This is a genomic window from Streptomyces sp. OZ13, from assembly GCF_052068155.1.
Taxonomy (GTDB): Bacteria; Actinomycetota; Actinomycetes; order Streptomycetales; family Streptomycetaceae; genus Streptomyces.
The window spans coordinates 1-112,234 of the sequence record NZ_JBQHCZ010000009.1; the positions used below are offsets into that span (position 1 = coordinate 1).

General features: G+C 70.8%; 100 protein-coding genes, 3 tRNA genes and 1 pseudogene. 43 read left to right on the plus strand and 61 right to left on the minus strand.

All coding sequences use genetic code 11. The features are described 5' to 3' along the window. Nucleotides 1-51: 51 nt before the first annotated feature. The 3 genes and pseudogenes from ACTMTU_RS20520 to ACTMTU_RS20530 form a co-directional block, all read right to left on the minus strand. Nucleotides 52-237 (minus strand): annotated as a pseudogene (locus ACTMTU_RS20520) (THUMP-like domain-containing protein); the annotation flags it as partial. Between the two features lie 69 nt (nt 238-306). Beyond that, a complete protein-coding gene (locus tag ACTMTU_RS20525) occupies nt 307-3,069 on the minus strand; it encodes an SUKH-4 family immunity protein (RefSeq protein ID WP_441264956.1) in 2,763 nt (920 codons plus the stop codon). Nucleotides 3,070-3,076: 7 nt separating this feature from the next. Next, the gene (locus ACTMTU_RS20530) at nt 3,077-4,090 is read right to left on the minus strand and encodes an SMI1/KNR4 family protein (protein ID WP_441264957.1); all 1,014 of its coding nucleotides are present in this window, start codon (nt 4,088-4,090) and stop codon (nt 3,077-3,079) included. Between the two features lie 231 nt (nt 4,091-4,321). On the opposite strand from ACTMTU_RS20530, the gene ACTMTU_RS20535 reads away from it, so the two are divergent. Both ACTMTU_RS20535 and ACTMTU_RS20540 read left to right on the plus strand, forming a co-directional pair. Continuing rightward, nucleotides 4,322-4,828 carry a YwqJ-related putative deaminase gene (locus ACTMTU_RS20535; protein WP_037774454.1) on the plus strand — a complete coding sequence of 169 codons (507 nt, stop codon included), beginning with the start codon at nt 4,322-4,324 and terminating at the stop codon, nt 4,826-4,828. Between the two features lie 10 nt (nt 4,829-4,838). Then, nucleotides 4,839-5,330: an SUKH-3 domain-containing protein gene (locus ACTMTU_RS20540; RefSeq protein WP_441264958.1), complete on the plus strand. Its 492-nt coding sequence runs from the start codon at nt 4,839-4,841 to the stop codon at nt 5,328-5,330. Between the two features lie 136 nt (nt 5,331-5,466). Here the strand turns inward: ACTMTU_RS20540 and ACTMTU_RS20545 are convergent, their stop codons facing one another. After that, nucleotides 5,467-6,789, minus strand: a complete 1,323-nt coding sequence (locus ACTMTU_RS20545) for a sensor histidine kinase (RefSeq protein ID WP_441264959.1) — start codon at nt 6,787-6,789, stop codon at nt 5,467-5,469. A 291-nt stretch (nt 6,790-7,080) separates the two neighbouring features. Between ACTMTU_RS20545 and ACTMTU_RS20550 the strand changes: the two genes are divergently transcribed. From ACTMTU_RS20550 to ACTMTU_RS20585, 8 genes are all read left to right on the plus strand, one after another. Then, nucleotides 7,081-7,152, plus strand: a tRNA-Gln gene (locus ACTMTU_RS20550). Nucleotides 7,153-7,262: 110 nt separating this feature from the next. Further along, entirely contained in the window at nt 7,263-8,711 is a 1,449-nt protein-coding gene (glmU, locus tag ACTMTU_RS20555) for a bifunctional UDP-N-acetylglucosamine diphosphorylase/glucosamine-1-phosphate N-acetyltransferase GlmU (protein ID WP_441264960.1), read from the plus strand. A 124-nt stretch (nt 8,712-8,835) separates the two neighbouring features. After that, nucleotides 8,836-9,813: a ribose-phosphate diphosphokinase gene (locus ACTMTU_RS20560; protein WP_441264961.1), complete on the plus strand. Its 978-nt coding sequence runs from the start codon at nt 8,836-8,838 to the stop codon at nt 9,811-9,813. A gap of 258 nt (nt 9,814-10,071) precedes the next feature. Then, a complete protein-coding gene (locus ACTMTU_RS20565; RefSeq protein WP_441264962.1) occupies nt 10,072-10,668 on the plus strand; it encodes a 50S ribosomal protein L25/general stress protein Ctc in 597 nt (198 codons plus the stop codon). A gap of 106 nt (nt 10,669-10,774) precedes the next feature. Further along, on the plus strand, nt 10,775-11,368 hold the full coding sequence (pth, locus tag ACTMTU_RS20570; RefSeq protein ID WP_441264963.1) for an aminoacyl-tRNA hydrolase: 594 nt from the start codon (nt 10,775-10,777) through the stop codon (nt 11,366-11,368). 308 nt (nt 11,369-11,676) lie between these two features. Beyond that, the gene (locus ACTMTU_RS20575) at nt 11,677-11,904 is read left to right on the plus strand and encodes a hypothetical protein (RefSeq protein WP_441264964.1); all 228 of its coding nucleotides are present in this window, start codon (nt 11,677-11,679) and stop codon (nt 11,902-11,904) included. Nucleotides 11,905-12,083: 179 nt separating this feature from the next. Beyond that, nucleotides 12,084-12,554, plus strand: coding sequence for a hypothetical protein (locus tag ACTMTU_RS20580; protein ID WP_441264965.1), 471 nt, complete (start codon nt 12,084-12,086; stop codon nt 12,552-12,554). 220 nt (nt 12,555-12,774) lie between these two features. Next, complete coding sequence (locus ACTMTU_RS20585; protein ID WP_441264966.1) at nt 12,775-13,521, plus strand: LPXTG cell wall anchor domain-containing protein; 747 nt, start codon at nt 12,775-12,777, stop codon at nt 13,519-13,521. 110 nt (nt 13,522-13,631) lie between these two features. On the opposite strand, the gene ppc is transcribed toward ACTMTU_RS20585, so the two are convergent. After that, nucleotides 13,632-16,361 (minus strand): phosphoenolpyruvate carboxylase, encoded by a 2,730-nt coding sequence (gene ppc / locus ACTMTU_RS20590; RefSeq protein WP_441264967.1) that lies wholly within the window; start codon nt 16,359-16,361, stop codon nt 13,632-13,634. Nucleotides 16,362-16,577: 216 nt separating this feature from the next. Between ppc and ACTMTU_RS20595 the strand changes: the two genes are divergently transcribed. The 3 genes from ACTMTU_RS20595 (at nt 16,578) to ACTMTU_RS20605 (ending at nt 20,108) form a co-directional block, all read left to right on the plus strand. Then, a complete protein-coding gene (locus ACTMTU_RS20595) occupies nt 16,578-17,582 on the plus strand; it encodes an acyl-CoA desaturase (protein WP_441264968.1) in 1,005 nt (334 codons plus the stop codon). Continuing rightward, the gene (locus ACTMTU_RS20600; protein ID WP_441264969.1) at nt 17,579-18,268 is read left to right on the plus strand and encodes a TetR family transcriptional regulator; all 690 of its coding nucleotides are present in this window, start codon (nt 17,579-17,581) and stop codon (nt 18,266-18,268) included. Before ACTMTU_RS20595 ends, ACTMTU_RS20600 begins: the two co-directional genes overlap by 4 nt. A 106-nt stretch (nt 18,269-18,374) precedes the next feature. Further along, entirely contained in the window at nt 18,375-20,108 is a 1,734-nt protein-coding gene (locus ACTMTU_RS20605; RefSeq protein WP_441265202.1) for an FG-GAP repeat domain-containing protein, read from the plus strand. A gap of 80 nt (nt 20,109-20,188) precedes the next feature. On the opposite strand, the gene ACTMTU_RS20610 is transcribed toward ACTMTU_RS20605, so the two are convergent. Further along, a complete protein-coding gene (locus tag ACTMTU_RS20610) occupies nt 20,189-21,010 on the minus strand; it encodes a trans-aconitate 2-methyltransferase (protein WP_441264970.1) in 822 nt (273 codons plus the stop codon). 132 nt (nt 21,011-21,142) lie between these two features. Between ACTMTU_RS20610 and ACTMTU_RS20615 the strand changes: the two genes are divergently transcribed. Further along, nucleotides 21,143-21,640: a MarR family winged helix-turn-helix transcriptional regulator gene (locus ACTMTU_RS20615; protein WP_360036542.1), complete on the plus strand. Its 498-nt coding sequence runs from the start codon at nt 21,143-21,145 to the stop codon at nt 21,638-21,640. On the opposite strand, the gene ACTMTU_RS20620 is transcribed toward ACTMTU_RS20615, so the two are convergent. The 15 genes from ACTMTU_RS20620 to rsmI form a co-directional block, all read right to left on the minus strand. Further along, the gene (locus ACTMTU_RS20620) at nt 21,599-22,399 is read right to left on the minus strand and encodes a LuxR C-terminal-related transcriptional regulator (RefSeq protein WP_441264971.1); all 801 of its coding nucleotides are present in this window, start codon (nt 22,397-22,399) and stop codon (nt 21,599-21,601) included. The genes ACTMTU_RS20615 and ACTMTU_RS20620 overlap by 42 nt on opposite strands. Nucleotides 22,400-22,791: 392 nt before the next feature. Continuing rightward, entirely contained in the window at nt 22,792-23,859 is a 1,068-nt protein-coding gene (locus tag ACTMTU_RS20625) for a galactokinase (RefSeq protein WP_441264972.1), read from the minus strand. Beyond that, complete coding sequence (gene galE, locus ACTMTU_RS20630) at nt 23,856-24,824, minus strand: UDP-glucose 4-epimerase GalE (protein ID WP_441264973.1); 969 nt, start codon at nt 24,822-24,824, stop codon at nt 23,856-23,858. Before galE ends, ACTMTU_RS20625 begins: the two co-directional genes overlap by 4 nt. Beyond that, nucleotides 24,821-25,864, minus strand: a complete 1,044-nt coding sequence (galT, locus tag ACTMTU_RS20635) for a galactose-1-phosphate uridylyltransferase (RefSeq protein ID WP_441264974.1) — start codon at nt 25,862-25,864, stop codon at nt 24,821-24,823. Before galT ends, galE begins: the two co-directional genes overlap by 4 nt. Nucleotides 25,865-26,051: 187 nt before the next feature. Then, entirely contained in the window at nt 26,052-26,747 is a 696-nt protein-coding gene (locus ACTMTU_RS20640) for a helix-turn-helix transcriptional regulator (protein ID WP_441264975.1), read from the minus strand. Between the two features lie 250 nt (nt 26,748-26,997). After that, nucleotides 26,998-28,842: an outer membrane protein assembly factor BamB family protein gene (locus tag ACTMTU_RS20645; RefSeq protein ID WP_441264976.1), complete on the minus strand. Its 1,845-nt coding sequence runs from the start codon at nt 28,840-28,842 to the stop codon at nt 26,998-27,000. Nucleotides 28,843-28,894: 52 nt separating this feature from the next. After that, entirely contained in the window at nt 28,895-30,691 is a 1,797-nt protein-coding gene (locus tag ACTMTU_RS20650; protein WP_441264977.1) for an outer membrane protein assembly factor BamB family protein, read from the minus strand. Nucleotides 30,692-31,258: 567 nt separating this feature from the next. Continuing rightward, the gene (locus ACTMTU_RS20655; protein ID WP_441264978.1) at nt 31,259-33,064 is read right to left on the minus strand and encodes an ABC-F family ATP-binding cassette domain-containing protein; all 1,806 of its coding nucleotides are present in this window, start codon (nt 33,062-33,064) and stop codon (nt 31,259-31,261) included. Between the two features lie 43 nt (nt 33,065-33,107). Continuing rightward, complete coding sequence (locus ACTMTU_RS20660) at nt 33,108-34,421, minus strand: acyltransferase family protein (RefSeq protein ID WP_441264979.1); 1,314 nt, start codon at nt 34,419-34,421, stop codon at nt 33,108-33,110. Between the two features lie 812 nt (nt 34,422-35,233). Further along, on the minus strand, nt 35,234-36,139 hold the full coding sequence (locus ACTMTU_RS20665; protein WP_441264980.1) for a 4-(cytidine 5'-diphospho)-2-C-methyl-D-erythritol kinase: 906 nt from the start codon (nt 36,137-36,139) through the stop codon (nt 35,234-35,236). Then, nucleotides 36,136-36,996 carry a 16S rRNA (adenine(1518)-N(6)/adenine(1519)-N(6))-dimethyltransferase RsmA gene (gene rsmA, locus ACTMTU_RS20670; RefSeq protein ID WP_441264981.1) on the minus strand — a complete coding sequence of 287 codons (861 nt, stop codon included), beginning with the start codon at nt 36,994-36,996 and terminating at the stop codon, nt 36,136-36,138. The genes ACTMTU_RS20665 and rsmA overlap by 4 nt, the downstream gene beginning before the upstream one ends. Continuing rightward, on the minus strand, nt 36,993-38,474 hold the full coding sequence (locus tag ACTMTU_RS20675; protein ID WP_441264982.1) for a ubiquitin-like domain-containing protein: 1,482 nt from the start codon (nt 38,472-38,474) through the stop codon (nt 36,993-36,995). The genes rsmA and ACTMTU_RS20675 overlap by 4 nt, the downstream gene beginning before the upstream one ends. A gap of 121 nt (nt 38,475-38,595) precedes the next feature. Further along, nucleotides 38,596-39,465 (minus strand): TatD family hydrolase, encoded by an 870-nt coding sequence (locus tag ACTMTU_RS20680; RefSeq protein WP_441264983.1) that lies wholly within the window; start codon nt 39,463-39,465, stop codon nt 38,596-38,598. 33 nt (nt 39,466-39,498) lie between these two features. After that, complete coding sequence (locus ACTMTU_RS20685) at nt 39,499-40,005, minus strand: hypothetical protein (RefSeq protein ID WP_441264984.1); 507 nt, start codon at nt 40,003-40,005, stop codon at nt 39,499-39,501. 156 nt (nt 40,006-40,161) lie between these two features. Continuing rightward, complete coding sequence (gene rsmI / locus ACTMTU_RS20690; protein ID WP_441264985.1) at nt 40,162-41,016, minus strand: 16S rRNA (cytidine(1402)-2'-O)-methyltransferase; 855 nt, start codon at nt 41,014-41,016, stop codon at nt 40,162-40,164. 63 nt (nt 41,017-41,079) lie between these two features. Between rsmI and ACTMTU_RS20695 the strand changes: the two genes are divergently transcribed. After that, nucleotides 41,080-42,810 carry a dolichyl-phosphate-mannose--protein mannosyltransferase gene (locus ACTMTU_RS20695; protein WP_441264986.1) on the plus strand — a complete coding sequence of 577 codons (1,731 nt, stop codon included), beginning with the start codon at nt 41,080-41,082 and terminating at the stop codon, nt 42,808-42,810. Between the two features lie 94 nt (nt 42,811-42,904). On the opposite strand, the gene ACTMTU_RS20700 is transcribed toward ACTMTU_RS20695, so the two are convergent. Then, complete coding sequence (locus tag ACTMTU_RS20700) at nt 42,905-43,414, minus strand: allene oxide cyclase barrel-like domain-containing protein (protein WP_441264987.1); 510 nt, start codon at nt 43,412-43,414, stop codon at nt 42,905-42,907. A gap of 276 nt (nt 43,415-43,690) precedes the next feature. Between ACTMTU_RS20700 and ACTMTU_RS20705 the strand changes: the two genes are divergently transcribed. From ACTMTU_RS20705 to ACTMTU_RS20715, 3 genes are read left to right on the plus strand one after another with little or no spacing between them, the layout of a single operon-like run. After that, nucleotides 43,691-45,334: a penicillin-binding transpeptidase domain-containing protein gene (locus ACTMTU_RS20705; RefSeq protein WP_441264988.1), complete on the plus strand. Its 1,644-nt coding sequence runs from the start codon at nt 43,691-43,693 to the stop codon at nt 45,332-45,334. A gap of 55 nt (nt 45,335-45,389) precedes the next feature. Next, nucleotides 45,390-45,884: a YbaK/EbsC family protein gene (locus tag ACTMTU_RS20710; protein ID WP_441264989.1), complete on the plus strand. Its 495-nt coding sequence runs from the start codon at nt 45,390-45,392 to the stop codon at nt 45,882-45,884. Continuing rightward, a complete protein-coding gene (locus ACTMTU_RS20715; protein ID WP_441264990.1) occupies nt 45,881-46,750 on the plus strand; it encodes an EamA family transporter in 870 nt (289 codons plus the stop codon). The genes ACTMTU_RS20710 and ACTMTU_RS20715 overlap by 4 nt, the downstream gene beginning before the upstream one ends. 70 nt (nt 46,751-46,820) lie before the next feature. Here the strand turns inward: ACTMTU_RS20715 and ACTMTU_RS20720 are convergent, their stop codons facing one another. The 7 genes from ACTMTU_RS20720 to ACTMTU_RS20750 all read right to left on the minus strand — a co-directional run bounded on the left by ACTMTU_RS20720 (nt 46,821) and on the right by ACTMTU_RS20750 (nt 52,449). Beyond that, nucleotides 46,821-47,603: an SDR family NAD(P)-dependent oxidoreductase gene (locus ACTMTU_RS20720; RefSeq protein ID WP_441264991.1), complete on the minus strand. Its 783-nt coding sequence runs from the start codon at nt 47,601-47,603 to the stop codon at nt 46,821-46,823. Next, nucleotides 47,600-48,790 (minus strand): serine hydrolase domain-containing protein, encoded by a 1,191-nt coding sequence (locus ACTMTU_RS20725; protein WP_441264992.1) that lies wholly within the window; start codon nt 48,788-48,790, stop codon nt 47,600-47,602. Before ACTMTU_RS20725 ends, ACTMTU_RS20720 begins: the two co-directional genes overlap by 4 nt. A gap of 69 nt (nt 48,791-48,859) precedes the next feature. Next, complete coding sequence (locus ACTMTU_RS20730) at nt 48,860-49,309, minus strand: organic hydroperoxide resistance protein (RefSeq protein ID WP_441264993.1); 450 nt, start codon at nt 49,307-49,309, stop codon at nt 48,860-48,862. Between the two features lie 69 nt (nt 49,310-49,378). Beyond that, complete coding sequence (locus ACTMTU_RS20735) at nt 49,379-49,846, minus strand: MarR family winged helix-turn-helix transcriptional regulator (RefSeq protein WP_441265203.1); 468 nt, start codon at nt 49,844-49,846, stop codon at nt 49,379-49,381. 2 nt (nt 49,847-49,848) lie between these two features. Continuing rightward, nucleotides 49,849-50,610, minus strand: a complete 762-nt coding sequence (locus ACTMTU_RS20740) for an energy-coupling factor ABC transporter ATP-binding protein (protein WP_441264994.1) — start codon at nt 50,608-50,610, stop codon at nt 49,849-49,851. Next, the gene (gene cbiQ / locus ACTMTU_RS20745) at nt 50,607-51,368 is read right to left on the minus strand and encodes a cobalt ECF transporter T component CbiQ (RefSeq protein WP_441264995.1); all 762 of its coding nucleotides are present in this window, start codon (nt 51,366-51,368) and stop codon (nt 50,607-50,609) included. The genes ACTMTU_RS20740 and cbiQ overlap by 4 nt, the downstream gene beginning before the upstream one ends. Before the next feature lies 1 nt (nt 51,369). After that, complete coding sequence (locus ACTMTU_RS20750; protein ID WP_441264996.1) at nt 51,370-52,449, minus strand: energy-coupling factor ABC transporter permease; 1,080 nt, start codon at nt 52,447-52,449, stop codon at nt 51,370-51,372. A gap of 175 nt (nt 52,450-52,624) precedes the next feature. Between ACTMTU_RS20750 and ACTMTU_RS20755 the strand changes: the two genes are divergently transcribed. Further along, nucleotides 52,625-52,966 (plus strand): SsgA family sporulation/cell division regulator, encoded by a 342-nt coding sequence (locus tag ACTMTU_RS20755; RefSeq protein WP_441264997.1) that lies wholly within the window; start codon nt 52,625-52,627, stop codon nt 52,964-52,966. 194 nt (nt 52,967-53,160) lie between these two features. On the opposite strand, the gene ACTMTU_RS20760 is transcribed toward ACTMTU_RS20755, so the two are convergent. Beyond that, the gene (locus tag ACTMTU_RS20760) at nt 53,161-55,326 is read right to left on the minus strand and encodes an MMPL family transporter (protein ID WP_441264998.1); all 2,166 of its coding nucleotides are present in this window, start codon (nt 55,324-55,326) and stop codon (nt 53,161-53,163) included. 121 nt (nt 55,327-55,447) lie between these two features. After that, nucleotides 55,448-56,020, minus strand: coding sequence for a TetR/AcrR family transcriptional regulator (locus ACTMTU_RS20765; protein ID WP_441264999.1), 573 nt, complete (start codon nt 56,018-56,020; stop codon nt 55,448-55,450). A gap of 263 nt (nt 56,021-56,283) precedes the next feature. Between ACTMTU_RS20765 and ACTMTU_RS20770 the strand changes: the two genes are divergently transcribed. Further along, nucleotides 56,284-59,598 (plus strand): S41 family peptidase, encoded by a 3,315-nt coding sequence (locus ACTMTU_RS20770; RefSeq protein ID WP_441265000.1) that lies wholly within the window; start codon nt 56,284-56,286, stop codon nt 59,596-59,598. Between the two features lie 91 nt (nt 59,599-59,689). Here the strand turns inward: ACTMTU_RS20770 and ACTMTU_RS20775 are convergent, their stop codons facing one another. Further along, nucleotides 59,690-60,316 (minus strand): MerR family transcriptional regulator, encoded by a 627-nt coding sequence (locus tag ACTMTU_RS20775; RefSeq protein WP_441265204.1) that lies wholly within the window; start codon nt 60,314-60,316, stop codon nt 59,690-59,692. 172 nt (nt 60,317-60,488) lie between these two features. On the opposite strand from ACTMTU_RS20775, the gene ACTMTU_RS20780 reads away from it, so the two are divergent. From ACTMTU_RS20780 to ACTMTU_RS20795, 4 genes are all read left to right on the plus strand, one after another. Further along, a complete protein-coding gene (locus ACTMTU_RS20780) occupies nt 60,489-62,039 on the plus strand; it encodes a flavin-containing monooxygenase (RefSeq protein ID WP_441265001.1) in 1,551 nt (516 codons plus the stop codon). Continuing rightward, on the plus strand, nt 62,036-62,944 hold the full coding sequence (locus ACTMTU_RS20785; protein ID WP_441265002.1) for an alpha/beta fold hydrolase: 909 nt from the start codon (nt 62,036-62,038) through the stop codon (nt 62,942-62,944). The genes ACTMTU_RS20780 and ACTMTU_RS20785 overlap by 4 nt, the downstream gene beginning before the upstream one ends. Continuing rightward, complete coding sequence (locus ACTMTU_RS20790) at nt 62,941-63,822, plus strand: SDR family oxidoreductase (RefSeq protein ID WP_356618495.1); 882 nt, start codon at nt 62,941-62,943, stop codon at nt 63,820-63,822. The genes ACTMTU_RS20785 and ACTMTU_RS20790 overlap by 4 nt, the downstream gene beginning before the upstream one ends. A gap of 107 nt (nt 63,823-63,929) precedes the next feature. Next, nucleotides 63,930-64,163, plus strand: a complete 234-nt coding sequence (locus ACTMTU_RS20795) for a hypothetical protein (RefSeq protein ID WP_005316466.1) — start codon at nt 63,930-63,932, stop codon at nt 64,161-64,163. Nucleotides 64,164-64,357: 194 nt separating this feature from the next. On the opposite strand, the gene ACTMTU_RS20800 is transcribed toward ACTMTU_RS20795, so the two are convergent. Next, nucleotides 64,358-65,053, minus strand: a complete 696-nt coding sequence (locus ACTMTU_RS20800) for a hypothetical protein (RefSeq protein WP_441265003.1) — start codon at nt 65,051-65,053, stop codon at nt 64,358-64,360. A 164-nt stretch (nt 65,054-65,217) separates the two neighbouring features. On the opposite strand from ACTMTU_RS20800, the gene ACTMTU_RS20805 reads away from it, so the two are divergent. Then, entirely contained in the window at nt 65,218-66,282 is a 1,065-nt protein-coding gene (locus ACTMTU_RS20805) for a winged helix-turn-helix domain-containing protein (RefSeq protein WP_441265004.1), read from the plus strand. A gap of 52 nt (nt 66,283-66,334) precedes the next feature. On the opposite strand, the gene ACTMTU_RS20810 is transcribed toward ACTMTU_RS20805, so the two are convergent. Continuing rightward, entirely contained in the window at nt 66,335-67,132 is a 798-nt protein-coding gene (locus tag ACTMTU_RS20810) for an exodeoxyribonuclease III (RefSeq protein ID WP_441265005.1), read from the minus strand. Between the two features lie 50 nt (nt 67,133-67,182). On the opposite strand from ACTMTU_RS20810, the gene ACTMTU_RS20815 reads away from it, so the two are divergent. Next, entirely contained in the window at nt 67,183-67,671 is a 489-nt protein-coding gene (locus tag ACTMTU_RS20815; RefSeq protein WP_005316460.1) for a GNAT family N-acetyltransferase, read from the plus strand. Between the two features lie 110 nt (nt 67,672-67,781). Beyond that, the gene (locus tag ACTMTU_RS20820) at nt 67,782-68,726 is read left to right on the plus strand and encodes a trypsin-like serine peptidase (RefSeq protein ID WP_441265006.1); all 945 of its coding nucleotides are present in this window, start codon (nt 67,782-67,784) and stop codon (nt 68,724-68,726) included. Between the two features lie 237 nt (nt 68,727-68,963). On the opposite strand, the gene ACTMTU_RS20825 is transcribed toward ACTMTU_RS20820, so the two are convergent. From ACTMTU_RS20825 to galU, 7 genes are all read right to left on the minus strand, one after another. Next, nucleotides 68,964-69,037 (minus strand) — tRNA-Ala (locus ACTMTU_RS20825). Nucleotides 69,038-69,194: 157 nt separating this feature from the next. Beyond that, nucleotides 69,195-70,310, minus strand: a complete 1,116-nt coding sequence (gene sepX / locus ACTMTU_RS20830) for a divisome protein SepX/GlpR (protein WP_441265007.1) — start codon at nt 70,308-70,310, stop codon at nt 69,195-69,197. Nucleotides 70,311-70,447: 137 nt separating this feature from the next. Further along, a complete protein-coding gene (locus tag ACTMTU_RS20835; RefSeq protein WP_356618506.1) occupies nt 70,448-71,077 on the minus strand; it encodes a GNAT family N-acetyltransferase in 630 nt (209 codons plus the stop codon). Next, complete coding sequence (locus ACTMTU_RS20840; RefSeq protein ID WP_441265008.1) at nt 71,074-71,580, minus strand: MogA/MoaB family molybdenum cofactor biosynthesis protein; 507 nt, start codon at nt 71,578-71,580, stop codon at nt 71,074-71,076. Before ACTMTU_RS20840 ends, ACTMTU_RS20835 begins: the two co-directional genes overlap by 4 nt. Next, nucleotides 71,577-72,086, minus strand: coding sequence for a cyclic pyranopterin monophosphate synthase MoaC (gene moaC, locus ACTMTU_RS20845; RefSeq protein ID WP_441265009.1), 510 nt, complete (start codon nt 72,084-72,086; stop codon nt 71,577-71,579). The genes ACTMTU_RS20840 and moaC overlap by 4 nt, the downstream gene beginning before the upstream one ends. 72 nt (nt 72,087-72,158) lie before the next feature. Further along, complete coding sequence (gene glp, locus ACTMTU_RS20850; RefSeq protein ID WP_441265010.1) at nt 72,159-73,460, minus strand: molybdotransferase-like divisome protein Glp; 1,302 nt, start codon at nt 73,458-73,460, stop codon at nt 72,159-72,161. 4 nt (nt 73,461-73,464) lie between these two features. Further along, entirely contained in the window at nt 73,465-74,391 is a 927-nt protein-coding gene (gene galU, locus ACTMTU_RS20855; protein ID WP_441265011.1) for a UTP--glucose-1-phosphate uridylyltransferase GalU, read from the minus strand. Nucleotides 74,392-74,485: 94 nt separating this feature from the next. On the opposite strand from galU, the gene ACTMTU_RS20860 reads away from it, so the two are divergent. After that, nucleotides 74,486-75,103 (plus strand): 5-formyltetrahydrofolate cyclo-ligase, encoded by a 618-nt coding sequence (locus ACTMTU_RS20860; RefSeq protein WP_441265012.1) that lies wholly within the window; start codon nt 74,486-74,488, stop codon nt 75,101-75,103. On the opposite strand, the gene ACTMTU_RS20865 is transcribed toward ACTMTU_RS20860, so the two are convergent. Then, on the minus strand, nt 75,069-77,867 hold the full coding sequence (locus ACTMTU_RS20865; protein WP_441265013.1) for a penicillin acylase family protein: 2,799 nt from the start codon (nt 77,865-77,867) through the stop codon (nt 75,069-75,071). The genes ACTMTU_RS20860 and ACTMTU_RS20865 overlap by 35 nt on opposite strands. Nucleotides 77,868-78,083: 216 nt before the next feature. On the opposite strand from ACTMTU_RS20865, the gene ACTMTU_RS20870 reads away from it, so the two are divergent. The 6 genes from ACTMTU_RS20870 (at nt 78,084) to ACTMTU_RS20895 (ending at nt 84,118) form a co-directional block, all read left to right on the plus strand. Continuing rightward, nucleotides 78,084-79,595, plus strand: coding sequence for a potassium/proton antiporter (locus ACTMTU_RS20870; RefSeq protein WP_441265205.1), 1,512 nt, complete (start codon nt 78,084-78,086; stop codon nt 79,593-79,595). A gap of 285 nt (nt 79,596-79,880) precedes the next feature. Continuing rightward, a complete protein-coding gene (locus ACTMTU_RS20875) occupies nt 79,881-81,152 on the plus strand; it encodes an MFS transporter (RefSeq protein ID WP_441265014.1) in 1,272 nt (423 codons plus the stop codon). 68 nt (nt 81,153-81,220) lie between these two features. Beyond that, the gene (locus ACTMTU_RS20880) at nt 81,221-81,547 is read left to right on the plus strand and encodes an FmdB family zinc ribbon protein (RefSeq protein ID WP_441265015.1); all 327 of its coding nucleotides are present in this window, start codon (nt 81,221-81,223) and stop codon (nt 81,545-81,547) included. An 81-nt stretch (nt 81,548-81,628) separates the two neighbouring features. Further along, nucleotides 81,629-82,492, plus strand: a complete 864-nt coding sequence (locus ACTMTU_RS20885) for an S-methyl-5'-thioadenosine phosphorylase (protein WP_441265016.1) — start codon at nt 81,629-81,631, stop codon at nt 82,490-82,492. A gap of 411 nt (nt 82,493-82,903) precedes the next feature. Continuing rightward, the gene (locus ACTMTU_RS20890; RefSeq protein WP_441265017.1) at nt 82,904-83,479 is read left to right on the plus strand and encodes a hypothetical protein; all 576 of its coding nucleotides are present in this window, start codon (nt 82,904-82,906) and stop codon (nt 83,477-83,479) included. A 123-nt stretch (nt 83,480-83,602) separates the two neighbouring features. Next, nucleotides 83,603-84,118: a large conductance mechanosensitive channel protein MscL gene (locus ACTMTU_RS20895; RefSeq protein WP_441265206.1), complete on the plus strand. Its 516-nt coding sequence runs from the start codon at nt 83,603-83,605 to the stop codon at nt 84,116-84,118. A 38-nt stretch (nt 84,119-84,156) separates the two neighbouring features. On the opposite strand, the gene ACTMTU_RS20900 is transcribed toward ACTMTU_RS20895, so the two are convergent. Next, a complete protein-coding gene (locus tag ACTMTU_RS20900; protein WP_441265018.1) occupies nt 84,157-84,363 on the minus strand; it encodes a hypothetical protein in 207 nt (68 codons plus the stop codon). 399 nt (nt 84,364-84,762) lie between these two features. Here ACTMTU_RS20900 and ACTMTU_RS20905 point away from each other — a divergent pair, with 399 nt between their 5' ends. Together ACTMTU_RS20905 and ACTMTU_RS20910 are read left to right on the plus strand one after the other, a co-directional pair. Continuing rightward, the gene (locus tag ACTMTU_RS20905; RefSeq protein ID WP_441265207.1) at nt 84,763-85,815 is read left to right on the plus strand and encodes a P1 family peptidase; all 1,053 of its coding nucleotides are present in this window, start codon (nt 84,763-84,765) and stop codon (nt 85,813-85,815) included. A 144-nt stretch (nt 85,816-85,959) separates the two neighbouring features. After that, nucleotides 85,960-86,730, plus strand: a complete 771-nt coding sequence (locus tag ACTMTU_RS20910; RefSeq protein WP_441265019.1) for a DUF6227 family protein — start codon at nt 85,960-85,962, stop codon at nt 86,728-86,730. A 113-nt stretch (nt 86,731-86,843) separates the two neighbouring features. Here ACTMTU_RS20910 and ACTMTU_RS20915 read toward each other — a convergent pair whose 3' ends face one another. Further along, a complete protein-coding gene (locus ACTMTU_RS20915; RefSeq protein WP_441265020.1) occupies nt 86,844-88,469 on the minus strand; it encodes an MFS transporter in 1,626 nt (541 codons plus the stop codon). Nucleotides 88,470-88,532: 63 nt separating this feature from the next. On the opposite strand from ACTMTU_RS20915, the gene ACTMTU_RS20920 reads away from it, so the two are divergent. After that, complete coding sequence (locus ACTMTU_RS20920) at nt 88,533-89,492, plus strand: helix-turn-helix transcriptional regulator (protein WP_441265021.1); 960 nt, start codon at nt 88,533-88,535, stop codon at nt 89,490-89,492. A gap of 93 nt (nt 89,493-89,585) precedes the next feature. Here ACTMTU_RS20920 and ACTMTU_RS20925 read toward each other — a convergent pair whose 3' ends face one another. Beyond that, nucleotides 89,586-90,587 (minus strand): sigma-70 family RNA polymerase sigma factor, encoded by a 1,002-nt coding sequence (locus ACTMTU_RS20925; protein ID WP_441265022.1) that lies wholly within the window; start codon nt 90,585-90,587, stop codon nt 89,586-89,588. Between the two features lie 148 nt (nt 90,588-90,735). On the opposite strand from ACTMTU_RS20925, the gene ACTMTU_RS20930 reads away from it, so the two are divergent. Then, the gene (locus ACTMTU_RS20930) at nt 90,736-91,341 is read left to right on the plus strand and encodes an N-acetyltransferase family protein (RefSeq protein ID WP_441265023.1); all 606 of its coding nucleotides are present in this window, start codon (nt 90,736-90,738) and stop codon (nt 91,339-91,341) included. A gap of 76 nt (nt 91,342-91,417) precedes the next feature. Here ACTMTU_RS20930 and ACTMTU_RS20935 read toward each other — a convergent pair whose 3' ends face one another. Next, entirely contained in the window at nt 91,418-92,215 is a 798-nt protein-coding gene (locus tag ACTMTU_RS20935; protein ID WP_441265024.1) for a dioxygenase family protein, read from the minus strand. Between the two features lie 128 nt (nt 92,216-92,343). On the opposite strand from ACTMTU_RS20935, the gene ACTMTU_RS20940 reads away from it, so the two are divergent. Next, nucleotides 92,344-92,859, plus strand: a complete 516-nt coding sequence (locus tag ACTMTU_RS20940) for a MarR family winged helix-turn-helix transcriptional regulator (protein WP_441265025.1) — start codon at nt 92,344-92,346, stop codon at nt 92,857-92,859. A 200-nt stretch (nt 92,860-93,059) separates the two neighbouring features. Here ACTMTU_RS20940 and ACTMTU_RS20945 read toward each other — a convergent pair whose 3' ends face one another. Beyond that, nucleotides 93,060-94,613, minus strand: coding sequence for an MFS transporter (locus ACTMTU_RS20945; protein ID WP_441265026.1), 1,554 nt, complete (start codon nt 94,611-94,613; stop codon nt 93,060-93,062). Nucleotides 94,614-94,725: 112 nt separating this feature from the next. Further along, on the minus strand, nt 94,726-95,367 hold the full coding sequence (locus ACTMTU_RS20950; RefSeq protein ID WP_441265027.1) for a TetR/AcrR family transcriptional regulator: 642 nt from the start codon (nt 95,365-95,367) through the stop codon (nt 94,726-94,728). Nucleotides 95,368-95,735: 368 nt separating this feature from the next. Between ACTMTU_RS20950 and ACTMTU_RS20955 the strand changes: the two genes are divergently transcribed. After that, nucleotides 95,736-97,025 (plus strand): M6 family metalloprotease domain-containing protein, encoded by a 1,290-nt coding sequence (locus ACTMTU_RS20955; RefSeq protein ID WP_441265028.1) that lies wholly within the window; start codon nt 95,736-95,738, stop codon nt 97,023-97,025. On the opposite strand, the gene ACTMTU_RS20960 is transcribed toward ACTMTU_RS20955, so the two are convergent. Continuing rightward, the gene (locus ACTMTU_RS20960; protein WP_441265029.1) at nt 97,000-98,736 is read right to left on the minus strand and encodes a class I adenylate-forming enzyme family protein; all 1,737 of its coding nucleotides are present in this window, start codon (nt 98,734-98,736) and stop codon (nt 97,000-97,002) included. The genes ACTMTU_RS20955 and ACTMTU_RS20960 overlap by 26 nt on opposite strands. Nucleotides 98,737-98,983: 247 nt before the next feature. Here ACTMTU_RS20960 and ACTMTU_RS20965 point away from each other — a divergent pair, with 247 nt between their 5' ends. Together ACTMTU_RS20965 and ACTMTU_RS20970 are read left to right on the plus strand one after the other, a co-directional pair. After that, the gene (locus tag ACTMTU_RS20965) at nt 98,984-100,816 is read left to right on the plus strand and encodes an AMP-dependent synthetase/ligase (RefSeq protein WP_441265030.1); all 1,833 of its coding nucleotides are present in this window, start codon (nt 98,984-98,986) and stop codon (nt 100,814-100,816) included. Nucleotides 100,817-100,997: 181 nt separating this feature from the next. Then, nucleotides 100,998-101,070, plus strand: a tRNA-Arg gene (locus ACTMTU_RS20970). A gap of 71 nt (nt 101,071-101,141) precedes the next feature. Here ACTMTU_RS20970 and ACTMTU_RS20975 read toward each other — a convergent pair. The 11 genes from ACTMTU_RS20975 to ACTMTU_RS21025 all read right to left on the minus strand — a co-directional run bounded on the left by ACTMTU_RS20975 (nt 101,142) and on the right by ACTMTU_RS21025 (nt 108,258). Next, nucleotides 101,142-102,293, minus strand: a complete 1,152-nt coding sequence (locus ACTMTU_RS20975; RefSeq protein ID WP_441265031.1) for a tyrosine-type recombinase/integrase — start codon at nt 102,291-102,293, stop codon at nt 101,142-101,144. After that, nucleotides 102,293-102,481 (minus strand): helix-turn-helix domain-containing protein, encoded by a 189-nt coding sequence (locus ACTMTU_RS20980; RefSeq protein WP_386648526.1) that lies wholly within the window; start codon nt 102,479-102,481, stop codon nt 102,293-102,295. Before ACTMTU_RS20980 ends, ACTMTU_RS20975 begins: the two co-directional genes overlap by 1 nt. Further along, a complete protein-coding gene (gene repSA / locus ACTMTU_RS20985; RefSeq protein WP_441265032.1) occupies nt 102,478-103,860 on the minus strand; it encodes a replication initiator protein RepSA in 1,383 nt (460 codons plus the stop codon). Before repSA ends, ACTMTU_RS20980 begins: the two co-directional genes overlap by 4 nt. A gap of 92 nt (nt 103,861-103,952) precedes the next feature. Then, entirely contained in the window at nt 103,953-104,264 is a 312-nt protein-coding gene (locus tag ACTMTU_RS20990) for a SpdD-like protein (RefSeq protein ID WP_441265033.1), read from the minus strand. Between the two features lie 17 nt (nt 104,265-104,281). After that, complete coding sequence (locus ACTMTU_RS20995; protein ID WP_166025940.1) at nt 104,282-104,440, minus strand: DUF4175 domain-containing protein; 159 nt, start codon at nt 104,438-104,440, stop codon at nt 104,282-104,284. 13 nt (nt 104,441-104,453) lie between these two features. Further along, the gene (locus tag ACTMTU_RS21000; RefSeq protein WP_386648535.1) at nt 104,454-104,648 is read right to left on the minus strand and encodes a mobile element transfer protein; all 195 of its coding nucleotides are present in this window, start codon (nt 104,646-104,648) and stop codon (nt 104,454-104,456) included. 1 nt (nt 104,649) lies between these two features. Next, nucleotides 104,650-104,844 (minus strand): hypothetical protein, encoded by a 195-nt coding sequence (locus tag ACTMTU_RS21005; RefSeq protein WP_441265034.1) that lies wholly within the window; start codon nt 104,842-104,844, stop codon nt 104,650-104,652. A gap of 16 nt (nt 104,845-104,860) precedes the next feature. Continuing rightward, nucleotides 104,861-105,532, minus strand: coding sequence for a DUF2637 domain-containing protein (locus ACTMTU_RS21010; protein ID WP_441265035.1), 672 nt, complete (start codon nt 105,530-105,532; stop codon nt 104,861-104,863). A gap of 81 nt (nt 105,533-105,613) precedes the next feature. Next, a complete protein-coding gene (locus ACTMTU_RS21015; RefSeq protein ID WP_441265036.1) occupies nt 105,614-106,981 on the minus strand; it encodes an FtsK/SpoIIIE domain-containing protein in 1,368 nt (455 codons plus the stop codon). A 2-nt stretch (nt 106,982-106,983) separates the two neighbouring features. Further along, on the minus strand, nt 106,984-107,340 hold the full coding sequence (locus ACTMTU_RS21020; protein WP_441265037.1) for an SCO3933 family regulatory protein: 357 nt from the start codon (nt 107,338-107,340) through the stop codon (nt 106,984-106,986). A gap of 138 nt (nt 107,341-107,478) precedes the next feature. After that, nucleotides 107,479-108,258, minus strand: a complete 780-nt coding sequence (locus tag ACTMTU_RS21025; protein ID WP_441265038.1) for a GntR family transcriptional regulator — start codon at nt 108,256-108,258, stop codon at nt 107,479-107,481. An 18-nt stretch (nt 108,259-108,276) separates the two neighbouring features. Between ACTMTU_RS21025 and ACTMTU_RS21030 the strand changes: the two genes are divergently transcribed. Then, the gene (locus ACTMTU_RS21030; RefSeq protein ID WP_441265039.1) at nt 108,277-108,744 is read left to right on the plus strand and encodes an NUDIX hydrolase; all 468 of its coding nucleotides are present in this window, start codon (nt 108,277-108,279) and stop codon (nt 108,742-108,744) included. 355 nt (nt 108,745-109,099) lie between these two features. On the opposite strand, the gene ACTMTU_RS21035 is transcribed toward ACTMTU_RS21030, so the two are convergent. Next, nucleotides 109,100-112,180, minus strand: a complete 3,081-nt coding sequence (locus tag ACTMTU_RS21035) for an HD domain-containing protein (protein WP_441265040.1) — start codon at nt 112,178-112,180, stop codon at nt 109,100-109,102. Nucleotides 112,181-112,234: the final 54 nt, after the last annotated feature.

Consider the following 112,234-nt stretch of genomic DNA (forward strand, 5'->3'; position numbering starts at 1 on the left):
CGCCCGCTGACAGCAAGGACTTTGCAAAGGCAGAGGCGAATGTGATGTCCGCTACACCGGCCGGCCGATCAGCATCGCCGGCGCCCCCGCCACCCGCGTCAGGAAGACCGTCGCCGCGTTCGGCCCCTGCGGCTTCACCTTACGGCGGGCTTCCTCGGTTTCCACTGCGCTGTGGGGCTACTTCACCACCAGCGCTTTGACTTCACGTTCGCACAGTAGAGCCTTCAACTTCGATAGCCCCAAGGAAGGTTCGTCGAGGGGTGGTGTGTCCGGCCCGTACCGGCCGGACATCACCGGAAAACCGGCCTACAGCAGGCCGTCCCACATCTGCTCGAGGAGGACCGACCACCAGCTCTCCGGCGACGACAGCGCCGCCGGGTCCAGGGCCGCCAGTTGGGCCTGGAAGTCGACCGTCCAGCGGCCCGCCTGCTCCGGGGTGAGGCCGAAGCGCAGCCGCCACATACGGCCGAGCAGCGCCAGGCAGCGCACGAATTCGGGCAGGCCCGTGTTCACGAACTGCGGGGCCACGGGCTGGCCGCCCGGGCCGGACTCCACCGGCACCGCCACGATGTGGGCCGTGCCGTACTGGACGCAGATCGCCCGGCCGAAGTCGCTGCCGATCACCAGGTACGAACCGGCGTCGGACGCCGGCTGCACCTGGCGCTGCGCGGCGAGCTCCGCCAGCGTCGGCACCACCGGCTGGGCCGGCTGCGCCCAGAAGAACGGGTTGAAGTCGCCCGGCAGGCCCGCCCACACCAGGGTCGCCGCCACGATCTCCGGCACTCCCTGACGCGACACGGCCCGCTGGTCGAACCGGCACAGCCCTTGCGGCCCGAACGCACCCGCCAGCTCCTGCGCCACACCCTCCGGCGGGATCGGCGGCGCCGGCGGCACCTGCGGCAGTGGGGCGCGCACCGGCGCGGGACGGGCGGGACCGTCCGCGACCTGGTGCAACTCACCCTGGTGGACGAGCAGTTGCCGCATCCCCTGCTGACGCGAGGCGTGGTCCCTGCCGTACGGGGCGATCGACGTGATCCGCGCCTGCGGCCATGTCTCCCGGATCATCCGCGCGCAGTACGCACCCGGCAGCTCGCACGACTCCAGCTCCGTGTGCAGTTCCAGCACCTGCTGCGGCGGCACGTTCATCGCGCGCAGCTCGTGCAGGATCTGCCACTCCGGGTGCGGGGTGCCCGGCGCGGAGCGGCGGATCAGCTGGGCTTCCGACCCGTCGGGGGCGCGGTAGCGCAGGACGGCCTGGTAGCCGGGGCCGACCGTCGGCACGCCGGTGGGCTGCTGGGGGTAGCCGTACGGCGGACGACCGCCGCCCATCGGAGGCTGCGGCGCGTTCGGCACCGGGCCGGGGGCGCCGGGAGGACCGGGCGGACCCGGAGGCTGCGCAGCCCCCGGACCCATCTGCGCGGGACCGGCCAGCATCGTCGCGGCCTGATGCACCCCACCGCCGGGCGGCGGCGTAGAACCAGGAGGCGGCGTAGAACCGGGAGGCGGCGGCGAGCCGGGCGGGCCGGGCGGCTGCGGAGCCCCCGGACCCATCTGACTCGGATCGGCCAGCATCGTCGCCGCGTGATGCACCCCACCACCGGGCGGCGGCGTCGAACCGGGAGGCGCGGGCGGACCGGGAGGCGGCGGCGTGGAGCCCGGCGGCCTCGGCGCACCGGGCGGACCCGGAGGCTGAGGAGCCCCCGGACCCATCTGCGCGGGACCGGCCAGCATCGTCGCGGCCTGATGCACCCCGCCGGCGGGCGGCGGCGTCGAACCAGGAGGCGCAGGCGGACCGGGAGGACCGGGAGGCTGCGGACCCTCGGGGCCGAGCTGCGAGACGAGTTGGGTCGGCAGGTAGCCGCCCGCCGGGGCGCCGGGCGCGCCCGGACCCGACGGCGGCGGCGTCGCGCCGGCGGCCGGCCGTGCGCCGGGCGTGCCGGGAGCACCGGGCGGCGGCGGGGTCGTCGAGCCCGTACCACCACGCGCACCGCGCGGCGGCAGGACGGCCTTGCTCGTCGCCGCGTCCGCGATGTCGGCGGCACCGGCTCCCGGAGCGGGCGGCGGCGTCTGGTGCGACGGCTGCGGCGGCTCCGACTGCGGCTGCGCGCCCAGTCCCGGCACGATCGCGGTCCTCGGCAGCTGACTCCCGCCCGACATCAGCGCCGTGGGCGCGTCGGCCGCGACAGGCGGCGGTGTGCTGCTGTCGTCCAGCGACACCGGCGGCGCGAACACGGTGGCCGGCAACGGCACCGACGCGTCGTCAGGACCCGCGGAACTGGTGTCCGTCCAGCCGGTGCCGCCGGACGGCGTGGCAGGCACCCCGTCGGACGCCGTCGGCTCGTAGTCGGCCGCCCCGGCACTCGGCCACGCGGATCCGCCCCGCGAGACGTCCGCGCCCGGCGACGAACCGGCCTCCGGCCAGCCGGACCCCGCCGAGGACGACGCGGAAGCAGCGGAGGAAGAAGAGGACGAGGAGGCGGACGAGGGCGTCGAAGACAGCGACGAGGCAGCCGAACTGCCCGTCGCCTGCGACGCGTTGCCGCCGATCGAACCCCGGCCGTCGGACGTCCCGGCAGCGGGGGCCGACGACGCGTCCACACCGGAGGCGGGAGCAGCGGCGGCAGCAGCGGACGCCGCCGGAGGCGCGGGCTCGGCCGGAGCCGAGGAGTCCGACGACGAACGCCGGTCGGGGACACCCATCCTGTCCGCCGCGTCCTGGAGCCACTCTGGCGGGCTCAACAGGAACGACGTCTGGTTCAGATCTATCCGCTGCGGCGCTTCCGGCGCCGGAGCCTGCGAGGCGTCCTGGGCGCCTCCGTACTCCTCCTCGTACCGGCGGATCACCTCACCGACCGGCAGCCCCGGCCACAGCGTCGCCTCACCGCTGTCCCTGGCGATCACCAGCCGCTGGCGGCCGCCGTCGGAACGGGCCCCCTGCTCGCGGTCCTCCGCCCACACGACGAATCCGAGGTCGAACTCGCGGACCCGCACCTCACGGTGCTGGTACGCGGGCACGTCGCCGTTGACCCACTCCTCGGCGCGCTCCTGCGCCTGCGCGAAAGTCACCACCGGTCGATCACCCCTCGCCCGAAACGGGAACGGCACGCGCGAAGCCGCCGTCCACCATCAGATTCGCCACGGTCTCCAGCTCCGGCGGATTGCCCGCGAGCCGCTGCAGGAACGCGTCGAAGTCCTCGCCGCAGGGCAGCAGCAGCCTCTCCACGCGCTCCTGCACGTTCCACCCGTCCTGGTCGCGTGCGTCGTCGTACGCGCAGAACCACACCGAACCGATGTCCGTGCCCCGCACCTTCAGCGCGAGGATCCCGCCCTGGACGAACGCGACGCCCAGATAGTCCTTGGTCAGATGGTCCCGCAGGCACTTGTTGACGTACACCAGGTCGTTGACCGCGGCCTCTTCGCGCACCGTGAAGAACGGCTGGTCCACCAGCAGACCCAGCTCCGCGTCGAGCGCCGCGCCGACCGGCGCGGAACCGCCCGCCGCCTTGAGGAAGGAGCGGTACGCGCCGGGCAGGCGGTAACCGAGATCCTCCTCGACGTGCCGCAACTGCTGCTCGCTCACCGACACGGCGCCCTTCGGCAGGCCGAAGTGGGCGGGCCGCGTCTCCTGGAGCGGGCGCGTGCCCCGCTTGGAGTGGTCCACGGCCGCCGTCGTCAGACCGCCGTGATGCCGCAGCAGGGCCTTCACCTCGACGGGCACGAGCTCCAGCCGCCGCGAGTTCGGTACGTGGTGCCACGTCCAGCCGTGGGGCGTCGCGACCGCCGGGACGGTGTCCCACAGGGGGTGCCCGTGCGCGGCCAGAGCGGCGTTCGCGGAGACGAAGTCCGTGAGGCGCAACTCGTCCACGCCGAAACCCTCAGGAGGCTCGGCGATCTCCGCGGCCGCGCGGGCGTACGGCGAGAAGTCCGGATATCCCCCGTCGTCGACCCGCACCCCTCTGGGGTGACGGGAGGCACGGACCGGGTCCGGGAAGTGCACGACCTGCCCGGCGTAGGCCGCATTCGGTGGCGCGGTACCCGCACCGGCCCCGGGGCCCGTAGCTGCCCCCAGGCCTTGCCGACCTGTCGTCATGGCGTTCTGCCCCCTGCTGGCTTCTGGCTGGTTCAGCACAGCCTAAGCGGTGCGGCAATAGTGGCTGCCGGGCCTCCGGTTCCGTAACGAAGAGTCACTTTCGAGTGACCCAAAGACCATGCGACGACACCACGGCGACACGTTTCAGCTACCCAGCTTCCTTACCAGCCACCCCATTTGGCAGGCTGTCTACCGCACCACGGGGGAGTGCACGGGAGGGACGGCAGCACCATGCACACAGCGCAACCAAGCACATCAGGTGATCCACGCCTCAGTTGGAGCGCCGACGGGTCCGGGCGAGCGCCCGGACTGCGGCACCGCCGTGACGGAATCCTGCCCGCCGTGGCGGCCGCACTCTCCGTACGCGGCGAGACCCTCACCTGCACGGCCGGGAAGGGCGACCAGCCGCCGGTCCTCCACCCACTCGTACAGGATTTCCTCGACACCCTCACGAGCGGCCAGCGCGAACGCTTCACCGGACGCTGCCCGGAGGCGATCCTGCTGTCTCGCCATCTGACCGCCGCGGAGACCCAGCGCTCCAAGCGCGCCCAGCGCAAGCCCCTCACCCATGGCGAGGCCCGGCGCGCGCTCAAGCACGCCAAGCTCACCGCACGTCGCATCCGCGAGGACGGCGACCCCCTGCACGGCAGCTACGCCCCGCCCTGCCGGTCGTGCACCGCGATGCTCGACCACTTCGGCGTACGCCCCGTCGCCCCGACCGCACCCGAGAACGGCTGAACCGCGACTGATGCCCGACCACCTCAGCACCACCCGCTTCCCCGTCGCCGTCGACGCCGCGCTGCGCGATGCGGGCTGGCAGCCAGGCCGCTGGGACATCAAGCAGGCCGAGCACTGGGCGGACACCCTGCGCGCACACGTCTCGCCGGCCGGCCATCAGCACACGGTCTTCCCTGCCGCCGTGGAGGCATGGGCGGAGTTCGGCGGGCTCACCGTCGTCGCGCCCGGGCCGGGACGGCAGCACGCGCCCGCGCCGCTGCGTTTCGACCCGCTCGAAGGCCTCCACCTGGCACGCACCCTGGCCGACCTCGGCCGGGCCCTCGACACCGAGATCTCGCCGCTCGGCATGGAGGGCGACCAGCAGGCGGTGCTCGCCATGGACATGGAAGGCCGGGTCTACAGCATCGACCACACCGGCGACTGGTATCTCGGCGCCGACATCGACCAGGCACTGACCACCCTCGTCACCGGCGTCCAGCCGACCCGGCTCACCCCGGGCTGAGCCGCGACCCGGAATCCACCGGTACCAGGGACTGACGGCACACCCGGGCCCGGCGGCCCGGACAGGCGGCGCGCGACCGGGGCCCGGGGCCCCGCTCACCGCAGGCTTTCCGCCCGGCCGGTTCCCGGGGCCATAGTCAACGCAGGCTGACCTCAGCCCGGTCGGGCAGTACCGCCGACACCCGGAAGCCCCCCGCGTCCGTCGGCCCCGACACGAACACCCCGCCCAGCGCGGTCACCCGCTCCCGCATACCCACCAGACCGTTGCCGCCGCTCGGCAGCCCGGCGTCCGCCGCGCCACCCGCCGCGTCCGGGGCGCCGTTCTCCACCTGCATCGCGACCTCCTCGTCGCGATGCGCCAGCCGCACCATCACCTTGGCGCCCGCCGCATGCTTGTGGACGTTGGTCAGCGCCTCCTGGATCACCCGGTACGCCGTCTGCTCCACCTCGGGCGGATACACCCGTACGTCCCCCTGCACGGCGAGCTCCACCACCATGCCCGCCTGCCGCGACTGGCCCACGAGCACCTCGATGTCCGCGATGCACGGCCCGTCCTCCGCGGCGGCAGCGGCGGCGGCCGCAGCCGCCGCGCCCACCGCGGCCAGCGGCGGCACGTCCGCCTGCGCCCTCACCCGGCTCTCGCCGGAACGCAGCACCCCGAGCATCTCCCGCAACTCCGTCAGCGCCTGCCGGCCCATGTCCCCCACCAGCGCCGCGTTCTTCACGGCCTTCTGCGGGTCCTTCAACGCCACCGCCTGCAACGCCGCCGCGTGCACCACCATCAGACTCACCCGATGGGCCACCACGTCGTGCATCTCACGCGCGATGCGGGTCCGCTCCTCCTGACGCGCCCACTGCGCCCGCTGCTCCGCCCGGTCGGCCAGCAGCGACAGCTCCTGCTCCAGGCTGTCCGCCCGCTCCCGCAGACTCTCCATGAGCCGCCGACGGGCCCCTATGTAGAGGCCGAGCAGCACCGGAGGGGCCGTCAGCCCGAGAGACATGAAGACGGCCATCAACGGTACGTACGGTGCGCTGTAGTCCCCCGCCTCCACGTCCTGCCGTACGCGCACGAACGTCACGATGAACGTCGCGGACAGGGCCATCCCCGCCAGCGTCGCCGTGATCCGCCGCGGCACGTCGGAGGCGGCGAGCGTGTACAGCCCGACGAGCCCCATCAGAAAGCCCATCTCGGCCGGCGTGGTCGCGATGGACACCAGGACGACGGCGATCGGCCACCGACGTCTCAGCACCAGCACGGACCCGACCGCCAGCCCGAACAGCACGCCCAACGGCACGGGCAGCGCGGCCTGATCCGCGAACCCCACACCTTGTAGCGCGCACTCGACGGCGGAGGCGACGGCAAGTCCCACGTCCAGCACGGCACTGCGCCGCCGTCTCCACCACAGCGGACCCCGGGCGGTCGAACCCGAGGCCTCCTGCTGTGCCCCCGTTGTGGTCATGTGTTCCAGCCTACGGGCGGGTGCGAGTCATTTTCACGGGAGCACGACAGCATCCAGCGAGCTCGCTTCCGAGGAGGAATGCTCCAGATCCGCTCGAACTGGTGAATCGACCAGAGTTTCGACCCGGACGTCCGCATTCCGGATGACGATCACCGTCACTCGCGAGCGGATGCGCGTCCACGCCACCCGGGAGCACCGACCTTTACCGTCGCACAGAGGGCACTTGGTACGGCATAGTGTTGGGTGCCCAAACAGGCGCCTGGCCATTTCGTCCGGTTCAGTCGCCTTTGGTCCCCTGTGGTGTAATTGGCAGCACTGAGGCTTTTGGTGCCTTATGTCCGGGTTCGAGTCCTGGCGGGGGAGCTGTTCGCCTTCGGGTCCTGGCCTACCGGTCGGGACCCGTGCTCGTTTCCGGCCCGAAACCCCCCGGTATCCTTCGGATGTCCCACCACCCGAAGCCGAAGGGCATTCCCGTGAGCGCCAATCGCCCGGCAGCCGTCGTCGTCCTCGCAGCGGGTGAGGGCACCCGCATGAAGTCGAAGACTCCCAAGGTCCTGCACGAAATCGCCGGACGTTCGCTCGTCGGACACGTCGTGTCCGCGGCACGTGAGCTCGGCCCCGAGCAGCTCGTGGTGGTCGTCGGGCACGCACGGGAGCAGGTAGAGGCGCACCTCGGGGAGCACTACGCGGGCACCCGTACCGCCTTCCAGGCCGAGCAGAACGGCACCGGGCATGCCGTGCGGATGGGACTCGAGGAGCTCGGCGGCCGCCCTGAAGGGACCGTCGTCGTCGTGTGCGGCGACACCCCGCTGCTCTCCGGCGCCACCCTCTCCGCGCTGGCCGCGACGCACTCCGCCGACGGCAACGCCGTGACCGTGCTGACCGCCGAGGTGCCGGACTCCACCGGCTACGGACGCATCGTGCGGGACGCCGCCACCGGCACCGTGACCGCGATCGTCGAGCACAAGGACGCCACCGGCGAGCAGCGCGCGATCCGTGAGATCAACTCCGGTGTGTTCGCGTTCGACGGGCAGCTCCTCGCCGACGCCCTGACGAAGGTGCGGACGGACAACAGCCAGGGCGAGGAGTACCTGACCGACGTGCTCGGGATCCTGCGCGAGGCGGGCCACCGGGTCGGCGCGTCCGTGGCCGGCGACCACCGCGAGATCCTCGGCATCAACAACCGGGTACAGCTGGCGGAGGCCCGCAAGCTGATGAACGAGCGGCTGCTGGAGCAGGCCATGATGGCCGGCGTCACGGTCGTGGACCCGGCTTCGGTGATCGTCGACGTGACGGTGACGTTCGAGCCGGACTCGGTGGTGCACCCCGGTACGCAGCTGCTGGGCACCACGCACATCGCGGAGGGCGCGGAGGTCGGTCCGAACTCGCGTCTGACGAACACGATCGTGCGTGCGGGCGCCCGGGTGGACAACACGGTGGCGGATTCGGCCACCGTGGGCGAGGGCGCCTCGGTGGGCCCGTTCGCCTACCTGCGGCCCGGCACCCGTCTCGGCGTGAAGGCCAAGGCGGGCACGTTCGTCGAGATGAAGAACTCGTCGATCGGTGAGGGCACGAAGGTGCCGCACCTGTCGTACGTTGGCGACGCGACGATCGGCGAGTACACGAACATCGGCGCCGCGAGCGTCTTCGTGAACTACGACGGGGAGTCGAAGCACCACACGACGATCGGGTCGCACTGCAAGACGGGCTCGGACAACATGTTTGTGGCTCCTGTCACGGTCGGGGACGGTGCTTACACCGCCGCGGGCTCCGTGATCACGAAGGATGTGCCGGCGGGTTCGCTGGCCGTCGCCCGCGGCCAGCAGCGGAATATCGAGGGTTGGGTGGCTCGCAAGCGCCCCGGAAGCGCGGCCGCCCAGGCTGCCGCGGCGGCAACGGAACAGGTCGCCGAGGAGAACTGACCGAAAACGGCTGCGTCGAACTCGGCGTACCGTGATACGTGCACACAAAATTCGGCTGGCTCGCGTCCAGGACCCTGGTGCCCTGACCTCCGCGACCAGAGAACACGTCTGAGGAGACAGTGCTGTGACCGGGATCAAGACGACCGGCGAGAAGAAGCTGATGCTCTTCTCCGGCCGCGCCCACCCCGAGCTGGCCGAGGAGGTTGCACACCAGTTGGGTGTGGGCCTCGTCCCGACGAAGGCTTTCGACTTCGCCAACGGCGAGATCTACGTCCGCTTCCAGGAGTCCGCCCGTGGTGCGGACTGCTTCCTGATCCAGAGCCACACGGCGCCCATCAACAAGTGGATCATGGAGCAGTTGATCATGATCGACGCTCTGAAGCGGGCCTCCGCCCGGAGCATCACCGTGATCATCCCGTCCTACGGCTACGCCCGTCAGGACAAGAAGCACCGCGGCCGTGAGCCGATCTCGGCCCGTCTGATCGCGGACATGCTGAAGTGCGCGGGTGCCCACCGCATCCTCACGGTGGACCTCCACACGGACCAGATCCAGGGTTTCTTCGACGGCCCCGTGGACCACCTGTCGGCGCTGCCGGTGCTCGCCGACTACGTGGGCGCCAAGGTCGACCGCAACAAGCTGACGATCGTCTCCCCGGACGCCGGCCGTGTGCGTGTGGCCGACCGCTGGTGCGACCGACTGGACGCGCCGCTGGCGATCGTCCACAAGCGCCGCGACAAGGACGTCGCCAACCAGGTGACCGTCCACGAGGTCGTCGGTGAGGTCGAGGGCCGCGTCTGCGTGCTGGTCGACGACATGATCGACACGGGTGGCACGATCTGCGCCGCGGCGGACGCGCTCTTCGCGCACGGCGCGGAGGACGTGATCGTGACGGCGACGCACGGCATCCTGTCCGGGCCGGCGGCGGACCGCCTGAAGAACTCGAAGGTGAGCGAGTTCGTCCTGACGAACACGCTGCCGACCCCCGGCGAACTGGAGCTCGACAAGATCAAGGTGCTGTCGATCGCGCCGACGATCGCCCGTGCCGTGCGCGAGGTCTTCGAGGACGGCTCCGTGACGAGCCTCTTCGAGGAGCAGGCGTGACGGACGGACGCGACGGCCGGCCGTAACGGCCAGGCGTAACGTTCCGCAAGGGCCGCCCCGCATTGCGCGGGGCGGCCCTTGCGCATGCCGGAGTGATCCACTTTGGGCTTGAGGGAGCGTGCTGGGTAGACTGCTGAAGTTGCTCGGCGAGGGAGGCCGCACTTTCGTGCGGCGGTCCGTTATCGACGCGCTCTTCGTAGCAGGCCTGTCGTGGCCGGGTGACCGCCACCAGATTTCTGCTCAATACGAGGAGTGCACATGTCCGAGGTGAAGCTCACCGCCGAGCGCCGTTCCGAGTTCGGCAAGGGCGCTGCCCGCCGTATCCGCCGCGACAACAAGGTCCCCGGCGTCCTCTACGGTCACGGCACCGACCCGGTCCACGTCACGCTGCCGGGCCACGAGCTGCTGCTCGCCCTGCGCACCCCGAACGTCCTGATCTCCCTGGACCTCGGTGGCTCGAACGAGCTGGCCATCCCGAAGGCCGTGCAGCGCGACCCGCTGAAGGGCTTCCTGGAGCACGTCGACCTGCTGCTCGTGAAGCGCGGCGAGAAGGTCAGCGTCGACATCCCGGTCCACACCGAGGGTGACCTGGCGCCGGGCGCCTTCCTGGTCGAGCACGTGCTGAACGCCCTGCCGGTCGAGGCCGAGGCCACCCACATCCCCGAGTCCGTCTCGGTCTCCATCGAGGGCCTGTCCGCCGGTGACTCCGTCCTGGCCAAGGACATCACCCTGCCCAAGGGCACCACGCTGACGGTCGAGGACGACACCGTCGTCCTGCAGGTCCTGGCCGCGCAGGCCGAGGAGCCGGCCGCCGAGGGCGCCGAGGCCGCGGGCGAAGAGGCTGCCGAGGCCTGAGCCGTAAGCTCTTCCCGAGCTTGACGACTGTTGACGGGGTGGCGGGCTGCGGCCCGCCACCCCGTTCCCCTGTTCACGGCCATCTCTACGAGGAGACGCAGCACAGATGTCCGACACGAACGCGCCTTGGCTGATCGTCGGTCTCGGCAATCCCGGGCCCGGGTACGCGGCGAACCGCCACAACGTCGGCTTCATGGTGGCGGACCTGCTGGCGGAGCGCATCGGTGGCTCGTTCAAGCGCGCCCAGAAGGCTCAGGCGCAGGTGCTGGAGGGCCGGATCGGGGCTCCGGGGCCGTCGAACCGGCGGGTGATCCTTGCCAAGCCGATGTCGTACATGAATCTGTCCGGCGGCCCGGTGACGGCGCTGCGTGACTTCTACAAGGTGCCGACGGCGAACATCGTCGCCATCCACGACGAGCTGGACATCGACTTCGGCACGCTGCGGCTGAAGCTGGGCGGCGGGGACAACGGGCACAACGGTCTGAAGTCCATGACCAAGGCGATGGGCCCGGACTACCACCGGGTGCGCTTCGGCATCGGCCGGCCGCCCGGGCGGATGCAGGTGGCGGACTTCGTCCTGAAGGACTTCTCCTCGGCGGAGCGCAAGGAACTCGACTACTTCGTGGACCGTGCGGCCGACGCGGTGGAGTGCCTGGTGATCGACGGCCTGGAGCGGGCGCAGGGGACCTACAACTCCTGACCTGATCAAGGCTCCGGGTCCGGCGTGGGCTGCTGACCGTCGCGGCGCTCTCCCGCCACTGGGGTGCGGGTGTCACGCCAGGTCCCGTGCCGTGCAAGAAGGTTCATGTGGATATCGACTTGCTGCCGTGATCGTCGCCACCGGGTCGCGGATCCCCGCGAGGCGGCGGAGCACGACGCAAAGTCACTGAAAACGCTGTCCGCCGCGCGCGGGATGTACCGGAAGCCATTGCCGAGCCCATCGTCGAACTCACCGCACAGGGCCTGGGCAACCGCCCGGCCGCAGATCAGTGGAGGAATCTGGTGGCCGTGGATCTTTCTTTCTACACGTCTCCGCTCTCCGAGGAGATCCGGGACGAGGGCCGCGCGGAGAGCCTCGCGGATGCCATCCTTCTCGTCCTGCAGCAGCGGGGCCTCGACGTCCCCGACGAGGCCCGCGAGCGGGTCGCCACCTGCAACGACACGCAGCTGATGCGCACGTGGCTCGCCCGCGCGGTGACTGCCGCTTCCGCCGAGGCGATCTTCAGGCAGGAGTAGCAGCGGACTTCGGTGACCGCCTCCATGCGCTCCTCCCGGCGGGCACACGACCCGGTACCGATGAGCCGCTGCCCGGTCGTGCGGGGCGCGTGCCTCGGCCCGCGTCCGGGCGTCGCGCGGCCTGTCCCCGACCAGCCGGAGTTGACCCGGCGTAGCCCCATGGCCAAGGATCGCGGCCCATGAAGCGGAACTCCTCCGGCCGGATACTGGTCCACGCACGCAACGCGGCGATGGCGCTCGTCGCCCTCCTGCTGCTGGTCGCAGGTTTCTGGTCGTCCTGGGGCACTGCCCAGCACATCCTGCTCTCCAAGGGCCGTGAGCACGGCACGCTCACCGTCTCCCGGTGCGACGACGACACCTGCACGGGCGCCTACACGCCCCAGGACCCGGCGCCCGACCGCGCGAACGTGACGATCGAGAAGTCCGTCGCGGTGAAGAAGGGCGTCACGCTGGCCGTCGTCCTGAAGCCCGGCACGGTCGAGGCGGTACGCACGGGCCCGGCCGGCGGTCTGTACGCGTGGGTGCCCCTGGGCGGGGCGCTGCTGCTCGCGGCCCTGGTGATCGGCGGCGGACTGCGGCTGACACGGCTCGCTTGGGGTGCGGCGGGTGTGGGCGGGGCGATGCTGCTGGCGTCGTTCCTGGCGCTCTGACGGTCCGGGCCCCGTACGGAGGCATCGGGCGGGCAGCTTCCCGGTTCGGGCCCGGTAGCGGAACGGTGCATTCACCCGATCGTTATCAGGACTATCGGGATGAGGGTGAACTCATGGTATGTATGCGGCACTTCGCCTCTTGACTGGTTCCCCGGTTCACAGGACGCTGAGCCGCCACCTCCCACGGCCCCTCCACTTCACCTGCCCCAGAGGTATCTCAATGCCCATTCTCAGGACCCGCTGGGCGGCCGCAGCGCTTCCCGCGGCGGCTTCTCTGCTCCTCGTCGCAGGCGCTGCTCCGGCGCTCGCCACCGGCAGCGACCCGTACACCGTGGAGCTGCGTCAGCCGCTTCCGCGTACCGCCACCACGCAGGACGGGGCAGCTCCGCAGGAGGACAACTGCCCCGGTGTCCCGGACGGCAAGGACGGCTGGCACTTCGTGCTGCCCGGCAACGAGTCGGTCTTCGTCAAGCTGACGGTGACGTTCGAGCCCGGCGGGCAGCAGGTCCTCACCTCGTTCGGCCCGCCCTCCGACAAGCACGCCTACGTCGCCTCGGAGCCGGGGGCCACGCTCACCGCTGTCACCGCCGAGGTCAAGGGCGGCGATCTGAAGAAGTTCAACCTCTCGCACACCTGCCCGGCGCAGGGGTCCGGTCCGGGCGAGCCGAGCGACAAGCCGTCCGACAAGCCGAGCGACAAGCCCGGCGAGGAGCCCAGCGGCAAGCCGTCCGACAAGCCCGGCGAGGAGCCGAGCAGCACGCCGGGCGCGCCCGACGCGTCGAGCCCGGCCGCCTCCGCGCCCGCCGGCAGCGACGGTTCCGCGCCGTCCGCCGACGACGCGGCCGGTGACCTGGCGGAGACGGGCAACGGCGCGCCGATCGGCGCGCTCGCGGCCGCTGCCGCGGCCCTCGTCGCCACCGGCGGCTACCTGCTGGCGCGGCGCCGCACGGCCGGCCGTCAGCACTGAGTGGACGGCACCGTGAACGACGGTGCCTGAACGACGGTGCCTGAACGACGGTGCCCCCGCCGGCCGCTGCACGTCAGCGGCTGGCGGGGGCACCTTCATGTCACCCGGCGTCAGCCGGTGTTGCGCAGGCCCGCCGCGACGCCATTGACCGTCAGCAGCAGGGCACGGGCCAGCAACGGGTCCGCCTCCTCGCCGCGTTCGGCCGCGTCGCGCTGACGCTTGAGCAGCGCCACCTGGAGGTAGGAGATCGGGTCCAGATAGGCGTCCCTGATGGCGAACGTCTGCTGGAGCACGGGGTTGGAGCCGAGCAGTTCGTCGTTGCCCGTCACCTTCAGCACCTCGCTGACGGTGAGCGCGTGCTCGGCCTCGATGGCCTCGAAGACATGCTTCAGGTTCTCCGGCACCAGCGTGTCGACGTAGTGGCGGGCGATCCGCAGGTCCGTCTTGGCCAGCGTCATCTCCACGTTGGCGATGAAGTTGCGGAAGAAGTGCCAGTTGCCGTGCATCTCCGCGAGCACGGTGTCCAGACCGGCCTCGCGCAGCGCCTTGAGGCCGGAGCCGACACCGAACCAGCCCGGCACGATCTGCCGCGACTGCGTCCAGCCGAACACCCACGGGATGGCCCGCAGTCCGTCGAGGCCGGCGCCGGAGTCGGGGCGGCGCGAGGGCCGCGAGCCGAGGTGCAGTTCGGCGAGCTGGTCGACGGGGGTGGCGGCGAAGAAGTACGCCGGCAGGTCCGGGTCCTCGACGAGCCTGCGGTAGGCGGCGTGCGCGGCGTCGGAGACGGTGTCCATGGCCGCGTCCCAGCGCGACAGCGCCTCGTCGGACTGGCGGGGCGCCGTGTGCAGGGCGGAGGCCTGGAGCGTGGCGGCGACCGTCAGTTCGAGGTTCTCCCTGGCCAGGGACGGGATCAGATACTTGTCGGAGATGACCTCGCCCTGCTCGGTCACCTTGATCTCGCCCTCGAGCGTGCCCCAGGGCTGCGCGAGGATCGCGTCGTGGGAGGGGCCGCCACCGCGGCCGACGGTGCCGCCGCGGCCGTGGAAGAGGCGCAGCCGCACGCCGTGGCGGTGGGCGACGTCACGCAGCCTGCGCTGGGCGCGGTGGATCTCCCACTGGCTGGTGGTGATGCCGCCGAACTTGGAGGAGTCGGAGTAGCCGAGCATGACCTCCTGGACGTCGCCGCGCAGCGAGACGAGCCGCCGGTAGGAGGGGTCGGCGAGCATGCCCTCGAGGATGACGTCCGCGGCCTTCAGCTCGTCGGTGGTCTCCAGCAGCGGCACGATGCCGATCTTGGCCCAGCCGGCGTGCAGGTCGATCAGACCGGCCTCGCGGGCGAGGACCGCCGCGGCGAACACGTCGTCCGCGCCCTGGCACATCGAGATGATGTACGACTCGATGACCTCGGGGCCGAACCGCTCGAAGGCCTCCTTGACCGTGTGGAAGACGCCGAGGGTCTTCTGTCCCGCGGCGTCCAGCGGTGCCGGGGTGGGCGCGAGGGGCCGCCGGGAGCGGAGCTCCTTGGCGAGCAGCTTCTGCCGGTAGTCGCGCGGCATGTCCGCGTACCGCCACGACTCCTCGCCCAGCCGGTCGAACAGCTGGCCGAGGGCGTGGTGGTGGGCGTCGGCATGCTCGCGGACGTCCATGGTGGCGAGCTGGAGGCCGAACGCGGAGAGGGTGCGGATGACCCGGTCCATGCGGCCGTCGGCGAAGAGCCCGCCGCGGTGCTCGCGCAGCGAGGTCTGGATGAGGGTGAGGTCGCTGATCAGCTCGGCGGTGCCGAGGTAGTCGCGGCCCTCTTCGTGCGGGGTGCCCTTGGCGAGGCGCTCGCGGGTGTTGACGAGCTTCTGGCGGATGCAGGTGGCCTTGAGCCGGTAGGGCTCCTCCGCGTTGAGGCGCTTGTAGCGGGGGCTGATCTCGGGCAGCCGCTCGAGGTCCGTCTGCAGGGAGGCGAGCAGTTCCTCGGTCGCCCCGGCGTAGCGGATGGAGTTGGACAGCAGTCCACGCAGGTAGTCGATGACCTCGATGGCGTCGGTGATGCCGTGCTCGTGCTGGAGGATCAGCACGTCCCAGGTGACGGCGGGCGTGACGTTGGGGTTGCCGTCGCGGTCGCCGCCGATCCAGGTGCCGAAGGTGAGCGGCCGGGTGCCGGGCGGCAGCTCGACGCCGACGCGCTCCAGCTCGGCGGCGAGGTCCTCGAGGACGTCGCCGACGGCGCCCGCGTGCAGTTCGTCGAGGTAGTAGATGGCGTTGCGCGCCTCGTCCGCGGGCTCCGGGCGGACGACGCGCAGCTCGTCGGTCTGCCAGATCAGGTCGATGCTCTCGGCGAGGCGCAGGTCGTGGCGGCGCCGGTCGGAGGCGATGACCGGGGTTTCCAGCAGCTCGGCGATGCGGCGGAGCTTGTTGAGCACGGAGCGCCGGGCGGCCTCGGTCGGGTGCGCGGTGAACACCGGCCGCACGTTGAGGTTCCTGACGGTCTCGCGTACGTGCTCGGGGTCGCCGTCCTTGAGCATGTCGGCGGTGCGGGCCAGCAGGCCGCCCTCGGCGGCGCGGCGCTCGCGCATCTCGTGGCCGCGGTGCACCTGCTCGGTGACGTTGGCCAGGTGGAAGTACGTGGAGAAGGCGCGGACCAGCTTGGCCGCGGTCTCCAGGTCGGTGTCGCCCAGCAGCTCGGCGGCGGCCTCACCGTCGGTGCGTGTCAGGGCGCGGACCCGCTCGACGAGGTCGAGAAGCTCCGGGCCCTCCTGGCGGACGAGGGTCTCGCCCAGAAGATCGCCCAGTCGGCGGATGTCGGCACGCAGTTCTGCACTGGCGGTGGGGGTCTGGTCGGCACTGCTCACAGGTGCGGCTCCTTGCAGTGTTTGAGCACGTCTGGAGGGGTACTGGAGGCTTGCGGACCGCGCTGTCCGACGCCATCCAGGATAGGTGGCCGTTTTCCCGGCGTTGTCCACAGGTCTCTTGCCGCGCCGCCGTGCACTGCCATACTTACGTCGCCGTAGGTTACGGATCCGTAGCCAGGCGTCCGTCCCCTCCCTCCCCACCCCCAGGGAACCCTCATGACCACAAGCCCTGATCTGCTGGACGACGTAGCCGGCACTCCGGACTCCCCTCTCCCCTCGGCCACCCGGGGCGGAGACAGCAAGCGGTCGATCGAGCAGATCACTCTGCTCCTGTTCATCACGGTCCCGTTCCTCGCGCTCCTGGCGGCGGTGCCGCTGGCCTGGGGCTGGGGCGTGAGCTGGCTCGACATCGGCCTGCTGGTGGCCATGTACTACATCGGCTGCCACGGCATCACCATCGGCTTCCACCGCTACTTCACCCACGGCTCGTTCAAGGCGAAGCGGCCGCTCCGCATCGCCCTGGCGATCATGGGTTCGCTGGCGGTCGAGGGACCGCTGGTGCGCTGGGTGGCCGACCACCGCAAGCACCACAGGTTCTCGGACGCCGAGGGCGACCCGCACTCCCCGTGGCGGTTCGGCGAGACCGTCCCGGCGCTGATGAAGGGCCTGTGGTGGGCGCACATCGGCTGGATGTTCGACGAGGAGCAGACGCCGCAGCACAAGTACGCACCGGATCTGATCAAGGACCCGGTGCTCCGCCGGATCTCGCGCGACTTCATCTACTGGACCATCCTGTCGCTGGCGATCCCGCCCCTGGTCGGCGGCCTGGTGACGATGTCGTGGTGGGGCGCGTTCACCGCCTTCTTCTGGGGCTCACTGGTCCGTGTGGCGCTGCTGCACCATGTGACCTGGTCGATCAACTCCATCTGCCACGCCGTGGGCAAGCGCCCCTTCAAGTCCCGCGACCGCTCGGGCAACGTGTGGTGGCTGGCGGTGCTGTCCTGCGGTGAGTCGTGGCACAACCTGCACCACGCCGATCCGACGAGCGCGCGGCACGGCGTGCTGCGCGGCCAGGTCGACTCCAGCGCACGGCTGATCCGCTGGTTCGAGAAGGCCGGCTGGGCCTACGACGTGCGCTGGCCGCAGCAGTCCCGTCTCGACGCCCGCCGCGACGACTCCGACGAAGCCCGCCGCAAGGGCGATGCCGTAAACGCGGCATGATTGACATCGTGGCGAGTGACGGAAGTATCGGCAGTCCGGACAAGACCAGGGCGTCGGGCGGCAGGCGCGCCCGACGGGTACGCATGACCGGCGCGGAGCGCCGTGAGCAGTTGTTGGACATCGGCCGCACCCTTTTCGCGGAGAAGGGCTTCGAGGGCACGTCCGTCGAGGAGATCGCGGCCAAGGCGGGGGTGTCCAAGCCGGTCGTGTACGAGCACTTCGGCGGCAAGGAGGGGCTCTACGCGGTCGTGGTGGACCGCGAGATGCGCCAGTTGCTCGACATGGTGACGGGGGCGCTGACCGCCGGGCATCCGCGTGAGCTGCTGGAGCAGGCGGCCTTCGCGCTGCTGGACTACATCGAGGCGTACACGGACGGTTTCCGCATCCTGGTGCGTGATTCGCCCGTCGCCCAGTCGACGGGCACGTTCGCCTCCCTCATCAGCGACATCGCCACCCAGGTCGAGGACATCCTGGGCATGGAGTTCAAGAACCGCGGTTTCGACCCCAAGCTGGCCCCGCTGTACGCGCAGGCGCTGGTCGGCATGGTTGCCCTCACGGGCCAGTGGTGGCTCGACGCGCGCCGTCCGAAGAAGGCCGAGGTGGCGGCGCATCTGGTGAATCTGGCGTGGCACGGGCTCGACGGTCTGGAGCAGAAGCCGAGGCTGATAGGCCATCGCAAGAACTGACCCGTTTTCCCGTACATCCCTCCACCCCTGTTGATCGTCTAAGCAGTGCCACGGCCCCGGATCGGGCCGTGAAGCGATCATCTTCCCTGGGGGGACTTTGACTTCTGTGAACCTGGGCCGCCGTCCCGCGCCGACGGGCCGGCGCATCGCGGCCTGCACGGCACTCGCTCTCGCCGCGGGCATGCTCCTCGCCACCCCGGCGAGCGCGGATGACGCTCCCGTACGGCCGCTGCCGGCCGAGAAGCCGGCGGCGGACGCCGGCCGGGCGCAGGTGACCCTGCCGAACCTGCGCACCGACAAGGACCGCTCCGCCGCCTCGGCGGACGCGGCGCTCGCCGTGGCGCGGCCGCGCAGCGACGTGGACGGCGACGGCATCAGCGACGTCCTGTACCGGGGCATCGGCGGTCAGTGGTGGCTGGAGGCCTCGGCCTCCGCGGGCGGGGAGTACCTCTTCGACTACACCGAGGAGTCCTTCAAGGACGTGTTCTCCCTCGCCGGGCTGCAGTCCGCGGCGCCGGAGAGCCCGACGCACTTCACCCTGTCGACGACCGGCCGGCTCACCGCGTACCGGTCCGACCTCACGAGCGGCTACTCCTTCTGGTCGGGCAACGGGTGGAACATCTACAACAAGGTGTTCTCGCCCGGCGACCTGACCGGTGACGGCGTCGGTGACGTGCTGGCGCGCACCCACGGCGGCGACCTGTGGCTGTACAAGGGCACCGCGGACCTGTCCACGCCGCTGTCGGCGCGGGTGAAGGTCGGCAGTGGCTGGCAGGCCTACGACCAGATCGTCGGCGTCAACGACGTCAACAACGACGCGATCGCGGACCTGTACGCCCGTACGCCCTCCGGTGACCTGTACTTCTACTCGGGCACCGCGGAGGCCCAGCGCCCGTTCAAGGAGCGGGTCAAGGCGGGTCACGGCTGGCAGATCTACAACACGATCACCAGCTTCGACGACATCGACGGTGACGGTCTCGGTGACGTGGTCGGCCGCTCGCCCTCCGGCACGATCTACTCCTACATCGCCGACGGCACGGGGAACCTCAAGCCCCGTGAGCAGCTCGGCACCGGCTGGGAGGCGGTGTCCCAGTTCGCCGGGGCGGGCAACAACCCGGCGTGGGGCAAGCGCGAGGTCTTCGGGGTCGACAAGTCCGGCGTGCTCTACGCCTACCACGCCCTGAACAACGGCCGGCTCAGCGCGCGCGAGCAGCTCGGCAGCGGCTGGCAGGGCGCGAAGCTGACGCTGTCCTCGTCCGTCGACAACGACGGCTATGCCGACCTGTTCGAGGTCTACGACGGCGGTCTCTACAACCTGTCGTACGGCTACGAGGGCGCCTACCTGGGCAAGGGCTGGCAGATCTACAACGCCCTCGTCGGCCCCGGCGACCTGTCGGGTGACGGCAAGGGCGACCTGCTGGCGCGCGACTCCTCGGGCGTCCTGTGGCTCTACCAGGGCAACGGCAGCGGTACCGCCGTGGCTCCCCGGATCAAGATCGGCACCGGCTGGAACGGCTACAACGCCATCGTCGGCGCAGGTGACATCACCGGTGACGGCTTCGCCGACATCGTGGCCCGCACCCCCGCCGGCCAGCTGTACCTCTACAAGGGCCACGGCCAGGCGGGCTGGGTCTTCGAGTCCCGGCAGCTGATCGGCAGCGGCTGGCAGGGTTACAACAAGCTGGTGGCGCCCGGTGACATCACCGGCGACGGTCGCGCCGACCTGCTGGCGACCACCTCCGGCGGCACGCTCTACCGCTACGACGCCGACGGCAAGAGCCCGTTCAAGCCGCGTGTCTCGATCGGCACCGGCTGGAACACGTACGCGTCCCTGCACTGATCCCGTGTGAGACCGTGAAGCGCCCCCGCCCCCGGCGGGGGCGCTTCACGTTCCCGGGGAAACGGGCCCGGGAGAGCGGGTCACGACACCTTGCGTGCGACGGCGAAGATCCGCCGGAAGGGGAACACCGTGCCGTGGGGGCCGGGCGGGTACGCCTTGCGGAGCAGGTCCCGGTACTGGGCCAGGAACTCCTCCTGCGCCGCCGGGTCGTCCGCGAGCTCGGTGAGCACGGGCCGCAGGGCGGTGCCTTTCACCCAGTCCAGCACCGGGTCCTCGCCGCCGAGGAGCTGGAGGTACGTGGTCTCCCAGGCGTCCGCGTCGCAGCCGAGGTCGGCGAGGCGGGTGAGGTAGTCGGCCGGCTCCAGGATGTGGACGTAGCGCCGGCCGTGATCGCCGAGGCGGGCGCGCCACTGCGGGGTCTCGCAGAGTTCGCCGAGCAGGGCGTGGCTGGGCGAGGTGAAGTTGCCGGGGACCTGGAAGGCGAGGGTGCCGCCGGGGGCGAGACCGTCGAGCCAGACGGCGAACGACTCGGGGTGGTTGGGCACCCACTGGAGGGCCGCGTTGGAGACGATCAGGTCGTAGGGCTCGTCCGGGGTCCAGTGCGCGGCGTCGGCGGGCCGGAAGTCCAGCCAGCCGCCGCCCGCCGTGGTGCCCGCGTACTCCTTCTCGGCCTGGGCGAGCATGTCCGGGGAGAGGTCGAATCCGGTGATGTGCGCGTCGGGCCACCGGTCGGCGAGCAGTGCGGTGACATTGCCGGGGCCGCAGCCGATGTCGGCGATCCGGGCGGGACGGCCGACGGCGGGCAGCGCGGGTATGCGGGCGAGCATGTCCAGGAAGGGACGGGTGCGGTGCCCGGCGTGGCGGAGGTACTGCTCTGGGTCCCAAGTGGGCGCGGAATGCATGCTGAAGTCCCCCTCGCAGGAACGGAAAGCCGAAACGGAAGCGTGTTCCGGCCCGACCATGCCCAATAGTCCACAAAAATATATCTTGACGTCAAGAGACTTCATGTCGACAGACCCTCTACACTGATCGACATGGAGGACGAGGTCGATCGACTGGTCGCAGCATGGCGCCGTGAGCGCCCGGACCTCGACGTGGAACCGCTCGAGGTGCTCAGCCGCGTCTCCCGGCTCGCCCGCCATCTCGACCGGGCCCGCCGAATCGCGTTCTCGGAGCATCAGCTCGAGCCGTGGGAGTTCGACGTGCTCACCTCGCTGCGGCGGGCCGGCGCCCCGTACCAGCTCTCGCCCGGCCAGCTGCTCACCCAGACGCTGGTGACCTCCGGGACGATGACCAACCGCATCGACCGCCTCGCCAAGAAGAACCTGGTCGAGAGGCTGCCGGACCCCAGCGACCGGCGCGGCGTCCTGGTACGGCTGACCCCGGAGGGCCGCGACCGTGCCGATCAGGCACTGGCCGGGCTGCTCGCCCAGGAGCGGGCGATCCTCTCCGAGCTCTCGAGCGCCCAGCGCGCGGAACTGGCCGCGCTGCTACGCCAGTTGACCGCCCCGTTCGACAACATCCCCGGCTAGGGCCGGGCCCGGGCCCAGATCGGCGGGCCCCACACCGGCCCGGCGGGCCAGCGCGACGGCGGCGAGCGTGGAGTGCACGCCCAGCTTCCCCAGCACGTTCTGCATATGCGTACGAACGGTGTGCGGCGACAGGAAGAGGCGCTCGGCGACGGCTTTGCGCCCCAGGCCCGCGACCATGCAGCGCAGCACCTCCTGCTCGCGCGGGGTCAGCGACTCCACCAGCCGCTCGCTCTCCGTGCGGTGCTTGCGTGCCGCGGTCATCTCTCGCAGTACGCCGGTGAGCAGCGCCGGCGCCAGGTGCGTCTCGTCCCGCAGCACCCCGCGGATGACCGCCAGCAGTCGTTGCAGGGAGCAGTCCTTGGCGACCCATCCGGAGGCCCCCGCCTGGAGGGCCAGTGCCGCGCGCCGGGCGTCGTCCTTCTGTGCGAGGACGACCGGACGCAGCGCGGGATGGAGCGAGCGGACGCCCGTGACCAGGGCGATCCCGTCGACGACGGGAGCCGCGCCGGTCTCCGGCACCGCACGGGCGACCGGGGCGGCCCTCGGCGGCGGCACCGCGGCCGACGCACCCAGATCGGCGTCCACGAGCATCACGTCGAACCTGCGGCCTTCCGTCGCGGCGCGTTCCAGGCAGCGCAGCGCCGCGGGGCCGCTGCCTGCCGCGGCGACCTCCACATCGGGCTCCGCCGCCAGGGCCGCGGCGAGCGACTCGGCGAAGATTCGGTGGTCGTCCACGACCAGCACCCGGATACGAACCACAGGACACCCCCAGTGTCGGAGGACGGACCGGCACGGGTACGCCGCCCGGGGGACGGAGGGTACAGCGCATCGCCCGGCCGCCGCCGTGCTGTGACTGATACCCCGCCCCGGGCGCCGTACCCGGCTGTTTCGCCCCCTGATCGACACCGGCCCCCACCGGTGCTGTGGTTCAGAGTACGGACGGGCGCCGGTGACGGAAGGCTATTTGCAGAACTGATCGGCGGCGTTGCTGAGGGTGTGGCGGATGTTCCGAAACGACACCTGAGTGGACATGCGACGACTGGTTCTGCCCGGCCGGCGCGCAGAAAACGACGCGGGGCGGGCCGGGCGCACCCATGGTCGCCCGGCCCGCCCCGCGTTCCTCCCGGCCGGGCTTCCTCGAAGTTCCGCCTCTAGGACAGCCGGCGGGCCCCCGCGGACGGGACGGCGGTGAAGACGCGCGGCTGCTCCAGCGCGGCCGCCGCGAAGGCCTCTTCGACGGACTTCGCCACCAGCGGCGAGGCGGACGTCTCCGTCAGGACGATCGCCGACCCGCCGAAACCGCCGCCCGTCATCCGGGCCCCCAGCGCGCCGGCCGCCAGCGCCGTGTCGACGACCAGGTCCAACTCCCGGCAGGAGACCCGGAAGTCGTCACGCAGCGAGGCATGCCCCTCGGTCAGCACCGGGCCGATGGCCCTGACCTCGCCGGCCTCCAGGTGGGAGATCACCCGCTCCACCCGGTGGTTCTCGGTGACGATGTGCCGGACCAGCGCGCGCACTTCCGGGTCGTCGAGCCGGCCGAGGGCCTCGTCCAGCGCGTCGTACGGGACGTCCCGCAGGGCGTTCACCCCCAGCGCCGCCGCTCCCGCCTCGCAGCCGGCGCGCCGCTTGCCGTACTCACCATCGCTGTGGGCGTGCTTCACCCGGGTGTCCACGACGAGGAGTTCGAGCCCGTGGGCGGCCAGGTCGAAGGGGATCTGCCGCTGGGAGAGGTCCCTGGTGTCCAGGTACAGGGCATGGCCCTCGGTGCAGCAGGCGGAGGCGGTCTGGTCCATGATGCCGGTCGGGGCGCCGACGTAGACGTTCTCCGCGCGCTGGCACAGGCGGGCCGTGCGCCGGCGTTCCAGGCCGAGTTCGTACAGGTCGTTCAGGGCGAGGGCGGTGACGACCTCGATCGCCGCGGACGAGGAGAGCCCGGCGCCGGTGGGCACGGTCGACTCGAAGTGGATGTCGGCGCCGCCGACCCGGTGGCCGGCGTCGCGCAGCGCCCAGACGACGCCCGCCGGGTAGTCGGTCCAGCCGCCGGGGCCGCCGGGGGCGAGGTCGTCGACGCGCAGTTCGACCGGGCCGCCGTCCATGTCCGTGGAGGTCAGCCGCAGTACGCCGTCGTCGCGGCGCGACACGGTCGCCACCGTGGTGTGCGGAAGGATGAGGTTCACCCTGCCGGGTGCCGCCCACACACCCTCGCCCGTGGAACTCATGACCCGTTCTCCCTCCCGCGGGCGAATGCCCAGGCGTCGGACACGATGCCGGCCAGATCGGCACGGCTCGGCTTCCAGCCCAGGCGTTCCTGGGCCCTGGCGGCGGAGGCGACCAGGACGGCGGGGTCGCCGCCCCGTCGCTCCGCGACCACCTCGGGCACCGGGTGACCGGTGACCTCCCGTACGGTCTCGATGACCTCGCGCACCGAGAAACCGTTGCCGTTTCCGAGGTTGCAGATCAGATGTTCACCGGCGGTGGCGGCGTCGAGCGCGAGGAGATGGGCCTCCGCCAGGTCCGCGACGTGGATGTAGTCGCGGACGCAGGTGCCGTCCGGGGTCGGGTAGTCGTCGCCGTACACGGAGATCGACTCGCGCCGGCCGAGGGCGACCTGGAGCACCAGCGGGATCAGGTGCGACTCGGGGTCGTGGCGTTCGCCGTACGCGCCGTAGGCCCCGGCGACGTTGAAGTACCGCAGTGAGACGGCCGCGATACCGTGGGCCGCCGCCTCACCGGTGATCATGTGGTCGACCGCGAGCTTGGTGGCGCCGTAGGGGCTGGTGGGCGCGGTCGGGTCGGACTCGGTGATGGGGGTGGAGACCGGCTCGCCGTAGGTGGCGGCGGTGGAGGAGAAGACCAGTGTGCGCACGCCCGCCGAGCGCATGGCCGCGAGCAGTTCCATCGTGCCGCCGACGTTGTTCGCCCAGTACTTCTCCGGCCCGGCGACGGACTCGCCGACCTGGGAGAAGGCCGCGAAGTGCAGCACTCCGTCGTACGAGGCGTCCAGGTGGCGGGCGGCGTCCTGGATGCGGCCCTCGATGAACCCGGCGCCCGCGGGCACCCCTTCGCGGAATCCGGTGGAGAGGTCGTCGAGCACGGTCACCTGGTGACCGGCCTCCAGAAGGTGCTGTGCCACGACACTGCCGACGTATCCCGCACCACCTGTGACCAGGTACTTCTTGCTCACTCGCTCGCTACCTCTCGCAATCGCGTCGCCGCGGCCTCCGGCGGCACATCGTTGATGAACACGCTCATACCGGATTCGGAACCGGCGAGGAACTTCAGCTTGCCGGAAGTGCGGCGGATGGTGAAAAGCTCGAGATGGAGACCGAAGGCGTCCCTTCCCTCACCTTCGAACGGCGCCTGGTGCCAGGCGGCGATGTACGGCGTGGGCGGTTCGCCGGGCCCGAAGATCCGGTCGAAGCGTCTCAAGAGTTCCAGATAGATCTGCGGGAACTCCGTGCGGGCCGCGTCGTCCAGCGCCCGGAGGTCCGGCACCCGCCGCTTCGGGTGGAGGTGCACCTCGTACGGCCAGTGCGCCGCGTACGGCACGAAGGCGATCCAGTGCTCGCCCTCCAGCACCACCCGCACCCCCTCCTCGCGCTCGCGCCGGACGAGGTCGTCGAAGAGGTTGCGGCCGGTCGCGGCCCGGTGGGCGGCCAGCGAGCGGAGCATCAGCTCGGTCCGCGGGGTCACGAAGGGGTAGCCGTAGATCTGCCCGTGCGGGTGTCCGAGCGTGACGCCGATCTCGGCTCCGCGGTTCTCGAAGCAGAAGACCTGCTTGACCTGGGGCAGTTCGGCGAGCTCCGCCGTGCGGTCCGTCCACGCCTCGAGGACGAGCGCCGCCTGCTCCTCGGTGAGATCGGCGAAGGACGCGTCGTGGTCGGAGGTGAAGCAGACGACCTCGCAGCGGCCCGAGTCGCCGGCCAGCGAGGGGAAGCGGTTCTCGAAGACGGCGACGTCGTAGTCGGCTGCCGGGATCTCGCTGAGGCGGCCGTCGCGCGAGGGGCACAGCGGGCACTCGTCGGCGGGCGGGTGGTAGATGCGGCCCTGCCGGTGGGAGGCGATGGCGACCCGGTCGCCGAGCAGCACGTCGTGCCGGATCTCGGCCGTGGTGGAGACGGCGTCGAGAGGCCGGAGGTCGACGGCGTCGCGGACGGCGTCGTCGCGCGCGTCGTAGTAGAGCAGCTCACGACCGTCGGCGAGCCGGGTCGACGTCTTCTTCACACGGAACTCCCTCACCACTCCCATTCAACATAATCAAACACAAGAAATCACAACTCAACAGCGCGGTCAATGGGTGACCGCAGGCCGGCCCTGTCCGGGCAGCCCGCAGCAGCAAACAAAAGACATCAAGAGACGTGCCCGGCCCCGGGGCGTGACCCCGCAGACCGGCCTGACGGCCAGCCGGGCCCTAGTAGGCCGCGCCGGGACCGGACGTAGTCCCGTACGCCGCGCGGTCCAGCAGACCCGTACGGGCGGCGAGCGCCGCCGCCTCCAGCCGGGAGCCCACGCCCAGCTTCATCAGCACCCGCTGCACATGAGTGCGGGCCGTGCTCGGCGCGATCCCCATACCGACGGCGATCAGCCTGGTGTCCTCGCCCTCCGCGACCCGCACCAGCACCTCCACCTCGCGCGGCGTCAGCAGTTGCAGCAGTCGCTGGCCCTCGTCGTCCGGCTGCGCGACCGGGTTGAGCAGCTCGGCGAACGCGCCCTGGAGCAGCAGCGGCGCCACCACCGCCTCTCCCGCCCGCGCTTTCACCAGCGCCCGCTCCACGCCCTCGATGCGCTCGTCGTGGCGCACGTATCCGGATGCCCCGGCGGCGAACGCCGCCGCTATCCCGCGCGGGCTGGGGACCGGTCCGAGGACCACGACGGCCACCTGCGGCCGTTCCCGTTTGATGCGGACGACCGGGTCGAAGGCGCCGGGCTCCGCGGGCGTCGCCGTGCCCAGCAGGCACACCTCCGGGGCCCTGGCTATCACCAGCTCGGCTGCTCCGGCCGCGGGCGCCGCCGCCGCGAGCACCCGGTGCCCGCGCAGTTTCAGCGCGGAGGCGAGCGCCTCCGCGAGCAGCCTGTGGTCGTCGACCACCATGAGCCGAACGCCCATCGAGCAACCCCCGTCCCGCTGGAGTCGGCCCCCCGGCCGTCCACGGCTACCCCGTCAGTCCCGGCAAGGTACACGCTTGTTCGACATTGCGCGCCCCTAACTCGGCAGAAGCCCCCCGGAATGCCGAATTCTTCACCAAACAGGGCCACTTGAGAGCAGGCGTCAGGAAGACGGTCGGGGTACGACCGCGGCCCGGCCCCTCGCGTCTGCGAGGGACCGGGCCGCGGTGCGGATGAAGCGGTGGAACGGATCAGCTCTTCGGGCCGAAGGAGATCGCCATGAACTTCGACGAGCTCGAGCTGCCCGTGTCGGGCTCGCTCAGGGTGTCGTCCGCGATGAACAGTCGCCCGTTCTTGAAGTGGTACTCCGAGCCGGACTCCACGAAGCTCGTCTCGGCGTCCCGCACCGTCTTGTCCGCCGGGTTCACCAGCAGGACGGTCTCCTTCAGGGTGGCGCCGTTGATGCTGACGACCTGGCCGCCCTTGTCGTAGGGGGGCCACTTGTAGGCGATGATGTTGCCGCCGTCCATGCGCAGCGGCAGCGAGTGGTAGCCATCACCGGCGTCCGCACGGCCGCTGACGGCCTTTCCGGTCGCCAGGTCGAAGGCGATGATCTCGTTGGTGCGCGAGTAGGACTCGCCCGTTCCCTCGTGCTCCTCCGTCGGCAGGTAGATCCTGTCGTTGCCGACGACCACGAACTGGCAGCCCTCGACACCGTCGCTGGCGGAGCACCTCGCGAGGTACTTGTCGCCCGGCGCCGTGATCTTGGCGCGCAGCTTCCCGGTCTTGCCGTCGATCGAGAAGAAGTCCGAGATGCCGAACGTTCCCGTGTCACCGACGTCGGCGGCGACGACCAGCGGGTCGGAGGAGACGATCCGCGCGTCCTCGACACCGGCCGGCATCTTGAAGGACGAGAGCGGCGTGCCGTTCTCCGGGTTGAGCGGCTGGATGGTCACCTGGGCGTTGTCGTACGAGCCGCAGCGGCGTACCGCGACGAGCGCCTTGCCGCCGCCGTAGCCGATGTCCCGGCACTCCTCGGCGTCGACGGTGGGCTTCCAGCGGACGGCTCCGGTCGTCAGGTCGAACGCGGCGCTGCCGCCGAGGTATCCGGCCGCCACCGTGTTGCCGCTGAGGGTGACCTGGTCGAAGCGGGCCTTCTCGTCACCGCTCGCGCCGCCGGTGACGGACTTGCTCCACAGCAGCTTGCCGGCGGTGAGGTCGACGACGCCGACCTCGGAGCACGGCGGGTAGCCCTTGTCGCCCTTGGCCCGCTTCGTGGCCTCGAAGACGACGGCGGTCTTGTTGTCCTCGGTCGTGTGACGCGAGGCGGCACACACCTGTCCGGGCAGGTCGAGGGTCCACAGCACGGTGCCCTTGGCCACGTCGTGGGCCACGATCGAGTTGACGCTCGTCTTGACGAACGCCTTGTCGGTGACCCAGGAGCCCGGCACACCCGTCACGTCGAAGCGCGCGGGGATCGGCAGCTGGAAGGCGACCTTGGAGGCCGTGTCGGCCGGGGCCTTCTCCTTGCCGGGGCCGTCGGGGGCGGCCGGGGCGTCGTCGCCCTTTCCGCCCTTGCCGCCCTCGGTTCCGCCGGAGTTGTTCTTCGCCTCGTCCTGCTTGCCGCCGTCGTCCTTGGTGGACGAGTACAGGAAGCCGCCGCCGATGATCAGCACGATGGCGACGAAGGCGGCGATGACGATCTGCAGTTGCGTCCTGTTCAGCAGTCCGCCGCCCCCGGAGGGCGCGGCCGGCTGCGGCATCATCGGCTGCGTCGGCGCGCTGTACGCGGGCTGCGGGTGGCCGTAGGGCCCGCCCGGCGCCGGGCTCTGCGGCTGCGACTGGGGATAGCCGTAACCCGGCTCGGCGGGAGGCGGCGTCTGCGGATAGCCGTAGGGCGCTCCCGGCGCGGGGGTCTGCGGCTGCGGCGCGGGGGTTCCGTACCCGCCGGCCGGCTGCTGGGGCTCCTTGGCCAGACCGTAGCCGCCGCCCGAGGGTGGGCCGGGCGGCTGGCTCGGGGGCTGGTTCGGCGGGCCGGGCGGCTGGTTCGGCGGCGGGCCGGGCGGCTGACTGGGCGGTGGCGGCGGCTGCGTCATGGCTTGCTTACCTCTGGGGAACGGAAGGTGGGTCCTACGACGGCGGAATCGGTCACTGGCCGAAGCCCATCATGGTCTTCGTCTCCTTCTCGGCCTTGTCGTTGGGCGCGCTCACACGACCGCTGGCGATGAAGAACCGGCCGTCCGCGTACGCCATCTTCGGGGAGTAGAAGGAGTTCTCGATCTCGGCGGTCGAGGCCGGGTGCTGGAGCAGCGTCTTCGGCGCCCCACCGGTCGGCGCGACGGTGGCCACACCACCGCCCGTGTCGTACGAGGGCTGCATGTAGACGAGGACGTTGCCGCCCTCGATGCGCAGCGGCGTCATCTTGCGCTCACCGCCGGCCGGCGCCCGCCAGGCTTCCTTGCCGCTGTCGAGGCTGAAGGCGACGAGCTCGTTGGCCTTGCCGTAGTCGGTCTCCGTGGCCATGTAGAAGTGCTTCGCGTCGGCGGCGACACCGGTGCAGCCCTCGAGGTTCTGACCGAAGATGACGAACGCGCCGCCGCAGCGCGGCTGGAACTTGTCGTTCTTGCCGCCCGAGATCTGCGAGCGCAGCTTGCCGTTGTCGGTCAGCGCGATGATCGACCACTTCTTCTCCGGCTCACGCTGGGTGATGGAGATGACCAGCGGGCTCGCGGAGTAGACCTTGTCGATCTCCCAGCCCTCAGGGGTGTTGTACGTCCACCGGGGCTTGCCGCTGGCGGGGTCGATCTCCTGGAGCTGCTGCTTCGGCTTGTCGTAGTCGTCCGTGGGACAGCTCGCACCGGCCAGCAGCTTGGGGCCGCCGGCGAAGGCGAATGGCTTGCAGCCGCTGCCCGGCTTGCCGAAGAGCTGCTTGCCGTCGGCCATCGAGAAGCCGTAGGAGTTGCCGCTGCCGCCCACCGCGAGCGTGGTGCCACTGATGGCCAGGGTGAAGTCCGAGAGGGAGGCGAACGCGCCGGACGCCTTCGGGATCGGCTTCTTCCAGCCGGCCTTGCCCGTCTTCAGGTCGATCATCTGGAGGTCGTTGCACTTGGCCTTCTCGGTGAGGCCGTCCTTGACACCGATGACGATCTTGCCGTCGGCGGAGGTCTGCGCCGGGGCCGAGCACACCTCCGCGGGCAGCGGCACGCTCCACTTCTTGCTGCCGTCGGTCACCGAGTAGCCGGCGACCTCCCGGTACATGGCCTTGACGACCGTGTCGCCGGCGACCCACGGGCCGAACACCTCGGCGCCGTTGCGGGGCAGGTCGATGTCGTTCTTCGTCAGGAACAGGACCTTGGCCTCGCCGTCCTTGCGGCCGGCGTTGAGGTCGTCGTCGCCCTCACGTCCGGTGCCGCTGCCGTCGCCCTGGTCGACGGACGCGGAGCCGGTCGGCTTCGGGTCGTCGCTGGACTTGCTGACGGTCGGCTTGTCCTCCTTGTCGTCACCACTGCTGACGGCGTACCAGGTGCCACCGCCGACAAGGAGCAGCGCGGCGGCCGACGCGGCCACGATGATGCCGGTCTTCCCCTTGAAGAAGCCCCCGCCGCCGCCGGGTGCGGGCGCGCCCGGGTACTGCGGCTGCGTCGGGTAGCCGCCGTACGGACCCGGCTGGTTGTACGCGCCGGGCTGCTGGTTGTACGGGCCCGGCTGCTGCGCGTAGGGCCCCGGTTGCTGGGGATAGCCGTAGCCCGGCTGGCCGGGAGGCTGCTGCGGGTAGCCGTAGCCGGGCGCCGGCGCGCCGGGAGGCGCCACCGGCGGCGGTCCCTGCGGGGCGGGCGGCGTCTGCGGCGGTTGCGCGGGCGGCTGGGGCTGCTGCGGAGTTCCCTGCTGAGGATCCTGCGGGGCTCCGAAGCCTCCCTGCGGGGGCTGGTTCGGCGGCTGCGTCATGGCGTACTACCTCATGAGTGGGAGATGCGAGTGGGAGTCGGGGATGTCCGGGCGACCCGGACCGCGTTCATCTGCCGGAAGCCGTCACGGTGTTCAGCGGCACCTTCCGCTCACCGCCCGAGGGCGCGGTCACCGGCGCGCCTCCCGCGCGGGGCGGGGATCCGATGCGGTGACGACGCCGCCGGGTGCGGGTGTGCCGGCGTGCACGGCGGACGGCTGCGGCGAACGGGTACGGCCGGCGGATACGCGTGCGGCTGCGGAACCCCGCGCCCATGGTCCGCGGGCCGTGCCTGACCGGACGGCGGCGACTGCCCCATCTGCGCTTCCCCCTTCGTACGGTCTGCTGCCCGGACGAACTCCCCCGCTCCTCCGGCAAGCGCATCGACCGGAAGGAGTGATTCGGACACGAACCCCGTTGTTCAGCATCAGTCGAGCGGGCCTTCTTTGTATCACCCGTGACGAGCGCAGAGCGGGGTCGGTCCTCCCCTGTTCCCAAGGGAGGACCGGGCCGTGATGGGGTTGTTACGCGCTCTGCACGGCTTCTCTACGGCCGGCGGGGGCCGCTCGTCAGGCGTCTTCCGCCAGTTCGAGCCAGCGCATCTCCAACTCTTCGCGCTCTACGGCGAGTTCGCGAAGCTCCGCATCCAGCTTGGCGACCTTTTCGAAGTTTGTGGCGTTATCGGCGATCTGCGCGTGCAGCTTGGTCTCCTTGTCGGAGACCTTGTCGAGCTGCCGCTCGACGCGCTGGAGTTCCTTCTTCGCCGCGCGGGCGTCGGCCGCCGACTTCTCCTTGACGGCGCCGGACGGGGCGGGCGGCGGCGTCGGCACGGCGGCCTCGACCATCCGCGCCCTGCGCTCCAGGTACTCGTCGATGCCACGCGGCAGCATCCGCAGCGTGCCGTCGCCGAGCAGCGCGAACGTGCGGTCCGTGGTCCGCTCGAGGAAGAACCGGTCGTGCGAGATGACCACCATCGTGCCGGGCCAGCCGTCGAGGACGTCCTCGAGCTGCGTCAGGGTCTCGATGTCGAGGTCGTTGGTGGGCTCGTCGAGGAAGAGGACGTTCGGTTCGTCCATCAGCAGGCGCAGCAGCTGGAGCCGGCGCCGCTCACCGCCCGACAGGTCGCCGACGGGCGTCCACTGCTTCTCCTTGCCGAAGCCGAACTGCTCGCACAGCTGGCCCGCGGTCATCTCCCGGCCCTTGCCCAGGTCCACGCGGTCACGGACCTGCTGGACCGCCTCCAGCACGCGCAGCGCGGGCGGCAGTTCGGTGACGTCCTGCGAGAGGTAGGCGAGCCGTACGGTCCTGCCGACGGTGACCCGGCCCGCCACGGGCTGCTCCTCGCCGCCGGATTCGGCCGCCGCGGCGAGCGTACGCAGCAGTGAGGTCTTGCCCGCCCCGTTGACACCGACCAGACCGATGCGGTCGCCGGGGCCGAGCTGCCAGGTCAGATGCTTCAACAGCACCTTCGGGCCGGCCTGGACCGTGACGTCCTCGAGGTCGAACACCGTCTTGCCGAGCCGGGCGGACGCGAACTTCATCAGCTCGGACGTGTCACGCGGCGGCGGCACGTCGGCGATCAGTTCGTTCGCCGCCTCGATGCGGTAGCGGGGCTTGGACGTACGGGCGGGGGCGCCGCGCCGCAGCCAGGCCAGCTCCTTGCGCACCAGATTCTGCCGCTTGGTCTCCTCGGTCGCGGCGATCCGCTCCCGCTCGGCCCGTGCGAAGACGTAGTCGGAGTAGCCGCCCTCGTACTCGTACACGTCGCCGCGCTGCACGTCCCACATGCGGGTGCAGACCTGGTCGAGGAACCAGCGGTCGTGGGTGACGCAGACGAGCGCGGAACGGCGCGTCTGAAGATGCCGGGCGAGCCAGGCGATGCCCTCGACGTCGAGATGGTTGGTCGGCTCGTCGAGGACGATCAGGTCCTGCTCCGCGATCAGCAGCTTGGCGAGCGCGATACGGCGGCGTTCGCCTCCGGACAGCGGTCCGATGACGGTGTCGAGCCCCTGCGGGAAGCCGGACAGGTCGAGCCCGTCGAACAGCCCCGTCAGCACGTCCCTGATCTTGGCATTGCCCGCCCACTCGTGGTCGGCGAGGTCCCCGATGACCTCGTGCCGGATCGTCGCCTCCGGGTCGAGCGAGTCGTGCTGCGTCAGCACGCCGAGCCGCAGCCCGCCGCTCTGGGTGACCCGGCCGGTGTCGGGCTCCTCGAGCTTGGCGAGCATCCGGATGAGGGTGGTCTTCCCGTCGCCGTTACGGCCGACGACGCCGATGCGGTCTCCCTCCGAGACGCCGAGGGAGACCCCGTCGAGCAGGGCGCGTGTTCCGTACACCTTGCTGACTGCCTCGACATTGACCAGGTTGACGGCCATTTCTCTCCTGACAGGGGGAACGATCGACCTCCCAGCCTACTTGTCAGGCGCGGCTGCCCCGTCCGGCCCGTTCCACCAGCAGCCAGCCGCCGAGCGCCATGGCGACGGCGGCGGGGGCGCTGACGTGCACGGCGACCACCATCGCCGTCCTGCCCTCGAGGAGCCCGCCGAATCCGACCATGGAAAGACCCAGGATGCCGAACAGGCAGAGCGTGATCCCCGCGGCGGCGATCGGCCCGGTGCCCGGCACCGGCGTGACGGCGCTCCGCACGGGACGTTCGAACCTGCGGAACGCGGCGACGAGCAGCGCGGTCAGTCCGGCCGCGGCGGCGATGCGCAGCGGCGTCTGCGCCCACCAGGCCGCCGACGCCGGAGCCCGCAGCGGAAACCCGGCAGCGATCATGGCCCCGTAGACGCCGAGCATGGCGGTGAGGTGCCACAGGAAGGCGGTCATGGCGACCCCGTTGGCGGCCACCACACCCCGCCAGACGCGAGCCCGCCGCACGAACCGTCCGCCCGGTCCCTTGAGCAGCTCGACCGCGCCGACCAGCCACAGCCCGTGGAACAGCAGGGCGAGGGTCGGCGGGGCCATGTTCGAGATCTTCTCGCCGGGCATCCCGACCATGGACAGCGGATACGGCCCGAGGGCGACGAGCGCGGCGGCCCCGGCGAGACCGGCCGCCGCCAGAGCGGCGGGCATCCGGATGCGCCCGTCGGCGCGCAGGAAGCCGAGCTGGTGGACGGCGAGCCAGACGAAGGCGAAGTTCAGGAACTCGACGAAGGGCACATGGGCGGCGAACCGCAGCACGTCCACGGCCGCCGCCGCGCCGAGGAGCGCGCCGAACGCGCCCCAGCCGAACCGCTCGTGCAGCTTCAGCAGCGGCGGGGTGAAGGCGACCATGGCGAGGTAGATCCCGATGAACCACAGCGGCTGCGCCACGAGCCGCAGCGCCACCCCGGTCATCCCGCCGCCCCCGCCGAGCAACTGCACGACGAGCGCGGCGGCGCCCCAGACGAGGACGAACGCCATCGTGGGCCGCAGGAGCCGCTGGAGCCGGCCGCGCAGGAACACCGAGTACACGGGCCGGTCCGGGTGCCGGCGCCGCAGCGACCGGTAGGACAGGGCGTGCGAGAACCCGCCGACGAAGAAGAACACGGGCATCACCTGAAGGGCCCAGGTGAGCAGCTGCAGTTCCGGCACGACGGCGAGAAGGTTCCCGATGCCGTCGTCGGTGACCGCCGCCATGAGCCAGTGCCCGGCGACGACGGTCCCGAGCGAGGCGACCCTCAACAGATCGATGTACCGGTCCCTGCTGCCGGGGGTGGCGGCGGCAAGCTCACGAACGCTGGTTCCCATGGGGGTTACGGTGCCGGGGCGGCGGGGTCGAGCGGGAGAGCGCTCGTACTCAGGTGGGCGGTGAGTATGTGGGCGGGCGGGGGCAGGCGCGTGGGCCGCGGGGGCGGGGGCAGCCGCGTGGGCCGCGTGTGGGCCGGGGCAGGCGCGTGGGGCGCTGCGCGGGCGCGTGCGGGCGCGGGGGCCGCGTACGGGCGGCGGGGGCCGCGTACGGGCGCGCTGACAGCGTGGGCCGCGGGCAGGCGCGTGGGCCGCTGCGCGGGGCCGTCTCCCCTCCCCGCCCCTTCCCGAACCGGGGCAAGCCCCGGACCCCGTACGGCCTTCGGCCGTGCCCTCAATCTCCCCCTACGGCCTGGCGGCCGTGGGAGGTGCCCCAGGCGGGCCGGAAATGCCGCTGCGCGGCACCCAGCCTGCCAGCGGCCCCCGGCCCTACCGGGCAACTCCAGCCCCGCCGGCGATTGAGGCGCGGGGGTCCGGGGGCAGAGCCCCCGAAACACCGCGCGCAGCGCGGTGCCGGGCCCGGGCGGAGCCCGGTACGGAGCGCGCACGAGGTCCGGGCGGAGCCCGGTACGGGGTCCGGGCGGAGCGCGCACGGGGTCCGGGCGGAGCCCGGTACAGGGTCCGGGCGGAGCCCGGTACAGGGTCCGGGCGGAGCCCGGTACAGGGCGGGGCCCGGGTCCGGGAAGGGCCCGGGTCCGGGCAGGGCCCGGGTTCGGGAAGGGCCCGGGTTCGGGAAGGGGCGGAGCCCGGGTTCGGGAAGGGGCGGAGCCCGGGTTCGGGAAGGGGCGGGGTGGGGAAAACGCCCCGCGCAGCGGTCACGCCCCGCCCGCGACCACCCTCGCCCCCACCGCCGGCGCCCCCGCAACCCGCGCGGCCCGGCACGTGCCCGACGCGAGCAACGCAGACGCCACCGCCTCCGCCGCATCCTCGTCCTTGACGAGGAACGCCGTCGTCGGGCCGGAGCCCGAGACGAGCGAGGCGAGCGCCCCCGCGGAGACACCGACCGCAAGGGTGTCCGCGAGGGACGGGCGCAGGGACAGGGCCGCCGGCTGGAGGTCGTTGGAGACGGCGTCCGCCAGCGCGAGGACGTCGCCCGTGCGCAGCGCGTCGAGAAGCGCCGCCGAGGCCTCCGGCTCCGGAACGGCGCGGCCCTCGTTCAGCCGGTCGAACTCCCCGTACACCGCGGGCGTGGAGAGCCCGCCGTCCGCCACCGCGAACACCCAGTGGAACGTCCCGCCGACCGCCAGCTCGGTCAGCCGCTCGCCGCGGCCGGTGCCGAGCGCCGCCCCGCCCACCAGGCTGAACGGCACGTCGCTGCCCAACTCCGCGCAGATGGCGAGCAGTTCGTCACGCGAGGAGCCGAGGCCCCAGAGCGCGTCGCACGCGAGCAGCGCGCCCGCGCCGTCCGCGCTGCCGCCCGCCATGCCGCCGGCGACGGGAATGTCCTTCTCGATGTGGATGTGGACGTCGGGCGAGATGCCGTGGCGGGCTGCCAGCAGTTCCGCGGCCCGCGCGGCCAGGTTCGTGCGGTCCAGGGGGACCTGCCCGGCGTCCGGGCCGGAGCAGGTGATGCTCAGGGAGGGGGCCGGCCGTACCGTCACCTCGTCGTGGAGGCCGACCGCCAGGAAGACGTTGGCCAGGTCGTGGAAGCCGTCGGGGCGCGCCCCGCCGACCGCCAGCTGGACGTTGACCTTGGCCGGCACCCGTACCGTGACGCTCACTTCTTCGCCTCCGCGATCCGCGCGAACTCCTCCACCGTCAGCGACTCGCCCCGTGCCTGCGGCGACACCCCCGCGGCGACCAGGGCCTGCTCCGCCGCGGCCGGTGATCCTGCCCATCCGGCGAGCGCGGCGCGCAGCGTCTTGCGGCGCTGGGCGAAGGCGGCGTCGACGACCGCGAAGACCTCCGTCTTGGAGGCGGTCGTCGCCACCGGCAAGGTCCGGCGCACGAGGGAGACGAGGCCGGAGTCCACGTTCGGCGCGGGCCAGAAGACATTGCGGCCGATCGACCCGGCGCGCTTGACCTCGGTGTACCAGTTGGCCTTCACCGAGGGCACGCCGTACACCTTGTTCCCGGGGCCGGCGGCCAGCCGGTCGGCGACCTCGGCCTGGACCATGACGAGCGTCCGCTCGATCGTCGGGAAGCGGTCGAGCATGTGCAGCAGGACCGGCACGGCGACGTTGTACGGCAGGTTCGCGACGAGCGCGGTCGGCGGCGGCCCGGGGAGCTCCTGAACGTGCATCGCGTCCGAGTGCACCAGCGAGAACCGCGAGGCGCGGTCGGGCAGTCGCGCGGCGACCGTCGCCGGCAGCGCGCCGGCGAGCACGTCGTCGATCTCCACGGCCACGACCCGGTCGGCGGCCTCGAGCAGCCCGAGGGTCAGCGAGCCGAGCCCGGGGCCGATCTCGACGACCACGTCGTCGGGCTTCACTTCGGCCGTGCGCACGATCCTGCGGACCGTGTTGGCGTCGATGACGAAGTTCTGGCCGCGCTGTTTGGTGGGGCGTACGCCCAGCGCGGCGGCCAGCTCGCGGATGTCGGCGGGGCCGAGGAGTGCGTCGGGATCAGTGGTGCTCACCGATACAGCCTACGGCCGCAGTGCGGCCACGGACTCGCCCCCCGCTGCACATAGAGCTTCTTCGCCCGGTACGTCTGTTCCTCCGCGGGCGCGTCCTGCGGACGCCCGGTGCCGCCGAGGGAATGCCAGGTCGCGGTGTCGAACTGGTACAGCCCGCCGTAGGTGCCGGAGGGGTCGACGGCGCCCGGCCGCCCGCCCGACTCGCACTCGGCGAGCGCCGCCCAGTTCAGCCCGTCCGCCCCGCGTACCGAGGACGGCGGCTGCCTGGTGCCGACCTTCACGCGCTCGGTGACGGGTTCGCGCACGACGTCCGTGGCGGTCCGCCGCGGTTTCTGGCGTACGCCGTCGACGGTCCGCAGGGCGTACGTGACCCGGCGCACGCCCGGCCGTCCCTGCCGCACGACGACCTCGGTACCCGTGAAGAGCGCGGGGTCCAGGGTCTTCTCCACGGCGAAGCCGATCGGTTCCTCGCGTACCTCACGGCTGCCGGTGATCCGTGTGACCGTGACGGTCTGGCCGTCGTGGGGGTAGCCGCCGGGCGGCACGGAGGTGGCGTCCTGTCCGCGCAGCACGATCCCCGCCTCGCCGAGGGCCTCGCCCACGGTGGCGGCGTTGGTGCGGATGGTGCGTTCGCGTCCGTCGGCCATGAACGTGACGGCCCTCTCGGTGCGCACGTCCAGCGCCAGGCCGGTCCTCGGGATCCGGGTCGAAGGCGGCACGGAGAGGTACGCGCCCTCCGCGCGCACGCCCAGTTCCCGCAGGGCCGCTCCGACGGTGGTGGCCGTGGTCCACACCTCGCCGGTCCGTCCGTCGAGGGTGAGTCTCAGCGGTCTGCCGTGGCGGACGGTGATCTCGTCGCCGCTGTCTAGGTCCGCTTCGGGGCCGGGGGCGACGACGTCGTGGGCGCGCAGGTCGAGGCCCTCGTCCTCGAGGAGTTCGGCCACGTCGTCGGCGAAGGTGTGCATGGTCCGCGGCACGCCGTCGACGGTGAGCCGGACGGCCTTGTCGTCGGCCACGAACGCGGTCGTCCCGCCGGCGAGGAAGACGACGACGAGGGCTTGCGGGACGAGCCGCCGCAGCGTGTCCGGCCGCTCCGCGGGCCGGCGGCGCCGGGATCCACCGCGTCGCGCCTGCGCGCGGCGTACCGGCTCCTCGGCGACGCCCGCGTCCCGGAGATCCACGTACGGCAGGGTGGGCGCCTGCGCCACGGCCGCCCGGCGGTGCGGCGGGACGGCTCCCGCCGGGACCGTGCCCGCGTCCGGGTCCACGAGGGTCAGCGCCCCGCGGTCCAGGTACGGCAGGGTCGGCGCGTACGCCGCCCCGCGAGGCGCCGCGGCCCGGCCGTCCACGACCGTCGGCTGCGGCGCGCTGCCGTACGGCGCCACGGTGACCCGGTCGGCACCGGTCTCCGCCTGAGGCCCGGCACCGGCACGGCGTGAGCCGCGCGCCGCACGGTGACTGCCCTGCGAATTACTCACGCTCACGACGCTCCGTAAGGTCCGGTCAGCCAAGTGGCACCGGACAGTAGCGGAGCGTTGGTCACTCTCCAAAGCGACGCGAACACTCAGCGTTGCGACAGGTGAGGTCGCCCGGATCGGGTCAGTAGCCGAACGCCCGGGCGGTATTGGCCGCGATCGCCGCCGCCAGCGTGTCCTCGTCGGTGCCCCTGACCTGCGCCATGGCCCGCAGCGTGACCGGAATCAGATACGGCGCGTTGGGCCGTCCGCGGTACGGCGCGGGGGTGAGGAACGGCGCGTCCGTCTCGACCAGCACGAGATCGGCGGGCGCGACGGCGAGCGCGTCACGCAGCGGCTGCGCGTTCTTGAAGGTCACATTGCCGGCGAAGGACATGAAGTAACCGGCGGCCGCGCAGACTTCGGCCATTTCCGCGTCGCCCGAATAGCAGTGGAAGACCGTGCGCTCCGGCGCGCCTTCCTCCGCCAGAATGCGCAGCACATCCGCGTGCGCCTCGCGATCGTGAATGACGAGCGCCTTGCCGTGCCGTTTCGCGATCTCGATATGCGCACGGAACGACCTTTCCTGCGCGGCCATTCCCTCGGGGCCGGTGCGGAAGCGGTCGAGTCCCGTCTCGCCGACGGCCTTGACCACGTCGAGGGCGGCCAGCCGGTCGATCTCGGCGAGGGCGTCGTCGAGCGCCGCGTACCCGCCCGCGTCCCGTGCCCCCTGCCGCGACCAGCCGTCAGGATCCCCGAGCACGATCCTCGGCGCCTCGTTGGGGTGCAGGGCGACGGCTGCGTGCACCTCGCGGTGCGCTGCGGCGGTCTCCGCGGCCCACTGGGAGCCCTTGATGTCGCAGCCCACCTGGACGACGGTCGTCACACCGACCGCGGCCGCCCTGGCGAGGGCCTCCTCGACGGTGCCTTCCTGCATGTCCAGGTGGGTGTGCGAATCGGCGACCGCGACACCGAGCGGTTCGGGCAGCGGCGGCGGTGCGGATTTCGAACTCATGGGCGCGATCCTACGGAATCCGCCCCCGGTCGCTCACTTGCGGTGGTGGAAGGGGTGCAGCAGGTCGGAGAGGTGCCAGTGGTGCTCCTCGGGCGCGGCATCCCCGCCCGTCCCGCCTTCCGCGACGGCCTCCTCCGCCGTCGACCCGGACGGCGGCGGCGCGGAGGAGGTGGGTCGGTCCGCGGGTCGGTCCACCCGCGGATCGGGCACTTCCTCGCCCGGCAGCGCCCCCGCAGGGGACACCTGCGGCACGGCGCCCGCGACGGTGGAACCGGTCTCGGTCAGGCCCATCAGGTTCTGCACCGTGGAGACCCGCCCCGCCCGCATGATCCTTACGACGTGACCGCCGCAGTTGACACAGGTCGGGCTGGACAGCGGCGAAGGGACCCGCCGCCCGTCCGACTTGTAGACGACGAATTCCTGGCCCGACGGATCGACGTGGTGCTCGATGTCGTAGGACTGCTCCCAGCCGTGCCCGCAGCGCATGCACGCGAAGGAATACTCCTCGTGCACCTTCGCGGGTCCTGTGGTCTCACTCATGCCAGCTCCTCTCCACCTGATCCAAGTGGACGCCTTTTCCGGCGGGAGCGCACCAGCGCCTGTCGATCGATTGAGCGGTCTTGGGATTTTCCATACGGAAAAGCGGTCAGGACACGGTCTGCGCTTTGCTTTTCACGATAGACCTTTATCCCCCGCCTACGCGGGTCGAGCCGCGTTCTTCGCCGCGACGACCGCGTCGAAGACCTCCCGCTTGGGAAGCCCCGCCTCCGCGGCGACCGCCGCGATGGCCTCCTTGCGCCGCTCCCCCGCCTCCTCCCTCACCTGGACCCTGCGCACCAGCTCGTCCGCGCCGAGCTCCTCCGGCCCGGACTCGGGCGCGCCCTCGACGACGACGGTGATCTCACCGCGGACGCCTTCCGCCGCCCAGGCCGCCAGCTCGCCGAGGCCGCCGCGCTTCACTTCCTCGTACGTCTTGGTCAGCTCGCGGCAGACGGCGGCCCTGCGGCTCTCTCCGAAGACCTCCGCCATGGCGGCGAGCGTGTCGTCGAGGCGGTGCGGGGCCTCGAAATAGACGAGCGTGCGGCGCTCGCCCTGGACCTCCCGGAGTCTGCCGAGCCGTTCACCCGCCTTGCGGGGCAGGAAACCCTCGAAGCAGAAGCGGTCCACCGGCAGCCCCGACAGCGCGAGAGCGGTCAGCACTGCGGACGGGCCGGGTACGGCGGTGACCTTGATGTCCTTCTCCACCGCGGCGGCGACCAGGCGGTATCCGGGGTCGGAGACGGAGGGCATGCCCGCGTCGGTGACGAGCAGCACCCGTGCCCCGCCGGCCAGCGCCTCCACGAGCTCCGGTGTACGGGCCGCCTCGTTGCCCTCGAAGTAGGAGACGACCCGGCCCCGGGTGTGCACACCGAGGGCCTGGGTCAGCCGGCGCAGCCGCCGGGTGTCCTCGGCGGCGACGATGTCGGCGCCCTCCAGTTCGGCGGCGAGCCGGGGCGGCGCGTCCGCGACATCACCGATGGGCGTCCCTGCGAGTACCAGCGTTCCAGTCACACTCGCCATCCTCCCAGCACTGCCGAGCACCGATCGCACAGCCGTGTTCCCTACGATGGCGCGGTGACCAGTACCGCGCCACAGCCCCTGCGGGGCAAGGACGACGCCGAACAGCAGCCGCCCGGCTGGGAGAGCCGGCTGCGCCGATTCGGCTACACGCCCCGGCCAGTGATCGGGCTACGGGACCGGCTGGTGCCGCCTTTCACCCGGCCGTCCCGGCAGGTGTGGGCGGTCTTCGGCATCCCGCCGCGGGCGGTGGAACCGCTGCTCCGCATCGCCGCGTGGGGCGGACCGCTGATGGTCGCCCTGGTCGCGGGCCTGCTGCGGTTCTGGAACCTGGGACAGCCCCATGCGGTGATATTCGACGAGACGTACTACGCCAAGGACGCCTGGGCGCTGATCAACCAGGGGTACGAGGGCAGCTGGCCCAAGAACGTCGACAAGTCGATCCTGAACGATCCGTCGGCCGTCGCGGTCCCCACCGATCCCGGTTACGTGGTCCACCCGCCGGTCGGCAAGTGGATCATCGGCCTCGGCGAGAAGATGATCGACTTCTCACCCTTCGGCTGGCGCTTCATGGTCGCGGTGCTGGGCACGCTGTCGGTGCTGATGCTCTGCCGCATCGGCCGGCGGCTGTTCCGATCGACGTTCCTCGGCTGCCTCGCGGGTCTGCTGCTGGCCGTGGACGGCCTGCACTTCGTGATGAGCCGCACGGCTCTGCTCGACCTGGTGCTGATGTTCTTCGTGCTGGCGGCGTTCGGCGCGCTGGTGCTCGACCGCGACCGGTCACGACAGAAGCTCGCGGCGGCGCTGCCGGAGGACGACGACGGCAGGCTGCGTCCGGACGCCCGCGTCGCGGAGACCCTGCGCCTGGGCTGGCGGCCGTGGCGGCTGACGGCCGGAGTGATGCTGGGCCTGGCGGCCGGCACCAAGTGGAACGGGCTGTACATCATGGCCGCCTTCGGCCTGATGACCGTGCTGTGGGACGTGGGCTCGCGCCGCACGGCCGGCGCGGTCCAGCCGTACCTCGCCGTCCTGAAGAAGGACCTCGTCCCCGCCTTCGTCTCCGTCGTGCCGGTGGCGCTGGTGACCTACATGGTCTCGTGGACCGGGTGGCTGGTCACGGACAAGGGCTACCACCGCAACTGGGCCTCCACCGGCGCAGGCAAGGACAGCGCCTGGAGCTGGCTCTTCCCCGACTGGTGGCGCAGCTTCTGGCACTACGAGAACCAGGTCTACGACTTCCACGTCGGTCTGACGTCCGGCCACACCTACGAGTCCAACCCATGGAGCTGGCTGGTCCTCGGGCGCCCGGTCTCGTACTACTACGAGGACCCGAAGCCGGGTGTCGAGGGCTGCCCGAAGGACGCGGTCGACAAGTGCGCCGCGGAGGTCCTCGCCCTCGGCACCCCGCTCCTGTGGTGGGCCGCCTGCTTCGCGATCTGCTACGCACTGTGGCGCTGGCTCTTCCGCCGCGACTGGCGTGCGGGCGCGATCCTGTGCGCGTTCGCCGCGGGCTGGGCCCCCTGGCTGATGTACCAGGAGCGCACGATCTTCCTCTTCTACGCGGTCGTGTTCGTCCCGTTCCTGTGCCTCGCGGTGGCGATGATGATCGGCGCGATCCTCGGCCCACCCGGCTCCGACGAACGCCGCCGTGCGATCGGCGCGATCGGCGCGGGCGTACTGGTCCTTTTGATCGTCTGGAACTTCATCTACTTCTGGCCGATCTACACGGGCACCCCGATCCCGGTCGACGAGTGGCGCAACCGGATGTGGCTGGACACCTGGGTGTAGCAGTAGAGGGCGCGGCTTGAGGCCGCGCCCTCTTCGTGTTCCTGCACTGCTGCCACCGGCGGGCCACTGGCCACCCTCACGGAGGCGGGGTCGGTCAGTGCTTGAGGTCGATCGTGAAGCGCCTCGTGCCCGGAGCGATCGTGTCGGCGTGGACCGAGCCACGAGCCCGGTCGTATTTTCCGGTGCCGCCGGTGATCCCGTTGTCGAACGAAGGGGGAGGGCCCGGGACGAGATGGCCGAAGACCATCCCCTGCACGGAGAGCTGGCCGCCCGGGAGGGTGTAAGTGACGATGCACACCTCAGCTCCGCCGTTCTCGACCCGGGTGGTGGTGCAGGTGCCAGCGGTCTCGCCGACCTCATTGCCGGCCTGGTCGAAGAGGATCGAGCGGACGACGGTCCGATCGCCCTGGGCGGGGGCGCCGCCCGGGTTGACGGGGAAGCGCGACTGCTCCGCGAGCCGGCCGATGAGTGTGATGACCCGGTCCTTGCCCTCGGCGTGGGCGGAATCGGTGTCCGTCGCGGAGGCGGCCGCGACAGGGACGCAGGCGAGAAGGGTGACCAGCGCGGTGGCCGTGCCGAGACAGGCCGCTCTGATGGGGCGCATCGTGGGGCTCCTGAGGTCGATGATCATGGATGATCCGGTGGCGCATTCATAACCTCGGCTCTGCCGCCGCCCGGAACATCCCGGCCCGACCCACCGGAAGATCCGACCAGTCGGGCCAAGGACCGACCCAGGACGAGCGACCGCCCGATACCTGACATCGCGTCGCGTCGCGTTCCCATAACTACCGCCCCCTGTGTCACTCCCGTCACGTAGAGTGCGAACGACTCATGTTCTGAACATGTTCAAGGTGTGCACTCTGGGGAGGGGGCTGCGGTCATGCGCAGTGGAGCAAAGGTCGGCATCATCGCCGGCGCGTTCGTGGTGATCGCCGGTGGCGTGGGCTACGGCGGCTACAACCTGTACAACGGGCTCACCGGCTCGGGCGGGGGCGGTGGCGCGAGCACCAAGGCAGCGTCGGGCGAGAAACGGAGCGGCCCGCCGAGCGCGGACGAGATCGAGGAGACCGCGACGGAGTTCCTCGCGGCCTGGGCCGCCGGCAAGGGCTCCGAGGCGGCGCAGCTGACCAACAACCAGGGCGAGGCCGAGCCGCTGCTGACGGGTTTCACGGAGCAGGCACGAGTCTCGAAGGCCGTCATCAAGGCCGGCCCGGCGGCGGGCGCGACGGTGCCGTTCACCGTGGAGGCGACGGTGACGTACGAGGGGAAGAGCAAGCCCTGGTCGTACGCCTCGAAGCTGACCGTGGTGCGCGGGCTCACCACGGGCAAGGCGCTGGTCGACTGGCAGCCGTCCGTCGTCCATCCCGAACTCACCGCGGGCGCCTCGCTGGTGACGGCGGAGGCGTCGGCCCCGCCGATCAAGGCGCTCGACGACAACGGTGTCGAGCTCAGCGAGGAGAAGTTCCCCTCGCTCGGTCCGGTCCTCGACGCGCTGCGCAAGGAGTACGGGGACAAGGTCGGCGGCACGCCGGGCATCGAGCTGGCGATCACCTCCGCCGACGCGAACGTGCCCGACCGCAGCCTGCTGACGCTGACCGAGGGAAAGTCCGGCACCCTGCGCACCACGCTGGACGCCGGGGTGCAGGCGGCGGCCGAGAAGGCCGTGGCGGACTACGCCAAGGCGTCCGTGGTCGCTGTCCAGCCCAGCACGGGCGAGATCAAGGCGGTGGCCAACACCCCCGCGGAGGGCTTCAACACGGCGTTCCAGGGAGCGCAGGCGCCCGGTTCGACGATGAAGATCGTGACGGCCGCGATGATGCTGGACAAGGGCCTGGTGAACGGGCCGAACTCGCCGGTCGAGTGCCCGTCGACGGTCACCTGGGAGCGGGAGTTCCACAACCTCAAGGACTTCTCGATCCCCGGCGCGACGTTCCAGCAGGCCTTCGCCCGCTCCTGCAACACCACTTTCATCAAGCCGGTGAAGCCGCTGGGCACCGCCGCGGGCACGGCGCTCGGCGAGACGGCCGCCAAGTACTTCGGCATCGGCCTCAACTGGAAGGCCGGCGTCGTCACCGTCGACGGAAAGGTCCCGGAGTCGACGGGTTCGGAGACCGCCGCCTCGTACATCGGCCAGGGCCAGATCCAGATGAACGCCCTCAATGTCGCCTCCCTCGCCGCGACCGTGAAGAACGGCGGCTTCAAGCAGCCGGTCATCGTCCCGCAGAGCCTGGACGACCGTGAACTGGCGACCGCGCAGCGGCTGCCGGCCTCGATGGCGGCGTCCCTGCGGCAGATGATGCGCGCGGCCACCGTGGGCTCCGGCACGGCGACGGCGGCCATGGCGTCCGTCGGCGGCGACAAGGGCGCGAAGACGGGCTCGGCGGAGGTCGACGGCCAGGGCGACTCCAACAGCTGGTTCACCGGCTACGCCGACGACCTGGCCGCCGCGGCGGTCGTCCAGGCCGGCGGACACGGCGGCGACTCGGCGGGCAGCACCGTCGCCCGGGTGCTGAACGCACGCTGAACCACCGGACGAAAACGTTCGCATGGCCCGTACAGCTACCGCTAGCGTGCGGGCCATGAGCACTCACGACGACACCACCGGCGCCCACCCCCGTTTCGCCGAGGCCCTGCGCGAGCTCGGTCTCGACGTCCCGGTGCGCCGCTTCCCGGACGCGACCCGTACCGCCGCTCAGGCCGCGGAGGCCATCGGCTGCGACGTCAGCGAGATCGTCAAGTCGCTGATCTTCACCGCGGACGGAGTGCCGGTACTCGTGCTGATGGACGGCTCGTCGCGGGTGGACGTGGAGCGGGTACGGCAGGAGCTCGGCGCCGAGTCCGTGAAGCGCGCCGACGCCGACCTGGTACGGGAGACGACGGGCTACGCGATCGGCGGCGTCCCGCCGTTCGGCCACCGCACCCGCACCCGGGTGCTGGCCGACCGCGGGCTGCTCGACCACGACGTGGTGTGGGCGGCGGCGGGAACCCCGCACACGGTCTTCCCACTCGACCCGAAGTCCCTGATCGCGCACGCGGGCGGCAGTCTGGTGGATGTCCGCGAGCGCACCGCGTGACCCCTCTGGTCACCGGGGCGGTCCTCGCCGCGGCGTTGACCCACGCCGGCTGGAACGCGCTCGCGCACCGGATCAAGGACCGGCTGGTCGTCTTCACCCTGATCGTCGGGGGGGCGTCGGTCATCGGTGGGCTGATGGCGCCGTTCGTGCCGGTCCCGGCCGCCGGCGCCTGGCCGTATCTGGTCGCGTCGGCGGTACTGCACGTCGGCTACCACGCACTGCTGCTGCGGTCGTTCAGCCTCGGGGACTTCGGCCAGGTGTATCCGATCGCCCGCGGCACGGCCCCTCTGGTGGTGACCGCCGCTGCCGCCCTGTTCGTCGACGAACGGGTCGGCGGCGGGCAGTTGGCGGGCGTGGTGGTCGCCTCGGCCGGGCTCGTCGGCCTGGCGGTGTGGGGCGTCCTGCCGCTGGGCCGCCGGGCGGGGGAGGCCGCGCGGCCGCACTGGCCGGCGGTGACGGCGGCGCTCGCGACGGGCCTGTCGATCTCCGCGTACACCGTGATCGACGGGATGGGCGTGCGGGAGGCCGGTACGGCGGCCGGCTACATCGCCTGGCTGATGATCCTGGAAGGCATACCCCTGGTCCTCTACGCGATATACGTCCGCCGGGCCGCGCTGTGGCCGCAACTGCGGCCGTACGCGGGGCGCGGGCTGCTGGGCGCGGCGATGGCGGTCATCGCGTACGGACTGGTGCTCTGGGCCCAGACGCGTGCGCCGCTCGCGCCCGTCGCGGCGCTGCGCGAGTCGTCGATCATCGCGGGAGCGGCGATCGGCGCGCTGTTCTTCAAGGAACGCTTCGGTGGCCCGCGGATCGCGGCGGCGGTGCTGATGGTGGCGGGCATCGGCCTGATGCTGACGTCCGACTGACGCCCTCTGCGACGGCCGGGCGCAGCCGGATGCCGGCACCCCGGCCCGTGCTCCGCGGGGCGCGGGGCTGCTAGCGGTCCGCCGCGCGCTCGTCCACCACCATCTGCCGGAATCCGGTGTTGACGGCCAACAGCCCGCCGTCGACCGGCAGCGTCGTGCCCGTGACCCACGCAGCGTCCCGTGAGGCGAGGAAGGCGACCGCGGCGGCGATGTCCTCGGGCTCGCCGACCCGGCCGAGCGGGTAGACACCGCTCAGGACCTCGAGGCTCTTCTCCCGGCCCGCCCACGAACGGGTGCGGATCGTACCGGGGTTGACCTGGTTGACCCGGATGCCGCGCGCGGCGCCCTCACCCGCCAGGGTGCGGGTCAGCGACGCCAGGCCGGCCTTGGCCGCGCTGTAGGCGTGGCCGCCGAAGTCCTGTTCGGCGTTGACGGAGCCGATGTTGACGATCGCGCCGCGTCCATGAGCGGCCAGGTGCGGCCACGCGGCCCGTGCGCACCGCAGCGCGCCGGTGAGCGTGACGTCCAGGTCCTGTTCCCAGCCGTCGTCCGGCAGTTCCTCGAGCGGCCCGAAGTGCCGGGAGGCCGAGAACGCGTTGTTGACCAGCACGTCCAGGGAACCGAAGTTCTCCACCGCGCGGGCCACGGCCGCCTCCGCCGACGCCCGGTCGGCGACGTCGCAGCGGACGAAGGCCGCACCCTCGATCCCGGCCGCGGTCCGCTCCGCGGCCTCCGCGTCGATGTCGGCGATCAGGACCCGCGCGCCCTCGGACGCCAGCCTGCGTGCCGTCGCCTCGCCGATGCCCCGCGCGCCCCCGGTGATCAGTGCTCCGTAGCCCTCGAAACGTGTCATAGGGCCGAACGTACCGCCCTGATGAGGGCCTGGGCACGGGGGTCGGCGGTAACGCCCTTGCGCATGCCGTTGGTCGTGTAGCCGAGGGCGATGCCCGATTCGGGGTCGGCGAAGCCGAGTGAACCGCCGCGGCCCGGGTGGCCGAAGGACCCAGGTCCCAGCAGCGGCGACGCGGGGCCGTGCAGCATGAAGCCGAGCCCGAAGCGGGTGGGCACCACCAGGACCCGGTCGGGTCCGGCGGACTCCTCGGTGCGGGCCAGCGTGAGCGTGGCGGGCGCGAAGAGCCGGCGGCCGCCGTCGACGTCGCCGATGGTCGCCGCGTAGAAACGGGCGAGCGCGCGGGCGGTGGATATGCCGTTGGACGCGGGAAGTTCGGCGGTGCGGTAGACGGGGTCGTTCTCGTCGGGGAAAGGGTCGATGGCTCCGAAGGCGCGGCGGGTCAGGGAGGCGGGGTCGCGGTACGCCTCCGCCACGGAGCGCTTGGGGCGCAGCCGGAGGCCGCCGCCCTCTGCGGCCGGGGGTTCCGCGACGGGGCCGAGCCGGCCGACCCGGTGGGCCTCTTCGCCGGGCAGCCCTATCCACAGGTCGAGGCCGAGGGGGCGGGCTATCTCCTCCGCGACCCAGCGGCCGATGCCGCGTCCGGTGACCCGGCGCACCAGTTCGCCCAGCAGCCAGCTGTAGGTCTGCGCGTGGTAACCGTGGTCGGTGCCCGGCTCCCAGACGGGCGCCTGCGCGGCGACAGCGGCCGGTCCGCCGATGCCGTCCGCCGCCTGCGCGGGGGTGAGCGGACGGTCCAGCACCGGCAGCCCCGCGCGGTGTGCGAGGAGGTGGCGTACGAGGACGCGTTCCTTGCCGGCCGCCTTGAAGTCCGGCCAATAGGTGCCGACCGGCGCGTCCAGGTCGATCTGGCCGCGCTGGTGGAGCAGGAGGACGACGGCCGCGGCGACGCCCTTGGTGGCGGAGCGGACGACCTGTGCGGTGTCGAGCGCCCACGGCTCGTGCCCGTCCACGTCCCGGGTGCCTGCCCACAGGTCGACGACCTTGCGCCCGTCGCGGTAGACGGCGACGGCCGCCCCGCGTTCGCCGCGCTGTTCGAAGTTGCGCGCGAAGGCGTCCGCGACCGCCTCGTAGCCGTCCGCCACCGTGCCCCGGACGTCCACCACGTCTGCTCCTTCGCTGCGATCCATCCCCCCATGGTGCAACGTGGTCCGGACCACTGTGACCGCGGGTCGGTTCCCGCGGTCTCCCCCGGCGGGTCAGCTGAGGACGATGGAGACGTCGATGTTGTCGCGGGTGGCGTTGGAGTACGGGCAGACCTGATGGGCGGCGGCCACGAGCCGCGCCGCGAGGTCCTGGTCCACGAGCGGCAGCGAGACGTTGAGCGCGACGGCGAGCCCGTATCCGCGTGCGTTGTTGGGCCCGATGCCGACCTTGGCAGCGACGGTCGAGCCGGTGAGGTCGAGGCCCGCGCGGCGTCCGACGAGCACCAGGGCGTTGTGGAAGCAGGCGCTGTAGCCGGCGGCGAAGAGCTGTTCCGGATTGGTGCCGCGGCCGTCGCCGCCGAGGGCGGGCGGCATGGCGACGCGGAGTTCGATCTGCCCGTCGTGGCTCGTCACATAGCCGTCGCGGCCGCCGTGGGCGGTGGCCTCGGCCACGTACATGATCTTGGTGGGGCGGGTGTCGACCGTGTCGACCTGTTCGCTCATGCTGCGTCCCCGAGTGTGCACCGGTGCGATTACATCGCGCACAATGTATCCGAGCCGTCAGCCGCGGGCCTACTGGGGGGTAGCCTTCGTCGCCGCGTCCGCGAGCCGGTGCAGATCGGCGCGGAGCCGCGCTATCTCCGACCCCTCCAGGCCCGTGCTCACAAGCAGTTGGGCAGGCACCGCCTCCGCCCTTTCACGCATCGCCTCACCCTCCTCCGTGAGCACCAGCCGCACCGAGCGCTCATCGGCTGCGGAGCGCTCCCGGCGCACCAGACCCGCCGTCTCCAGCCGCTTCAGCAGCGGCGAGACGGTGCCGTAGTCGAGCCGCAGCGCTGCCCCCAGCTCCTTGACCGGGATCTCGCCGCGCTCCCACAGCACCAGCATCGTGAGGTACTGCGGGTAGGTCAGGCCGAGTTCGGCGAGCAGCGGCCGGTAGGCGGCCGTGACCGCCCGCTGCGCCGCGTACAGCGCGAAGCACAGCTGGTCGTCGAGCAACAGCGACGCCGCCCCGCTCCGGTCCTCGTATCCATGCCCCATGTTCACGCGCCTATTGTCACGGACCTCGGATCGAAGCCGAAGGGCAGCTCCAGCCGGTGCGCGCGCATCAGATCGTCGTCGCCCAGCAGCTCCTGCGTGCTTCCGTCCGCGACGACGACCCCGTCGCTGAGGATCACCGAGCGCGGGCACAGCTCCAGCGCGTACGGCAGATCATGCGTCACCATCAGCACGGTGACGTCCAACGCGCGCAGGATGTCGGCCAGTTCGCGGCGCGAGGCCGGGTCGAGGTTGGACGAGGGCTCGTCGAGCACCAGGATCTCCGGCTCCATGGCGAGCACGGTCGCGACCGCGACCCGGCGGCGCTGCCCGAACGACAGATGGTGCGGCGGGCGGTCGGCGAACTCGGCCATACCGACCCGCTCGAGCGCGGCCATGACCCGGGCCTCCAGCTCGGGGCCACGCATCCCGGCCGACGCCGGGCCGAACGCCACGTCCTCCCGGACGGACGGCATGAACAGCTGGTCGTCCGGGTCCTGGAAGACGATGCCGACGCGGCGGCGGATCTCCGCGAGGTTCTCGCGCCCGACCGGCAGCCCGGCGACGGACACCGTGCCGACCCCGCCCGCCAGGATGCCGTTGAGGTGGAGGACGAGCGTGGTCTTGCCCGCGCCGTTGGGGCCGAGGAGGGCGACCCGCTCGCCGCGCCCGACCGTCAGGTCGACACCGAACAGCGCCTGGTGGCCGTCGGGATAGGCGTACGCGAGTCCGCGCACGTCGAGAGAGGGCGGCGGCGTCACGTTCATAGCGTCCATCCCAGCAGACAGACCGCGAGTGCGGTCACGGGCAGTGCGGCGGCGTACGACCACTGGGCGCGGGTCGCCCGCACGTCGTCGAGGACCGGCATCGTGCCGGTGTAGCCCCGGCTGACCATCGCCAGGTGCACCCGTTCACCGCGCTCGTAGGAGCGGATGAACAGGGCGCCGGCGGACTTGGCCAGCACACCCCAGTGGCGTACACCGCGCGCCTCGAAGCCGCGTGAGCGGCGGGCGATCGACATCCGGCGCATCTCGTCGGCGATGACGTCGCCGTAGCGGATCATGAAGGAGGCGATCTGGACCAGCAGCGACGGCAGCCGCAGCCGCTGAAGTCCGAGGAGCAGGGAGCGCAGTTCGGTCGTCGAGGCGAGGATCACGGAGGCGGCGACGCCCAGCGTGCCCTTGGCGAGGATGTTCCACGCGCCCCACAGGCCGGGGACGGAGAGGGAGATCCCCAGCACCTCGGTCTGTTCACCGGGCACCACGAACGGCATCAGCAGGGCGAAGGCCACGAACGGGATCTCGATCAGCAGCCGCCGCAGCAGGAAGCCGGCGGGGATCCGGGCCACCGCCGCGGCCGTGCCGAGCAGCACCGCGTACAGCCCGAAGGCCCAGACCGCCTCGCGCGGGGTGGAGACGACGACGAGTACGAAACCGAGGACGGCGAGCAGCTTGCAGTGCGCCGGGAGCGCGTGCACCGGCGAGTGGCCGTGCCGGTAGAGCTTGTGGGCGTGGCCCGCACCCATGTCAGACCGATCCCTGGACGGATGCCGGTTCGGTGGCCTCGCTGCGGCGGCGACGCACCACATAGAAGACGCCGCTGCCGAGGGCCGCTGTCGCGCCGACCCCGATCACGCCGGCGAGACCGCCGGAGAGCCGGGCGTCGGAGACGTCCTTGACGCCGTAGTCGGCGAGCGGCGAGTCGGCAGCGGCGTGCTCCTCGACGGTGCGGTCGATGCCCTTGTCGGCGGCGACCTTCTCCAGACCGTCGGGGTCGGCGGAGGCGTAGAAGGAGACGAAGCCGGCGAGGACGAGACTGGTCACCAGGCCGCCGAGCCACAGCCGGCGCGGCGAGCGGGCGGCGGCGGGCGCCGGCCGGGCCGCCGCGGGGGCGTCGACGAGCTCGCCACCGACGCGGAGCTTCAGCGGTGCCGACAGACCACGGGCGCCGTACACCAGGTCGGGCCGTACGGCGATGACCGCGCCCACGGTCAGCATGGTGATCACGGCCTCGCCGATGCCGATCAGGACGTGGACGCCGACCATCGCGGTGAGGACGGAGCCGATCGGGACCTCGGTCAGGCCGCCGACCGCGTAGAGGAGGGTGAACGCCGCGGCGGCGGCCGGGACGGACACCAGCGCTGCGACGAAGGACGCGGCGGTCACGGAGCGGCGGGCGCGCGGCAGGATCCTGACCAGGCCGCGGAAGAGTCCGTACGCGACGAGGACGGTGACGACGCCCATGACGGTGATGTTGACGCCGAGCGCGGTGAGTCCGCCGTCGGCGAAGAGGATGCCCTGCATCAGCAGGACGACGGCTATGCACAGCACGCCGGTGAACGGCCCGACGAGGATGGCCGCGAGCGCCCCGCCGAGCAGATGGCCGCTGGTGCCCGCCGCTACGGGGAAGTTGAGCATCTGAACGGCGAAGACGAACGCGGCGACGAGCCCGGCGAGCGGCGCCGTGCGGTCGGCGCCGGGAAGCTCCGTGGGGGATCCGCCCAGCTCGCGGCGGGCGCCGCGGAGGCTGACGGCGACCGCGCCGGCGGCGGCGACTCCGGCGGCCACCGAGACGGGCGCGTTGATGAATCCGTCGGGGACATGCATGGGGAGCTCCGCTTCGGACAGATGAAGAAGTGCTCAATGATAATGCCCTGCTGCAAATGACTTGCAAGAGCGCATGGATCACAAATGAACATGGTTCCACGGAGGACGACGGAGCATCCCAGCCGAAATATGGGACATTAGAGACAAAGTGGACGCGAGTGTGAGGAGCTTGCCGATGTCGCACGCCGTCAAAGAGCAGGCAAGAGGCCGGATCGTCACCGACGCTCCTCAGCACCGACCAGTGCGCGTCTTCCTCAGCTACGACCCCGCCGAGGATCCCGCCACCGTCAGTTTCGCGTTCCCGAGCGGCAAGGAGTGGACGTTCCCGCGTGCACTCCTCGAGTCGGGGCTGCGGGCGCCCACCCGGGACGGGGACATCGGCATCTGGCCCTGCGGACGCGTCCAGGCGATCATCGAGTTCCACACCCCGGACGGTGTCGCGGTGGTCCAGTTCGACTCGCAGACGCTGATCCGGTTCCTCCGCCACACCTACGCGGTGGCCGCTCCGGCGCTCTGAGGCCCGGTGTCCCGCGGACATACAGCAAAGAGGTGGCCGTATCCGCGCCCCGCGGATACGGCCACCTCTTTACCGTGACGGCCCCCGTCCCCACGGTGCCGTCACGGCGCCGGAGGTCGGCTCTCCCGGTGACGCGGCGAAGGCCGCGCCACCGGGCACCTCCGGAGTTCATGTCCTCCCTGATTACGGGAGCGTCAGACGCGGACCAACTCGCGGTCCCCGTCCGGGTCGCCGGGACTCTCGGCGAGCTCCTTGTGGAGCTTCTCGCCCTCCACGTCGACGTTCGGCAGCACCCGGTCCAGCCAGCGGGGCAGCCACCAGGCCTTGTGGCCGAGCAGGGCCAGTACCGCCGGCACGATCGCCATACGGACCACGAACGCGTCGAAGAAGACCGCGATCGCGAGGCCGAAGCCGATCATCTTGACCATCTGCTCGCTGGAGCCGATGAAACCCGAGAAGACAGCGATCATGATGACGGCCGCGGCGGCCACCACCCGGGTCCCGTGGCGGAAGCCCGTGACGATCGCCTCGCCGGGCCGCTCACCGTGGACGTACGCCTCCCTCATCCGCGTGACCAGGAAGACCTCGTAGTCCATGGCGAGACCGAAGACGACGCCCACCATGAAGATCGGCATCATCGACATGATCGGGCCGGTCTGCTCGACACCGAACAGCGAGCCCAGCCAGCCCCACTGGAAGACGGCCACGACCGCGCCGAGTGCCGCGACGACCGACAGCAGGAATCCGAGGGCCGCCTTGAGCGGCACCAGCACCGACCGGAAGACCACCATCAGCAGCAGGAAGGCGAGACCCACGACGAGCGCCAGGTAGGGCAGCAGAGCGTCGTTCATCTTCTGCGAGAAGTCGATGTTCATCGCGGTGGCGCCGGTGACGAGGACCTCGTCACCGCTCCGGTCGCGTATGTCGTGCACCAGGTCCTCGGTCTGGACCGAGGACGGCCGGTCCTTGGGGATGACCGTGATCATCGCGGTGTCGCCGGCCTTGTTGAGGGTCGGCGGGGTGACGGCGGCGGCGCCGTCGAGACCCTGGACGACCTCGACCGTGCGGTCCGCCACGCTCTTGTCACCGTCGACGACCACCATCAGCGGGCCGTTGAAGCCGGGGCCGAAGCCGTCGGAGAGCAGGTCGTACGCCTTGCGCTGGGTGGTGCTCGTGGGCTGCGCGCCGTCGTCGGGGAGACCCATCTCCAGCGACGCGGCCGGTATCGCCATGGCCCCGAGGCCCACGACGCCCGCGAGCAGCACTGCGACCGGGCGGCGCAGCACGAAGCGCGCCCAGCGGGTGCCGGCGTTCGGCTTGTCGGAGACCGGCGCGCCCTTGCGCACCTTGCGGCCGAGCACCCGCTTGCCCGCGAAGCCGAGCAGCGCCGGGATCAGGGTGAGGGCGATCAGGACGGCGATGACGACGGTGCCGGCGGCGGCGAAGCCCATCTTGGTGAGCATCGGGATGTTCACCACGGCCAGGCCGACGAGGGCGATGACCACGGTCAGACCGGCGAAGACGACCGCGGAGCCCGCGGTGCCGACGGCCCGTCCGGCCGCCTCCTCGTGTTCCTTGCCCTCGGCCAGCTCGGCGCGGTAGCGGGAGACGATGAACAGCGCGTAGTCGATGCCGACCGCCAGGCCGATCATCATCGCGAGGGTCGACGTGGTGGAGCCGAGGTCGAGGACGTTCGCCAGGGCGGTGATCGTCGAGATGCCGATGCCCACGCCGATGATCGCGGTGAGCAGCGGCAGTCCGGCGGCGACCAGCGAACCGAAGGTGATGACGAGGACGATGCCCGCGACGACGACGCCGATGATCTCGCCGGCCCCGGTCTCCGGGACCGCTTGCAGCGCGTCGCCGCCGATCTCCACCGTCAGGCCCGCTTCGCGCGCCTCGGTACCCGTCTCCTCCAGCGCCTCACGCGTCGCGTCGGTCAGCTCCATCGAGCTGACGGCGTAGGTGACGGAGACGTACGCGGTGGAGCCGTCCCGGGAGACGGCCTTCGCGGTGTACGGGTCGGTGACCGCCGCGATCTGGTCGGAGCCGTCCTTGAGTTCGGAGACGGCCTTGTCCACCTCGGCACGGTGACCGGCGTCGGTCATCTTCTCGCCGTCGGGGGCCTTGAAGACGACCCGGGCGGTCGCGCCGTCGGCGCTGCCGCCGGGGAAGCGCTCCTCCAGCAGGTCGAAGGCCTTCTGGGCCTCCGTCCCCGGGATGGAGAAGGAAGAGGAGGTGGCGGTGGACGCGGTGGCCGCGCCGACGCCGGCGACGGCGAGCAGCGCCACCCACAGCAGGGCGACGAGACGGCGGCGCCGGAAGGCCGACCGTCCTAGCTTGTAGAGAAACGTGGCCACGAGGGCTACTCCCGTATATGAGGGTGAACAGGGCATGGGGAGCCGGCCCGACGACGAGAGCGGCGCGCGTCAGGTGCTGTGCTGTGGTGCAGCGGGGAGGGGGTGTCGCGACCCGGGGAGGTCAGACGCCGAGGGCGGGGAGGACCACGGCGTCGAGATAATCGGCGAGGAAGGCTTGGTCGGGTGTGCGGTCCTCGATCAGATGCCGGACGACGAACGCGCCGACCAGCATGTGCGGTACGTAACCCAGTGCCGGGCTGTCCGCTCTGACCTCGCCCCGGTCCACGGCCCGTCGCAGCAGCGCGTCGAGTCCGGTGATCTCCGGCTCGATGAGCAGCTCACGCAGGGCCTCATGGAGATCGGGATGGGCGTGGATCGCCTGGGCCAGACCCCGCATCAGCGCGGAGTCCTTCTCCATCTGGCAGTCGTCGGTACGTTCGATCATGGCGTGGAAGTCGCCGCGCAAGGTGCCGGTGTCGATGTCGCCGACATGCACCGGCTTGCCGTGCTTCAGCGCCGTGGCGACCAGCTCGGGCTTGCTCTTCCACTGGCGGTAGAGCGTGGCCTTGCTGGAGCGCGTACGGGCCGCCACGGCGTCCATGGTCAGGGCGTCGTAGCCGACCTCGCGGAGCAGGTCGAGCACGGCTTCGTACAACTGCGCCTCGCGCTCCGGGGTGAGCCGGCTGCGTGTCATGCCTGCCTCCCGGTCGCAGTCGATCGAACGAAACTGTTTCGTACACCTCGAGAATACCCGGGGCCGCCATCGAAACGAAACCGTTTCGCTTGTGGCCTCGGTCACGCACGTTCCCGGCCACAGAGGTTCACGCCACGGACGTTCCCGGCCACGGACCTTTCCTGCCGGTCAGGGCCCACAGTGCCGCGCCGCGCCTCGGGCGCCCCGCGCTTCGCCCCGGCCCACAAGTTGCCGCGACCCTTGGCCGCGGAAAGCATTGGGGGGTGAGTGACGACGCCGCGTATCTCCGCTACCCGCATCTGTACGGCGACCTGCTGTGCTTCGCCGCCGAGGACGACCTGTGGATCGCGCCGCTGGTCCCTGAGGGGAAACAGCCCGACCGGGCATGGCGGCTGACCGTCGACCGCACCCGGGTCGGGCACCCCCGCTTCTCGCCCGACGGCCGGCACATCGCCTACACGAACTGGCGCAGCCTCGACCCGGAGATCCATCTCGCGCCCGTCGAGGGCGGCCCCGCGCGCAGGCTCAGCTACTGGGGCTCGACCGACACCCGCGTCTGCGGCTGGACCCCCGACGGCCAGATCCTCGCCGTCTCCTCGCACGGCCAGCCCTTCTCGTACTTCTCCTGGGCCTACAGCGTCCCGACCGACGGCTCTCCCGGCGGCCGGCTCCCCTGGGGACCGGTCTCCGACATCGCCGTCACCGACGAGTCCGAGGGTCCCTCCCACCCCGGCGGGACCGGCTGCGAACGGCGCACGCTGCTGCTCACCGGCAAGCCGCCGCACGAACCCGCCGCGTGGAAGCGCTACCGCGGCGGCGCGACCGGCCGGCTGTGGCTGCACGGCGAGCAGTTGCTCCCCGACCTGAACGGGCACCTCGACTGCCCCATGTTCATCCACGGCAACGGCGCCGCCCGGTGGTCGGAGGACGACGGCCGGATCGCGTTCCTCTCCGACCACGAGGGCGTGGGCAACCTCTACTCCTGCCGCCCCGACGGAACGGGACTGCTGCGCCACACGGACCACGACGCCTTCTACGCCCGGCACGCCGCGAGCGACGGCCACCGGGTCGTGTACCAGTGCGGCGGCGACCTGTGGATCGTCGAGGACCTGACCACGCCCGACTCGGTGCCGCGCAAGCTCGAGGTGCGGCTGGGCGGGCCGCGGGCCGGCCGCCGCACCTACCAGGTGCCCGCCGCCAACCATGTGGGCGCGATCTCGGTCGACGAGACGGGGCGGGCCAGCGCCGTCAATGTGCGCGGCAGCCTGTACTGGCTCACCCACCGCGACGGCCCCGCCCGCACCATCGCGGACACCCCGGGCGTGCGGGTACGGCTGCCCGCGATGCTGGGCAGCGGCGGGCAGGTCGCCTATGTCACGGACGCGGACGGCGAGGACGCCGTCGAGATCGCGTACCTGCCGCGGGCGACCGGCGACCGTGAGCCGCGCCGGCTCGCGTCGGGACAGCTGGGGCGGGTGCTGGAAATGGCCGCCGACAGCGAGGGCGAACGGATCGCCATCGCCTCGCACGACGGCCGACTGCTCCTGATCGACGCCACGGAGGAGTCCACGGGCGAGGTCACCGAACTGGTCCGCTCCGCCAACGGGCCCGTGCGGGACCTGTCGTTCTCGCCCGACGGACACTGGCTGACCTGGTCGCACCCCGGCATCGGACGCTCGCTGCGGCAGATCAGGATGGCCCGGATCGCCGACCGCACGATCGTCGACGTCACCAACGGACGCTTCGAGGACGAGAACCCGGTCTTCACCCGCGACGGCCGCTATCTCGCCTTCCTCTCCTGGCGCGGCTTCGACCCGGTGTACGACGTGCACACCGGCGACCTGTCCTTCCCGCTCGGCTGCCGCCCCTACCTGGTGCCGCTGTCCTCCGCGACGCCCTCGCCGTTCGCCCTCACTCCGGAGGGCAGGCCGGCCGCCGGCGGGCTCGACCCGCTGGAGGAGGCGCCCGACAGCGCGGTGCTCGTCGAGATCGAGGGCCTGGAGAACCGGGTCACCCCGTTCCCGGTCGCCGCCTCCAAGTACTCGGCGCTGCACGCGGTCGCCGGCGGCGGCCTCGTCTGGCTGCGCTGGCCCATCTCCGGCGCGCTGGGCGAGACGTTCGTCAACCCGGCCGACACCTCCGGCAGGCCCACGCTGGAGCACTTCGACATCACCAAGGCACGGAGGACCGAACTCGTCGGCCATCTCGACTGGTTCGCCGTGAGCGGTGACGGCACCCGGCTCGTCGTCGTCGACGAGGGCGACCTGCGTGCCGTGCCCGCCACGGAGACCGGCGACCTCGACTCCACCGTCTTCCTCGACCTGCGCCGCATCCTGCACGAGGTGGACCCGGTGGCCGAATGGCGCCAGGCCTACGCGGAGGCCGGCCGCATCATCCGCGCCTACTTCTGGGAACCGGACATGTGCGGGATCGACTGGGACGGGGTGCTGGAGCAGTACCGGCCACTGGTCGAACGGGTCGCCTCCCCCGACGAGTTCGCCGATCTGATGCGCGAGGTCCTCGGCGAACTGGGCACCTCCCACGCCTACGTCACCGGCGCCCGGCGCAACGAAGGGCCGCCGCACTACCAGCGGGCCATGGGCCTGCTGGGCGCGAACCTCGTCTGCCGGGACGGGAAATGGGTGGTCAAGCGCATCCTGCCGGGCGACTCCTCCGACTCCAAGGCCCGCTCCCCGCTGGCCGGCGCGGGAATCAGGGAGGGCGCGGTCCTCACCCACGTGGACGGCCGCCCGGTCGACCCGGTCGCGGGGCCGTACCCGATGCTCTCCGCGGCGGGCGGTACGACGGTCGAGCTGACGTTCCTGCCCGCGGAGGAGGAGGGCAGCGGCCCGCCGCGCCGGGTCGCGATCGTCCCGCTGATCGACGAGCGGCCGCTGCGGTACCAGGACTGGGTGGCCAAACGGCGCGCGGTGGTACGGGAGCTCAGCGGCGGGAAGTGCGGCTACCTGCACATCCCCGACATGGGCGGCTCGGGCTGGGCGCAGTTCAACCGCGACGTGCGGATGGAGGTCTCCCGGCCGGCGCTCATCGTGGATGTCCGCGGCAATGCCGGCGGCCACATCAGCGAGCTGGTCATCGAGAAGCTGACACGCAGGATCCTGGGCTGGGACCTCACCCGCAACGCCCAGCCGGTCTCGTACACCTCCAACGCGCCGCGCGGGCCGGTCGTCGCGATCGCGGACGAGGCGACCTCGTCGGACGGGGACATGATCACGGCGGCGTTCAAACTGCTGGGCCGCGGCCCGGTGGTGGGCACGCGCACCTGGGGCGGCGTGGTCGGCATGACGGGCCGTCACCGACTGGGCGACGGCACCGTGATCACGGTCCCTATGAACGCGGCATGGTTCGACGCCTACGGCTGGTCGATCGAGAACCACGGCGTCGAACCGGACGTGTACGCGCTGCGGACGCCGCTGGACTGGGCGGAGGGGCGCCATGTGGGTCTCGACGACGCGATCCGGCTGGCCCTGGACATGCTCAAGGCGGCTCCGGCCGCGGCGCCCCCGGACTACTCCGAGGTGCCCGACCTGCGCAGGCCGCCGCTGCCACCGCGCTGAACCGTCCTCCGGGCCGGCCCGGTCATGTCCCCGGAACGGTGCCGGAGCCTCCGGTTCGTGGCCGGGCCACGCCTCCTGACCGGGGGTGCGGTCAGGCCGGAGGCGTCCGGCGCAGGCGGCGGTCCATCGCCATGGACAGCTCGGCCTCCACCACGCTCTTCGCGAGCGGGCGGAGCCTGTCCAACTCCCCGTCGGCACTGTGGGTGGTGAGCACGTCGACGAACAGCCCGGCCAGGGCCTCCGCGTGGACACGGACCCGGCGGCCCGCGTCCAGCACCACCGACAGCGGCACGCCTTCGCGCACCAGCGCGGCGGAGACGTCCAGCAGCCGACGGCTGATGTGGACGATCTCCTCGCCGTCCGTGGCCAGATAGCCGAGCTCCAGCGCGGTGGCCAGGTTCTCCGGGGTGACCTGCCCCTCGAAGTAATCGGCGAGCGCTTCGGGGGTGAGGCGGACGGGGGTCTCCTCCGTCGGTTCCCCGAGGCCGAGGACCTCGCCCACGTCCCGCCCGCTCTCGAAGGCGGTGGCCAGATCGGCGATGCCGTTGAGGGTGTGTCCGCGCTCCAGCAGGGCGGCGATCGTGCGGAGCCTGGCGAGGTGGTGCTCGTCGTACCAGGCGATCCTGCCCTCCCGGCGGGGCGGTTGTATCAGCCCCCGCTCACGGTAGAAGCGCAGGGTGCGCACCGTGATGCCGGCCTTCTCGGCCAATTCCTCCATGCGGTACTCACGCGCTTCCTTCACAACAGAAGCCTATGTTGTACCGCCGGTAACTTGTGGCGTCCTACCCCTACCGCTCGGTATGGAGCTGCTCTACCCTCCCAACCATGCCAGTGATTGCTGGCAACGTTTTTGTGTTCGGTACGGGACCGTTCCAGCGGGAGGCGGCGGCATGAGCCAGCAGCAGCACGAGCACGTACGAGTGGCGGTGATCGGATCCGGATTCGGAGGCCTCGGTGCAGCCGTCCGGCTGCGCCGAGAGGGGATCACCGACTTCGTCGTCCTGGAGCGGGCGGACTCGGTCGGCGGCACCTGGCGGGACAACGACTACCCGGGCTGCGCCTGCGACGTCCCGTCCCACCTGTACTCGTTCTCCTTCGCCCCCAACCCCGACTGGCCCCGGACCTTCTCGGGCCAGGAGCACATCCGCGCCTACCTGGAGCACGTGGCCGACACCTTCCGGCTCCGTCCGCACCTGCGGCTGAAGCACGAAGTGCTGATGATGCGCTGGGACACCGAGGCGCTGCGCTGGGAGATCGAGACCTCGCAGGGCACGCTCACCGCCGATGTCGTCGTCTCCGCGACCGGGCCGCTGTCCGACCCGAAGATGCCCGACATCCCGGGCCTCGCCGGCTTCCCCGGCAAGGTCTTCCACTCCGCCCGCTGGGACCACGACTACGACCTGCGCGGCAAGCGCGTCGCGATGGTCGGCACCGGCGCGTCCGCGATCCAGATCGTGCCGGCGATCCAGCCCGAGGTCGCGAAGCTCACCCTCTTCCAGCGCACACCTCCGTGGGTGATGCCGCGCGTCGACCGGAAGATCTCGGGGGCGGAGCGCTGGCTGCACCGGCAGCTGCCGTTCACGGGCACCGCGCGGCGCGGACTGCTGTGGGGCATCCGTGAGTTGCAGGTCCAGGCGTTCACCAAGCGGCCGAACGAGCTCGGGCTGGTCGAGCAGCTCGCCAAGGCCAACATGCGCAAGGCGATCAAGGACCCGGCGCTGCGTGAGAAGCTGACGCCCGACTACCGCATCGGCTGCAAGCGCATCCTGCTCTCCAGCACGTACTATCCGGCGCTCGCGCAGCCCAATGTGGACGTCGTCGCCTCCGGGCTGACCGAGGTGCGCGGCTCCACCGTCGTGGCCTCCGACGGTACGGAGGCCGAGGTCGATGCGATCGTCTTCGGCACCGGCTTCCACGTCACCGACATGCCGATCGCCGAACGGGTCGTCGGCGCGGAGGGCATCACGCTCGCCGAGGCATGGAAGGACGGCATGGAGTCGCTGCGCGGCGCGACCGCCGCCGGCTTCCCCAACTGGATGACCATCATCGGTCCGAACACCGGGCTCGGGAACTCGTCGATGATCCTGATGATCGAGTCCCAGCTGAACTACATGGCCGACTACATGCGGCAGTTGAACCTGCTGGGCGCCGGCTCCGCCCTCGCCGCCCGCCCCTCGGCCGTCCACGCTTGGAACCGGCGGGTGCAGGAGCGGATGAAGCGGACCGTGTGGAACACCGGCGGCTGCACCAGCTGGTACCTCGACCAGAACGGCCGCAACACCACCATCTGGCCGGGCACCACGACCGAGTTCCGAGGCGCGACCCGGCACGTGGACCTCGCAGAGTACGAGGTGGTCCGGGCCGGCGCCGGCAAGCAGCCTGTGGAGGCCGTCGGCGCGAAGGCCGCCAAGGGCGCGAAGGACACGGAGGCCGTCGCATGAGCCGGCTGCTGCGTCGCACCGACGCCCCGCCCGTCGCCGACCGTGAACTGACCGCGGTCTCCGCCGACGGGGCACGTATCCACGTCGAGGTGCACGGCCCCGAGGGAGCCCCCGCCGTCGTACTGGCCCACGGCTGGACCTGCTCCACCCTCTTCTGGGCGGCCCAGATACGGGACCTCGTCCCCGACCACCGCGTCGTCGTCTACGACCAGCGGGGCCACGGGCGCACTCCGGCGGGGGCTGTGGGCACCGAGCGGCTGGCCGACGACCTGGAGGCCGTGCTCCGTGCCGTCCTCGCGCCGGGCGAGAAGGCCGTGCTCGGTGGTCATTCCATGGGCGGCATGACGATGATGGCCGCGGCGGGCCGGGCCGGCTTCCGCGAGCACGCGGCGGCCGTGCTGCTGTGCAGCACCGGCAGCGCCCGGCTGGTCGAGGAGTCCGTCGTACTGCCGATGCGGCCGGGCCGGCTGCGGACCAGGCTCACGCATCTGATCCTCGGGGCCCGCGCGCCGCTCGGCCCGGTCACGCCCGTCTCCCGGCGCATCCTCAAGTACGGGACGATGGGCCCCGGTTCCTCGCCGGAGCGGGTCGACGAGTGCGCGCGCATCGTGCACGCCTGCCCGCGGGCCTCCCGGGTGGCCTGGTCACAGGTCCTCGGCGAACTCGACCTCGACAAGGGCGTACGGGCCCTGGACGTGCCCGCGATAGTCGTCGGCGGCACCGCCGACCGGCTCACGCCGATGGTGCACGCCAGGCGGCTGGCCGCCGAACTCCCGCAGTGCCTCGAACTGGTGGAGCTCGCGGGGATGGGCCACATGACACCGGTGGAGGCCCCCGAGGCCGTCACCGCCAAGATCCGTGAGCTGACCGGCACGTACCTGGACACGAAGGAGGAAGCCGCATGAGCAGGGTGAGCCTGGAAGGGCAGGTCGCGGTCGTCACGGGCGCGGCGCGTGGCGTCGGCGAGCTGCTGGCGCGCAAACTGTCCGCGCGCGGCGCGAAGGTGGCGCTGGTCGGCCTCGAGCCGGACGAACTGAAGAAGGTCTCCGAGCGGCTCCACAGCGAGAGCGACCACTGGCACGCGGACGTCACCGACCACGAGGCGATGGCCAAGGTCGCGCAGGAGGTCAAGGAGCGTTTCGGCAAGGTCGACATCGTCGTCGCCAACGCGGGTGTGGCGTCCGGCGGTCCGTTCCTGCACTCGGACCCGGTCGCCTGGCGGCGGGTCATCGAGGTCAACCTGATCGGCAGCGCCGTGACGGGGCGGGCGTTCCTGCCCGTACTCCTCGAGAGCCGCGGGTACTTCCTCCAGATCGCGTCGCTCGCCGCCATCACGCCCGCGCCCATGATGTCGGCCTACTGCGCGTCCAAGTCGGGTGTGGAGGCGTTCGCGCACAGCCTGCGGGCCGAGGTCGGCCACCGCGGTGTGCGCGTCGGTGTCGGCTATCTGTCGTGGACGGACACCGACATGGTGCGCGGCGCCGACCAGGACGACGTGATGCGCGAGCTCCGGCAGCGTCTGCCGTGGCCGTCGAACCGCACCTATCCGCTCGGCCCCGCGGTGGACCGGATCGTCGCCGGCATCGAACGCCGTTCCTCGCACGTGTACGCGCAGTGGTGGCTGAGGGGGATGCAGTCGATCCGCGGCTGTCTCCCGGCGGTCATCGGGACGGTGGGACAGCGCGAGATGCGCCGGTTCGAACCGCGTCTCGACGGCGTCTCCACGGGCCTCGTGGGGGCCGGCGGGGCGGCCGACGAAGCGGGCCGGAAGCAGAACCACTGAGCGTAACTGATCGAAATGCGTGCTTTGTCCGTGCGTGCAACGCTGGTCGCAGCCCCGGGGGCATGACTGCCCCCGACCCCCCACACCCCTCTTAGGAGTGACATTTCATGGGCATCTCAGACCAGTTCAAGGACAAGGCGCAGGAGCTCGCGGACCAGGCGAAGCAGAAGGCCGGCAAGGGAGACCAGTCGGAGCGCGCACGCCGCGCACGCGAAGAGGTCTCCGAGCGGACCCAGCAGGGTCGCGAGCAGCAGGGCGCCCGGTCCCGGGAGTCCATGCAGGAGCGTGGCGAGAACGCGATGCGCGAGCGTCGCGACAGGGTCGAGGACTACGACGCCTGACGAGGCCTCGTAGCACCACCGACGACGGGCGCACCCGCAACAACCGCGGGTGCGCCCCTCCTTGCGTGGGGTCGTCACCGGGCCGGGCGCCCCGTGTCGCCCGGCCCGGCTCCGATCACCGGCCTCCCGCCCCCGATCACCGGCCGTCGCGGGTGCCGGCCCCCATCCCGGCCCGCGCCGTCGTTGTCCGGGGCTCAGCCCGCCGCCGACGAATCGGCGGCCAACGGGCGTTGCCAGACTTCCGCGACGGCGAGGTAGGCCGTCGACGTGGGCCGCGCCGCGGTGCCTCCGACACGCGGCCGGCCGGCAAGTGCGCGTCCGCCGACGTGGACAGAGCCGTGCCCGCACGGACCGAGCACGAGACTGAGGCTGTGCTCGACCCCGCCGCCGAGAGGGAACGCGTCGGTGGCGAACGCACGCCTGTCGAGAACGTCGCCCATGGTGATGTGCACGTCGGCCGCGTCGGCCCGCAGGCCGTGCGCAAGGTCCACCCTCACCCGCACCGGCACCCGGTGCAGGACCGGCTCGGGCCACACCAGGCCCTCCGCCTCCGGGAAGTGGCGCACGAAGTACCGCTCCAGCCAACGCGCCAGACCCGGATCGGAGCCGTAGAGGTGCACCTGGTCCCGGTGCCACAGGACGATGACGTTCCCGGCGCCGTAGGGGGACCAGTCGACCTGCCAGACCGCGGCGTACGCCGTGAGCCGGTCCCCGTCGTAGAGCACCAGGCCCGGATTGGCGCCGGCGACGACCGGCGCACGGGCGGCCGGGGAGTTCGCCGGGCGGGCCGGGGCCGCGGCGGCATGACCTGGGAGGCCGGCTCCGCCGACGACGGCAAGGGCGCCGGCGGCGGTGCCGCTCAGGAGGAAACGGCGACGATCGACGGGCATGAGGTGCGCTCCTTCGCCTGGTACGCGGGATGCGATGACGACAACGACCCAACAGGAGCCGCAGTCTTCGGCCCACAGATTCGAGCGGGCTCGAATCCGACCGGTCCCCTGGCCGCGTGGCACACTGGGCGCGCCGGGACGGGGGCGCGGGGGAGGCGGACGGCATGACGGTACGGATCCCGGTGTCGGCGGACACCCTCGGGCGTTCACGGTTCGCGATCTGTGCCGCGACGGAGACGGTCGGCGGCATCCGCCGAAGGGCCCTGCGGCGGCAGCCCGCGCACCTCCGGCGCCGCCTCGACCGCGCCGCGACCGGCGCGGAGCCCCGTTCTCTCGAACTGCTCCACGGCTTGATCCCGCACGACCACCCCTACACGCCCGACTTCCTCACCCCGTCTCCGGGCCGCGCCCTGGTCTCCGTGGAGCGGGCCGCGGACGTCGTGCGCCGGACCCCGCCGGACGAGGTCGAACACCACCTCGACATCGCCTTCCGGGGGCGCGCGATACGTCCGGAGGTCGCCGCCGCCTTCCCGAGCGCCGCGGCGTACGAGCGGTGGCGACGCCGCCCGATGCCGCCCCCGGTCGCCGACGCGCTGCGGGCCGGCCCGGCCGCACTGGCTTCGCGCGCGGCGGACGCCCTCGTCGACTACTTCACCGCGGCGCTCGCACCGGAGTGGGACGCGGTCCGTGCCGTCCTCCAGGACGACGTCAGCCACCGCGCCGAGAAGATGGCCGGCCTCGGCGCGGGAGCCATGATCGACGATCTGGGGGACGGGGTGCGCTGGCGGGACGGTGAGATCCGCATAGCCCGCCCGTACGACGTGGTCGTCGACTGGGCCACCGACGGTTTCGTCCTGGTGCCCTCCACCGCCGTGGACGCACAAGTCCTGTTCAGCGCCGAGCATCCGCGGCCGCCCGTCCTGACCTACCCCGCGCACGGGGTCTCCCGGCTGTGGGGTTCCTCCCCGGAACAGGGCGACGACGCGCTACGTGAACTGATCGGCGAGACACGGGCGATGCTGCTCGCCGGCCTCGACGAACCCCGCTCGACCTCGGAGTTGAGCCGGGACATGGCTCTGGCGCCGGCGACGGTCTCGTACCACCTGGGCATCCTGCGCCGGGCCCGGCTGGTCCGCAGCCGCCGGCGACGCCGTGTGGTCCTCTACCAGCGGTGCCCGCTCGGCACCCGGCTGCTGGGCCGGGACCCGGGCGACCTGGGCGAGAACTGACGGACAGGGCGGCCCGGCCGAGAACCGACCGTCCGCGCCGTCCGAACCGGGCCTACGGGCCGTAGACGGCCGTCACCGGCGCGTGGTCCGACCAGCGTTCGCCGTGCGTCGCCGCCCGCTCCACCCACGCCTTCACCGCGCGCCGCGCCAGACCGGCCGTCGCCACCTGGTAGTCGATGCGCCAGCCCGAGTCGTTGTCGAAGGCCCGCCCGCGGTAGGACCACCAGGTGTACGGGCCTTCCCGGTCCGGGTGGAGGCCGCGGACCACGTCCACGTACTCCGCCTCGGAGAAGACCCGGCCGAGCCACTCCCGCTCCTCGGGGAGGAAGCCGGAGTTCTTCCGGTTGGCCCTCCAGTTCTTGAGGTCGGCCTCCTGGTGGGCGATGTTCCAGTCGCCGCAGACCACGACCTCGCGGCCGTCCGCCGCCGACCGGGCCCGCAGTTCCTTCAGGTACGGCAGGAACTCGCTCATGAAGCGCATCTTCTCGTCCTGGCGCTCCGTGCCGACCTCGCCGGACGGCAGATACAGGCTCGCCACCGTGACACCGGGCAGGTCGGCCTCGACGTACCGCCCGCTGCCGTCGAACTCGCTCGAGCCGAACCCGATGCGCACCGCGTCCGGTTCACGCCGCGTGTAGAGCGAGACGCCGGCACGGCCCTTCGCGGCCGCCGGGGCGTGCGCCGTGAACCAGCCCTCGGGGTTACGGACCTCCGGGGGCAACTGATCGGCCTCGGCGCGCACCTCCTGGAGGCAGATCACGTCGGCGGCGGTGGTGGCCAGCCACTCGACGAAGCCCTTTTTCGCGGCGGCACGGAGACCGTTCACATTCACGGAGGTCACGGTGAGCATCCCGGCACCATACCGGCCGACGCCATTCGCATACACGTACGCTTCTGGGCATGCATGTCAGAACCGTGAGCTTCGACCACCCGGATGCCGTGAAGCTCAATGACCAGGTCCAGCTGGAATACGTGGAGCGATACGGGGACGGCGAGGGCGACGCCACGCCGCTCGACGCCTCGATGTTCGTCCCGCCGAGTGGCCTGTATCTCATCGCCTACGACGACCAGGACCGCCCGCTGGCGACCGGCGGCTGGCGCACCCAGGACGAGAACCCGGAGGGGTACTCGGACGGCGACGCCGAGCTGAAGCGCATGTACGTGATCCCGGAGGCACGCGGCCTGGGCCTGGCCCGCCGCATCCTTGCCGCCCTGGAGGAGGACGCACGCGCGGCCGGCCGGACCCGCATGGTGCTGGAGACCGGGGACATGCAGCCGGAGGCGATCGCGCTGTACACCTCCAGCGGCTACGTGCCGTGCGCGAAATTCGGCCACTACCGGGAGTACGAGAGCAGCCTCTGCATGGCGAAGTTCTTGACGCGCCCCTGACATAAGTTCGCGATTCGTGGCACTCTGCCTCACGCACGTCGATCCGCACCGTCCTGTCCCCCACCCCGCCCGAGGCATCCCGCGGGCGGGCACGGCAGAAGGAGACATGCGTGAGACGCCACCGCTTTGCCGCCTCGGTCCTGACCGCTGTCGGCGCCCTGCTCGCCGGGGCGCTGTCCGCCACCTCCGCCGGCGCCGCCCCGCCCCCCTCCCCCACTCCCGCGTCCTTCGCCCCCGACCAGGCGGCCAAGGGCTTCTGGACCGCCGAGCGGATGCGGAGCGCCACCCCGCTGGACGTGATCCGCGCCACGCCGGGTTCCTTCCGGGCACCCGCCTCACCGGCCGGCGAGGAGACGGTCGTGGGGCCCACGGCCTTCCCGCAGGCCGGCGGCCCGTGGACGGGCGGCGGCTCGGTGGTGAAGACCTCCGGCCGCGTGTTCTTCACCTTCCAGGGCCGCACCGCCTCCTGCTCCGGCAACTCGGTCACCAGCACCAACGGCAGCACCGTCATGACGGCCGGTCACTGCGTGAAGTACCAGGGCTCCTGGCACACCAACTGGGTCTTCGTCCCCGGCTACGACAACGGCCAGGCGCCGTACGGCCAGTGGAGCGCCACCAAGACACTCGCCACGGACCAGTGGGCGGCGAGCGAGGACATCAACTACGACGTCGGCGCCGCCGTCGTCGCCCCGCTGAACGGAAAGACACTCAGCCAGACCGTCGGCGCCCAGGGCCTGAAGTTCAACGGCGGCTACAACAAGGCGATGTACGCCTTCGGCTTCCCCGCCGCCTCCCCCTACGACGGCTCCAAGCTCATCCACTGCAGCGGCAACAGCTCGAAGGACTTCCTCTTCTCCCAGGACCACAGCCTCGGCTGCAACATGACGGGCGGCTCCAGCGGCGGCCCCTGGTTCGAGTCCTTCAACGAATCCACCGGGACGGGTCTGCAGGTCTCCGTGAACAGCTTCGGCTACACGTTCCTGCCGAACCGCATGTTCGGCCCGTACTTCGGGGCGGAGGCGAAGGCCGTCTACGACAAGGCGCAGGTGTCGTGACGGAGTGCCTCATGGTGTGAGGCGCTCCCTGGACCGCCACGGGCCCTGCCGAACGGAGCGTCCCGCAAGGTGGTCGCCGTCGGCCTGCCGCGACAGACACGGCTCCGTACGGCTCGCGCCCGCCGGCTCGTGGACGCGTCAGGGACGACCGGGTCTCGGCCCGGTTGCCGCAGTCGGCTGCCGCATGAATGGCGAGAGCCCCAGTCGGACGAATCCGACTGGGGCTCTCAGCTGCGGTGGACCTGTGGGGATTTGAACCCCAGACCCCCTCGATGCGAACGAGGTGCGCTACCAGACTGCGCCACAGGCCCTTGCAACGAGTGAAACTCTAGCATCCCGATCGGGGTGCTTGGAAATCCGTTCCCCGCTGGTCGTCCCGCCGGTCTTCTTGCTGGTCACGGACGACGCCCGGGGGCGCTGCCGGTCGTTTCGGCAGCGCCCCCGGGCGGTCTCGTTCCGCATGCGTCGTCACTCGTTGGCGGCGCGCGGCCGGTCCTCGTCCGCGTACTGGTCGAAGAGCGGTGTGCGGCCCCGGTCGCGGGCGCGGCGGGACGGGGAGGGGGTGCGGCGGCCCGGCGCGGCGCCGGCTTCCGGGTCCGGTGTCTCGCGCGGGGCGGGCGCCGGCTCGGCCACCGAGGAGCGGGCGGCGCTCCAGGTCTCCGGGTCGCTGACGTCGACGCCGCTCGACGCGCGCGGCGCGACCGGAGCGGTGACGTACGTGGGCAGCGGGACCGGCACCGGCTCCCAGCTGTCGCCGGTCACGGGGCCACGCTGGCGCTGCTGGTCCACCCATTCCGCGTGATCGGTCTGCTCGACCAGCGCGCGGCGGCCCGCCTCCTGCGGGGAGAGCTTCGGCGCCGGCTCCGGCTCGGCGTCCTCGGCCTGCTCCATGGGCTCCCCGGGCTCGGCCGCGGCCGTCGCCGGCTGGTGGCGGCGCGGGCGGTTCTCGCGCAGCCGCTGCGCCGCCGCCTCCGCCCGCCGCCGGTCCATGGTGAACGCGAAGCGCCGCCGCTCCTGGGCGCGCATCTGCACGATGTAGGCACTGAGGAGCACGGCCGGCAGGGCGGGCGCCCACAGGAGCCCCAGTCCGCCGACCGCGGCGACCACCGCGCCGAGGGTGAAGGCGAGGAAGAGGACGATGGTCGTCCGTCTGCGCCGGGCAAGGACCTTGCTGCGCCGCGCGCGCTCGGCGGCCGCGGCACGGTCGGACCGGCGGCGTGGGGCGGGGCGCCGGGCGGCGGTCCGGCCGGCGGGCCGGTCCGTCTCCTGCTCGGCGTCCTCGGACACGTCCCGGCGGACTTCGGTGCGGGGCGCGGCGAAGGCCCGGACGTCCACGGAACTCAAACGGTCCGTGTCAGCGTCCGGGTCCACGTCGTGCTCGGGCTGCTCAGCGGTGCGTTCCCGCAGCTCCTTGGCGTACCGGCGCTCCATCGCCGCTCGTCCGGACAGCAGCCGGATGGCGGTGGAGAAGCGTTCCGTCGGACGGGCTTCGTTCAGCTCGTCCTGCCTGCGGAGCCACATCGGCACCAAGTAGGCGGCCCAGGCCCCGACGATGACTGCGTAGATGAGGCCGCTGCTGCTCACGCAACACACCGTAGAGGGATTTGCACAAGGGCATCCGCCAATTGGCCCGGTGTGTCGCACGATCTGGCTGATATCACGGACCTTTTTTTGTGATTGTTCAGATCGGTTCATGGCTACCGCTGACCAATTTCGAACACTTATTTTATTTCCCGGGCGGTTCCGGGTCGTGCCTGGTGCCAGCGGTTGAGCAGCCCGTCCGGCACCTCCTCGGCCGTCAGCGCGAACACCAGGTGATCCCGCCAGGCGCCGTCGATGTGGAGATAACGGGGCCGCAGGCCCTCTTCACGGAATCCGAGTTTCTCCACCACGCGGCGGCTCGGCCCGTTCTCGGGCCGAATGCAGACCTCGATGCGGTGCAGACCGACCGAACGGAAACAGTGGTCGACGGCCAGGGCGACAGCCGTCGGCATGACTCCGCGGCCGGCGATGCTCCGGTCGACCCAGTAGCCGACATGCCCGGAGCACATCGAGCCCCAGGTGATCCCGGCCACGGTCAGCTGACCGACGAGCCTGCCCTGGTACTCGATCACGAACGGCAGCATCCGGCCCGCGTTCGCCTCCGCGCGCAGATGGCGGACCATCTGCCGGTACGTCGGCCGCTGGATGAGCGGCCCGCCCGGTGCCGGGGGCGGGATCGTCGCCTCCCAGGGACGCAGCCAGTCGCGGTTGCGCCGGTTGACCTCACGCCAGGTGCGCTGGTCCCGCAGCTTTATGGGGCGGAGGGTGATGTCACCGTCCACCAGGACGACCGGCCAGCTGACGCTCATGACGGTCTGGGATGGTCGCCGCCGCGCAACTGGTCGACGGCATGGCGCAGGATCTGCTCAAGCACCGCGAGCCCGTCCCGCACGCCCCCGGTGGAGCCGGGCAGGTTGACGATCAGGGTGCGGCCGGCGACGCCGGCGACGCCGCGCGAGAGCACGGCGGTGGGCACCTTCTCGCGCCCGTACGCGCGGATCGCCTCCGGGATGCCGGGGACCTCGTGGTCGAGCAGGGCGCGGGTCACTTCGGGCGTGCGGTCGGTGGGCGAGACGCCCGTGCCGCCGGTGGTGACGATGACGTCGTACCGGTCGGCCACTCCGTCGCGCAGCGCCTCGCCGACCGGGTCTCCGTCGGGGACGACCCTCGGGCCGTCCACGGCGAAGCCCATCGCGGTGAGCTTCTCGGCGATGAGCGGGCCGCCGGTGTCCTCGTACACCCCGGCCGCCGCCCGGTTGGAGGCGGTGACCACGAGCGCGCGGTACGGGGCCGTGGCGTGGGAGACGGTCATGCGTGCGCTCCTTCTGCTCCCTCGTGCCCCTCGCGGGTCCAGTCGCCGGACTTGCCGCCCGTCTTCTCCTCGACGCGGATGTCGGTGATCACCGCCGCCTTGTCGACGGCCTTGACCATGTCCACGACCGTGAGAGCGGCGACGGAGACCGCCGCGAGCGCCTCCATCTCCACGCCCGTGCGGTCCGTCGTCTTCACAGTGGCGGCGATCTCCACCGCGTCGTCGGCGATGAGAAGGTCGAGCTTCACACCGGAGACGGCGAGGGGGTGGCAGAGCGGGATCAGGTCGGGAGTGCGCTTCGCGCCCATGATCCCGGCGATCCGTGCCGTGGCGAGCGCGTCTCCCTTGGGGACGCCCTCCCCGCGCAGCAACTCCACGACGTACGGCGAGACCAGGACGCGGCCGGTGGCACGTGCGGTGCGGGCGGTGACGTCCTTCCCGGATACGTCGACCATGCGGGCCGCCCCCGCCTCGTCGATGTGCGTCAGCCTGCCTTGCGTACTCATGTGCGCCTGTGCTCCCGGTCCGGTCCCGTCAGGGCCTGTGTGGTCAGACACGGTACCGCCACAGGGGGCCGGTCAGCCCAGGAGGACCACGCCGACCTCCGTGCCGGGCTCCACCGAGGTGTCGGACTCCGGGACGACGATCAGGCAGTCGGCGTGGGCGAGCGCCGCGATCAGATGGGAGCCCGAGCCGCCGACGGGGGTGACGCTGCCGGCCTCCGCGTCGTACCTGCCGCGGAGGAACTGGCGCTTCCCGGCCGGGGAGCCGATGGCCCTGTCGGCCTTGAGCACGGCCCGCGCGGTGGGGCGGTGCACGTCCGGCAGGCCCATGAGCGCGCGGATCGCGGGCCGGACGAACAACTCGAAGGAGACATAGGAAGACACCGGGTTGCCGGGCAGGGCCAGCAGCGGTGTGTGCTCGGGGCCGATGGAGCCGAAGCCCTGCGGCTTGCCCGGCTGCATCGCGAGCCTGCGGAAGTCGATCCCGCTGCCGGGCACGTCCTCGTCGCCGACCGAGGAGAGCGCCTCCTTGACCACGTCGTACGCTCCGACGCTGACGCCGCCCGTGGTGACCAGCAGGTCGGCGCGGATCAGCTGGTCCTCGATGGTGGCGCGCAGGATATCCGCGTCGTCGGTGACCGCACCGACCCGGTAGGAGATCGCGCCCGCGTCCCGCGCGGCGGCGGCGAGGGCGAAGCTGTTGGAGTCGTAGATGCTGCCCTCGGTCAACTCCTCGCCGGGCTGGACCAGTTCACTGCCGGTCGACAGAACCACCACGCGGGGCCGGGGGCGGACCCGCACCGTGCCGCGGCCGATGGCGGCGAGCAGGCCGATCTGGGGCGGGCCGAGGACCGTGCCGGCCGCGAGGGCAAGGTCGCCGGCCTGCACGTCGCTGCCCCGGGCACGCACATGCGCACGCTCCTCGACGGGCCGGTGGACGCGGACCTCGCCGCTCGCTCCCGCCGGGTCCTCTCCGGCGGGGCGCATCGTCTGAGCCGCTCCCCCGCCGGTGCCGCCGTCGGTCCACTCCACGGGGACCACGGCCTGCGCGCCGGGCGGCAGCGGAGCTCCGGTCATGATCCGGGCGGCCTGGCCGGGGCCGACAGTGGGCAGGCCGCCGCTGCCGGCGGCCACGTCCCCGATGACGGTCAGGACGGCGGGGAACTCCTGCGTGGCGCCCGCGACATCCGCGACGCGGACCGCGTACCCGTCCATGGAGCTGTTGTCGAACGGTGGCAGCGCGACAGGGACGGTGACGTCCTCCACAAGGACACAGCCCTGAGCGTCCGGCAGCTGAAGCTCGATCGGGTCGAGCGGGCGGATCGCGGCGAGGATGTCCTCGAGGTGGTCGTCCACCGACCAGGTCGTGCTGCTCACGGTCCTACATCTCCTCGTTCACAAAACTGCGAAGCCAGTCCCGGAACTCCGGGCCCAGGTCTTCACGTTCGCACGCGAGTCTGACAATGGCACGCAGATAGTCGCCGCGGTCACCGGTGTCGTAGCGGCGGCCCTTGAAGATCACTCCGTGGACCGGGCCACCGGGGCTCGACTCCGTGGCGGCGGCGGACTGGTCCGCCTCCGTGAGCTTCTGGAGAGCGTCGGTGAGCTGGATCTCGCCGCCGCGGCCCGGCTCCGTCTCCCGCAGTACGCCGAAGACGGCGGGGTCGAGGACGTAGCGGCCGATGATCGCCAGGTTGCTGGGCGCGTCCGCGGTCTCCGGCTTCTCCACCAGGTCGGTGATCTTGACGACGTCGCTGTCACCGGTGGGCTTCACGGCGGCGCAGCCGTAGAGGTGGATCTGGGCCGGGTCGACCTCCATCAGCGCGATGACGCTGCCGCCCTCGCGCTCCTGGACCTCGACCATGCGGGCGAGCAGGGGGTCGCGCGGATCGATCAGGTCGTCGCCGAGGAGGACCGCGAAGGGCTGGTCGCCGACGTGCGGCTCGGCGCACAGGACGGCGTGACCGAGGCCGCGCGGGTCGCCCTGACGCACGTAGTGCATCGTCGCCAGGTCGCTGGACTCCTGGACCCTCGCGAGCCTGCCGGCGTCGCCCTTGCGGGACAGCGCCTCCTCGAGCTCGTAGTTGCGGTCGAAGTGGTCCTCGAGCGGACGCTTGTTGCGTCCTGTGATCATCAGTACGTCGGAGAGGCCGGCCGAGACGGCCTCCTCGACCACGTACTGGATCGCCGGCTTGTCGACCACAGGCAGCATCTCTTTGGGCGTGGCTTTCGTGGCAGGCAGGAACCGGGTGCCGAGGCCTGCGGCTGGGATGACAGCCTTGCTGATCCTGGGGTGCGACTGAGTCATGCGCAGCACCATATCCGCTGAGTATGGGCGGAAGATGATACTCCGGTTAACTTCGTCCTCACAAAGACGTGTACAACGCATTTACGGGTGGGCAATGAACGCCGACATGTCGGAAAAGAGCGTGCTGCGGGCCGAACTGCTCGGCGCACGACGGCTCCTGTCCACAGAGGACGTGACAGAGACCGCCGCGGTTCTCGCACGGCACGCTCTGCGGCTCCCCGAGCTCGCCGGCGCCGGCACCGTCGCCGCCTACGTGTCCGTCGGGCGCGAGCCCGGTACACACGCGCTGCTCGACGCGCTGCTCGCCCGAGGAGTACGCGTCCTGCTGCCCGTGCTGCTGGACGACAACGACCTGGACTGGGGGGTGTACCGGGGCGCCGGTCACCTGCGGCGCGCCGGGCGGGGGCTCTTGGAGCCGGACGGGGAACGGCTCGGTCCGGACGCGGTGCTCACGGCCGACGCCGTACTGCTGCCCGGGCTCGCCGTGGACGCCCGGGGCATGCGGCTCGGGCGCGGCGGCGGTTCGTACGACCGTGTCCTCGCCCGTCTCGCAGCCGCTGGCGCGGACCCGGCGCTCGTGGTGCTCCTGCACGCGAACGAGGTGGTCACGCAGGTCCCGGTGGAACCGCACGACCACCCCGTTCACGCGGTGGTGACGCCCGACGGCGTCATCCGGTTCACGGGACGGAGAAGCCCGGAGGAACGAGCGTGAGCGTGTCGGCGGTGCCGGCCGAAACCGCCTCCGCGCTGTAGGCCCAGTCCAGCAGCTCTCCATCGGCCCACAAGTCGGTCTGGTCGGTGTAGTGCGCGTTGTACGCGTGGCCCGAGGCACCGGTGAGGTTGATCCACCGGGACTCGTCCCACTCGCCGACGTTGACCACCATCCGCATCGAGGGCACCCACACGACCTCGTAACCGCCCGCCGCGTTCCAGCCTGTGGCGTTCACCGCGGCCTCGCCGCCGCCGAGGTTCCACGGGCCGCGGTTGAGCATAGTCTGCAGGAAGCCCGGGCCGTCGGTGCCGAGCGTCTGGTTCTTCAGGGTGAGCTGGTGCAGGCGGCCCCAGCTCCAGCTGGAGGCGTCCTTGCCCAGCCGGGCCGTCAGCTCCCAGCGGGCGTCCGCCATCGCACGGCCGAGCAGCTCGTCACGGCTGTCGGTCGCCTGCTCCGTACGCGTCCGGGGCGACTGCCACCAGGTGTTGTCCTCGTCCTTCAGCAGCCGTCGCACCACCTCGAACCAGCGGTCGCCGCCGTCGGGCTGGGCCGAGTCGGGGTCACGCTGGCCGCACTCGCGCACCCGCTCCTCGAGGTCGTCGTCCGGGGCCGTGCTGTCGGCGGGCCGGACGCTGAGGCACTCGCCCTCGACGCGCAGCTCCTTGGGGAGCTTGTTGCCGAACGCCAGCTTGAGGACGTTGCGCCACACCGCGTTGAAGTAGGCGGCGGCACCGGAGTCCGGTTCCTGGGTGTAGTCCCAGCCCTCGAGCAGCTTCTGCGCCTCGCGGACGTACGGGTCGGAGATGTCGATCTTCAGCAGGTAGGGCGTGAGCAGCTTCGCGATCTCGCTGCTGTTGTCCGTCTGCATGGTGCGCATGTCTTCGGTCGAGATCTTGCCGCCGCCCTGGATCTTCGACTCGATGAGGTCGTTGATCCGCTGGCTCCGTGCGCCGTAGCCGTAGTCCTTGGTGATCAGGTACGGGTACTTCTCCGCGTCGATGACGGCCTGGTTGGCGGTGACGATGTAGCCGCGGTCGGGGTTGTACTCGTAGGGCAGCTCGTCGAAGGGGATGTAGTCGGTCCACTTGTACGCCGGGTCCCAGCCGGGCGCGGGGGTGGAGCCGTCACCCTGGGCGCGGACCGGGATCCGGCCGGGGGCCTGGTAGCCGATGTTGCCCTTGGTGTCGGCGTAGACCAGGTTCTGCGAGGGGACCTCGAACTTCTGCGAAGCCGTGCGGAAGCTCTGGAAGTCCTTGGCCCGGTTGAGCTCGAAGACGGCGTCCATGGTCCTGCCCGGCTGGAGGGCGGTCCACTGGAGGGCGACTCCGTAGCCGGTTGCGCGGTCGGGCGCGGCGTTGGACACGGGCGCCTTCTGGCCGACCTTCTCCAGCTCTTCACTGCGGTCGGAGACCAGGGGGCCGTGCCCGGTGGAGCGGACCGTGATCGTCTTGCTGGCGCCGCCCGCGACCTTGATGACCTCCTTGCGGGTGGTCAGCTGCTTCTCCTCGTCGCCGACGAGGTAGCTGTCGCCGGCGAGCTTCTCGAGATAGAGGTCGGTGACGTCGGCGCCGAGATTGGTGAAGCCCCAGGCGATGTCCTGGTTGTGGCCGATTATCACGCCGGGCATTCCGGAGAAGGTGTAGCCCGCGACGTCGTAGCGGCACTTCTCGGAGGCCTCACGGCAGTGCAGGCCCATCTGGTACCAGAGCGAGGGCAGCTGGGGCGCGAGGTGCGGGTCGTTGGCCAGCAGGGGCTTGCCCGTGGTCGTGTACTCGCCGTCGACCACCCAGGAGTTGGACCCGATGCCGTTGCCGCTGGGGCCGAGGAGAGCGGGGACCGCGTCGAGGGCGTCGGAGAGCGCGGCGAGCTGAGAGCTCGCTCCCGAGGCCGCGTCCGCGTCACCGCCGGCGGTGCCGTCGCCGGTGCCGCCGGTTCCCGTGCCGTCACCCGTGTTTGCGCCGGTGGAGCCGTCCTCGAGGTCGGAGGGCTTGGCCGCCGGGTCGAACTTCCCGGTGACCTGACTGATGCCGCCCTCCTGCACGATCGGCTTGTTGCGCTCGAACGGATAGGACGGGTAGAGGTCCTTGATCTGCTTCTCGCTCAGCCTGCTGGTCAGCAGGGAGCGGTCGATCTCGTCCTCCATGTTCCCGCGCAGGTCCCAGGCCATCGCCTTGAGCCAGGCCACCGAGTCGACCGGCGACCACGGCTCGGGCTTGTAGTCGTTGGTGAAGGACAGCGCCGCGTACTCGACCGAGATCTCCTCGGCGGAGCGCCCCTTGAGGTACGCGTTGACGCCTTCCGAATAGGCCTGGAGGAACTTCTTCGTCTCCGCGGAGAGCTTGGTGTCGTACTCCTGCTGGGCGACGTGGCGCCAGCCGAGCGTGCGGAGGAACGCGTCCGTCCCGACCTGTCCGGAGCCGAACATCTCCGAGAGCCGGCCGGCGGTCATGTGCCGGCGGACGTCCATCTCCCAGAAGCGGTCCTGCGCCTGGACGAAGCCCTGGGCGCGGAAGAGGTCCTCGTCGGTGTCCGCGTAGATCTGCGGGATGCCGTGGTCGTCCCGCTTGACCTCGACCTTGCCGCCGAGCCCTTCGAGTTGGATCGACCCGGTGGTCTGCGGGAAGGAGGCACGCACCGTACTGATGCTCCAGTACGCCCCGTAGCCGACGCCCGCCACGAGGGCCAGCACCAGGACGAGCACGAGCAGACGGGCGCGTCGCCCCTTCTTCTTCTTGGGGGAAGAGGCGGTTGTGTTGGCGGGCATCGCTGTCCTTCGAGGGGCAGGGTGGTCCTGGGAATGCTGAGGCAACTCTAGGCGCAGCGCCCGACCGGCCCGGACGCGGTATCCACAAGGCACCCTCGTCCACAGACAAACAGATCATCACACCGTCAAGGAAGCGTTAAAGATTAGGTAAGGTAACGAAGTGTCGCCCGCCGGTACGAGGATCCGGCCGCAAGGCGCGAGGGGAAGGATCGGCCACTGACTGTCCACCAGCTCAACGAACTCCTGCTCATCTGCTCGCTCGTCCTGCTCGTCGCCGTGGCGGCTGTGCGCGTGTCCTCGCGCAGCGGCCTTCCCAGCCTGCTGCTGTATCTCGGCATCGGGATCGCCATCGGCCGGGACGGCCTGCTCGACGTCCAGTTCCATGACGCCGAACTGACGCAGGTCATCGGCTACGGCGCCCTCGTGGTGATCCTGGCCGAAGGTGGACTCGGCACGAAGTGGAAAGAGATCAGGCCCGCGTTGCCCGCGGCCGCCGCACTGTCGACGGTCGGGGTCGCGGTGAGCGTCGGCGTCACCGCCGCCGCCGCCCACTACCTGGTGGGACTCCCGTGGCAGCAGGCCCTGATCGTCGGCGCGGTCGTCTCGTCGACCGACGCCGCCGCGGTCTTCTCCGTACTGCGGAAGGTGCCGCTGCCTTCCCGGGTGACCGGAGCCCTCGAGGCGGAGTCCGGCTTCAACGACGCACCCGTGGTGATCCTGGTGGTGGCGTTCTCCACGACCGGACCGATCGACGCCTGGTACATGCTGATCGGCGAGATCGCGCTGGAGCTGGCGATCGGCGCGGTCATCGGACTCGCGACCGGCTGGCTCGGCGCGTACACCCTCCGGCACGTGGCTCTGCCCGCCTCCGGTCTCTACCCGATCGCCGTCCTGGCGATCGCGGTCATGGCGTACGCGGCCGGCGCCATGGCGCACGGCAGCGGCTTCCTCGCCGTCTATCTCGCCTCGATGGTCCTCGGCAACGCCAAACTGCCGCACGCCCCGGCCAATCGCGGTTTCGCAGAGGGGCTCGGCTGGCTGGCCCAGATCGGCATGTTCGTCCTGCTCGGCCTGCTGGTGACGCCGCACGAGCTGCTCCGCGACTTCTGGCCCGCGGTGATCGTCGGCCTGATGCTGACCGCGGTCGCGCGCCCGGTCGGAGTCTTCGTCAGTCTGCTGCCGTTCCGTATCCCGTGGCAGGAACAGGTGCTGATGTCGTGGGCCGGTCTCCGCGGCGCCGTGCCCATTATTTTCGCGACGATCCCCATGGTCGCGGGAGTCGAAGGCAACGACCGGATCTTCAACATCGTCTTCGTCCTGGTGGTCGTCTACACGCTGGTACAGGGGCCGACCCTGCCCTGGCTCGCGAAGCGGCTGCGGCTCGGCGACTCCTCGGAGGCCGCCGACCTCGGCATCGAGTCCGCGCCCCTGGAGCGGCTGCGCGGGCACCTGCTCTCGGTCGCCGTCCCCGATGGGTCGAAGATGCACGGCGTGGAGGTCGCGGAGCTGCGGCTGCCGTCCGGCTCCGCCGTCACCCTCGTGGTCCGCGACGGCAAGAGCTTCGTACCGCTGCCCTCGACGGTGCTGCGGCACGGCGACGAGCTTCTCGTGGTGGCGACCGACCCCGTGCGGGACGCCGCGGAGCGGCGCCTGCGGGCGGTCGCCCAGGGCGGAAAGCTCGCGGGCTGGCTGGGCACAGGGGGCGGCGCACGCCGCCGGCACCTGTGACCGGCGGGGCCGGATCAGCGGGTAAACCGTTGACCGCTCCGTGAATCACAGGAATACATGAGGTGATCCCTGCCATTTCCCAGGATGCGGCAGGGAAAGTCCCTGTACCATGAAGGCACACTGATCGACCAACTCTGCCTGACGCAGAGCTGGCGCGACCGTATGGCGGCCGCGGAGTCCCTCGCTGTGGGCCCCGGTATCTACCGCAGTTCCGCGCAAGAGGACAGCTCTCGGCGGCTCCCGACACCCAGGGGAGCGCTACCAGGCGGCAGAAAGGCAAGGACCGTGGAGTCCACGGTCGCTTCTGGCAAGCGTCCTGGTTACGGGCAGCTGCTCCGTACCGCAGGTGCTTGGACATTCCTGCTCCCCGGGTTCGCCGCCCGGCAGCCCTTCGCGATGCTCACCATCGGCATCGTGCTGCTCGTCCAGCACACCACCGGCTCGTACGGCAGCGCAGGCGCCGTCGCAGCCGTCACCGGCGTGTCCATGGCGCTGTTCGCGCCGCAGAGCGGCAAGCTCGCCGATCGCTTCGGCCAGCGCGCCGTGCTGGTCCCCGGCGTGCTCGTGCACACCGTTTCAGGTGCGGCGCTCACCGTGCTGGCCCTCACCGGCGCCCCCCTGTGGGCGCTGTTCGCCGCGGCCGTGCCGACCGGCGCCTCCGTTCCTCAGGTCGGCCCGATGGTGCGGGCCCGCTGGGCCGCGCGCCTCCAGGGCTCGCCGCTGATGTCGACGGCCGCGGCCTTCGAGTCCGTGACGGACGAGTTCACTTTCGTGGTGGGACCCGTCCTCGCCACCGCACTGTGCACCGGGGTCCACCCGGCGGCCGGTCTGATCGCCGAGTCCGCGCTCACCCTGGCCGGCGGACTGCTGTTCGCCGCCCAGCGCCGCACCCAGCCCGCCCACGGCCACTCCCTCTCCGACTCCCGGGCCGAGCGCACTTCCGCGCTGTCCGTGCCCGGCGTGCGGGTCCTGGCGGTGGCCTTCCTCGGCATCGGCTCCGTCTTCGGGGGCATGCAGGTCTCGCTGACCGCGTTCACCGAGGAGATCGGGCAGCCCGGTATGAACGGTCTGCTGTACGGCCTCTTCGCCGCCGGCAACATGCTGGCCGGCGTCGCCGTCGGCGCCATCGCCTGGAAGACCGGGCCGCGCCGCCGGCTGGTGCTGGGCTACGCGGGTCTCACCCTTGCCGCGTCCGTCCTCTGGACGGCCCATTCCGTGGTGCTGCTGGGGGCGCTGGGCCTGATCGTCGGCCTGTTCATCGCCCCCGCGCTGATCACCGGCTACACCCTCGTCGACTCGCTCGTACCGGCCTCCGCCCGCACCGAGGCCTTCACCTGGCTGACGGGCGCGGTGGCGCTGGGCCAGGCAGCCGCCGTGACGGTGGCCGGACAACTGGCCGACGAGCACGGCGCGAGCGCCGGATTCGCCGTGCCGCTGGTGGGCACCGCGCTCGCGCTGATCACCCTTGTGACACTGCGTTCGCGTCTCACGCCGCGTACCTCCGGACGGGTCGCGGCGCGTGGGATCGGTCACCGAGTGCCGGTGACGGTGGACTGATTCCGCGGAATACGTCACTATGGATCGTCGTTAGCACTCATCGAGTGAGAGTGCCAGGAGGAAGACAAGTGCCGACCTACCAGTACCAGTGCACCGAATGCGGCGAGGGCCTCGAGGCGGTGCAGAAGTTCACCGATGACGCCCTGACCGTATGCCCCAGCTGTGACGGACGCCTGAAGAAGGTGTTCTCAGCGGTCGGCATCGTCTTCAAGGGTTCCGGCTTCTACCGCAACGACAGCCGCGGCTCGTCGTCGAGCAGCTCACCCGCGTCGACCTCCTCGTCGTCGACGGGCACGAAGTCCTCGTCGGACACGAAGGCGTCGACCCCTGCCGCCTCTTCGACGGCTTCCTCTTCGTCTTCCAGCACGTCGAGCGCCTCCGGCTCCGCAGCCTGATTCCGACGTTTCCGAGACCCCGCCCGGCACATGACCACGGCGGGGTTCTTGGCATGTGCGCCTGCGGCTACTGTGATCGCCATGGCGACCAAGTCGAACGCAAGCGAAGCGGCCGGACCGGCGGAGATCGGTGTGATCGGCGGCTCGGGCTTCTACTCCTTCCTGGAGGACGTCACCGAGATCGAGGTCGAGACCCCTTACGGTCCGCCCAGCGACTCCCTGTTCATCGGTGACGTCGCCGGACGGCGGGTCGCCTTCCTGCCCCGTCACGGGCGGGGCCACCACCTGCCGCCGCACCGCATCAACTACCGGGCCAACCTCTGGGCACTGCGTTCCGTCGGCGTCCGACAGGTGCTCGGCCCGTGCGCGGTCGGGGGCCTGGTGCCCGAGTACGGCCCCGGCACGCTGCTCGTGCCCGACCAGTTCGTGGACCGCACGAAGGCACGGGCGCAGACCTACTTCGACGGCCTGCCGCTGCCCGACCGGACCGTCCCCAACGTGGTGCACGTGTCGCCCGCCGATCCGTACTGCCCGCGGGGGCGCAGGATCGTGCTGGACGCGGCCCGCGGACGCGACTGGGAGCCGGTGGACGGCGGGACGCTGGTGGTCGTCGAGGGGCCCCGCTTCTCGACCCGGGCCGAGTCCCGGTGGCACGCGGCGATGGGCTGGTCGGTGGTCGGCATGACCGGGCATCCCGAGGCCGTCCTCGCCAGGGAGCTCGAGCTCTGCTACACGTCGATCACACTGGTCACCGATCTGGACGCCGGCGCCGAAGCGGGCGAAGGCGTCTCGCACGAAGAGGTGCTGAAGGTGTTCGCGGCCAATGTCGACCGGCTGCGGACGGTCCTGTTCGACGCGGTGGCGGGTCTGCCGTCGAACGACGAGCGCGACTGCGCGTGCGGCGACGCGCTGGCGGGGATGGACCCGGGCATCCCGCTGCCGTAGCGCGGGGTGCTCGCTCGCGGGACAGGGCTGGGCGGTCGATCGCGGGCCGGCCTTCGTGGTCGCGTCGCGGGACTGCCGGATCGCGGCGCGCGCCGGGCTTCGTAGTTGCGTCGCGGGACTGCGAGGTCGCTGGATACTCGCTCGCGGGGCACGGCTGCGCGGTCGATCGCGGGACCGGGCTTCGTGGTGGAGCCGCTGGGCGCGTGGTCGCGTCGCGGCCGCAGATCTCGGCGGGGCTGCGAGATCTCGGGGCGGGGCGCTCGCGCTCGGACGCCCTTTCCGGTGAGCGACTTGTCCACATACATCGCACTGTCCACAGGCTCCGGCGGGCCTGCGCCGCAACGTGGATCGTGATGAGCGGTCGGTCACGGGCGCAGGGCCCGGGCCACTCCTCGCGACAGGCGGTGCGACATGTCCTTCGCTCACTCCTCCCCTCCCTCCTCTCCCGCGCCGGAGCCCCTGGGCGTACCGCCGTTCGCGCCGCTGCGGGTCCGCGGCGGGGCGCAGCGGCTTCGCCGGGCGTTGTGGCGGCAGCGGCGAACCATGGCCGCGGGCCTGGCGGTGACGGCCGCGGCGCTCGCCGCGTCGACGGCCCGGGGAGCGGACGTCACGGGCGGGCCGGCGCAGGAGGGCCGGGGCGGTCCGGGCGCCGGCGTGCCTGCTGCCGCGTCCCCGGCACGTGAACCGCGTCCTGCCACCGAGCTGGTGTCCGCGCCCGTGCGCATCGCTGACGCCGCGACGGTGCGGCTCCTGCGGCCCGGGGACCGCGTCGACGTCATCGCGGCCGCCGACCCTCCTACGGCCGGAGGCGAGGGGGCGGTTGCGGCGAAGGTCGTGGCATCGGGGGCCCGGGTGACCGAGGTTCCGGCCGGGACGGAGGACTCCGCGGACGGCGGCGCCCTCGTCGTGCTCTCCGTACCGCGCGCCACGGCGGCGGAGCTGGCGGGCGCCGGTGCGACCTCCCGCTTGGTGGTGACGGTGTGCTGACTCGCACTGACGTAGCCCCGGGCAACTCCATGGCGGCTGCGGATTGGACAAGGAGACCGGGCGCTGCCGTAAGTTGCCGAGCCGTCCCCCTTCTTTACTACATGTATGAAGAGAGGCTCATTCGTGAGCGACAAGAAGCCGAGCGTCCTCGAGGGCTTCAAAGCCTTCCTGCTCCGTGGCAACGTGATCGACCTCGCGGTCGCCGTCGTCATCGGTGCCGCTTTCACCAACATCGTGAACGCCGTGGTGAAGGGCGTGATCAACCCGCTGGTCGGGGCGTTCGGAACGAAGGACCTGGATGCCTACAGCTCCTGCCTGAAGGCCCCGTGCGAGGTCGGCCCCGACGGCGAGATGCAGGGCATCCAGATCATGTGGGGATCGGTGCTCGGCGCGACGCTCCAGTTCCTGATCACCGCCGCCGTCGTCTACTTCCTCATGGTGCTGCCCATGTCGAAGTACCTCGCCCGCCGTGCGGCGGCGCAGAAGGCGAGGGAAGGCGTGCAGGAGACGCTCGAAGTGACCGAGCTGGAAGTGCTGAAGGAGATCCGCGACGCCCTGGTGGCGCAGCGCCGTACCGGCTCGACGGCCGGCGACGACTCCGGTCCGGCCGGCACACCGGAGCCCGGCGTCGGTCGCTGACGCGGCCGGCGGCCCCTGGGGGCTCGGGCTGGTGCGGCTCAGATGTGGTGGGGCGGCTTCTCGTCGAGGAAGCGCGCGAGGTCGGCGGCGCTGTCACCGCTCGCCGGAGGCCGCTCACCCCACCCACGGTCCGTATCGTCCGCCGATTGCTGGTCCAGCGGATCGTCGAAGATCAGCCTCGGCTCGGGTCGTTGCTGTCCGGGCTGCTTCGCATCACGCGGTCCGGGGGTGGGGGCGGTCCTCATACCTCCAGGGTACGGCCGCGGCACCCCCCGCCGTCACCTGTCTTCCCTCCCTCTGACGGCCTCCCTTGTTCGGGCCGGGCAGGCACCCGACCCCGGAGCGCTCCCCGGATCCGGGCCGGGCCACGACCCCTGGTCCGACCGGGGCCCGGGTCCGGTGTCCCGCAGGTCGGCGCCGGCGAGCGTGGCCTGCCGCTGGCTCGCGGACGGCGCCGCCGAGCGTGTGCCACCGCCGCGGACGGCACTCATCGACGCCGGAATCGCGAAGACCGGGCAGGGAATCGTGCTGGGACCGGGCACCGGATTCGAGAGCGGCTGGAGCACCGGTCGAGACCGGGCCGCGTGACTGCGCGACCGCCGCCGCGCACGGTCCGCCCAACTAACCTGGCAGACATGGTCGTTATGAAGAGGACTGACGGGCCGACCGACGGCCTCACGGATGTGGCGGGTCTGCGGGTCGGTCACGCACAGGTCGCCGGGGACGGTGCGCTCAGCGGCACCACCGTCGTCCTCGCACCCGAAGGCGGAGTGGTCGCGGCCGTGGACGTCAGAGGCGGTGGGCCCGGTACCCGGGAGACCGACGCACTCGATCCGCGCAATGTCGTCCAGCGCATCGAGGCGGTCGTCCTGACCGGAGGAAGCGCGTTCGGGCTCGAGTCGGCCGCCGGGGTGATGGCGTGGCTCGAGGAACAGGGCCGGGGCGTACGGGTCGGCCCGGACCCCTCGCAGGTCGTGCCCGTCGTGCCGGCGGCGTGCGTCTTCGACCTGGGGCGCGGCGGCGACTGGTCCGCGCGGCCCGACGCCTCCACAGGCCGGGCGGCAGTGGAGGCGGCTGCCGCCACCGACGAGGGCGCGCCGGTCGTGGCAGGAGCGGTCGGTGCCGGGACCGGCGCGGTGATCGGCCACTTCAAGGGCGGTGTCGGCACTGCAAGCACGGTCCTCGACTCGGGCATCACCGTGGCAGCCCTGGTCGTGGCGAACGCGGTGGGCTCGGCCGTCGATCCCGGGACCGGCGCGCTGTACGGCGAGTTGATCACCGAGGGCGCGGACCGTGCGGCGCTGCCCTCCCCCGCGGTGCACACCGCTGCGCAGCTGCGCCTGACCGAGGCACGCGAGAAGAACGGGCCTCCTCCGCTGAACACCACCCTCGCCGTCGTGGCCACCGACGCCGATCTCACCCGTGCGCAGGCGCACAAGCTCGCGGGGACGGCGCACGACGGCATCGCGCGCGCTGTCCGCCCCGTGCACCTCCTCAACGACGGCGACACGGTGTTCGCGCTGGCCACAGGCTCGGTGGCGCTCGCCGAAGGAAATCCGCTCGCGCTGAACGACGTTCTCGCGGCGGGCGCCGACATGGTGACGCGGGCGATCGTGCACGCCGTGAGATCCGCCGCGAGCGTCGACGGACCGGGCGGCAGCTTCCCTTCGTACGGGGAGTTGTACGGCATCGACTGACGTATCGGACAGCCGAGTTGGGGGCGCGCGGGAACTTCTGCCACGCGCCCCTTCGTTTTACCCAACCCTGAAGCGCATTGTCGGACCGAAGCGCTACTTTTAGCAATCACCAAGTGACTTGTGGCGACGGCCTGGAGACCCCTCTTGAACGATCCGAACGATCCGTACGAGACAACCGAGACGCACCTCGAGCGACTCCTGGGTCGGGCGCTCAACTCCTTCGACCTGCCCGACGCTACGGTCGAGCGGCTCGGCTGCGCGCTGGCGCACGCCAGTTCACTGCACTCCTCGCACCACAGTGCGTCGCTGCACCGGGCCACCTACCGCCATGCCTATCTGCTGGCTGACGGCAGTTCGCTCGTGCTGTGGGAGCTCGTGCACAACACCGGACGCGACGGCACGGAGCAGCACGAGCTCTACGCGGAGGAGTCCGAGGCCCGGCTGGCGGCGTCCCGACTGCCCGCCGGCTTCCCCGGGTTCGCCGGTGCGGGGAGCGCACTCGAGCAGGAGCTCGGTATCGACCTGGACGCCGATCTGGAGCTGCTCGCCGCTCTGATGGCGCCGCCTCCTGCCCCGCTGCCCCCGATGTACGTCCCGGACGACTCTGCCGACCACGCCCGCCGGGTGCTGCGTCGCGCGGAGAACGCCGACCGCCCGGGCGACGAGACGGCTCGTCTGCTGCGCAGCGCCTTCGCCCACCACATCACCCAGGTCTTCGGGCGTCAGTTCCGGGTGGCCGGCAAGGACGCGGGCTTCACGCTCTACGAGCACGCCTTCCTGCTGCTCGACGGTACGGAGCGGAGCCTGTGGGAGGTCGAGCACACGGCGACGCCGGACGGACGCCACATGTGTGAGGTCTACGAGGCGGAGCAGGACGCCCGTGCGGCCATGGAGCTCCGGGCGCGCGTCCGCTAGCCCGTCCCCGGCCCGGCAGACGCGCGTCCCGGTGGCCCGGGCGGTGCCGTGCTGCCTGCGAACGCCGGGTGCCCGCGCCGCGGTGATCGCGGCGCGGGCACCCGGCGGACCGGTCAGCGTGAGAGGACCGGTTCCGCCTCCGGCTTCGCGAGCGGTCCCGTCGTGCCTTCAGCCGGAGCTCCGGTGCCGTCGTCCGTCACGACGCCCTCCGACACGGAGTCCTCCGACACGGCATCGTCCGTCACGCCGCCCTCCATGTGCTGCTTCGGCCGGGCCGGCAGGGCGAACATCACCAGGAAGATGACGCCGAGCACTGCCGCGACCCACCACAGCGAGTTCTCGAAGGCCTGGGCGAAGGCGCTGCCGACGGTGTCGGGCGCGAGCTTCTCCTCGTCGACCGATCCGAAGAAGACCAGTGAGACGAGGCCGAGGCCGAGCGCGGTGCCCATCTGCCCGGTCGTGTTGATCAGTCCGGACGCCGATCCGGCGTGCTCGCGCGGGACTTCGGAGAGGACCGCGTCGGTCAGCGGCGCGACGATCAGGCCCATGCCCACACCCATGACGACCAGCGGCAGGATCATCTGCCAGGGCTGGACGGCCATGCCGTAACGGTCGGCCTCCCAGATGTAGAGGAGCAACCCGATGGCCATGGTGGCCGCGCCTGCCTGAAGCACCTTGCGGCCGAAGCGGGGCACCAGCAATTGCACGGACATACCGGCCGCCGCGGAGACGGCGATGGAGAACGGGACTCCGGTCAGGCCGGCCTTCAGCGGGCTCCAGTCGAGCCCGGTCTGCATGTACAGCGTCCAGACGAGGAAGAAGATGCCCATCACGATGCCGAACGTGAGCTGTACGGCGATACCGGCGGCGAAGCTCTTCACCTTGAACAGCGACAGCTCGACCAGCGGCGAGCCGTCCTTGCGCGTCTTGTACTTCTCGTACGCGATGAAGGCGGCGAAGACGAGCAGGCTGCCGGCCATGCAGAGGTGGCCCCAGAGCGGCCAGTCGAGCTCGCGGCCCCGCGTGAGCGGGTAGACCAGCATCAGCAGGCCGAGCGTGACCAGCACGACGCCGACGAGGTCGAGCTTGAGGGCCTTCGGCGCACGGGACTCGAGAATGTACTTCCGCCCGAGGATCAGCCCCGCGATACCGACCGGCAGGTTGATCAAGAAGATCGGCCGCCATTCGAGGCCGAACAGGTTCCACTGCGTGAGCAGTGCGCCCAGCAGCGGGCCGGACACCGCGCCCAGTCCGACGATGGCGCCGAACAGGCCGAAGACCTTGCCGCGTTCGTGCGCCGGGAAGGTGACGTGCACGATCGCGAGCACCTGCGGCACCATCATCGCGGCGGCCGAGCCCTGCAGCAGCCGCGAGGCGACGAGCATCTCCTCATTGACGGCGAACCCGCAGAGGGCGGAGGCGAGCGTGAAGCCGGTGATACCGATGAGGAACAGCCGCTTGCGGCCGTATATGTCACCGAGCCGGCCGCCCGTGATCAGGCCGGCGGCGAAGGCCAGCGCGTATCCGGCGGTGATCCACTGGATCGCTCCGAAGGACGCGCCGAGATCCCGCTCGATGCTGGGGATCGCGATGTTGACGATGGTGACGTCGACCAGGTCCATGAAGGCGGCGGTCATGACGATCGCCAGCGCGATCCATCGGCGGCGGTCATGGCCGGCGTCCGGCGCCACCTCGGTTACGGCTGCCGTTTCGGCTACGGCGGGCTGCTGTGAACTCATGACGAGGAATCTAGGACCCATATAGGCCAGAACATGTCCTAGATGGCGGGCATCCTGAGAAACATGACGGACACTCCGGCACGACTTCTGAATCTGCTCTCGCTCCTCCAGACGCCGCGTGAATGGCCCGGCAGCGAGCTGGCCGAGCGTCTCGACGTCAGCCCGCGCACCATCCGGCGTGACATCGACCGGCTGCGCGACCTCGGATATCCGGTCGAGGCCACCAAGGGCGCGGTCGGCGGATACCGGCTGGTCGCGGGCGCCGCGATGCCGCCGTTGCTGCTGGACGACGAGGAGGCCGTGGCGATCGCCGTCGGGCTGCGGGCCGGGGCGGGCCACGCGATCGAAGGCATCGAGGAGGCTTCCGTACGGGCGCTCGCCAAACTCGAGCAGGTGCTGCCGTCCCGGCTGCGCCACCGGGTCACCACCCTCCAAGCGGCGACCCTGCCCCTCACCAGGGGCGACGGCGCCACGATCGATCCGCAGACCCTGACGGTCATCGCGAGCACGGTGACGGCGCGCGAGCGCCTCCGGTTCTGCTACCGGGCGGGGGACGGCGCGGAGACGCGGCGGCAGGTGGAGCCGTACCGCCTCGTCTCGACGGGCCGGCGGTGGTACCTGGTGGCGTACGACATGGGTCGCGAGGACTGGCGCACGTTCCGCGTCGACCGGGTGACGGAGCCGTTCGCGACAGGGGCCCGGTTCACGCCGCGCGAGATGCCCGGCGGGGACGCGGCGGAGCTGCTGAGCCACTCGATGTCGCGGCACCAGCAGGAGCACGAGGTCGATGTCAGCTTCGAGGCCCCGGCCTCGTTCGTGGCGGCCCGGCTGCCGGAGCACCTTGGCGCACCTTCACCGACGGGCGAGAGCGCATGCCGGCTCCGGGCGAGGTCGGCGGACTCGGTCGAGTGGCTGGCGCTGCGTCTGGCGCTGGTGGACTGCGAGTTCACCGTCCACGGCCCGCCGCCGCTGCGCGAGTACATGACGGACCTGGCGACACGGCTCGCCAGGGCCACAGGCTGACGGGACCACCGCCGACGGCCGGCGCGCCCGCTTCCGCGCACCGGTCATGGACGGGCCGGCCCGGGGGCGGACCGCCTTTCGGCCCCCGGGCTCCTAGGCGGCCGGCTCGAAGCCCGTGTCGCGGGCCATCCGCTTGAGCTCGAGCAGCGCGTGCTTCTCGATCTGGCGGATCCGCTCCCGCGTCAGGCCGTGTTCCTTGCCGACCTCGGTCAGGGTCCGCTCCCTGCCGTCCTCGATCCCGTACCGCATGCGGATGATGGACGCGGTGCGGTTGTCCAGCTTGCCGATCAGGTCCTCCAGCTCCTCGCTGCGCAGCAGCGTGAGCACGGACTGCTCCGGCGACACGGCGGAGGTGTCCTCCAGCAGGTCACCGAACTGGGTCTCGCCGGCGTCGTCCACCGACATGTTCAGGCTGACCGGGTCACGGGCCCAGTCGAGGACGTCGATGACCCGCTCGGGCGTCGAGCCGAGCTCCTCGGCGATCTCCGAGGGCTCGGGTTCCCGGCCGTTCTCCCGGTTGAACTCGCGCTGGACGCGACGGATGCGGCCCAGTTCCTCGACCAGGTGGACGGGGAGCCGGATGGTGCGGGACTGGTCGGCTATGGACCTGGTGATCGCCTGGCGGATCCACCAGGTCGCGTACGTGGAGAACTTGAACCCCTTGGCGTAGTCGAACTTCTCGACAGCGCGGACCAGGCCTGCGTTCCCTTCCTGGATCAGGTCGAGCAACGGCAGCCCGCTGCGCGGATAACGCCGGGCGACGGCCACGACGAGACGCAGATTCGAGCGGATGAAGATGTCCTTGGCACGCTCGCCGGCCTCGGCCAGCGCCTCCAGCTCCTCCCGCGTGGCTCCGCCGGCTTCGCTGTCTACTTCCTTGTCGAGGATCTGACGGGCGTAGACACCCGCCTCGATGGTCTGGGACAGCTCGACTTCCTTGGCGGCGTCGAGCAGCGGCGTACGCGCAATCTCGTCGAGGTACATGCCGACCAGGTCGCGATCGGCGATCTCCCCGCCCACGGCGCGAACACTGCTTGCCCTGTCGGTCGCCCCACCAGAGTCGGACTGACGGCGGGCGACGGCACGGGTTGCCATGCGAGCTCCCTTGCTGAGTAGGTCGCGACACCCTCCCGGGTGCCCTGCATCCGAAGGAAACAACGACTGGAATCCGGACAGAATTCCCATCAGGTGCGTCGATTTCCGCGATCATGCAGTACCCTGTCCGGCCGACCCAGGAGGACGGATGCTGCCGGAACAGGCGGAGGTGCAGGTCAGGCCGGGCGTGGAAGCCGACCTCGAAGCCCTCACAGACATCTACAACCATTACGTCCGTGAGACCCCGATCACGTTCGACACCTCGGTTTTCACCCCTGAGCAGCGCCGCTCATGGCTGCACTCCCACCCTGAAGACGGCCCGCACCGCCTTCTGGTTGCTCAGGATGTCCGGTTTGCCGGACCGAATCCTTCGGACCGCCCGACACGACCGGACCACCCGGCACGACCGGACCACCCGACACGACCGGACCGACCGGCGCACGGGATCCTGGGCTACGCCACCAGCAGCCCCTTCCGCCCCAAGGCCGCCTACTCCACGTCCGTCGAGGTCAGCGTCTACTGCGCGCCGCAGGCCGCCGGACGCGGCATCGGCACCCTGCTCTACAAGGCGCTCTTCGAGGCCCTGGCGGATGAGGACGTACACCGGGCCTACGCCGGCGTCGCGCTGCCGAACGACGCGTCCGTCCGGCTGCACACCCGTTTCGGGTTCCGCCACATCGGCACGCACGGGGAGGTCGGGCGGAAGTTCGGCCGGTACTGGGACGTGGCCTGGTTCGAGAAGCACCTGGACTGAGCCCGCCCGCCGCCGGACGCCTGGCCGGCGGTGGCCGTGGGAGGACACAGCGGAGCGGGTCGGCGCGGTGCAGGCGTCAGCCGAACTGCACGGACCGCTTCGCCAGTCCCATCCAGAAGCCGTCGATCACGCTCCGGCCGTTGCCGATCTCCGCCTCCGACGCCCCGATGGTGACGAACAGTGGCGCGAAGTGCTCGGTCCGCGGGTGGGCCAGTCGCCCGGCGGGGGCCTTGTTCTCGAAGTCGAGCAGGGCGTCGACGTCGGCGTCCGCCAGCGCCCGCTGCCCCCAGTCGTCGAACTCGGTGGACCAGCCGGGCGTTCCGTCGTGCCGCAGCGCCGCCAGGTTGTGCGTGAAGAAGCCGCTGCCGACGATCAGCACGCCCTCGTCCCGCAGCGGGGCGAGCCTGCGCCCGATCTCGAGCAGCTTCTGCGGGTCGAGCGTAGGCATGGAGATCTGCAGCACCGGGATGTCCGCGTCCGGATACATCTCCACCAGCGGGACGTACGCGCCGTGGTCGAGTCCCCGGTCGGGGATGTCCTGCACCGGCGTACCGGCGCGGCGGAGCAGTTTGCGTACGGAGTCGGCGAGTCCGGGAGCTCCGGGAGCGTCGTAGCGGACGCGGTAGTAGTGCTCGGGGAAGCCCCAGAAGTCGTAGACCAGCGGCATGGTCCGGGTCGCGCCGAGGGCGAGGGGCGCCTCCTCCCAGTGCGCGGAGACCATCAGGATCGCCTTGGGCCTGGGCAGCGCGTCGGACCAGGCGGCGAGCTGGCCGGGCCAGAGCGGGTCGTCGGCCAGGGGCGGGGCGCCGTGGGAGAGGTAGAGCGCGGGCAGGCGCGGCGCTTCGGGGGTGGTGGGTGCGGGGGTGACGTTCATGGCTGGCGGCTCCCGGTCTGCTGAACCCGGTCGGCTGACCCGGCGTACTGGAAGCTTGAACTTTCAAGCTGATTCGATCCTAGGCCCAGTTAGTTCAACTTTCAAGAACAGGGTCGTAGAGTGGATACATGAACAGGGCACTCAATGGTGAGGGCGGTCAGGAACCACGCTGGCTGAGCGACGAGGAGCAGCGGGTGTGGCGCTCCTACCTCCACGCCACCACCCTCCTCGAGGACCACCTCGACCGCCAGTTGCAGCGCGACGCGGGCATGCCGCACATCTACTACGGCCTGCTCGTCCAGCTCTCCCAGGCGCCTCACCGCCGCAAGCGGATGACCGAACTGGCCATAGACGCCAAGATCACCCGGTCCCGGCTCTCGCACGCGATAGCCCGGCTGGAGAAGAACGGCTGGGTCCGGCGGGAGGACTGCCCCTCCGACAAGCGCGGGCAGAACGCCGTACTGACGGAGGAAGGCTTCGGGGTCCTCCGGCGGACCGCGCCGGGCCATGTCGAAGCCGTGCGCCAGGCGATGTTCGACCGGCTCACACCGGAACAGGTCGCACAGCTCGGCGAGATCATGCAGGCCATGGCGGAAGGGCTGCAGCCCCAGGACACCGGAGCGGACCTGCCCTGGCTCAGGTGACCCACGCAGGCGCCGCCCGACCCAGGTGACCGGCCGGCGCAGGGCGCCCTCCCGGCGCCCGGCTCGGAGCTGCCCGGCGCAGGGCCCGCCCGGCTCGGGTGATCCCCACAGCGAAGGGCCCCGCCCGGGTGCGACGCACCTGGACGGGGCCCTTCTTCACGTGCGTACCGCCTGGTCCTCCCGCGGCCCGGGTCCGTGACTCAGTGCGCGATGACGGGAACCTTGATCTCGTCGTCCGCGCCGGCGCCCTCACCGGAGCCCGCCGCGACCGGACCGGCCCCGGGGCGCCCGCTGTTGATGAGCGTGAAAGCGATCGCCGCGGCAGCCGCCAGGATGCCGACCGCCCACCAGATCGCCGACGAGAAGCCGTGCACCATGCCCTGGAGCTCCAGCAGCTTCGGGTTGCTCGCGCCGGCGGCGTGCGAGGCGATGTACGAGGTCGTGGCGGAGGCCGCGATGGTGTTCAGCAGAGCCGTACCGATCGCGCCGCCCACCTGCTGGGAGGTGTTGACCATCGCGGAGGCGACGCCGGCGTCCGCCGGGTTCACACCGTGCGTGGACAGGGACATCGCCGGCATGAACGCCGTACCCATGCCGAGGCCGAGCAGCAGCTGGGCCGGCAGGATCAGGCCCGCGTAGGAGCTGTCGATCTCCAGCTGGGTCAGCAGCAGCATGCCGGTCGCCGCCACGACGAAGCCGGGGCCCATCAGCAGGCGCGGCGCCACCCGGGTCATCAGCCGGGCGCCGATCTGGGTCGAGCCGGTGATCATGCCCGCGATCATCGGCAGGAAGGCGAAGCCCGTCATGACGGGCGAGTAGCCCTTCACGACCTGGAGGTAGAACGTCAGGAAGAGGAAGAGCCCGAACATCGCGATGATGGCGAGGCCCAGCGACAGGTAGACACCGCCACGGTTGCGTTCGGTCAGGACCCGCAGGGGCAGCAGCGGCGACTTGACCTTCGCCTCGGTGGCGACGAACGCGGCGAGCAGCACGACGGAGGCGACGAACATGCCCACCGTCAGGCCGTCGGACCAGCCGGCGGACTCGGCGCGGGTGAAGCCGTACACGAGCGCGACCAGGCCGAGCGTGGAGAGCACGACACCGGGGATGTCCAGCGGGGAGCGGTTGCGCGCACCCGCCGGCTCACGGATCACCAGGTACGCGCCGACGGCGGCGACGATCGCGAAGGGGATGTTGACGTAGAACGTCCAGCGCCAGTTGAGGTACTCGGTGAGGAAGCCGCCGAGGATCAGGCCGACGGCGCCACCGCCACCGGCGATCGCACCGTAGATGCCGAAGGCCTTGGCGCGCTCCTTGGCGTCGGTGAACATCACGGCGAGCAGCGAGAGCGCGGCGGGTGCGAGCAGCGCGCCGAACACGCCCTGCAGGGCGCGGGCGCCGAGCATCATCGCCTCGCCGGTCGCCGCGCCGCCGAGCGCGGAGGCGGCGGCGAAGCCGAGCAGTCCGACGATGAAGGTGCGCCTGCGTCCCCACAGGTCGGCGATGCGGCCGCCGAAGAGCAGCAGCCCGCCGAAGGCGAGGGCGTAGGCGGTGATGACCCACTGCCGGTTGGCGTCGGAGATCCCGAGGTCCTGCTGGGCGGTGGGGAGCGCGATGTTCACGATCGTCGCGTCGAGCACCACCATCAGCTGGGCGAGGGCAATGAAGACCAGTGCCTTCCAGCGGCTCGGGTCGGAGAGTCCCGGGCCGGACAGTCTCGGCTCGGAGGATGATATGTCGGCTGTTTTCGGCATGGGTCTGGCCACCTAATGGGTAACGGGAGGTGACGCGCCGCCGGGTGACGGAAGGTCACCCGGTGCGCGAAAAAGGGCTCAGGAGTGCGGGAGGGCAGAAGGAGTCACGGCGTCACGTGGTGCGCAGGTCCTCCAGGGTCGCGGCCGTCCCGGGCAGTTCGGAGCGCGCGGGCGCCTCGAGTCCGTCCAGGAACAGCTGAAGATGACGGTGGACGAAACGGTCCATGTTCGGGCACGCGGTGCCCGGAAGTGGCCGGGTGAGCTGGGAGAGCGCCACCATCAGGTCGCCCACGGCGACGTCGGTGCGCATCCGGCCGGCCGCCTGAGCCGCCTCGACGAGGCCGCGCACGGCCGTGTCGAGTCGTTCACGGCCGGCGTGCAGGTCGGGGTGGTGGGTGTCGAAGGCGCCGGAGAGCATGGGGCACAGGGCCCCGATCCGCTCGTCGGCCGCCAGGTGGACGAAGCGGCGCAGTGCGGCGAAGGGATCGGCCTCCTCGGCCGCCGCGGCGTCCGCCTGCTCCGTGGTGCGGGACAGGACATAGAGGACGACCTCGCGGATCAGGACCGCGCGGTCGGGGAAGTGACGGTAGAGCGTGGCGTTGCCGATGCCCGCACGGCGGGCGATCTCGTCGAGCGGGACATCCGGCCCGAATTCGACGAACATCTCGCGCGCGGCCGACACGATCCGCTCACGATTGCGCAGGGCGTCCGCCCGGGGGCGCGGCGGGCGGCGCGTTTCGGCGGCGGTGCTCACGACTCCACTTCCTTCCGTGTTCTCCATCTGCGGTTAACGGGGCCGGCGGGGTTGCCGGGTGCCGTTGCCGGGTCGGGGCCTCTCGGCCTCTTCCGGCGGTCCGGGACGTCAGCGCTGAGGCCCCGTGGCGTTCCGTGGCCCCCAACCGGGGACCGTGTCCCCGTTTCAGCGGGGACACGGGTGCAAACGGGGAAACGATCCCCGGTTATTTCCCCTGACTGCTGTGACCTGAGCCACATATGCCTTCCGTCGGGAAAACCCCACGATCGGACCACCCGACGCGCGCCCCGCCACCGCCCGACACAGGCTGTTCGAAGTGAGCGCAGCCAGGGCCCGGCCTGCTGCCGCGGCCCCCCGGAGGCGATCACGTGGAGCAGACCCGCCACCGGATACGCAGACGTGGCAGGCTCGCCGGACTCGCCGCCTTCGCGGCCCTGACGCTGGCGGCTCTGACCACGGCGAGTTCGACCGTCCCGGCCCCCGACCGGCTCTATGCCGGACCGAGCGCGGCGCCCGACGCCGTGGGCCTCGGACCCTGCCGTATCCCGTCGGGCATCGGCGTCCAGATGTCGGAGGGCCTGCCCACGCCCGCCGGTTACACCCGCTCCACCGGCGTGGTCCGCGCCCTCAACCTGATGATCGACTTCCCGGACGCGGAGGGCAGCGGTTCCGCCCTCGACCGGCTCGCGGAGTTCTTCCCGCAGACCTCGCAGTGGTTCGCCACCAGCTCGTACGGCCGGCTCAGCTACCGGCCGCACGCCCCCGTGACCGACTGGCTGCGGATGCCGATGCCGTTCGCTGCCTACGGGATAGAGCGCGGCTCACCGTACGAACCGGGGTACCGGCAGCTCGTCGAGGACCTGGTCACCGTCGCCGACCCGAAAGTGGACTTCGCCCAGTACGACCTCGTCAACGTCCTGGTGACCCCCAACGCCGGCCCGTCCGCGCTGGACACCGTGCTCTCCGTGACCTTCTCCGGCAACGACGCGGCACCGGTCGCCGACGGCGTGCCGCTCGCCAACACGTCCTTCGTCTACAGCCGTCAGGACGACGGTTCCGGGTCGTACTCGGAGACCGGCTACCGCGTCCTGCCGCACGAGAACGGCCATGTCTTCGGGCTGCCCGATCTCTACACGGCGAGCGGCGGCGGTGCGGTCGGGCACTGGGACATCATGTCCGAGGACTGGGGCGCCAACAACGACCTGCTCGGCTGGCACAAGTGGAAGCTCGGCTGGCTGGACAACAGCCAGATCGGCTGCGCCGCCTCCCCCGGCACGACCGAGCACACCCTCACCCCGCTCGCCACGCGCGGCGGCTCCAAGGTGGTGGTCGTGCCGCTGGACGAGAGCACCGGCTACGCGGCCGAGGTGCGCACCAGGGCCGGGAACGACGACCACGTGTGCGAGCCGGGCGTGCTCATCTACCGCGTCAAGTCCGACGTCGACACCGGGCAGGGTCCCGTGACCGTCTCCGACAGCGACCGCGACAGCGGCGGCTGCACCCGGGGCGCCAACATCCACGCGGAACTCTCCGACGCCCCCTACCGGCCGGGCCAGACCTTCACCGACCGCGAGAACGGGATACGCATATCGGTGGTCGACGAGGACGAGAACGGTGCCTACCGGGTCCGGATCACCCGCTCCGAAGCGACTCCCTGAGGACCCTCTTGAGGATCTTGCCCGTCGGGTTGCGCGGGATCGGCCCGTCCCGCAGCAGGACGCGGGCGGGCACCTTGAAGGCGGCCAGCCTCCCGCCGACGTGCTCCCTCAGGTCCTCGGCGGTGACCGTGGCACCGGCACGCAACCGGACCACGGCCGCGACCTCCTCCCCCAGCACCGGGTGCGGCACGCCCAGCACAGCGGCGTCGGCGACCTCGGGGTGGTCGTGCAGCACCGCCTCGACCTCGACGCAGTACACGTTCTCGCCGCCCCTGACCACCATGTCCTTGATCCGGTCGACGATGCTGACGCGGCCCTCGCGGACCGTCGCGAGGTCCCCGGTCCGGAACCAGCCGTCCTGGAAGGCGGCCGCGCCGGCCGGCTCGTCACGCCAGTAGCCGCGTACGAGCGACTGCCCGCGCAGCCACAGCTCGCCGACCTCCCCCTCCGGCAGCGGCGCGCCGTCGGCTCCGGCGATCCGCACCTCGGTCGCGGGCGAGGGCCTGCCCACACTGCCCGGGTCGTTGCGGTAACCGTCCCCCGAGTTGGCGAGCACACCGCCGCACGTCTCGGTCAGTCCGTAACCGCTGCGGGGCTCGATCCGGTGCCCGTAGCGGGCGGTCAGCCGGGTGACCAGATCCGGCGGGGCGGCCGCGCCACCCGTACTGAGGTGGCTGAGCGTCGCCAGGTCCGAGCCGGTGCTCTCGGCGGCGTCGAGAAGCTGGAGCGCCGTCGTCGGCACGCCGGAGTAGTGGGTGACGCCGTGCTCCCCGATCAAGGCGAGGGCCTTCTCCGCGTCCCATTTCCGCATCAGGACGAGGGTGCCGCCCACGCCCATCATCGAGTACAGCGTCGTGAACGCGGCCACATGGAAGAACGGGAACGTCATCAGGACCACCGGTGCGGGCCCCTGACCGGGCAGCACACCGCGCGCCAGCGACGCGGCCGCCGCGTGGTAGCGGGGGTGCAGGGCCGCGCCTGCCTGCGCGAGGTGCGTGGCGACGGCGCCCTTGGGGCGGCCGGTGGTTCCGGAGGTGTAGATGATCGTCGCGTCGTCCTCGGCGGCGACGTCGACGGCGGGCGGCGCGGCGAACGGGTCCGGCGCGGGCAGGTCCTCGTACCGCTCGACGCGGTCGGCACGTGCGCCGGCCGGCCCGTCGTCGTGACCGCCCTGAGCTCCGTCGAGGTGTCCCTCGTCGTGCCCGTCCTCGTGGAAGACGACGCAGCGCGCGCCGTTCCGCTTCCGCCACTCCTCGACGCGCGGCAGCCGCTCGCCGTCCACGAGCAGCACACGCGGCGTGCAGTCGTCCAGCGCGTAGGTCAGCTCTTCCTCGGTCCACCAGGCGTTGAGCGGGACGGCGACGAGGCCGGCGAGCTGCGCCGCCCAGAAGGCGATCTGCCACTCGGGGTGGTTGCGCATCGCCACGGCCGCCCGGTCCCCGGGCCGGAGCCCGTAGACGTCCACGAACCGCCGGGCCAGGGCGGAGGCGGCGGCGAAGAACTCGCCGTAGGTGTACGTGCCGCTCTCCGCCACGAGGAACGGCCGGTCCCCGAACGCCCACGTCGCCTCGACGAACTCCAGCAAGGTGCGCGGCCCGTTCGCGTAGATCAGCCCGCCGTCCTCCCCCCGTACGACTTCGAAGGGCGCACCGGGCGCGGTGAGGGCGGCTTCGGGGTACGAGTGCGACACGGGCGGCCTTCCTAAGCGCATGCTCAGTACGCCCGCGACGCTATGCCGCTCCCCGGACCCCGTCAAGCGCCGGCCGCCTGCCCGGCCCGCCCCCTGCCGACTCCGCCGCCGACCGGTTCCCCACTCCCGACGTACTGTCGTAACCCGGTCTTAATCGCGCATGCGACCGAGCGGGGTCAAGACCCTAGGCAGCCACGTGAATGGCCGGTACTTTGCGCCCCTGCCCGCTGCGAAACGCGGCGCGGCGGTGGCTCATCAAGGGGGTACTTTGCGCGACTTCAGCCTTCCGCCGCTGGTGGAGACCCTGGCGACGGGAAGCCTTGCCGACTCGGTGTACGACGTGGCCGAGCGCACCCCGGAGCTGTTACAGCTGTCCCGGCGCGTCAGCGGCCCGGGCGGCGACGAGTGGGTCCCGGTGACCGCGTCCGAATTCCGTGACGAGGTGGTGGGGTTGGCGAAGGGCCTGCTGGCCGAAGGCATACGGCTCGGCGAGCGGGTCGCCGTGATGTCCCGGACCCGATACGAGTGGACCCTCTTCAGCTATGCGCTCTGGTCGATCGGCGCCCAGGTCGTACCCGTCTACCCCACCTCCTCGGCGGACCAGGTCCGTTGGATCCTGTCGAACACACAGGTCGTGGCCATCGTGGTCGAGCACGAGGACCACGCCATGACGGTGGGAGCGGCCTGCGACGGACTGTCGCTGCTCCGCTCGATGTGGCAGCTGGACTCGGGCTGCGTCGAGCGGCTGACGGAGCGGGGTCGGCAGGTGCCGGAGAGCATGGTGCACCGTCACCGCCGGGCGGTGGGGCCGCAGTCGGTCGCCGCCATCACGTACACGTCGGGCACCACCGGCCGGCCCAGAGGCTGTGTGATCACCCATGCCAACCTCGCGGCCGAGTGCGACACCCTGTACACGGGCTGGAAAAGCATCCTCGCCGAGCCGGGCGAGCAGCCGTGCATCCTCGCGTTCCTGCCGCTGTCGCACATCTACGGGCTGATGGTGCAGGTGGCCTGCATGCGGGGCGGCGTCCGGCTGGGACACCAGCCCGACATCTCGCCCGACGCGCTGCTGCCGGCCCTCGCGTCCTTCCGGCCGACCTACATCTTCGCCGTGCCGTACATCTTCGAGAAGATCTTCAGCAAGGCCCGCCGGGCGGCGGAGCAGGCCGGGCGGGGGGAACTGTTCGACAAGGCCGTCGACACGGCGGTGCGCTACGCCGAGGAGGTGCAGCGGCGGGACACCGGGGAGGGGCCCGGGCCGGGACGCATGCTCAAGGCCAGGCACGCGCTCTACGACCGGCTGGTGTACCGGCGGCTGCGGGCCGTACTCGGCGGCCGCGTCCGGCACGCCACATCCGGCGGCTCGACCCTCGACCGGGAGCTCGGCCTGTTCTTCGACGGCGCCGGGATCACCGTCCACGACGGGTACGGGCTCACGGAGACCACCGCCGCGGTGACCAGCCAGCCACCGGGCCGCCCCCGGTTCGGCACCGTGGGCCGGCCGCTCCCGGGTTGCTCCGTGCACATCGCCCAGGACGGGGAGATCTGGGTCCGCGGCGACGTCGTCTTCGCCGGCTACCACGACGATCCGGAGGCCACCGGGGCCGTCCTGCGCGACGGCTGGCTCGCGACGGGCGACGTGGGCTGGCTCGACGACGGCTACCTCGTGATCACGGGACGCAAGAAGGACATCATCGTCACGAGCGGCGGGAAGAGCGTCAGCCCCCGGATCCTGGAGGACCGGCTGCGCCGGCACCCCCTGATCTCGCAGTGCCTCGTGGTCGGCGACAACCGGCCCTTCATCGCGGCCCTGATCACGCTGGACCCGGAGGCGTCGAAGCACTGGTACCAACTGCGCGGGAAGCAACTGTCGTTCCCCCAGGGGGCAACGATCGACAAGGAGCTGCACGCGGAGATCCAGCGGGCCGTGACCATGGCGAACAGCGCGGTGTCCCGGGCCGAGTCGATCCGCGCGTTCCGGATACTCCCGAACGAGTTCAGCATGGACGACGGCCTGATGACGCCGTCACTCAAGCTGCGACGGGGCGCGATCGTGAAGGCGTACGCGGCGGACATCGAGGAGCTGTACGTGTCGGGCTGAGTCGTCGGGGTCCTGCGTGGGGTGGGGGCGCGAGCTGCCGCCCGCCCGGCCCCGGGTCCGGGGGCGGACCCGCCGTGCTCGGTGCCACGCCGGGAACGCCGCTGACCTGCGGAAACGAGAATGTTGCCAGTGCGTATCCCTTATCCGCTAGGCTAGTCGCCGGATCTCGGCCGAGGTCCATGCCTTCGTAGCTCAGGGGATAGAGCACCGCTCTCCTAAAGCGGGTGTCGCAGGTTCGAATCCTGCCGGGGGCACAAGCGACAAGGCCCCGGACCGATCATGGTCCGGGGCCTTTGACATCCACGGCTGACATCAACGCGGGCGGTCACTGACGACCGGGCCGCCTCTTGAGCAGCCGATCCATGTGGCTGATCGCCTCGCGCTGCGTGTCCTGGACGACGTGCGTGTAGACGTCCATGGTGATGCTGATCTGGCTGTGGCCCAGGATCTCCATCACGACGCGGGGAGCGACCCCGGCCGCGGTGAGCAGCGTCGCGCAGCCGTGCCGGGCATCGTGCAGCCGGATCACACGGAGGCCGGCGGAGGCGGCGACGCGGGTGAAGGAGCGGTACACGTTGCGCGGCTCTACCGGGCGACCGTTGCGGGTGGCGAAGACATAGCCGCCTTCGTCCCACGACTCCCCCGCCCGCACCTTGGCGGCGGCTTGGCGCATCCGGCGCCAGCGGAGCGGGGCGATGCACATCGCGGGAAGCGGCACGGCTCGACGGCGTCGCCCCTTGGGATCGTCGTTGTAGAGGACACCGCGTCGGCGCTGGGTCTGCTGACGGACGTAGAGCACGCGCTTGTCCAGGTCGACGTCGCCCCAGCGGAGACCGACGATCTCCCCCCGCCGCAGACCCATGGCGATGGCCAAGACGAAGGCCGCGTACAGCGGGTCTTTGCGAGCAGCGGCCAGGAAGTCCAGCGTCTCGTCGAGGGACCACGGACTGATCTCCCGCGACGTGGCCCGCGGCGGCTCGACCAGACTCGCCACGTTCCGGGTCACCAGCTCCTCGCGGCAGGCAGCCGTGAGCGCGGTGCGAAGGACGCGGTGCGACTCCTTGGCGGTGGCCGCGGTGGTCTTGTTCTCCAGCTGGACAAGGAAGCGCCGGACGTCAGCCGCACCCAGGGATTCCAGCCTCTTCGACCCGATCATGGGCACGAGGTAGAGCCGGACGTGCGCCTCGTACTTGTCGTAGGTGCTGAGCTTGCGGCGCGGCTTGACCACACTCTCCAGCCAGTACGGCAGCCACTCGGCGAGCTTGGCCGATCGGGTGGGCACGGGCACGCCCTGGTCCACCTTGTCGAGGAGTTCGCGGCGCTTGGTGTCGCACTCAGCCCAGGTCTTGCCGTAGGCGAACTTCCGGGCGCGGGTGCCGTCCGGCTGGAGGACGTAGACGGCTGCCTGATAGCGGCCGTCCTTGCGCTTGGTGATGGTGCCCGCGCCGTTGGGGTTGCGCTTGCGCTGGGTGGCCATCAGACGGCCTCCTCGATCTCGCGGACGATGAAGTCGCGGAGTGCGTCCGCCGGCACCCGGCGGGACCGGCCGATGGTGATGGACGTCAGTCGGCGCGAGCGGATGAGGTCGTAGACCGTGGAGCGGCCGAGCCTGAGCCGGGCCATGACTTCCGGGACGGTCAGCAGTTCGGCGGTGGCGGTGGTCATGCTGCGGCTCCTTCCAGGACGAGTTGGTCGCGCAGGGCTTCGCGGGCGGTCTGGCGGTTGAGGTGGATGTCGCGGGCGATGGTGGCGGCGAGGGCGGACTCGCCGGGGGTGTGGCCGTGTCCGGCGTACTCCCAGGAGGCGAGGACGAGGACGGTGTCCGGGTCGCCGAGGGAGTCGTGTTCCTGGGCGGCGCGGTAGTCGGCGCGGATCTGGCGCAGTGCGCCGAGGGTGGTGGAGTAGCGGCGGGACTTGGTGGAGAAGTGGCCGCGGAAGCCGAGCATGTGGGCCCAGGCGGTGAGCTTGCGGTCCGGGTAGAGCGGGGCGAGGTCGAGGCAGGCTTCGATGAGGCGCCGCGGGTGGTCGGGGACTTCGAGCAGGGTCAGGACTTCCCGGTTGCCGATGCGGCGGTCCAGGCTGCCGGTCGACTCGGCGGCCTTGGTGGCGTACTTGGCGACGTAGGAGGCGACGGCCTGTTCGGTGATGTCGCTGGCGTCCCCGAAGGCTTTGACCGGGCGGATGTCGAGCTGGCGGCCCCACTGGAAGCGTCGGCAGGGCTGTCCGTCTGCGGCCGGGACGGTAATCGTCGTGTAGGTGTGGGCGGCGGCGGCCCGGATGGAGTCGTCGAGGAGCTGGACGGTGGCCCAGGACGGGGGCGCTGTGTCGGGGCCGTCCGGTCCGTCGAGGCGGATGACGGCGTGGAAGTGGATGGCGCCGCGCTTCTGGAACTCGGCGACCTTGCCGAAGGAGACGCGGAGGACGTCTTTGAGGGCGCGTTGTGTGAGTCCGGCGCGGGCGGCGAGTTCGCGGCGCAGGCGGGTGGTGAAGCGCTGCCAGAGCTGTCCTGCGTGATTGTTGAACAGGACGGTGCCCGCGTAGTCGTAGGTGGCCGGGTCGAGGGCGGTACCGAGGGCGGAGTCGTCGTCCTGGTGGCGGGTGCCGCAGCGGCAGACGCCACGGTCGGGCCGGTTGTGAACGGGGCCGAAGGACGGGGCGGTGAGGGTGGCGAAGACGCGGGGGTGGTCGCGGACGGTCGCGGGGATGTCCTTGGACTCGTCACCGGAGAGGCCAGCGCGGATGAGGTGGTAGGTGTCGCCCGCGTAGGTGTGGGCGCAGGCGGGGCAGCGGGAGGCGCGGCGGTTGCCGCAGGCGATTCGGAGGCGGCCGTCTGGTTCGGTGTCGGTGGAGTAGCGGCGCAGGGTCTCGCCGCTGGTCTTGTCTTTGGCGAGGGTCCAGCCGGTGAGGTGGATGGGGTCGGAGCAACCGCCGCTGCGGTGGATCTGGTCTTTCCAGCGGTCGAAGCCGGGAGACCCGGCCACCCGGAGGACGTCGTCCAGGGTGGCCGGATCCAGGCCCGCCGCGGTGGCGGTGGGCTGGGTCATGATGGGTGTTCCTTCCGGATCGTTCGGTTCGGGCAGGGGCGCGGCTTCCGGGGCGGGCAAGACTTGGCGGTTGAGGCCGCCCCGGAGGCCGGTCAACGGCGCTTGTGCTGCTGACCGATGAGCGAGCGGACGACGAGGGCGCAGACGGCGACCGAGGCGGCGGTGACGGCGGTCGCGAGGAGCATCGAGACCAGGACCGTGCCGACGACCAGGACCACGGCCGTGCCCGCGCCGACGAGGGCGAGCGCGGTGCCGGGGGTGAGCTGGACCACCGGCCGGAACGCGGGCGCCGGGACGACCGGAGCTGCGGGCGGGGCGGGCTCGACGGCGGTGGGGTGGACGACGGCGGGCGGGGTGGCGATGCCCGTCGGGGTCGGCATGGTCGGGATCTTCGGGCGGAGCATGGTGGTTCTCCCTTCGGTCACTTGGTGATGGCGGTGTCGATGGCGGGGGCGAGGAGGCTGTCGGCGAGGAGGTAGCCGCCGAGGAGGAGCACGGCGACGAGCCACCAGGGCGGGCGGATGAGCTTGACGCCGAGGGCGCCGACGACGATCAGCGCGAGCCAGAGCGGGACGTCCATCACGGTTCTCCGTTCAGTCGGCGATGCGGCAGCGGTGGGTGCGGGCGGCGAGCTGGGCGGCCGACTGTGCGGTGAAGTCGGCGGACCAGCCGCAGCGGTCGGCGGTGCAGACGGCGGCGTGCTTGGTGCGGCCGTGGCGGTCGCGGTGGGTGCCGATCTGCACCGGGCCGATCCGCATGACGGAGTGGAAGTGGTCGCGGGCGGGCATGTCAGTCGGTCTCCGTTCGGGTGGTGGTCGGGTCGGAGTAGATGGCGCGGATGGCGGCGGCGGTGGCCGGGTCGGCGATGCGCTGGGCGGCTTCCTCGGCGAGCAGGTGGGCGAGGTAGGGGCGGCCGGCGGCGGTCATCTCGCGGGCGCTGTCGAGGTAGTCGGCGGTGGTCAGGTCGGCCGGGTCGCGCGTCACGGGATCTCCGTCCGGTTCAGGTGAGTTGGGCGGCGATGGCGTCGGCCATGGGCGCGGGGACGCCGAGGCGGGCGCGCAGGGTGTCGGTGTCGATTGGTGTGCCGGTGCGGACGAGGTGGTCGTCGGCGACCTTGCGGGCGTGGTCGACCAGGGCGACCGGGACCGACGGAGCGGGGATGCCGGCGGGGGCCGCGGGCAGGGCGGGAGCGCGTTCCGGTGCCGGGGTCACTTCCGGCTCGGTGTCGGTGGCGGGCTCCGGGGCGGGCGGCGCGTCGGCGGTGACGGGTTCGCGGTCGAGGACCGTGCGTGGTTCGGGATCGGCGTGCGGTGCGGGGGCGTGCGCCAGGAGGGTGCCGCCGAGGAAGGCGAGGGCGGGCCACCCGGCGACGAGGATGCGCAGCCAGTCAGGCACGTCACTCAGGTCGAGGAGCCCGGCGGTGGCGATGTTGGCGCCGAGGGAGGCGGCGAGGGGGATGGTGAACCAGAGCCAGGCGGCGCGGTTGTCGGCGTGCTTGCTCATGCGTCGCCAGGCGGCGACCAGGAGCAGGTCGACGGAGACCGGGTAGGCCCACGCCTTCCATCCGGTCTGTCCGGCGGCTTCGGCCAGGTCGTGCAGGTGGGAGAAGGACAGGGCCCCGGCGATCAGAGCCTGCACCAGGACGGCGTCGACGCGGAGCTTGCGGGTCATGTCCTCACCTCCTTCGCGGGCGTTTCGGGCATGGCGGGGGTAGGGAGCCGGCGCGGTTGCGTCGATCGGGAGTGGGGTGGATCAGGCGGTGGCGGGTGTCTCGGCCGCTTGAGCCGGGATGATCGCGGGCGGTCGCGGGGGCGGGGCGACGGCGGGCCGGAAGGCGTCCAGGCCGGGGAGGGCCGGGGTGAGGTGCGCGTGCCGGTTGCAGGCGTTCACGGCCTGGCGGAGCGTGGTGTGCGGGGCGCGGATGCGGTGCCAGCCGCCGGTCGCGTCGCCGGTGACTGCGATGCCGGGGGCGCTGGTGGGGATCTGGATGGCGGCAAAGACGGCGTCCGGTGCGATGTCTCCGAAGGCCATGTTGGCGGAGGTCTCGTCGTTGACGCGGTGGGCGGTGCGGCCGGTGAGCTGGGCGCGGAGCATGGTGATGCCCTTGCCGAGTTCGGAGCCGAAGCGCTGCCCGCAGACTTCGAGGTAGATGCCGGCGGCGCGGCCGAGTTGGGCGAGCCGTGCCAGGGCGGTGATGATCCGGTCCCGTCGCTTCTCCTCCTCCTTGTTGGCGAACAGGGCGAGTTCGGCAACCTCGTCGACCAGGACGACGACGGGGGTCGGCCGGAGGCGGTCTGGGAGGTCCCAGATGTCGGCGGCGATCTCCGCGTCCTGGACGTCGGCGGTGATGCGCTGCTCGGCCCGGATGAGCTGGTAGACGCCCTCCATATGCGCCAGCAGCGCGTCGAGAAGCTCGGCGGCAGCGTCGGGGTTGTCGGCCAGGGCGGAGAAGCGGCGCGCGAGCGGGAACAGTTCGACGCCCTGCTTGCAGTCGATGCCGACCAAGGCGACCGGCAGCGCCGCCAGTTCGGCGACTAGGTTGCGCTGATAGACGGACTTCCCGGACTTGGTGGCACCGATGGTCAGGGCGTGCGGGCAGGACCGGTAGTCCCGGAAGTGCACGGCACCGTCCTCCCGCAGCGCGACGGGCACCCGCATCGGGGCCCGCTCGACGACCGCCGGCATCTGCACCCTCTTGAGGACGTCATAGCCGGTCATCCGCAGCTCGACCACGCCGGAACGGATCTCGCGGGACGTGACGCCGTACAGGGAGAACGAGTGCCGCAGCCGGTCGCACGAGGCCGAGACGTCGAAGGCGTCCTGACCCGGGCGGAGCCCCAGCCGTAAGACGAGGCCGGTGCGGGTGGGGCGGAGCCGCAGCAGCCGCGGGGCGCGGGACTCCTGGACGGGACGGCCGGTCAGCCGGGCCAGGGTGAGCCGCCAACGCGGAGGCGGAACGGTCAGCCCGCACGCCTCCATCACCGACGTGTACCGGACCAGGACCCGCACCGCGGCCAGCGTGACCCCGAAGGTCAGCCAGTACCAGGCGGGACGCCGCCACCGCAGGAGACCCGCGACGGCGACGACCAGCAGCACCACCGCAGTGGTCAGCCACTCCATGATCAGGCGGCCTTCGGCTGCGATGCGATCTCGGCCAGCGAGGTCACCGCGACCGCCCGGAACGCGATGCCGTGACGGCGCTGCCCGTTGAACTCGTTCTCCCAGGGCCGGGCCACGAGACCCGTGATCGCGACCGGGGTGCCCATGACCAGGTCGGCGGAGACGCCGGTCTCCGGGACGGTCACCGAAAGGATCTCCACCTCACCGTTCGCCGCGAACATCACGTCCACGGTCGACAGCGCGGCACCGGTCTCCATGTCCATGGCCCGCTCGCCGGTACGACGGTCCTTCACCTTCGGCTGCGGGGGCTTGGCGACCATCACGGAAACAACGGAGGTGTCGACGGGGATCTGACGCACAGAGATCACTCCTCTAGAAGTGCTGGACTCTGCCACTCATGTATAGGAGTGACATGAAGAAGAGTGCAGGACTCCTGTACATGAGTCAACCCGCCGAGGCGAAGAAGTCTCGGCGGGTTGCGAGGAGTTGAGGCTGCGTCAGTCGGCTGCGGGGATGCGGTACTCGAAGACGAACTGGTCAGCGGCCATGAGGGTGTCGCAGACCTCGACCACCCGACCGGCTTCGGTGACGGCGTTCCGCAGCAGGTGAATGACCGGGGCGCCGGGGCTCAGGGCGAGTTCGGGCGCTTCGGCCTTGGCGGCCGGGCGAGCTGTCAGCGTCTCGACGAACTCGGCGAAGACGTGGCCGTCGCCCTCCAGGCGGGCGTAGATGCCGCCGGGGCCGGGGTTCTCCGAGAACAGCTGCGGAATGTCCTTGACCACGTCCCAGGGCAGGTAGGAGCTGGCGGTCTCGACGGGGACGCCGTTGCGAAAGTAGAGGCGCCGGCGCGCGAGGACCTGAGCGCCGACGGGGACGTCGAGGCGTTCCGCGATGTCCTGGGGAGCCTCCATCGGGCCGATGTAGAGGACGCTCACCTTCGCTGTCGCGCCGGACTGGGCCGACTCGGCGAGGTAGGCCGCCTTGCCGCCCCGGCGGTGCGAGGCGCGGAAGCGGTCGGAGGAGCGCAGCCGCACCGGCGGCCGGTCCTTCACGATCGAGCCCTTCCCGTGCCGGGTCTCCACGAGCCCACTCGCCCGGACCTCGACCATCGCCTTGCGAATCGTCCCGCCGGCCACGCCGTAACGCTCGACCAACTCGGACTCGCTCGGCACCAGGTCACCGGGCTTGAGGACCCCGGCCCGGATCTGCTGGACGATCTCCTCGGCGATCTGGACGTACCTCGGTACGGCCCTCCCACCTCCTACGGCTGTTCCCATAGTCCTTCTCACTCTCCTATGCTCCTGTACATGAGTAACAGCGCCCGCGAGACGTCGTCAACGCCACTGCACTCCGTGTCAGTCGCGGGGGCGGTCGTGCGCGAGGACGGCCGGCTCCTGGCTATCCGCCGTGCGGACAACGGGACATGGGAACTGCCCGGCGGAGTCCTCGAACTCACCGAGGCCCCCGAGGAGGGCGTCGTCCGGGAGGTCTGGGAGGAGACCGGCGTACGCGTCGAGGTCGACGAGCTGACCGGCGTCTACAAGAACACCACGCGGGGCATCGTCGCCCTGGTGTTCCGCTGCAAGCCCTCCGGCGGTGCCGAGCGGACCAGTGACGAGTCGACCGCGGTCGAATGGCTCACGCCCCAGCAGGTCTCGGAGCGCATGACCGAGGTGTACGCGGTCCGGCTTCTCGATGCAGTGGACGGGGCAGGGCCCCACGTCAGGAGCCACGACGGGCGCCAGCTCAACACGGCGCGGTAAGAGTTTCCCTACTTCATCAAGGCGCATCCGCCGCGCACAGCGCGGCGTCGCGCGGCCCGGCGACTCGGGCCGCGCTCCTGTCTTCGCCCCGCTCCGGCCCGGCCGCCGGCCGCACGCCAACAAGGCGAGGGATCGATGGGGTGAACCCCGATGTGGCTGGCGCGGTCGGCTTCACGGCTTTAGGCAGCCACCATGGGGCGAGCCTCGAAGATCATGGCCCCAACGTCGTGCTTTAACGGGCAGGTCCACAGACTGCCCGACTCGCCGGAAGCTTACGGGGCCATGATCTCTCGCCCCATGGCAGCTCCCGCCCAAAGCCGCTCCGCACCCCGTGACACGCTACGACGCTCCCTTACTACCAGTAACGACTTCGCGGTTGAGACTGCATTCTGGTCCAACGCGAGGGATTGAAAACCTCTCCCCCTTGTGCACCCTTGCAAGATTCGGCGAATTTCTCCATGCTGAATCCAAGGCCAGAAACGCGCGAGAGTTGCACATAGAGAGGATTGGCATCGTCGAGCCGTGTGACAACACCGCCGTTCATAACCGATCCGATCAGATAGGCAAGGATGCCGAGTGCTTCACTAGTACTCTTCTCTGAATCGGTGAACTTTTGCTGGATTTCTTCAACCGCCCAACGCCAAGGGTGCGAATCAAAAAGATAGTTGTCGTTGCCGATCAGCACTCCGAGGTAGTTATCAGAGAAGCCAGTGGATTTCGTTTCCGCAAGAGGGACTCGGATCTGTGGGCTTCTGTCCGTTCCTCCCTCTGAGACCCTGACGCCCCAGCTCCGAAGTAGTTCTACTGACTGCGCAGGTGACCTGTGGCGTGACCAGCGAGGCTCCTCCCCCTTCTTTAGCCATGCCGCATGGAAGGTCCTATGTTCCATACGTCCACTGAACTCCGCAATTTCCCAACCGCCGAGCAGGAAGGAGTTAACGAAATCGCTGAGATGGCTGCAAAGCAACACAGAATCTGATGGCAGGGCCATGTCTTCATAACCCATAAAGTCGAGCAAGGCGTTTGCCGACTTGCCTGCCGGCAACTCTCTCAACAGAGCCTCGACGTGCCGGGCCACGTTGCCGTGCCTCGTATAGAACTTATCCAGCGCCTCGATTTCAGAGTACGACACCTTAAATCGTTGAGAGTCCCTCTCGATCGCAAACATTGAAACATCTCGGAGGGCCTTGAACAGAGTCTCAGGTGAAGTCGGAAATCCGCGGAGGAGAGAGTAACTCAGGTGCTGCGCCTCGCTGCAGGACCATGTGAGTGAATGCCTATGATCCCTCTCCAGCTGTTCGCACTGCTGCTCGACATGGCTAGAGTAGGTCCTGTAGATCTCTCGCAGCATTTGTTGCAATTCGGGCGTATTTTCGAGACGGGCCCTGGCCACATCGGTACGGGGTGCAGACGGGCCAGTGGAGTTGCAGATGGCGACCATTGCTTGGTCTTCGTGCCGATAGCCGGGGGAACCATTCTCTACTCTGATTCCCTCAATTAGAACTCCAGAGGTACCCACGGGGCGTCGCGCCGCAAACTCGCGTTTGGATGTGGGAATTTGCACAAACTCCCAAACTTTAAAGAAGTCATTCTTCCTGACTGCGTAAGCAATCGAAATTCCGTCAGACTGGACCTCTTCTACCTTGACCTTTCCGGAATCGAGGCTGCCTTCAGGGATCAAATGATGCTTTTGGATGAAGTCGCGCAAGGCGTCCCCCACGCTCGGGTATCCGATTGTTACTGCCGGCTCCGATCCAACAGTACAAGTGACCTTGCATCCTGGAATAACTGCCCAATGGCGCGCCGTCTCCTCGACGTTGTGAAGAGTGGCGCTCGGCCTGACAGTCAGTCGAACCACCGTTCCGTGCTCTTGGATGTCTCTGGGCAGGCTCGCCTTTTCTAGGAGACGTACAAGGTACTTTCCGTGAACCGAACGCAATGTGAGATGCCTAGCCTCGTCTTCATCCCTATGGCTTGTCAGAATTTCGACGTGGTCGGCAATCATGAAAGCCGACATTACCCCGATACCGAATCTACTGATGGCATTGAATCGGGGATGATCTTTCTTGAATTTGGGATCCTGATAGCGGCTCGACCCAGCGCGTAGAAGATTATTTTCAATTATCCCCTGGGTCATACCTGTACCGTTATCGCCGACTTCAAGGATCCGAGTGTCTGGATTCCAGTTAATCCAAACCATCCCAGCTTCCGTTGCGCGTGCGAGATGCTGTAGACGGACGGCGTCGATGGAATTCTGCAAGATTTCACGCAAGACTACATCTGAGTTATTATAAAGGGTGTGCCCCGTCAACAGGTCAAGAATCTTTGTCTGATCAATACTAAACTTGAACTGCTTGGCTAGGAACCCCTCTGCGCGTACATGCGTTGTGTCAATCGCATTCCATGGGAACTCATAGTCACTTGGAAATTCTATGCGCGAGTGATTTGCCCATTTGTAACTCAGGGTGAGTTGCATTTCTGCAAATCGCAAGTACGAGATTAGACCGAAGTAGCCCTCGCCCTCGGTGAACAGTGCATGCACCTCAATTGCGCCGAGGGGTTCATCCTGGTCCGCCTCCTTTCGCTGAGGCCTCGGCCTAACGCTCACAACGGCCCTCTGCTTTGCCCATTCGCGCTGGCTTACAGGATCGCGCGGATCGATAACCCTGAAGGTCATAGAAGGGGTGCGATCACTCGTGATATGCAAAAGGTCAACTGTCCTAAGCAGAAGTGCAGCGTACTGCACATTTGCTGTCTCGGCGCTCTTGGAACCGTACGGACGTGATGGATGATACTTTTCGATATCGTCGAGATCGTTTAGATGGTGACTTTCGCAAACGAGTGCTAGATCTTTCCGGAAGGAGGAACTAAGTTCGCTGAGAATCTTTTCGACTTCGGCTTGCACTTTAGAGCTATCGCCAAAATCTTTTGTACGATTCCCGGTAATCCAGTTTTTGACGCGCAGGGCGTGATAGTGCCTTACGAATTCTTGGTATAGAAACTTCTCGACGTCAACGTTACGTCGCTCTAGCTCTTTCATCCTCTCCTTGTAGTCTCGACCGTAATCGTCGTCTGTCAACAGGATCGTCCTCTTGAAGTGATCGAATTGCGTTACGCTTCGATTCTCATATTCCTCTTTGGTCACGATCATGCCGAGATCATGGAAATAGATGCCCAGAACTGACAGAAGCCAGTCGGCTGGAGTCATGGCCTGTTGAGTTTTCTGGGGAATCACCCAATCCAGCATGTCTAGCATCGCATCGATGTGCGTGATGTCGTGTCGGGTGTACTCATCGAAGATCTCGCCGGATCCGATGACCTGTAGAAGCTCCGCAACGTCGCGACGCACCGAAATGAGATTGATTCCGTCGAATGCGTGAAGCTCGCATGCCTCAACGGCGAGACGCTCGGCGGTGGATGGCAGAGGGACCGTCACTATTGTGCGCCTTCCTGGCTTCATACTTGCAGATCTATTCTGAAGTTTCTTAAG

What these genes read in the sequence shown, in the direction of transcription:
- ACTMTU_RS20790 (WP_356618495.1), top strand. Translation starts at nt 62,941, where the DNA reads ATGAGCAGGGTGAGCCTGGAAGGGCAGGTCGCGGTCGTCACGGGCGCG.
- ACTMTU_RS20530 (WP_441264957.1), bottom strand. Translation starts at nt 4,090, where the DNA reads ATGACGACAGGTCGGCAAGGCCTGGGGGCAGCTACGGGCCCCGGGGCC.
- ACTMTU_RS20600 (WP_441264969.1), top strand. Translation starts at nt 17,579, where the DNA reads ATGATTGACATCGTGGCGAGTGACGGAAGTATCGGCAGTCCGGACAAG.
- ACTMTU_RS20740 (WP_441264994.1), bottom strand. Translation starts at nt 50,610, where the DNA reads ATGAACGTGACGCCGCCGCCCTCTCTCGACGTGCGCGGACTCGCGTAC.
- ACTMTU_RS20545 (WP_441264959.1), bottom strand. Translation starts at nt 6,789, where the DNA reads ATGACCACAACGGGGGCACAGCAGGAGGCCTCGGGTTCGACCGCCCGG.
- ACTMTU_RS20925 (WP_441265022.1), bottom strand. Translation starts at nt 90,587, where the DNA reads ATGGCAACCCGTGCCGTCGCCCGCCGTCAGTCCGACTCTGGTGGGGCG.
- pth (WP_441264963.1), top strand. Translation starts at nt 10,775, where the DNA reads ATGTCCGACACGAACGCGCCTTGGCTGATCGTCGGTCTCGGCAATCCC.
- ACTMTU_RS20935 (WP_441265024.1), bottom strand. Translation starts at nt 92,215, where the DNA reads ATGAACGTCACCCCCGCACCCACCACCCCCGAAGCGCCGCGCCTGCCC.
- ACTMTU_RS20975 (WP_441265031.1), bottom strand. Translation starts at nt 102,293, where the DNA reads ATGGCCACCCAGCGCAAGCGCAACCCCAACGGCGCGGGCACCATCACC.
- ACTMTU_RS20610 (WP_441264970.1), bottom strand. Translation starts at nt 21,010, where the DNA reads ATGCATTCCGCGCCCACTTGGGACCCAGAGCAGTACCTCCGCCACGCC.
- ACTMTU_RS20920 (WP_441265021.1), top strand. Translation starts at nt 88,533, where the DNA reads ATGACGGACACTCCGGCACGACTTCTGAATCTGCTCTCGCTCCTCCAG.
- ACTMTU_RS20905 (WP_441265207.1), top strand. Translation starts at nt 84,763, where the DNA reads ATGAAGAGGACTGACGGGCCGACCGACGGCCTCACGGATGTGGCGGGT.
- ACTMTU_RS20735 (WP_441265203.1), bottom strand. Translation starts at nt 49,846, where the DNA reads ATGGGGCATGGATACGAGGACCGGAGCGGGGCGGCGTCGCTGTTGCTC.
- ACTMTU_RS20865 (WP_441265013.1), bottom strand. Translation starts at nt 77,867, where the DNA reads ATGCCCGCCAACACAACCGCCTCTTCCCCCAAGAAGAAGAAGGGGCGA.
- ACTMTU_RS20705 (WP_441264988.1), top strand. Translation starts at nt 43,691, where the DNA reads ATGCGCAGTGGAGCAAAGGTCGGCATCATCGCCGGCGCGTTCGTGGTG.
- ACTMTU_RS20685 (WP_441264984.1), bottom strand. Translation starts at nt 40,005, where the DNA reads ATGAGTGAGACCACAGGACCCGCGAAGGTGCACGAGGAGTATTCCTTC.
- cbiQ (WP_441264995.1), bottom strand. Translation starts at nt 51,368, where the DNA reads ATGGGTGCGGGCCACGCCCACAAGCTCTACCGGCACGGCCACTCGCCG.
- ACTMTU_RS20945 (WP_441265026.1), bottom strand. Translation starts at nt 94,613, where the DNA reads ATGCCGAAAACAGCCGACATATCATCCTCCGAGCCGAGACTGTCCGGC.
- ACTMTU_RS20540 (WP_441264958.1), top strand. Translation starts at nt 4,839, where the DNA reads ATGCCCGACCACCTCAGCACCACCCGCTTCCCCGTCGCCGTCGACGCC.
- ACTMTU_RS20615 (WP_360036542.1), top strand. Translation starts at nt 21,143, where the DNA reads ATGGAGGACGAGGTCGATCGACTGGTCGCAGCATGGCGCCGTGAGCGC.
- ACTMTU_RS20800 (WP_441265003.1), bottom strand. Translation starts at nt 65,053, where the DNA reads ATGCCCGTCGATCGTCGCCGTTTCCTCCTGAGCGGCACCGCCGCCGGC.
- ACTMTU_RS20730 (WP_441264993.1), bottom strand. Translation starts at nt 49,309, where the DNA reads ATGAGCGAACAGGTCGACACGGTCGACACCCGCCCCACCAAGATCATG.
- ACTMTU_RS20680 (WP_441264983.1), bottom strand. Translation starts at nt 39,465, where the DNA reads ATGAGTTCGAAATCCGCACCGCCGCCGCTGCCCGAACCGCTCGGTGTC.
- ACTMTU_RS20860 (WP_441265012.1), top strand. Translation starts at nt 74,486, where the DNA reads ATGAACGCCGACATGTCGGAAAAGAGCGTGCTGCGGGCCGAACTGCTC.
- ACTMTU_RS20750 (WP_441264996.1), bottom strand. Translation starts at nt 52,449, where the DNA reads ATGCATGTCCCCGACGGATTCATCAACGCGCCCGTCTCGGTGGCCGCC.
- ACTMTU_RS20835 (WP_356618506.1), bottom strand. Translation starts at nt 71,077, where the DNA reads ATGAGCGTCAGCTGGCCGGTCGTCCTGGTGGACGGTGACATCACCCTC.
- ACTMTU_RS20815 (WP_005316460.1), top strand. Translation starts at nt 67,183, where the DNA reads ATGCATGTCAGAACCGTGAGCTTCGACCACCCGGATGCCGTGAAGCTC.
- ACTMTU_RS20990 (WP_441265033.1), bottom strand. Translation starts at nt 104,264, where the DNA reads ATGCTCCGCCCGAAGATCCCGACCATGCCGACCCCGACGGGCATCGCC.
- ACTMTU_RS20725 (WP_441264992.1), bottom strand. Translation starts at nt 48,790, where the DNA reads ATGGATCGCAGCGAAGGAGCAGACGTGGTGGACGTCCGGGGCACGGTG.
- ACTMTU_RS20900 (WP_441265018.1), bottom strand. Translation starts at nt 84,363, where the DNA reads ATGAGGACCGCCCCCACCCCCGGACCGCGTGATGCGAAGCAGCCCGGA.
- ACTMTU_RS20765 (WP_441264999.1), bottom strand. Translation starts at nt 56,020, where the DNA reads ATGACACGCAGCCGGCTCACCCCGGAGCGCGAGGCGCAGTTGTACGAA.
- ACTMTU_RS20840 (WP_441265008.1), bottom strand. Translation starts at nt 71,580, where the DNA reads ATGACCGTCTCCCACGCCACGGCCCCGTACCGCGCGCTCGTGGTCACC.
- ACTMTU_RS20780 (WP_441265001.1), top strand. Translation starts at nt 60,489, where the DNA reads ATGAGCCAGCAGCAGCACGAGCACGTACGAGTGGCGGTGATCGGATCC.
- ACTMTU_RS20980 (WP_386648526.1), bottom strand. Translation starts at nt 102,481, where the DNA reads ATGACCACCGCCACCGCCGAACTGCTGACCGTCCCGGAAGTCATGGCC.
- ACTMTU_RS21010 (WP_441265035.1), bottom strand. Translation starts at nt 105,532, where the DNA reads ATGACCCGCAAGCTCCGCGTCGACGCCGTCCTGGTGCAGGCTCTGATC.
- ACTMTU_RS20585 (WP_441264966.1), top strand. Translation starts at nt 12,775, where the DNA reads ATGCCCATTCTCAGGACCCGCTGGGCGGCCGCAGCGCTTCCCGCGGCG.
- ACTMTU_RS20890 (WP_441265017.1), top strand. Translation starts at nt 82,904, where the DNA reads ATGTCCTTCGCTCACTCCTCCCCTCCCTCCTCTCCCGCGCCGGAGCCC.
- repSA (WP_441265032.1), bottom strand. Translation starts at nt 103,860, where the DNA reads ATGACCCAGCCCACCGCCACCGCGGCGGGCCTGGATCCGGCCACCCTG.
- ACTMTU_RS20655 (WP_441264978.1), bottom strand. Translation starts at nt 33,064, where the DNA reads ATGGCCGTCAACCTGGTCAATGTCGAGGCAGTCAGCAAGGTGTACGGA.
- ACTMTU_RS21025 (WP_441265038.1), bottom strand. Translation starts at nt 108,258, where the DNA reads ATGGGAACAGCCGTAGGAGGTGGGAGGGCCGTACCGAGGTACGTCCAG.
- ACTMTU_RS21000 (WP_386648535.1), bottom strand. Translation starts at nt 104,648, where the DNA reads ATGCCCGCCCGCGACCACTTCCACTCCGTCATGCGGATCGGCCCGGTG.
- ACTMTU_RS20580 (WP_441264965.1), top strand. Translation starts at nt 12,084, where the DNA reads ATGAAGCGGAACTCCTCCGGCCGGATACTGGTCCACGCACGCAACGCG.
- ACTMTU_RS20995 (WP_166025940.1), bottom strand. Translation starts at nt 104,440, where the DNA reads ATGGACGTCCCGCTCTGGCTCGCGCTGATCGTCGTCGGCGCCCTCGGC.
- ACTMTU_RS20915 (WP_441265020.1), bottom strand. Translation starts at nt 88,469, where the DNA reads ATGAGTTCACAGCAGCCCGCCGTAGCCGAAACGGCAGCCGTAACCGAG.
- ACTMTU_RS20565 (WP_441264962.1), top strand. Translation starts at nt 10,072, where the DNA reads ATGTCCGAGGTGAAGCTCACCGCCGAGCGCCGTTCCGAGTTCGGCAAG.
- ACTMTU_RS20810 (WP_441265005.1), bottom strand. Translation starts at nt 67,132, where the DNA reads ATGCTCACCGTGACCTCCGTGAATGTGAACGGTCTCCGTGCCGCCGCG.
- ACTMTU_RS21015 (WP_441265036.1), bottom strand. Translation starts at nt 106,981, where the DNA reads ATGGAGTGGCTGACCACTGCGGTGGTGCTGCTGGTCGTCGCCGTCGCG.
- ACTMTU_RS20640 (WP_441264975.1), bottom strand. Translation starts at nt 26,747, where the DNA reads ATGGGCGTTCGGCTCATGGTGGTCGACGACCACAGGCTGCTCGCGGAG.
- galU (WP_441265011.1), bottom strand. Translation starts at nt 74,391, where the DNA reads ATGACTCAGTCGCACCCCAGGATCAGCAAGGCTGTCATCCCAGCCGCA.
- ACTMTU_RS20720 (WP_441264991.1), bottom strand. Translation starts at nt 47,603, where the DNA reads ATGACACGTTTCGAGGGCTACGGAGCACTGATCACCGGGGGCGCGCGG.
- ACTMTU_RS20785 (WP_441265002.1), top strand. Translation starts at nt 62,036, where the DNA reads ATGAGCCGGCTGCTGCGTCGCACCGACGCCCCGCCCGTCGCCGACCGT.
- ACTMTU_RS20625 (WP_441264972.1), bottom strand. Translation starts at nt 23,859, where the DNA reads ATGAGTTCCACGGGCGAGGGTGTGTGGGCGGCACCCGGCAGGGTGAAC.
- ACTMTU_RS20930 (WP_441265023.1), top strand. Translation starts at nt 90,736, where the DNA reads ATGCTGCCGGAACAGGCGGAGGTGCAGGTCAGGCCGGGCGTGGAAGCC.
- ACTMTU_RS20885 (WP_441265016.1), top strand. Translation starts at nt 81,629, where the DNA reads ATGGCGACCAAGTCGAACGCAAGCGAAGCGGCCGGACCGGCGGAGATC.
- ACTMTU_RS20940 (WP_441265025.1), top strand. Translation starts at nt 92,344, where the DNA reads ATGAACAGGGCACTCAATGGTGAGGGCGGTCAGGAACCACGCTGGCTG.
- ACTMTU_RS20805 (WP_441265004.1), top strand. Translation starts at nt 65,218, where the DNA reads ATGACGGTACGGATCCCGGTGTCGGCGGACACCCTCGGGCGTTCACGG.
- ACTMTU_RS20755 (WP_441264997.1), top strand. Translation starts at nt 52,625, where the DNA reads ATGTCGCACGCCGTCAAAGAGCAGGCAAGAGGCCGGATCGTCACCGAC.
- ACTMTU_RS20595 (WP_441264968.1), top strand. Translation starts at nt 16,578, where the DNA reads ATGACCACAAGCCCTGATCTGCTGGACGACGTAGCCGGCACTCCGGAC.
- ACTMTU_RS20700 (WP_441264987.1), bottom strand. Translation starts at nt 43,414, where the DNA reads ATGCGCCCCATCAGAGCGGCCTGTCTCGGCACGGCCACCGCGCTGGTC.
- ACTMTU_RS21030 (WP_441265039.1), top strand. Translation starts at nt 108,277, where the DNA reads ATGCTCCTGTACATGAGTAACAGCGCCCGCGAGACGTCGTCAACGCCA.
- ACTMTU_RS20650 (WP_441264977.1), bottom strand. Translation starts at nt 30,691, where the DNA reads ATGACGCAGCCGCCGAACCAGCCCCCGCAGGGAGGCTTCGGAGCCCCG.
- ACTMTU_RS20645 (WP_441264976.1), bottom strand. Translation starts at nt 28,842, where the DNA reads ATGACGCAGCCGCCGCCACCGCCCAGTCAGCCGCCCGGCCCGCCGCCG.
- ACTMTU_RS20795 (WP_005316466.1), top strand. Translation starts at nt 63,930, where the DNA reads ATGGGCATCTCAGACCAGTTCAAGGACAAGGCGCAGGAGCTCGCGGAC.
- ACTMTU_RS20710 (WP_441264989.1), top strand. Translation starts at nt 45,390, where the DNA reads ATGAGCACTCACGACGACACCACCGGCGCCCACCCCCGTTTCGCCGAG.
- ACTMTU_RS20535 (WP_037774454.1), top strand. Translation starts at nt 4,322, where the DNA reads ATGCACACAGCGCAACCAAGCACATCAGGTGATCCACGCCTCAGTTGG.
- moaC (WP_441265009.1), bottom strand. Translation starts at nt 72,086, where the DNA reads ATGAGTACGCAAGGCAGGCTGACGCACATCGACGAGGCGGGGGCGGCC.
- ACTMTU_RS20660 (WP_441264979.1), bottom strand. Translation starts at nt 34,421, where the DNA reads ATGGGAACCAGCGTTCGTGAGCTTGCCGCCGCCACCCCCGGCAGCAGG.
- ACTMTU_RS20960 (WP_441265029.1), bottom strand. Translation starts at nt 98,736, where the DNA reads ATGCGCTTAGGAAGGCCGCCCGTGTCGCACTCGTACCCCGAAGCCGCC.
- ACTMTU_RS20775 (WP_441265204.1), bottom strand. Translation starts at nt 60,316, where the DNA reads ATGGAGGAATTGGCCGAGAAGGCCGGCATCACGGTGCGCACCCTGCGC.